We start from the raw sequence: 115,343 nt of genomic DNA on the forward strand, positions 1-115,343 counted from the left end.
ACCCTCTTAAGATGTGTTCTTGAAATCGCGACATATTATCAGGTGCTGTCAAAGCCCAAGTTGTTGGAGAGTTATTCAAATGATTTTGGATCACCTAATCGCATAAAGAAAGCGGTTTTGATCGTTTTAGATTCCTTACAATATAAGGAGATGTTAGAACTTCGTAATGGGGAAAGAAGGCACTTGGAAAAGCTTATGGATGCGCTGGAGGTCCAAGTGTTTTGTATGGATCCTGTAAGTTTCGAAGTGCAGACGGTGTTTATTCATGAGGGACTTTGTAATCCCAAATCCGAAGGATGAAGCTGTACGGCTTCAGATTTACCGTTGGTTTTAATAAGTATTTAGTAGACGACTTTGGTCGTCTTTTTTATTTTGCAAGGACTTCAGACCTACTTTGTTGAATTAATACTAATAAGGTAATATTTACATAACTATAGGCATATATTGAAATTTCAATTTCTTTATTTTATTTCAACAGAGGGAGTTTAGGGGAATGATAAGAATTTGTATTTGTGATGACGAGCAATTACATAGCTCCAAATTAGAGAAGATCATTATGGATAGTCTGGTCTTGTATCAAAACATAGAGTTAGATATTGATATTTATGAATCCGGAAAATCATTATTGAAAGCCTTAAATGCTAGAAACGAAGAGTATCAAATATTATTCTTAGATATTGAAATGGGGATTCTAAATGGAATTGAGGTCGCTAGGGAAATTAGAAAAATAGACAAAAATATGATTATCATTTATGTTACCAGCTATGACAATTACACTATGGAAAGCTTTGAAGTTTCACCTTTTCGATACATACTAAAACCTATACAAGAAGAACAAATAAGTAAAGTATTACTTCACGCAATTGATGAGGTCAGAAGGAATAACCAGTACTTATTCTTCAAAACTCAAAATCTTAACTATCAAATTAAAAGCGAGACGATTCTATCCATTTCCTCTGAGAAAGGTAGGATTATACATGTGGTAACCGTTAATGACGAATTTTCATTCTATGGCACGATAAAAGAGATTGAAGAAATGCTTGATCCATTATCCTTTATAAAAGTAAATCAAGGCACCATTATAAATTTAAATTACATACATATTGTTTCAGGGACTGATATTATTCTTACCAATAAGGAAAGTTTTGCAATTAGTAGAGGGCAGAGGAAAATAGTTAAAGATGCCTATAACCATTTCATAAAAAGGAGGATTGGCTTTTGAGACATGTTGAGGTTATAAGCATTGCGGTTCTAGCTATTCTCTATACGCTTGTTCAGGTGACATCAATTTCAATTTATTTTAATGGATTTCTTAACCTCAGAATCTCAAAGTATAAATTCTATTCTTTAACCTTTCTTTCTATGGGAATCATAAAATTATTGTCTAGTGACACAAACGCTATGGTCAGGTTGCTTTTATTTGTTGTTCTTTTAAGTATCTGTATATTGTACTCATTCTACGGATCAATGGCTCGGAAGATTTACCACATTATCTTTTTTACGCTGATAACTACGCTTGCTGATTTAGCTCTGTCTATCATTACATATAATTATGATCAGAAATTTGAAGGCCAGTTATTTATTATGCTTGTCGTATATTTTAGTGCAAACTTTTTATCGTTGTTAATTGTAATGTTGTCAGCAAAGCTGCTGCTCTATTTTAGATCTGATAATGAGATCGGATTAAGTAATAAGGAATGTTTGTTATTAAGCATTGTTCCCTGTCTATCCTTATTGAGTATATATTGGATTTTCCAATATAAAGATATTAATCAATTCGTTCCTTGTATTTTCTTGTTAATTATTAATGTATGCATCATGCTGATCTACAATAGTTTAGAAGGGAAAAATTTTCTTATACATAAGTACTCCATAATGGAGACACAAAATAAATATTACGAAGAGAGCTTAGAGAATCAAAGGGAAATGTCTAAGCTAAAACATGATCTGAAAAATATTTTATTAAATATAGCCTATGGATTGGAGAGAAAAAAAACAGACGAGGTAAAAGAGGAGCTACAGGAGTTATTAAAAACCAATGTATTCTCATATAGATTATTAACCGGATGTATACCCATCGATGCCATTCTTAATAGTAAGTTAGAACAAACCAAGAAGTATAATATAGAATGCACTTTAGACCTACAAGTTCCTCATGACTTATTTATAGAACATACCATTGATCTAGCGGCCATTTTAGGGAATCTTTTAGATAATGCTGTTGAAGCCGTACTTAGATTAACAGAAGAAATAAAAAAGGAAATTGAAATTAAAATAAAGTTTAGTGAAGGTAAATTATTCATAATCATTGTAAACTCGTCGAATCATGTGAATGTGGACTTCTCCTATGGACGATTAATCTCTGAAAAAGGGAAAAATAGGTACGGCATTGGAATCAGCAGTATCAATGAACGAGTCAAAAAGTTAAAAGGATACTCAGACTTTTCATACGATGAGGGCTATTTTAATTCAATCGTAGTTTTACCAATTCCATAAGAACAAACGGCGGCGATTTCCCATTCATAATAATTGAATGGGAAATCGCCTTTTTGTTATGCAGATTACAACGAGTATTATGCCGATTACAACGAGCAACAAAAAAACAGAAATTATTGGTTTATGATTTCAGCATAAGGAATGAAATGTGACGAATAGTTCCCACTAATAAAAAATGAAAAGTGAAATAGGAGGATGGAAAAATTGTATTTCACGGATAGAGTAATGGATTTCCAGCTTGATGATGAGAGTATCTTATTAATAAATACAATCTCTAGTGCATTTGACATTATTGATTCAGATACTTATGAACGGATTGAGGAAATGAAGAAGGGATATTCCAATTTTGATGATAAAGATGAGCTGATGCAGACTTTAATTAAGAGGGGCTACGTGTTTGAGCAAAAAGAGAAAGAACAAGAGTTCATAAGAAAGTATGCTGAGATACACCAAAAGTATATTGAGAAAAATCTGGTTCGCAGCTTTACCATTTGTCCCACGATGGGTTGCAATTTAAGATGTACCTATTGCTTTGAGGGGGACGAGAATCTAAGTAATAAAAAAGTAATGACTGAAGAACAACTAACTATAATCCTTAATTATATTGATACTTGCATTACTGCACAAACAGAGACTGACACGCCAAAAACATCGATTTCCTTGTTTGGAGGAGAGCCCTTGTTACCTCAGAACATGCCAATTGTACAAAAGACACTTGATTTTGCAAAAGCAAGGGACATCGAAGTGAGAATTGTAACGAATGGAACAACAATAAAATACTACAGTAAGCTTTTGAAAATGTATGATAATGTCATCATTCAGATCACCTTGGATGGTTCAAAGTCTATTCATGATGTCAGACGAATTGGAGTGAGTGGAAGAGGAACCTTTGATCTCATCGAATCAAGTATTGATTTACTGACTGAAATGAAAATAAAAACGCATTTACGAACAAACATAAATCAAGATAATATCGATTCTTTAAGCGATTTGGTCCATTTTATCAAGGAAAAGAAATGGGTGGAATCAGGCTATGTGTATCCTTATGTAGCACCAGTATTAGAGTATTGTGACGGTTCGAACAACTCTATGAAAGAAAGTGAGTTATACTCCAGAGTTCTAGAAATCGAACCCACATTAGGAACTGAAGATTCAATTATTAAAATGGTTGTTTCTCCATGTGTGAATTACCTACAATCGTTCTTTGATTCAAATAATCAAATGAAACCTTGGAAGCTAAATTATTGTGAGGCTACTTCTGGTGGTAATTTAGTATTCTCTCCCGATGGAAATATTTCTACTTGCTTAATGCTAGCCGGTAAGGGGCATCATCAAATCGGATCCTATGACGGCGAAAGTGTAAAGCTTGATCCAAATCTTGAGGGAATGTGGAAAGATCGAACTATACTACGAATTCCACAATGCAAAGAATGCAAGTACGGTCTGATTTGTGGTGGGGGTTGTCCTATAGCAGCCATAGACATAAACCAGGATATTGATTGTCCTGTATGCAGTGATATTGAAGATACAATGAAAGCTTTTGTGAATACAAGAAAGCATCAAATTCTACAAAAGGTGTGATGAGCATGGAGGGGCTGCTACAAGTAAAGCAATATGAAACTAGACAAGAGCTTGATGTAGACGGCAATAGCTTTTATATATTATCGTTTGATCAATCCAGCCATATCAAAGTATCACCTAGAGCAAAAGAAATCATTGATAAGTTAGATGGAACGAACAGTAATGAGGAGATTATTAATGATCTCAATGCAAAAGGTATTAGTATTACAGATAAGGAATTTGATTATTTTATTAAAAAATTTCTTGTTCCTAAAAATATGATGACAAATTCCTCTAACAAATCTGGTGAGAAAAAAAAAAGCTACCTTTGGTTACATCTTCCGATCATTGAGTCATCGAAGTTCCGTGGACTATATTCAATACTGAAATATCTACTCTATAGTCGTTGGGTTGTTATCCCATTGCTGATCATTGTAAGTATTTGTGGAGTATTTTCGGTGATGCATCTTTCAAAATATCCAACGGATATTTTTAATAACCTGAACACTATTCTTGTTATTTTTTTAGTGTATCTCTCCATGTTTATTCATGAGCTGGGGCATGCAACAGCAGCTTATAAGTACGATGTTAACGTTGGGAAAATAGGTATCGGAATTTATTTAACCTATTTTGTGTTCTTTATTGATATGACAAATACTTGGCGTTTAGATAAAAACAAAAGAATTATCAATGATGTCAGTGGGATGTACTTTCAAGTACTCACTACAATTCCAATATTCGTGTGTTATATGATATCACATAATATTTCTTTACTTATCGGCATTGTTCTTATTCTAATGACGTCGGCGATGAACCTTATACCATTCTTAAGAATGGATGGATACTGGCTGTTGTCGGATTATCTAAATGTTCAAAATATTCAGGTCAAAGCGTTTAAGTCAATCAAAGAGATGACTGTAGAATTAATAAATGCAAAGAGAGCAAGAAAAATGGATGAACACTATTCAATCAGTAAGTCTGTATATGTGTATGGTATTTACAGTAGTGTATATGTACTTACTACATGTTTGATTATTCTGTCTCTTCTGTACTCTGTCATGGGCTTAATTCAAAATCATGATTTGTTAATCAACAAATTTATATCCTTACAGCAAAATATAATACATGGAAATATATCTAATGTTTTAGTTGATCTAAATAACCTATTTATTCTGTTTATACCGGTGATCTTTGTTGTTAGCCTGTTGGCATCCTTCTTAAAAAGACTTTACCTCACTTTGAAAATTAAAGGAGGCTTGAAGGCACAATGATTGAGTGTGTAAATGTTAAAAAAGATTTTAGCACTGATAAAAATGTGCAGCATGTTCTAAAGGGAATTGATTTAACCATTGAGCAAGGCGACTTCATCACCATAATGGGGAAATCGGGAAGTGGAAAAACGAGTTTTTTAAATTGTATTTCATTGTTAACAGATGTAACAGAGGGTCAGATCTTAGTGGATGGAAGATCCATTGATACCAAGAACAGAAAAGAGATCGAACAGATCAGGCAAGATTACATTGGACTTGTATTTCAAAACTCAAATCTAATCCCTTGTTTGTCACCCATAGAAAATTTGATTATTGCTATTCATGAAAATTTATCGTATGCAAAGAAAAAGAGTCGTGCAATGGAAATGCTAGAAAGAGTGGGATTAACAAGCAAACATAATCATAAGACACCGACACTTTCTGGTGGGGAAATGCAAAGAGTCGCCATTGCGAGGGCCTTAATTAATAATCCCAAGATGATTCTATGTGATGAACCAACAGGAGCTTTAGACGCTGCCACCGGCAAGAGCATAATGGACTTCCTTCTAGAAGTAACTGCTTCTTATAACAGCGCATTAGTGATAGTTACTCATGATCATTCCATTGGAAGTCTGGGTAAACGACAATATTTAATGAATGAGGGGTTGTTAAATGAAATATAGAGAATTATTTAAACTCTATAATCTTAAAAACCTAAACCAAAATAAATGGTCAATGTTTTTTATAGCCCTTTCAATTGTAATTACAATGACGGTTTCGCTTATTTTGCCTCAAATAAGAATGAGTAAGCAGGAATACATTAATCAGGCTATGCAGGAATCTAACCCTGCTGATCTTGTAGTCACACAATCTTTTCCTTCTAAGAGCTTTGATAAAGCTATAAGCGCATATGAACAGGAAGGAATTCAAACCTCCTATGTTCATTCAGCCCCTGTCTATCTTAAAAATGAAAATAACCAAATGATGCTCTATCTTCTATCCGGTTACGAAAATTTATCCGAGGATGAGGTTGTAATCTCTGAAGGATTGGCGAACAAGCAGCATTTAAATGTAGGGGATACAATCCATCTAATAGGAATTAAGGAACAAGACAAAGCCTTAAAGATCACGAGAATAGAATATCTCCCTATTGATGTTGTGGATGATGCCCAGGTTTCTGGTTATATCAAGACTAACAATTTAGAATCCTCCTATCATTCTGACGCTGGATTAGTATTTATTTCCGGTAAATCCGGAGAGTTATTGAAACAAGAACTGCAAACCCTGGAGTCTGGTTATAAATACAAAACAATTGAAGATAGAAGAAATGAATTATTCTCAGACTTAGATAAACAGATTATGGCTTTGAATTTGATTAGTACTGTAGGGTACTTATTAGCAATCGCCGTGTTGATTAGTGGGATTACGATGTTGATTGTGAGAAGCCAAAAAGATATTGCTGTGTTAATGCTAATTCCTATCAAGATGAAGGACATTATTAAGGCAATGAAATTAGAGATCAATATTTTGATCTTTACCCCATTAATTTTGTCCGTTATTTTCAGCATTCCACTCGCAAAAATGATTTTAGCTGCAGAAAATATTAGTGTTAATTACACAGCCGCTTATATGATAAATATTCTTAAATTTGTAGTCTTTAATATTTTTGTATTCCTTTTGTACAGAAATATTGCACTAAAGTATATGGTCAATCTAGATCCTGTTCTTATTGTCAAAGGAGATCATGGTCTCCCTAAAAGGAATAGGCTAAGAAATATTGGGATTATTCTATCTCTCCCAGTTGTCTTTTCCGTATATGCAGTTTTATTGGGTAGTGGTACATCCATGGCGAGTAACTTTATTTTATTAATTACGTTATGCGCTATTTTTATAGGGATATTACTGCTCATTGAGCTGATTACAAGACTTCCAGTATGGAAATATCATCGTAGTACCTTATATACATTTAAAGAAATTAAAAAAAATAAGCTCGTTTTTGTAATAGGGATTTTAAATTTAACCATGATGCTTTGGTTTATTCTAATAGGCTTTGGGTTAGCAAACACCTTAAAGGAATCTGTTGATATGGGGTATCAACAATCCTTACCCTATAACTATTTAATGAAGACAAGTGATGAAGAGGCTCTAAATCAGGTGTTGGTTAACTCCGGTGATATAAAGACATTCACGATAATGCACTATATGGATGCAAAGATAGAAAATGATGAGGTCTCCAACAAACAAGTTCGTATCAATGAAATTGACCAAAAGAACTATACCTCAAAATTTAAAATTACCGAGGGGCAAGATGTCTTTGAAGGAAATCCAAGAGAAATACTCATCTCAAAAGCATATGCAGACGCCTATAAAATCAATATTGGAAATACCCTAGAAATTACGAACGAAGAGAAAACTGTGAATTATAGAGTAAAGGGAACCTACGATTCTGCTGGTATCAATAATAATTGGATGTTGAAAGCTTCCGAAAATCAATATAGCGATACAATTTATTTGGTAAGAGCAATTGATGATGGATTCCTTAATGAAGTGAAGGATAGCTATATTGCTAACATGAATGTAGTTGGAGATTACCTGTTATCTAAAATGGATTCATTCTTAACTAGTTTTAAATATATCTGTTTTCTTTTCATCGTGGCAGCAGTCATATTTAACGTTAATTTACTTAGCTTAATGAATGATCTCAATAGAAAAGAGTATGCAATCATCCGGTCTTTAGGCATTGGTAAGAAAATTCTTGTGAAGCAATATATGATCAAAGCCATAATTAGCATAATATGTTCGCTTACGATGTCATTGGTTCTATTTTCTGTAGTTATATCCGTTGCTGTTTCAGCTATTTCTAAAGGAAATGCAATTATTGATGGAAGTATGTATGTATTTATCATTGTTATATCTGTTTTGTTTGTACTTGTAGGAAATATATCTCTTTTCAGTGGAAAATATAATGATTTAGAAGTGATTAGAGAATGAAACTAATTATTCATATGACAACTGCGACAACTATTGTTACTTTTCTACAGTAACTAAATAAATATGAATGTTATATGTGAATTCATTTATGCCATCAATTGTTTCCGCTAATTCAAAATGAAAGGAGTGGAAGGTAAATGCATTCTTTAAACGCCACAGAATCCCTTTGGACTGATGAATCCGTAGAAAATTTGGAAACGAGAGAAGAGTATGGTTGTTTCTGCTTCTCCATTTGTTTCTCACTATGCTTCTGTTTCTGTTTCTAATTTAAACTAAATATTTCTAACTGGTTAGGTTTTCTTGGTAACAATAGTTGTGATATTCGTTCAAAGTAATTAACCAGTTAGAAATATGAAGAAAGCAGTATGTTAGTACTTTTAAGCAGGAGCAAGGGGAGTTAACTTGAACCTGCTTAATTATTTTTTTGGGTGAAAAGTAAGGAGGGCGAAAGTTATGATTCCATTAGTTGTATTAGTTGTTGTATTTGCTTTATTGACTATAACGCTATCATGTTTATGGCTCTACAACGATTGTTTGTATCGAGGGATAAATCCTTGGATTTGGGTATTATTAATGATTGCGACCACTCCCATATTGGGATTCATTTTATATTCGCTTATCGGAAAAAGAGGAATATCAATTACGGGTAAGTCTATAAAGAATAAGTATATAGGATCTGCGGTTTTTATTACCATACTGTTGCTTATCTTTTCAAGTATCGGATTGGCATTTTATTCAGTGACATAAGTAGTACAGTTAGATTTAGCTGAGAGTGCTCTGTAGAGTTTCTACAGAGCTTTTTATTATTGTATAGTTCATTTCATTATTTTACCGGCTATGTTACTATGTCTACGATCTAAAAGGAATAATTTTGAATCGTAGGAGGGTTTTATGGAAATCGGTGCGATCACTTTTATTGTAAAAGACATGGAAAAGATGGTTACATTCTATCGGGATGTCATGAACATGGCTTTGGAATGGGATGGCGGCGTATTTACCGGGGTTCAGCTTAAGAGTGGTGTGTTCTTTAATTTATGCCAACGGGATGCGCTTAGTATCTCAGGGCTAGGTTATCCTAATGGGTTGAATGGGACACTGGAGGTCTCATTTGGCGTTCCCTCGCCTGAGGAGGTCGACAAGGAATTTGATCGTCTGGTGACTGCCGGTGCAACGCCTATAAAAGAACCGATTTCGCAGCCTTACGGGTTGCGTGAAGCTGTTGTGGCTGACCCAGAAGGCAATTTGCTTGAGATCGTAGCGGGCATTCCAGAAAATTAATATCTGCGAACAACCGAGCGAAAGGAGGGACACTTTTGAGAACCCCAATAACTAACGTAAACTGGTTAGAACACCAAGAAATCATCATGCACGACTTACTCATTCAAGAAGCCACTTTAACCACCTATCCGATGGAGGATGGCTTTGAAGCTGAGGTTCTAAAGATCAGTTCAGGCCAGGAAAGCTTTGTTTTGAAAACATGGAGTAAGATCTCCAAACCAGATGTTCAGTTTCAATATCGATTATTGGAGGTCCTGTCCGAACGAGGAGTAGCCGTCTCTAAGCCAGTGGGCTGGGGGATTAATCCCGATGGGGATAAGGTGTTGTTAACAAGCTTTGACGGAACGCCAATTCTTAAAGTGAATGATAAGATAATGAAGAAGCTCGCAAGCATTTTAGCCAGAATTCATCAAATAGATATTGCTGAGCTTGAACATATACAACTACCTAAGTACGACTTCGTCGATTACTTTTTTCCTGAAGTGAGTGAGCACGCAGATCTTAAACAAGCACTGATTTCTCTAGTAAAGCAAACGCCAATGAAACAGGACCGTATCATTCATGGAGATTTTCACTTAGGAAATATAGTTGAGGAACAAGAGCAGTTTACCGTCATTGACTGGACGAACGGCCAGTTGGGAGACCCAAGATATGATTTTGCATGGTCATTTATTCTGCTGAAAATCCACCTATCTGAGCGTTATGCCCGTGTGTTTCGTTCTGCTTATCTATTGGAGAATGACATGGAGCAGGAAGAGCTTGAGGTCTTTGAAGCATGGGCTTGTCTTAGATGGATCTTGCTGAATAGACGAGGTAGTACACCTAAAGGACCTAATGTAACGAAGAGGGTAAAGAGTTTAATAGGAAGTAATCAATTCTTAAAGGATTTGGAATTCGTAGGGTTTAAATGATCTTTTCCGCAATGAATATTTAACAATACTGACCGCAACCCTTTGCATGGAGGGCGGTCTATTTGCGTTTGTTCACTGCGGGGTCCCGGCATACCCAATTTTCATTGAATATTCAGTTTGGGTATTTATAATGCTTTTATGAATCAGAGGATGTTCTTGTATAGGACTTCGACTGTGAAAAGGAGGGTTTCCATGGTAAGGGCAATTCAAAAATCATTATATCTCATCTTTGCATTCTTCATTGGACTGTTTATCGCTTCCTCCTTTTTTATCCGAGCGAAATATAATTATTTCGTATATGGGGACACGCCAGTTTTGGAGAAGCAACAGCTGGGCCTTTTTATTCTAGGGATTGTGGTGGTGCTGGCGTTAAGCGTTATTTTGTATAAAATATGCCTGAAGCTTAATCCGTACAGTTGGAAAATCGTCATTCCAGCCACATTGCTGTGTTCTTTTGCCATTCAGATCGTGATCATTTTTCTGTTTCCTCGCTTGCCGACGGATGATTCGCAGACGGTGCTTTCACTGGCACTCGAAATGCTGTACAGGAATGATTATTCATCTTTTGACACGACGGGTTACTTGCATATGTTCCCGTTTAATTTCTCGATTGTTGTGTATTTAAAAACGTTACTACAGTTATTTCCGGATAATTATTTGGTGATCAAAATATTCAATATTCTATTTACACTCTTAACCTCGTTAATGATTTACCTGCTGTATAAAGAGCTCAATGAGAAGTCGAAGGATCGTGACTATGGTATTCTCGTGTTTGCTGCAACCTATATCCCTTCTTTGTTTATGAGTAATTTAATCTATAACGATGTGATTGCTACAGCCTTTCTAACAAGTGCTTTATATTTCGCTGTGAGATTTATAAAAAGAAAGTCCATAAAGGATATCCTCTTCGCAGCCATCCTTCTGGCAGTCGGCAACTATTTCCGAAGCATCGGTGTTATTGTTCTGATTGCTGTGGTGGTCAGTCTTTTGTTCAACATGCGTGCGATCGGGGTGAAAAAAGCTCTAAGCGCTTTGTTTATCACGATTTTATTGTTCAATACTCCGAGCTGGACGCAAAATGCTGTGTTGCAGGCGACGAGTGTTGTAGATGAACCGATTACTACAAATTCCGCACCTGTCTATATGTGGCTAAATATGGGGATCAATCTGGAGACGTTTGGGTTCTGGGATAACTGGCAGAGCTATACGATCTATCAGCAGGAGGCAAATTATAATAAGGCAGAAAGTACGGAGCTATTTAAAGAGGAAATCAGTAATAAACTCTCAGAGGCGAGCCTAAGCGACTTAGTGAAAATGTATTATAAAAAGATCGTTTGGACCTGGACAGAAGGCACATACCAGATGGAACGATATGGTCTGGGAAATGACGGATCATCCAGTAACGGCGGAAGAATGGGCTTTGTCATGGACCGTTATAGCTACACTAACGCTGCAACAGATTTGTTTAAGGCGGACTCAAGTTACAGAAGCGGGCTGCTGTGGTTACTATATGTTCTGAATTTCCTGATGTATGTTTGTATACTCATTCGTTTAATCGGTGGAATAAGAGCGAAAAGATATGGGGAGTCCTCTTTGATTCTTGTGGTGCTAGGCTTTATCGGATTCTATCTACTATGGGAGATTAAGTCTCGGTATATCTACCCGGTGTATCCGCTGCTGATCGTGTTATCCTATATGGGCTTTAAAGATGTATATGATTATATGATAAAAAGATATTTTTCACGTTGACCATTTTTGCTCGGAAAGAGGGGGTTCAAAGATGCGGATTAGGCGATATCTCGCTTTGCTCATAGCAGTGCTAAGTTGTTCCATGGTGCTCGTCTCTTGCGATGCCATCACCGCGCAGAAGATATCAAGTACAGATTCTGGTTCGAGGGCGAACGGGGGACAGGGCTTTAACGGTGGTCGGGGTAAAGATGGAGGTGTCTCTCCCGGCATGAATGGCGGGACAAGAAGAAATGGCAGCCAGGGTACGGATGGTGGTAGCGGGCAAAGCGGGCGGCAGTGAAAAATTTCATGAACTTGCCCCAAGCCTACGAAGATTAAGTGTGATAGGATAAAGTTACGTATAAATTCCCCGCGGGGGTAAGAAAAGAGAAAAGGGAGCATCATGAGAATCATTATATCGCCTGCCAAGAAGATGAAGATGGATACGGATTTTATGGATTGCCGCCAGCTGCCGCATTTCATAAGCGAGTCACAGACTCTTCTGGCCTTATTACAAAAGTTGAATTATGAAGAAGCCAAATCGCTATGGAAATGCAATGATGCCATCGCTACGTTAAATGTAGAGCGGATTCGTGAGATGGATGTAACACGGAATCTTACACCGGCTATCTTTTCTTATGAGGGTATCCAGTATCAGTACATGGCACCTGGGGTACTTCAAATGGAGGAGCTCGAATATCTTCAGCAGCATTTACGGATATTGTCCGGGTTCTATGGAATCGTCCGGCCGTTTGACGGCGTTGTTCCGTACAGGCTGGAGATGCAGGCTAAGCTTAGCGGACCAGGTTTCAAATCTATCTACGAGTTCTGGAACAGGAAGCTGGCAGATCAGCTATTTTCGGAAACTGACATCATTCTGAATCTGGCCTCCAAGGAATACAGCAAGTGCATCTCCCCGTATGTTGGCGGAAACGTTCGAATGATTAGTTGTGTATTTGGGCAGGAAATCGGCGGTAAGATCGTTGAGAGAGCGACTCTAGTCAAGATGGCCAGAGGTGAGATGGTACGCTTCATGGCTGAGCGGCAAATCACCTGTGTGGAGGATATCAAAGGCTTCGACGGGTTTGATTTCAGCTATGCGGATGAGCTGTCGGATGAGAGTACGTATGTGTTTATACAGAAAAAGAATGAAGAGAGTAAGTAGTATACGGTGGGTAATCTTGAAGACGGTTGAACGACCAGCTTCAGGGTTACCTTTATTTTTTGCTCACCGAAACGAGTTGTTAAATTTTAGGATTGTTGAAGGGGAAAGATTGCGGTGTAGAGAATAATGTTCGGATGGAATAAGAACAGGTGAAAGAGGAGGGCTTATGATTTTTAAAAGAGATCCATTGGACAAACAGAGCTTACTTAAAGAATTGGATTCACTAGGCTATTCCGACAGAGTCAAAAAAGTAGCGATATTAGGCCGTGATCATCTTGGATCTGCACAATACTCCCAATTACTAGCCTCTTTACTGGAGGATGGCGTTTATGAAGCACGTCTTGCTTTAATCGGTGCGATTGCAACACATGATGCCCCTATTATTCTGTCAGCACTGCGGCATCCCATGGCAAGTATCAGAAATACGGCTGCGGGTCTTTTGGCAAAGGTGGCTTCAGATGCTGATATTGAACGTGAGCTCCCCCATTTATCCCATGATTGCCGCCGCAAGCTGCTGCACAGTATTTCACAGATTAACCGTCAGAAATTAGCGGAACGCTTATTAACTGTAGTGTATGCCCGGTGGGGAGCGGAGGAAGCCGCGATTATATTGCAGGCCTGTTATTCGGCAACGGTAAGTAAATGGCTTGCTGATATCGGATATGCCATAAAAGACTGGAAGAAATTATCCAGCCGGCATTTTGACGTAGTAGCGAAATACTTCGAAACAACGCTAGAAAGCACACCACCCAGGGAAAAGGGATATGTCTGGTGGAGGTTCTCATCAGCTATGGAGATCCTATGCAATCTGAAGGCGGATCTGGTACTTGCGTGTGCGATGAATCATGGACCCGAGGGTGTCATACATCCTGCGTTAAAGGAGCAACTTGGCACGCTTGTACGCCAAAATCCGAATAAGGTGTATCAGCTGCTGACACGAACGGAGTCGCGGAGCGATCTGATTTCTTATGGTGTGCCTGAAGGGGTACTAAAAAGAAAAAAATATTTATCCATGGATCAATGGATTGAGATAGCGAAATTACTCGCAGATCACCCGATGCATTTAGCGAAGTTGCTGCATAATATTGCACCTTCCAACCGTAAAGTGATTTTTGATGCCGTGTATGAAGAAGATAAGCGCCGTGAACGCGTTTTTCCAGAAAGATTATTATATGTATTACCACATGCCTTGCGTGACAAGGAAGCCACCCGGATGCTTGGCCTTCGTGAAATCAATGATGACCGAGAGAGAACAATCAGACTCACTGCTTGCCGTTCTATTCTTCATTCAAGAGCGGGGCTTGAACAAGCAACAAAGGTATCCAGTTCAGAAGAACGTTCCACGGCGCTTATGCAACTGATAAGAAGTACGGTTCTGTCGAGACAGGGTATGCATGAGACTTTGGTATTTTTGAGCCGGATTAGAAATGAGCAGGATCCTGTTCGAGGTTTTGTGTTTAAGGAGCTTTCTGAAAGTCCTGCGTCTGTGTTCACCGATGCCCATGTACAAGAACTTACTAGGCTTGTTGATAGTGTTATAGATGCCATAGATACTTCATATGGTACGAAGTTTTCCGTTCAACAACTGGCATTTGTTATTCTCCGGCATAACGCATTAAATCCTCACAGTGAGTTGTTCAAGTTCTCTTTAAATACGATCCGGAAACTGGCCCAGCAGAACGGACAGCTTTCACTTCCATCATTGGAGAAGAATTTACCCCAAGGAGTAGAAGAGGTCATCTTTGATGAAATCTATACATTAGCTGTACAGGGCAACAAAAGAGAAGACTACAATCTAGTGCTTAGCCTGGCCAGCTCATTTGGTAAAAGAGGCTACGGTATTGTAAAACTTCAAAATTTGTTAAAGGAAGCAACGAGAGCAAAGGCAGATTCTACAGCTATACAAGCAGTCAGACATTGGCTTTCGCCTCATACAACGCGTGATGCCAGAGTTAAGGAACTATTAGCTTTGGATAAATCGTATATTACGATCCATGAAGTATTCCAGCATCTGCATCTAAAACGTCAAGAATGGCTCGATCCCTTTATTTCGGGGGCTGCCATCAAAGGTAAATTCTTATCAGGTAAAACGATCTATCTTGTGCCAGCTACGGACGGATTCAACAGGTGGCTGCCGCGCCAGCAGCAAGCATTAAGTGCCTTATTAGAAAAAATCGCATTCGATGCTAAGCGTAACCATTGGGAGCGTTCGAGAGTTATTAAGATCATGGCAAGTATGCCTGATCTTGCTCCGGATAGATTACTTGAGCTTTTACAGGATAAGGAAGTAACCGTAGTAGAAGCTGCACTTCATGCCCTTTCACTCATGGAAGAACCGGAGAAGGCACTTTCCGTTCTGCTGGAGAATCTGGATGGGGTCCGGGCCCGTGTAGCCATGTACTCGATACCCAGATGCATCCGTAGAGTGAATCCGGTGTTACTGGTTTCCATGCTGAAAGAGCTGCTGAATCGGGATAAGCTGAAGATCACTGTTAGAAAAGAGGCCATCCGCTTACTGGGTGCTTATAGAAGCGATAACAGCATTCCACTATTGATAAACGAGTTCGAGAAACCAAATGCACACAAGGATGTAATCATTGCCATAGGGCATGCTGCGAAACAGCTTTTAGATGATGAGCGCGCTTGGAAGATTTTAAGTGCAATGGCCGCTTCATCAGAAAGTGATATCGCAAGGAGCTTGTTATCCCAACAGCCTAATGATCTTCCGCTAGACTATAGACTTCGCTATTTAAAATTAATCATTGAAATCGGAAATCATCCGGATGGGTTTGTCGGCAAGTATGCTTTCAGTTCTATGATGTGGTGGACCAATGGAAATGAAGGCATTGTTGCAGCTGCCACTGCTCAGGCTATTACGGATTTGAAAGACAGCACTAGATGGGAATTTGCCATGAACACGCTAATACAAACCTGCCGCGATGGTAAGATCAATGAGGTTGTAATCGGCGTTTGTCAGAAATTAGCTAGTGCGGCGATAAGCGATGAATGGAATGCAACTACCAGTAGAGATTTGCCTCATCGGCAACGTCTCCTGAAACTTATCAACCAGCTGAACGCTTTGCCAACAATCACCCGGGTACACCTTAAACCTTTGTATACGGGATTGATTGAGTGTCTAACATCGGAGGAGACTTTACAGCAAGTTGTGATGAAGCTTTATATAGCAGTAATAGACTGGAATAATGTGAAGGAATCCGCCACGTATCTGAATCAGATGGTTAACAGTATTTCATATCAACCGCAGCTGTTGAGCGATGCCTACAAGCAGGTTGCGTATAATTTAAAAGACAGCACAGGCTACTGGAGTCCGGAGACGTTATTGGAAATTATAGATGTGCTAGGGTCTGAGGGTAGTTACGAATCTCAGTATATTGGACTTTCGTTGCTTGAGGTTGCCGGAAGTGCTCTACTCTGGAGTTCAGAGCCTGCAGAGCGTTTGAGGGTGTACAGAAATCACACGAATATTGCGATTCGCTCACTGGCGCTAAATATTTGGACAGTGATAGATTAGTTTTCATATTTTTAAGAACATATAAACACCAAAAAAGCTCAGGGCGATTTACAGCCTGAGCTTTTTTTGGTGTTTATTGAGTTATGCTTCCATCTTCTGTGCCGTGTAGAGGCGGTAGTAAAGCCCCTTTTGTGCGATAAGCTCATCATGTGAGCCGCTTTCCGCAATACCTTTATTAGATACATACATAATACGGTCGCAGTTTTTTACGGTGGACAGGCGATGCGCGATAATGAACGAGGTACGTCCTTTAAGGAGCTCATTCAGACCTTTTTGCAGCAAACGCTCAGTCTTCGCATCGATCGATGAAGTGGCTTCATCTAGTATGAGAATTCTCGGATCAGCCAAAAGCGTTCTTGCGAACGAGATGAGCTGCCGCTGTCCTTGAGATAGCTTGGAGCCGCGCTCGTTGACCTCTGTCAGGTAGCCTTGATCGAATTCACGGATGAATTCATCGGCACAGACGGCTTTCGCTGCGGCGATTACTTCTTCCTCGGTGGCATCGAGTTTACCGTAACGAATATTGTCCAAGATCGTACCGGAGAAGATGAAACTATCCTGTAGCATAATTCCCATTTGGCTGCGCAGAGACTTCAGTGTAACCTGCGAGATATCCTGATCGTCGATAAGAATCTTACCGCTGGAAATATTATAGAAGCGCGAGATCAGATTGACGACCGTAGTTTTGCCTGCACCTGTTGGTCCCACCAGAGCGATGCTTTCTCCCGCTTTGATCTTAAAGGAGATATTCTCCAGAATATTGAGTCCTGGGTCATAGGCAAAGGTCACATCGTCGAAAGTGACATGGCCCTCTACAGGTCGCAGTGTCTTCGCGTCCGGAATATCACTGACGGTAACTGGTTCATCCAGCGTCTCGAAGATACGCTCAAGATAGGCAACGGCGTTGATGAAGTTATTGTACAGGTTCGAAAGATTCAGAATCGGCTGCCAGAAGCGGGCAGCGTAGCTGCTCATCGCCAGAATGACACCGAGGGTCATGTCTTGTGGACTAAGTGTTAGTAGGCCTACAAGGAAAATCAATGATGTAACGATCGTAGACAAGTTGTCTACCGAGAATGGAATAAGCATGTTGTAACGTAGAGCCTTCATCCATTCTGTACGGAAATTACCCGCCAGACGTGTGAAGATTCCTTCGTTACGTTGTTCCCGGGAGAACATTTGCGTCACACCAATACCGCTGATGCTTTCTTGCAAATAGGCGTTCAGGTTGGAGCTCTTATTGGATACCGCTTGCCAAGCCCGGCGTTGCCGAGTTTTGATCAGCATCATGATGCCAAAGAATACCGGAAGTCCTGCAAGGATGACAAATGATAGACGTACGTCAACGGCGAACATGAAGGCTGCAATAAAGAGCAAATTCACGATTTCTAGAATAAAGTTGATAATACCGTTGGACAGTACATCGGAAACGGCGTTGACATAGTTTACGACCCGGATGAGAATCTTGCCCTGCGGCCGGTCGTCATAATATTTGAAGGGCAACTCTTGCAGATGCTTAAACAAATCTGTACGGATATCAAAAATAATATCCTGCCCAACACTCGTCATGATGCGTGATCGTATAGTAGCCAGATAAACACTGACCACAATGGTCAGAAGCATCAGTCCAGCCCAGCCCAGCAGCGCAAGCTTGGCTTTTGCCGGAATGGTTACGTCGATCACATGCTGCATGATCAGTGGAGCCGATAGGGATATAGCCGCTGAAAGCGCACTGAGTATAAATGCAACAATCATTGGCGTTTTCTTACGTTTGATGTATACCATCGCACGCCGGAAGTGTTTTATATTAAACGGCGATTCCAGATTCTCATCGACGTCGAATTTATTCCTTGCCACTTGCGGTCACCTGCCTTCCAATACCCTCGTTCTGCAGTTTAAACACATCGTAGTAGTAGCCCCGTTTCGCCAGTAGTTCGGCGTGGGTACCTTCTTCAACCAGCTTCCCGCCATCCAGAATGAGAATGCGGTCAGCCTGCGCGGTCGTAGATACACGCTGCGCGATAATAATCTTCGTGCAAGGGTAATCCAGCTCGCGTAGACTTTTCTGAATATGTTCCTCCGTCTCCAAATCGACAGCAGAGGTCGTATCATCCAGAATTAGGATCGGACGGCGTACGGCCAAGGCACGTGCTAAAGCGATACGCTGTTTTTGACCTCCGGATAGACCGACTCCGCGTTCCCCGACAACGGTATCATAACCTTCAGGCATTTTGGTAATGAAGTCGTGTGCGGCCGCGAGCTCGGCATAGCCTTTTGCATCTTCTTCCGGAAGATCAGGATCGCCATAGGCAATGTTTCCATCAATAGTATCAGAGAACAAGAGTACATCTTGGGTCGCCATACCAATATTATCGCGGAGCTCATCGAGCTCTAGCTTTCGGACATCAACGCCGTCGACAAGTACGCGCCCCTCGGCTACATCATAGAATCGAGGAATCAGATTGATGATTGTTGTTTTGCCTGATCCGGTCGAGCCCATGATTGCTATAGTTTCACCAGGTTCAACGGTAAAGCTAACATCGTCAAGTACGATAGCGCTGTCATATTTGAAACGAACATGATCGAACTCAATACGGCCTTCGTAACGGCGTTTAGTAGTGGACTTATGTTCATTTATAATATTTGGCTTGGCGTAATAGATATCAACAATTTTGGATAAGCTCGCAAAAAAGCGCTGAATATCGTTGATAATAATACCGATGTTGCGCATAGGGTTGGATACAGCCCAGATCAGCGACGAGAAAGCCGTGAATTCACCGAAGGTGATCCGGCCGTTCATTAGGAACAAACCACCCACCAACATAAGAATTACGTTGAAGCCCTGAGCGAATGATTCCAGATAAGGAAAGTAATCAAGCCATACAAGGGCGGCCTTTTTGTTCGCCGTGGAATAGTTGACATTCTTCTCTGTGAATTTTTGGACCTCGAACTCCTCGCGGGCAAAAGCCTTAACCACACGGTTTCCTGAAATATTCTCCTGAGTTGTCGTGTTAAGCTGGGACAACCGCTCACGCAGGTCGATATACATAGGACGAACGCGTTTAGCAAATATGTAAGCCACAATAAAAATGGGCGGTGACAGGATTAGCATCCACAACGTCAGCTGAGCATCTATAGTGAAAAAATAGATAACAGCGGCGATGAAGATCGTTAGCGATTCAATGATCGTTTTGAAAATCCATGCCATCGAGTGCCGAACCATATCCAGATCCCCGGTCATCTTGGTCATGAGATCGCCGGTTCGGTTATGGTCGTAATATTCTCTGTCCTGTCCTTGAATCTTGTTGTACAAAAAAATACGGATATTGTACATCATGTTTTGCGAGGACTTTTCATACTGCATGGTTGTAAAATAAGCAAGTCCTGTACGCAGTAGAGAAAATCCAATCATGCCTAGGCAGAGCATAATTAATAATTGCCGTTCTTGTGTAAGATTCTGCAGGGCATTGTCACCCGCAATAAACGTATCGACAATGCGCTGACTGATGTACGGGTTCACGATCGTAAGACTTGAGCCCACCACCGAGAGGCAGAGCGCCAGAATATACCGTGTCCGGTTCCCCTCTAAGTTCTGCCAAAGCCATTTCAGTTCGAACATCTGATCACCTGTTTCTGTTTGTTCTTTCACTCTTGCCTGAAAAGAATGAATAAATCAAGGTGATTATAACACTATCAAATGACTAAGTATCGTTTACGGAAAAATTTCCTTGTTACATTATTGTTACAAAAAAATGAACTTATTAATGATGTGAATTTTACCTTGCATAATGAGGGTTTGCCATTCGGGCTTGGGCGTTCTAATTATGATAAACTGAAACAATGTAAAGTAATTAGGCTTGGTTTGGATAGAGACAGGAGGATGAGGAATGAGCTTTGTTGCTGTAAAAGGGGAGTACAAGCGTTACAAAATGGGTGAAAGTGTGATTGTTGCCAACGACGGAATTGATTTTGAGATAAATAAAGGTGAGTTTGCAGTGATTGTCGGTCCCAGCGGTGCAGGTAAATCGACGGTGCTTAATATTCTTGGCGGGATGGATTCTGCCGACGAAGGCCAGGTCATTGTGGACGGTACGGACATAGCCAAGTTCAGTGCCAAGGAGTTGACAGGCTACCGCCGCAATGATGTGGGTTTTGTGTTCCAGTTCTACAACTTAGTGCCGAATCTTACCACGCTAGAGAATGTTGAGCTTGCTTCTCAGATTTCCCCGCGTGCACTAGATGCGCGTAAGGTGCTGGAGGATGTGGGACTGGGCGCGCGGCTGGATAATTTTCCGGCTCAGCTGTCTGGTGGCGAGCAGCAACGTGTCGCTATTGCCAGAGCGCTAGCTAAACAGCCGAAGCTGCTCCTATGCGATGAGCCAACAGGTGCACTAGACTACAATACCGGCAAGCAAGTGCTCAAGCTGCTTCAGGATACCTGCCGCAATACAGGGACGACAGTCATTGTAATCACGCATAATCTGGCGATTGCGCCAATGGCAGACCGGGTTATTGAGATTAACAATGCTAAGGTACGGAAGATGGTAACCAATCCTTCGCCAGTATCTGTTGAAGATATCGAATGGTAAGGAGAAGTCACCTATGAAAAAGCGAGCGTTGTGGAAAGATATTTTTCGCGAAATTAGGCACACGAAAGCCCGGTTTATTTCGATATTTGCAATCATTATGCTGGGCGTTAGTTTTTTTTCCGGCATCAAGTCAGCCGGTCCAGATATGCTGGATACAGCCGGAACCTTTTACCAAGAGACGAGATTGATGGATTTGAAGGTGCAGACCAACTATGGTCTGACCGAAGAGAACATAGATCTGCTGAGTGATGTACCAGGCATCGACGAAGTCCAGCCGGGTTACAGCGCGGATGTATTCAGTGGCGATAATGCCTTGATACTCAAAGTTCATTCTTACAATTCAGATAAACCTCTTAACCAGTACAGCATAATTGAAGGTCGTCTTCCGGAGAATTCCGGAGAAATGGTATTGGATGACAAGCTGGTCGAAAAGTATGCACTAGGTGACAAGGTAACGTTCAGCGGAGCTGGAACGGATGCGGAGTTGTCGAACAACTTCGAAACCCTTGGTTATACCGTAGTGGGCTTTGTGCGAAGCCCACAATTTATAGAGAAGAGTACCCGGGGCACCAGCGGAATTGGTAAAGGAACGGCGGATGCATTCGCAGCAATCCCGGAGTCAGATTTTAAGCTCCCGGTCTATACGGAAGCCTATCTATCCTTCAAGGATACAATCGGAGTGAAGGCTTATTCACCAGAGTATGAGGAATTGATCGAACAGCATACCAAGGCAGTAGAGCAGGCGCTGTCCGGCGTACCGGAAGCGCGTCTTACTGAGATGCGTGCGGAAGGTGAGAAAGAGCTGTCCAGTGGACGTGACAAGGTAGCCGCCGCCGAGCAGCAGCTCGCTGACTTAAAGCGCCAGCCAGAGGCGGTGCAGCAGGAACAAGCTGCAAATATGAAAGCCATTGCGGATGGACTGGTCTCAGCCAAAGCGGAATTGGCTGCAGGGGAGCAAAAGCTTGCAGAGCTAGCGCTTCCCAAGATCTATATCACTGACAGAAACGCCAATCCGGGATATGCCGAATATAAAGACAACGCTGACCGGTTGTCGGCAATTGCGAGCGCGTTCCCGGTATTCTTTTTCCTGATTGCTGCACTGGTCAGTCTGACAACCATGACCCGCATGGTCGAGGAACATCGCCTGCAGATCGGGACACTTAAAGCACTTGGGTATGGCAATCGTGACATTATGGCCAAATTCTTAGTTTATGGTACGCTTGCCAGCTTGGCGGCTTCGGTTGCAGGGCTTGCCCTCGGTTTTACCATGTTTCCGACCATTATCTATAATGCGTACAGTTCGCTTTATAATCTGCCGAATCTTATCAAAAGCTTCTATCCGTCATATTCCATCATTTCTATTATAGTGGCGCTAATCTGTACAACATTGACAGCTTGGATTGCCGCGCGGGTAGAGCTACGTAGCAACGCATCCGTATTGATGCGTCCGAAGGCGCCAAAGAGCGGGCAGCGGATTTTGCTGGAGAGAGTTACGTTTGTATGGAAACGACTGAGCTTTGTTCAAAAGGTTACCGCACGGAATTTATTCCGCTATAAGCAGCGGATGTTCATGACTGTGTTCGGCGTGGCCGGCTGTACGGCGTTGATTCTGACCGGGTTTGGTCTCAAAGACTCGATTGGCAGCATTGCACCTCAGCAGTTCGGTACGATCATGAAATATGATGCACTTGTGGCGCTGCATGAAGATGCGTCTGCGGATGCACGGGATGCCTATGAGCAATTGATCACTGGCGAGTCCAGCATAACCGGATCATTAAGTGTGGCGCAGGAAACGATGAAAGCGCACAGCAGTGGTGTAAATGATCAGGATGTGCATCTGTTCATTCCTGCATCTGTTGATGCTATATCCGATTATGTAGAGCTGCGGGATCGAGTGAGCGGAGAAAAGCGGATGCTCACAGACGAGGGAGCGATAATCTCGGAGAAGCTGGCTAAATTATACGGGCTTGAACTCGGTGACCTGTTGAGTGTGGTGGACAAGGATAACGAGACATTCAAGATTAAGGTGGCAGGGATTACAGAGAACTATGTAATGCACTATGTCTATATGACACCTGCGTATTATTCTTCCGTATTTGGACAAGAACCGGTGTTCAACACAGAGCTGCTGAACTATACCACGCACGATAAAGCATGGGAGGACAAGTTCGGCGAGAAGCTGACAGACAATGAAGGAGTGGCTGCGGTCAGCTTTTCAAGCAGCGTAGGCACTGCCTTTGACGACACCATGAAGAGTATGGACGTTGTAACCTTGGTGCTCATTGTATCGGCTGCTGCTCTTGCTTTTGTTGTCCTCTACAATTTAACTAATATCAATGTCTCTGAGCGGATCAGAGAACTATCAACCATCAAGGTATTGGGATTTTATGATAAGGAAGTAACGTTGTATATTTACCGCGAGAATTTGCTGCTAAGCTTACTCGGCATTGTTGCCGGATCGGGTCTTGGCATTATATTGCACAGCTTCGTCTTGAATACTGCTGAGCTGGATGCGACGATGTTCGCGCCGATCATCAAGTGGCCAAGCTATGTGTATGCCGCGCTGTTAACACTGTTATTCTCAGGCATAGTCATGGCATTCATGCACATTAAGCTCAAACGGATTCATATGATTGAGGCGTTGAAATCAGTAGAATAAGCGCAGCGTCCACACCAAAAACTAAAGTTAATTCTACTTAAACACAAAGGACCGCTTCGAACAGCCATTGTTATGGCTGCTCGAAGCGGTCTCTTTTGATTTGAGAGGTGACGTAATCTTCTAACGTGAGTCGATCGATAACTTCATATGCAAGATAGGAAATGGATTACCTTGCTCATCCAGTGCAGAACGCTCAAAAACTTCAAAACCCATATGCTCATAGAAACCTAAGGCCTGCGGATTTTGTTCATTTACATCGACGTAGTGTACGTCTAGTGTCTGTATGGCATAAGCAACGAGTGATTTACCGATGCCTTTTCCCATTGCAGCAGGTTCTACGAACAGCATTTCAATCTTGTTATCCTGAACCCCTATGAAGCCAAGGGATTGGTCATTCTCATCTATAAAAGTAAGCAGATGATTTATATGCTCCAACCCCTGTAGAACCAGTGGACGCAACGCATCAATGTCCTGTTCAGACAAGAATTGATGCGTATGCCGCACGGATGATTCCCAAATATTCAGTAGACGGTATAAACATTCTTCATTCCTATTGGTGATTGGTTGTATCGAGTCCATGTCTTCCCTCGCATTTCCACTTAATTCGAAGAAGATGAGGCTGCAGCCGCAGCCGACGCAGCCGCAGCCCCAGCAAGAGCAGCCTGCTGTGCGATCACAATGTTAGTGATGCTGGTGGAAAGCATCGAGGTTACAATGCCGCTTTGCACATCCTCTACATATTTGAAAGCTACCAGCGCAGCTGACAACAGTAGCAATTCCTGCTTTACAATGGACCAGCTGCCAAAGCCTTTTTTGGTACGCAGTAATTCGAAGGTCTCTGAGACTTCCGTAACCATGTCCTTATTGTTGGAGGAGAGCAAAGTAAGCACGCCCAGCGAAGAAAGGGTATATTCCTTATCTAACCGGATGCCATGTGCACGGAACGCATCTCGTAATGCCAGTACACGATCCGCTGCTTCAGAAGCTTCTTTTCCAAGAACCAGTACCTGTGTCAGAGCTTGGACACTGTTCCCCGACATAAATTCAGGCTTTAGTGTAGTGTAAAGCTGCTCCATCCGGTCGATGCCGCTGTCCACGTCGATATCGGAAAGGCCGAGCATGGCAGAGAAGATGTAATCATCATGTCCGGTAAGGAAACGGTGCTTCGCTTTCATACTATCGTAAAACATCTTTGCGCGTTCAACCGTACGCTGATACTGATCTGTTGTCGTATTAGCGGCGATTTGATAAGCGGCAACGACGAGATAATCAGAGGCTCTAAATTTGACGTCCTTCAATAAGTCATACACGGTCAGCGTATTTGCAAGCTGTTGTTCCTTGTCTGAAGAAAGAGAGAGCATAGTAGCAATACTGATTGCCGAATTCCCCCTAAACGAAGAAAACATTCCGGTATTTTCTTTAATAAGCTCGTGGCTCGCACGAATCGCATCCTCATCTGCACTTTTATTCTCTGCTGTGTACAGTAACCCCGCCAAACGGCTAACCATTGCATTATGCCAAGGAAAAGCCTTTTTGATCCTCTGTGCGTTCTCTGCGAACAATTCAACCCTTGCTGCATACTGCTCGTTCATTGGATACACCCCTCAGTTACCTTTTATTTCATATTACTACGAAGAAATTTGGAGGAGGATTCATTTGTGGCTCAAAATCAAAATTAGTTCATAACTAGCTTTTTGGCAGACTGCTTGCCTGCAGAGAGGAGGTTGTCGCTCAATTCAGGATTATTTACAGTCCGTGCAAGAATAAGAGAGCCAACCATAGTACTGAACAGTGCGCTACCTTTGGACGTGTCGATGCCAGCCAGAGTAGAGATAAAATCAATCATCCGCTCTAGCTCCTGTGTGAATACCTGCCGAACATCCTCGGAAGAGTGGGCTAATTCGGTAGAAAGGGCAGGAATAATGCAGCCCATCTCGGTTTTGTCGCGGTGATACGGACTTAAATAGTAATCAATGACCGCATTGATTTTGGGGTTCTGGTCTTCCTGATCCGCAACCTTCTGCAGAAGTGCGATGGTATCGCTGATGGCATATCGGCAGGCTTCGGCGACCAGCTGTTCTTTGTTGTCAAAATGTGAATAGAAGCCTCCATGCGTCAATCCGGCTCCTTTCATAATGAAGGGAACACTTACATCATGAATTCCATGGGTGCGAAAAGCCTGGGCAGCACTTTCAACAATTTTATTCCGTACTTTTATTTTATGGCCTTTGGGATAGGGCATTGTAATCACTCCACAGCATCATAATTCTACTTTTAAAATATTATAATCATCATAATAAAACCTGTCAATTTAGCGTTTCTGAGCACATCTAGTTTATGAAATGCTAAACAAGGTTGTTGACGGTTTTAAAATATGATGATTATAATATATTACGGTCATCATATTTTTAGTTAGATAAACAGGAGGTATCGGGAGATGAATAAACTTGAATCCGTAGAAACATTGGTCATTGGATCAGGTCCGGGAGGGTATGTGGCGGCGCTGCGATCCGCACAGCTTGGGATGAAGACGGCAATAGTTGAACGCGATCAGTTAGGTGGGGTCTGTACAAATGTAGGGTGTATTCCATCCAAAGCATTAATTGCAGAATCCCATCGTTATGAGTGGCTTAGAGCGTTCAGCTCTGCAGATGCGGCAGTGTCATTTAAGAATGCTCAGGATTTCAAGCAGGGAATTGTGAATAAGCAGGCAGGAGGAGTCAGCTATTTATTAAAGACGGCAGGCGTAAACATTCTGGTAGGAGAGGCTAGATTGCTTGATGAGCATACGGCGATTATCAGTCAGTGTGGGCAGGAGCAGACTCTTTCTTTTAAAAATGTCATCCTGGCCACAGGCTCTCGTCCGATTGAGCTGCAAGCCTTTCCGGTTGGCGGACGTGTTTTGTCTTCCACAGAAGCTTTGGCGCTGCCAGAGGTTCCAACAAGCCTAGTAGTTATAGGCGGGGGATATATAGGTGTTAAACTGGGGCAAATGTATGCCAAATTCGGAACAAAAGTAACGATACTGGAGGGAGGAGAACAAGTGCTGCCTGGATTTGAGCCGGAGCTTGTGAGCCCTGTTGGAAGGCAGTTGAAAGCTGAAGGGATTAAGATGATTACCGGAGCGACAGCTGTGAACGTAGTGCAGAGTGCGGATGCCATTACACTGCATTATTTAAAAAATCAGGAAGAGCAGTATGTGACAGCGGAATATGTGTTAGTCACTATAGGCCGAAAACCAAATACAGACGGCAATTTAGGGCTGGACCGTATAGGCTTGCCAGTGACGAGCAGGGGATTGATTGAGACAGATGAACAGTGCAGAACGGCTATTCCGAATATTTTTGCAATTGGGGATATTACGTTGGGTCCTGCCCTTGCTCACAAGGCATCTTACGAAGCCAAGATTGCGGCAGAAGCTATTGCTGGTCTCTCCTCCGAGGTTGATTATAGAGCCATTCCGCTTGTTGTATTTTCTGATCCAGAGCTGGCCAGTGTTGGCTTAAGTGAAACGGAAGCAAAGTCAAAAGGAATTCCGGTCGTTATCGGCAAATCCTCCTTTGGGATTAACGGGAGAGCCTTGGCTTTGAGAGAAACTGAGGGCTTCGTCAAAATTGTAGCGGACCCGACCTCTGGAATCGTTATTGGCGCCCAAATTGTTGGAGTAGAAGCATCTACACTTGTGTCGGAGCTTGCTCTTGCTATTGAGATGGGTGCAACTGTGGAGGACTTGGCGATGACCATTCACCCTCATCCCACATTGGGAGAAGTAATTATGGAGGCTGCCGAAAATGCAGTTAGGAAAATGAGAATGGGAGAGAGTGGAAAATGAAAATAAAAGCAGGTTTGTATATCGGAATTGCTATTGTGTTGATCGTTGGTGGGGCGCTTCTTGCTGTAAAAGGAAAGGATGCTGTCAGTCAGGCTGAGAGCAGGAAGCAAGGGATTCTAGATGCGGAGCAAAAGACCCTATTGTATCAGAACAGTCCAGGGTCAATTGTAGAGGTCGGTGTGGCTGTAGGTGATTCTATAAAACAGGGAGAGGTATTGTTCAAGGTTAAATCCGCTGAAGAAGGAGAAACAGATGTACTCGCTCCAGAGGACGGATCGGTCAACAGGATCATTGTAAAGCCGGGAGATCAAATACAGCAAGGAATGCCAATGGCGATATTGCAGAAAAACAACTTTTATACAGACCTCTACATACAGGAAAGTGAAATCCAAAAGCTAGAGGTGAATCAAAGCATTAGCGTTCATTTTCCGTATTTGGAGCACCCAGCGGAGGTGACGGGTGTAATTGCTTCCATCGGAGTTGCTCCTCAATTTGCCAGCTTACGCATGTCACGCGAAAAAGGGCAAGCCGATTTAAGCATGTTTCTTGTCCGTGTAGCTATGGATGCGAATGCTGATTTGCTCCCGGGGATGACTGCGGAGGTGAAGCTCGATGAAATCACTGATTGATGAGTGGAAGTACGTAACGGGCAGTAAGTATTTACGCTTGATTTTTATCGGCCCGTTAATCGCAGCTCTGTTCTTCGGCTTGATGTTCTCAAAGAATCAAATCAGCGAATCGCATGTTGTAGTCATTGATGAGGATCACAGTTCGTATTCACGACAGCTGATCTCTAAAATAAATGCTTCTCCTTATATGAAAGTAACTAATGTGTACGCCAGTCCCCTGGATCCAGAAACGTTACTGGCAAATGAGCAGGCAGTCGCGGTCATCATGCTTCCTAAAGAGTTGGAGCTGCATCAGCAGCAGGGGTTATCAACGAATCTCGGCATATTAATGGATAATCCATGCCATCAGGTCTAACCGGCATCCGAACTGCGATTCAGGAAGTCATCCAGACGGAAAATATGACACTTTCGATAACCCGTCTGGTTCAGAAAGGAATGGACGCAGAAACTTCAAAAGGGATTATTTCTCCATTGTCCCTTCAGCAGCGGATGCTGTTTAATCCGACCACGAGTTACGTAGGTTTTATGGTGCTTGGATTTGTAAATATTGTGGTGCTGATGATTACAACAAGCGCAGCGGGTTCAATTGTCCCTCGCTTGCGTCAGGAGGGGAAACTCTTTGCAAACGGGAACTCTCCTTGGCAGATTTGGGTTCGTAGTCTACCATACGCTGTTTTGACCACTATCTCGCTGCTCCTTTGTTATGGCTTATTAAAACAGGTGGGGGGAATGCGCTTTGTAGCGGAGCCTTATCTGTTCATTCTTCCGCTGTTTGTGTATGCCTTTGCCTTGTCTCTCATGGGCCTGTTGATTGGTTATACTGCCAAAGACGTATCCAAAGTTAATTTACGAACCAATTTCGTATTGTATCCGTCATTTCTTGCTACTGGAATCCAACTGAGTCCACTTGCGTTTCCGGAGTTTTTTCAAATTTCCGCTTGGGCATTACCGATGAATTGGCTGAATCGCCTCATACGCGGGATGGCTTTTCGGAATGGGGCGCTAACAGCCTACAGTCAGGAGCTGGGGGCACTGCTGATCATTATTGGTGTTGCATCCTTATTCATTGGATTGCTGGTGCTTCGGGAGGCGAAGAAACCCGAGGTTCAGCTCTCGACATCCGTTTCAGCTTCAGTAATTTAATTTACCCTAGTCGTGCAAAACGTCGTTCTGTTTTATTAAGATGCTTCACCCGTTCTTCTAAGCTGCGATCTGACATTCCGGCATAATTATACCAACGGAGATTCTTACGTATTCCCATTTTGCGGAAGGTCCCTCTGAACAGAATCTTGGTGATGGGGTTGCCAAAAATCCAGCGATAAAAGAAGTCAGGAGTATTCATAACAGTCAGCAGGGATACTCCTTTAATATTCGGCAGTAAGCATTTGAAGGGCCGTCCAGGTTTAATTTCTTCGTAGACAATGCCTTTAGCGAATACCTTATCAAGAAAGCCTTTGGTAAGAGCGGGCATGGCTTCCCACCATATAGGGAATATGAAGACAATATGATCCGCTGCTATAAGACGCTGCTGATAATTGGCGACTAGAGGGTCGATGGTTTTCTTTTGTCGCCAAGCAGCAAGTTCTTCGCAAGACATGACTGGATTAAATTCATCGGCATGCAAATCGATAAGATCAATCGTATGGCCTTTGGTGGTAAGACCTCGCATAACGGAAGCTAGTAAGACCGCGGAATAGCTTCGCTGATGGGGGACATTCTCGGACGCTGTTGCTCCATATGGATGATCAAAAATAATCAGGACATTCATATAAATACCTTCTTTACGATTTATTGTTTCTCAGAAATTAAATAATGACTATGGAAACAATAATACGTTTTAAGTTTCCTTGTTGTCAATATTATTTCTAGGAAACTTTATTTATGATCTGTATCTTGTTAAAATGATCATAAGATGAATTTACGAGGAGACTTAACAGTGACGCATTCTTTCGAGAACTTACCTAATAAGGATATTTTGATAAAAAAATTGATAGAAATGATTCCACAATTACAAAAGCGATTTCAATCGGAGGATGATGAAGAGAAGGAATGGTTGATTCAGAACTGTAGTAATCCCCTTATCATTGATTTCCTCAAAGACTCCACAGTCATGACCCTGCATGTAATAGATGCAATTGGACAGCTTGAACCGGTGAATGGCACTACCATTTCGAAGCATTTCGGAATTCCGAAAGGCAGCGTGTCCAAAATCACTAGAAAATTAGTTCTGCAGGAAATGATTCGCACGGAGTTTCTCCCCGATAATAAAAAAGAAGTGCTGTTTCTTACAACACCTCTTGGAAAAGAAATATTCGATTTGCATCAAGCACTACATAAGGAGATGAATAAAGGGATAAATCGGTTTCTACAAAGATATAACACAGATGAATTGTTATTTCTGATCCAAGCATTCGAGGATACTTTGGAAGCATCATGGGTTCATTCGGAATCGGTTGCTGAAGAAGAACCATTAAATGCTGGAGAATCTCTTGAGGCAATGGAAATCGATGAAATGAGTCAAATCGTAGACATGCTTAACCAACTGGATACACGCAATCTTAAGAAAGCTAAGGCCATTCTTCAAGATGTATTTTTCACCTCATTTGAGTAGCTTCATAATTTGCGATAATGGCTTATTTTCTTTTCACCCTTCCACAATTGCTCTAAAAGCATTGCTAGGATAGTGCCGACAAGCAGACCATTACTGCAAATATATCGAAATGTGGAAGGAAGACTCTGAAATACCGCTGGAGGTAAAAACATAAGTCCGATGCTCACCAACAACGTTATTCCTAGTATCGTTAATCGGCGATGATCAAGCTGTTCCTGTAGCAAGGATTGGAATGCAATCCCTATAATTTGTACAAAAGTAGCTAGAAGTGCTGCACTGGCTACTGGCGCTGGAAGTAACGCTAGCACATTGACAACGGACGGCATAAGCGCGATAACGGTTAGTAACATACAGGCCATAAGAAATGGCCGAATTCGCTTTTGCCCCGTTAATTTCATAAAGCCCGCCGAGGCTGGCAATGGAACAACGCCTATCGTTGAGAATAGGGCGGCTAGTATATGAGAGATCCCTCCTGTCCAAATCCCTCTACTTAATGCTGTTTTTTCATCTTTCGGTAAAACCGGAACTACTTGTTTTACAGCGGAAATAGAAGAAATTGTATTGGATACTAACAAAAACGTAAACAACAGTGAGGTAATCACGATCCCTAGATCGAATTGAGGTGCTCCCCAAGCAAAAATATGAGGGAACTTCAAGACGGGATTTGAATCTGTAAATGTTGGGCCCACTTTCCCCAATGCTGCAAATAATGCCGAACCCAAGCCGATTCCAATCAGTACGGCGTAACTACTAATCCATCCTCTTCCTTTAATAGAGAGAATAATAACAAGTCCAAAAATAAAAAAGGATATGAGTGCTGCCATAACATCTGGTTCGGCGCTTGTTCCCTGTAACCCAAGCATGCCTTTGACTAATACACCGCTTAATTGCAAGGCGAGAATGAATAAAAATGAACCCGAAACTAAGGGTGTGAATAAAAATTGAAGCCTATAAACTAGCCCTGTAGTTCCTAATACGAAGAGAAGAAGACCGGCTACGATTAATCCTCCTTCTAGAATTTGTAATGTATACATTTGATCTTGCCCTTGAATTAAGGCTAAGTTGCCTAATATGACAAAGATACTTACCCATGATCCCGCAGGACCATCTGCAATAGGGTATTTATGTCCTAACCATCCCTGAATAAATGAACTGATTCCTACAACGAAAAATGTCCGCTGCATTAAGGTTGAAATTTGTTCAAACGACAATTGAAAAATACCTCCAATGACAATGGGCAGAGCCACTGCATTGGCTAGCAAAAAAATGAACCATTGTACAGTGCTGAGACTATCAGTAACACGTTTGTTCTCCATATCAACTCACCTTTACTATTGTTAACTATACAATCTATACGGAAAAAGAAAGCCACCTTTCGATGTGAAATCGTTAAAAGGTGGCTGGCTCGCTTCTTAATTTATTACCATTTGCGATATGGCAAAAACTTTCCGTTCATCGTCAGAATGATGCGGTCACCGTTCGGATCTTCTTGCTTTTGTACGTCGAATTGGAAATCGATTGCGCTCATGATACCTTCGCCAAGCTTCTCCAAAACAAGTTCTCTAATCGTTGGACCGTATACAAGCAGCATTTCGTATAGGCGATACAATCCTGGATCTGTAGGCGGCATATCGATGACATCGCCACGGTGTGGGATTTGTGTGAGCGCTTGAACGACTTGTTCGTCGAGTTCAAGCAATTCCCCCATTTTATCTGCTTCATTACGTGTCATTGTTGCTTGACCCAACAGTGCAGTTACAACCCAGCTCTCTGAATGCTCGCTTTCCTTTGCGATTTCGCCCCAAGTTAATCCTTTTGCAAATTTAGCGTCCAATATCTGTTGTGTCGCTTCTTTTCTATTCATATTTCATTGCTCCCTTTAGTTTAGTATAATGAGTGTCGCTTAGTGCTTGTCGTGGCCTGTTATTTGTTCATATCCATTTACAATCAGATCGAGTTTACCAGTGTCTGGTGCTATCACCAGACCATGAACAGCTACCTCTTTCGGAATGAGCGGATGATTACGCACCAGATCTATGTTTCCTTTAATCGAATCTACGACATTCGTAAAGCCGAACAACCATTTATGAAGATCGATACCTGCATATTCAAGTGAAGAAAGAATTTCTGGTGTCGCGACTCCGCGATCCATTATTTTTTGAAGTGTTCCTTCAGGGTTACTTTGACTCATGCCACAATTGTGGTGACCGATGATATAAATTTCTTCCGCATTCAGTTCGTAGACAGCCGTTACGATACTGCGCATGATGCTTCCAAATGCATGGGTAATCGTTCCACCTGCTGTTTTGATGACTTTGGCATCCCCATTGTGTATATTTAGGGCTTTAGGCAGCAGCTCAATCAGTCTCGCATCCATGCACGTTACGACAATCATGCGTTTTTTAGGGAATTTCGTTCCCTCATAAGGTAGATACTCCTTGTCTTCTACGAACTGATCGTTATACTCCAAAATTTCTTGTAATAGCATTCTTGGGCCTCCTTTGAAGTGTTTTAGTTATCACTGTTTCAATGGCTACTAACTAGTGAATCAGGATATAACTAAGTATAGATATTCATGCTTAAATGCTGAATAAGTTGGCGAAACGCTATATGTCCATTTGCTTTCATGACGAAAGGATTGATTTTTATTTTTGATCATATCGATTTTGCGATACTAGCATTACTAAAAGAAAACTCCAGAATTCAGTGGAAGGACATTGGCCAAAAGATACATATGACCGGCCAAGCGGTCGGAAATCGCATTAGGCGTTTAGAAGATTTGGGGGTTATCGAGCAATATACGATCGTTACTAATAAAGCAAAGCTAGGTCTGTCTATCACAGCCTTTATTACATTTTTTGTGGAATCAGCCAATCATCCTTTATTCCAGAAGTTTGTGATGGCAGAGGATGCTATTACCGAAGTGCATCGAATTAGCGGAGAAGGATGTTATGTGTTAACCGGACATTTTGCTTCTAATGAGGAGCTTGAGGCATTTCTGGCTCAACTTTTGAATCATGGGAATTATCGAGTGAGCCTATCCATCGGAAAAATAAAATCTTAATCCATACAAAAAAAGAGGGGCGTAGACCCCTCTTTTCTTTGTCCAATTTATAATTTTTGAAAATGATGTAAGAGATTCTCTATTCTATCCTGAATTATTTGTTTCAAGGCTTCAGGCTTCACAGCTCTAACATATTGACCATAACGCATGAAATAATTAGCTAGAAATTCTTCTTCGCCTGGATTATAGAATCCCTTTATGATTGTTTTCGGGCCAGCTTCTATTTTCATAGAGGGATAATGCTCTTTATAAAAAATATCTTTGGCTTGCTCCGCAATCTCAACTTCAAAGTGAATACTGTTCTCGGATTGATAAAATTCTAAGGAACGAATAAGAAGTTCTTCTATAGAATAGCGGGCTGTGCTTTCCTCTTCTTCAATGAAGGTTATACGATCACATCTAAACACCCTGTAGGTATTCGTATTTAACTCTATTCCAGTAGCATACCATTGACCAAACTTCGCGGAAATTCTGAAGAATTGTACAGGGTAGCTTTTTGTCTGGTTATTTTTTGTGTATTCAATGTTACAGGCACATTCATTTAGAATACTTGCCAGAATTTTATCTAAAAAACGACTGACATGTTTATGCTGATACATTTCGAATTGTAGAACTCTTTTCATTTTATGAATCTGCTCGATTTGTATATTCGAAAGACAGTGCTCGAACTTTTCGTTTAGCTTGTTAACACTTAAATGAAAAGGTGTAGATTGATAAGATTCTAGCGTCAGCATAGCAAAGTACAGTGCATACACTTCATCTATTGTGAAAATAATAGGGGATAACAATCTATTTTTTAAAATACCGTAACGTCCGTGTCTGCCGTGTTCTGAATAAATAGGCATCCCTAATTGTTCTAATGAAGTAATATCACGCAGCGCTGTACTTTTTGAAATATTGTATTTCTCCATAAGGTCACTTAGATTAAAAAACTCTCGCCCGTTTAAGTATCTCATCATGTCATATAATCGTTCTGATTTCTTCATAATAAAAAGCCCCTTTTTAAGGTGTCATGTTTTGATACCTTTTTATATGATAATAAGTTCAAGGTCACATATCAAATCAACAAAGGAGATTTATACGATGAGTACAACACTAGAAGTAGCTATTTTCTTATCAATGAACGGAAGCGCAAAGGAAGCTATAGAATTTTACAAAAAGCATTTTAATGCAGAGGAACTGTTACGTGTTACCTATCAACAACTCGCAGAACGTGACAGCTCCATACAGCTTACGGATGAAAATAAGGACTATATTACTCACTCTGTTTTGTTAATCGGCAGAACCAAACTAATGATCGCAGAAGAAACTATGAATCCGAGTGAAGCATATAGAGTGGGGAATAACACTTCATTATGTATCCAAAGTGCTGATGTAGAGGAAATTGAACACTTCTATAGTAGCTTAATCACAGATGATCGAGTAAAAGTCATAGTTCCCTTATCTAGCAATGTATTTAGCAAAGCCTATGGGATTATTGAAGACCCATTCGGTATTCAAATTCAATTAATGTTTGATGAAAGATTACATTAACCCGAGGACGCTTTTTGCATTGAAAGTAAAACAAGTTCACTGTCCAGCTGACCATAATTCAGGGATTGTCCTGATGTTGGTCAGCTTTTTTCATTCATTTGCTGTTGTTCTTTCTGAAAAAGCATTGAATTTTTATGCACAAAGATGTATAGTATTTTTTAATTAACGTTAATTAAGTAAGGGTGTGAATGTCTTGACCAGAAATAAGCTGAAAGAAGTGGCGATGAGACTATTCGGGGAGAAGGGGTACGAGGGTACGGCTCTCTCTGAAATTGCGAAGGAAGTTGGTGTGAAGACTCCGGCGATCTATGCCTTTTTTGAGAATAAAGAGGATTTGTTTATGACGGTCTTTCGTGAGGCTATGCAGTCCTATAATACTTATATTCAAGAGCTATCGGAAGAACAGAAAGTACTGAGTGCGCAGGAAAGTCTACGAGGCATATTGTCTAGACAGTATGAGTTCTATCAGAAGAGTCCTGAAGCAAGCAAAATTGTACTAAGGTATGTGGTCTTCCCACCGGTATTCTTGAAGGAGACGATTGAAGAAGCATTCCTAGAGTCCGACGCGATGCTGACGAAGATCATTGAACAATTCATCTCGAAAGGAATGGAAGAAGGCGTAATTCGCGATCAATCCGTGCAGCTTCTCGTAGATGCTTTTCTCAACTTGATGGATGGATTAAGCATGCAGTATTTCTATTACACTTCTAAGGGGATTTATGAGCGTAAGCTGAACCATGCGTTTGAAATGTATTGGAAGGGTGCGTCCTCATAGCGCTACAGAAGAAGATAACAACAAGGGGATGGGGAGAATGGCAGAAGTAAGTGAAGTAAAGGGGAACGAGCTTAGCTCGGGGGATTTTGAGAGAGAGCCGGTTCCAGCGCACTTGCGTAAAAAATGGCTATCTATGTCGCTCGTCTGGATCGCCATCGGGATTGACCTATCAGCGATGTTCTTGGGTGCTCAGCTTGGTAATGGAATGAATCTGACGGATTCACTCACAGCAACAATAATCGGTTCGTTAATCCTAGGGGTGATCGGAGCGTTATGTGCGTATGTAGGGGCGAAAACAGGGTTATCGACATCGATGATCTCTAGGTTTCTATTCGGAAATATGGGTGCACGTGTCGTAGCGGTTATCCTCGGTATTTTCTCACTCGGTTGGTTCGGGGTGCAGGTCGGGTTCTTCGCTTCAAATATGCAGACTGCTTTTAGTCAATTATGGGATATCCATTTGTCCTTAGGGGTGCTTTCATTCATAGGCGGGCTTTTGATGATGTCGACAGCTATTTGGGGCTATCAATCTATTGAACGACTAAGCACCTGGTCCGTACCGTTGCTTATTTTGTTTATCGGAGTGGCAATTTATTCCGCGTTCCACACCAAAGGAGCCTCAGCCGTTTGGGAGCCGATTAGCGGAGCAGCGATCCCGATGGGGACAGCGATCTCGCTTGTTATTGGTATCTTTATTGTCGGCACGGTGCTTTCACCGGATATCGCTCGTTGGGCGCGCACACCAAAGCATGCTATAACCGCGGCCTTTATCGGCTTCTTTGTGGGTAACAGCTTCATGACGATTGTAGCTATTTTCCTATCTCGAATCATGGACACAGATGATCTGACGAATATTTTCATTGCGTTAGGACTTGGGCTTCCAGCTATTATCGTCTTAACCCTTGCCCAATGGACGACAAACACGAACAATTTATATTCTGCTTCGCTAGGGTTCTCTGTCGTGTTCCAAAAGGTTCCGAAAAAGCTAATTACTATTGTGGCAGGTATCTTTGCTACGTTGCTTGCCGTACTTGGCATCTATGATAAGTTTTTATCTTTCCTAAATATTATTACGGTGTTTGTCTCTCCAATCGGGGGGATCTACACGTCCGAATTTTTGCTTGTAGATCGAAAAAAATTCACTTTTGATGGTCTGGACCGCAATAAAAACTGGGTGATTCGCTCCTTAGCGGTATGGGTCGCAGCTACGTTATTCGCTTTTATGACCACCGCAGCGCCAGATGGATTCGGGTGGTTCCAAATCACAAGCGTACCGGCATTGGATGCATTTATGTTCGCCTTTATAGTGCAATGGATTGTCGGAAAAATCATGACCAAGAAGGGATAACATCATGAGAATGAACAAACTAACAGAATTAAATGAGCAAGCGGTACAATATATTGCTGTGGGTGCAGCCGTTCTTGGAACAGGCGGGGGCGGTGATCCGCATATCGGTAAATTAATGGCGAAGGAAGCTATTCGTAAGCATGGCCCTGTTCGTGTGATCAGTCCTGAGGATCTGGAAGACGACGCTTTGGTTGTTCCTATATCCATGATCGGTGCACCAACAGTCATGAATGAGAAGATTCCTTCGATTCAGCAAATGATCAAGCCTTTGGATATGATTGAAAAAGAGCTTGGACGCAAAGTGAGCGCCATTATGCCGATTGAGGTTGGCGGCGGTAACTCCCTAGTTCCTGTAATTACGGCAGCGGAACGCAACATTCCTATCGTGGATGCGGATGCCATGGGACGGGCTTTTCCTGAATCGCAAATGGTGACGTTCTACTTGGACGGTATTGACTGCAGTCCGATTACGATGGCAGATGAACGCGGCAACGGAGTGCTAATGCATGCGATCGACGGTGTCTGGGAAGAGCGGATGGCACGTGCGGTCACGATTCAAATGGGTGGATCGGCTTCGATCTGTGATTATCCGGTAACTGGAGCGCAAGTAAAGCAAAGTGCAATTCCGCATACCTTGACGCTTGCGTATGAAATCGGAAAAACATTGTTCGAGTCCAAGGAATTGAAGCAGAATCCAATTGAAATGCTGCTGAAGCAGCTAAATGGATATGCGTTGTTCCAGGGAAAGGCAGTAGACATTCGCCGTCGTACAGAAGGCGGATTTACACGCGGTGAAGCGATCTTCGAAGGTACAGATGCTAAAAAGGGACGTTCGATGACTTTGTTCTTCCAGAATGAGTTCCTTCTTGCCACAGAAGATGGACATTCCATTGCTATTACTCCTGACCTGATCTCCGTACTTGACCAGGATACCGGTATGCCAATCACGACTGAGAATTTGAAATACGGTGCTCGGGTGAGTGTGGTTGGTTTCCCTTGTGATCCGAAATGGCGTACAGCTAAGGGGCTTGAGACGGTAGGCCCGCAATATTTTGGCTATGATGCACCTTATGTTCCAATTGAACAATTGGCAACATCGAAAGGGGGAGCTGAGTAATGTTTAATACGAATGTAAATAACATGGAAGTAATATACCGCATCGGGATCGATGTCGGCGGCACAAATACGGATGCAGCCTTACTCGATTCGAAATTAAATACGATTCATACTATAAAAGTGCATACTACACGTGACGTCAATGCGGGCATTAGCGAATCGATTCGCCGCTTGCTTGAAGAGAGCAAAGTGAATCCAGCGCAGATTCGTTATGCGATGCTTGGCACTACACACTGCACGAATGCTATTGTGGAGCGCAAGCACCTCGGTAGAGTAGGGTTGATTCGGATCGGGGCACCAGCGACAACTTCGGTTCCTCCCCTCGCGGATTGGGACGATACGCTGAAAGCGACGATTGGTTCCCATGCATATGTTGTTCACGGTGGTTATGAATATGATGGTCGAACCATTGTTGAGCTGAATGAAAATGAGGTTATCGATTGCTTAACAAAGATGAAGGGGAATGTCGAAGCGGTTGCGATTTGCGGTGTATTCTCTCCAGTCAACACCTCACAAGAGAAACGCGTGGAAGAACTTGCGAAGCAAGTTCTTGGAGCAGACATGCCGGTGACCTTGTCTCATGAGATTGGAAGTATTGGACTGCTTGAGCGTGAGAATGCCTCACTACTGAACGGTGCTTTACTGAACGTTATTGCCGGCGTTGTAAAGGGCTTTGAAGAGGCGCTTCAGGCCTTTGGTATTAAAGCTAGCGTGTATATTTGTCAGAACGATGGAACGTTAATGTACAGTTCATATGCGCTTCGTTACCCTATTCTAACGATTGCTTGCGGGCCGACGAATTCCATTCGGGGTGCGGCTCACTTATCAGGCTTGAACGATGCGCTCGTTGTTGATATCGGAGGTACAACGACGGATATTGGCGTTCTCACACAAGGCTTCCCGCGTCAATCCTCTGCCGCTGTTGAGATTGGCGGAATTCGTACGAATTTCCGCATGCCGGATATTTTATCCATCGGGATCGGCGGCGGTACTATCGTTCGCTTGGATGAACCGCAGGATCAGGTAACGGTGGGGCCAGATAGCGTGGGTTACGAGCTGTTGAAGCGCGGTCTTATCTTCGGCGGCGATACGCTCACAGCAACTGATGTGGCGGTTAAGCTCGGACGATATGAGTGGAAAGATGCGCAGACAGAGAAGCTTAATGAATCGATCTGCCGAAGAGCGGATGAGATCATTACGCGAGATATTGAGGATGCGATTGATCGGATGAAGACAAGCTCGGACCCTGTTGACGTTATCCTAGTCGGTGGTGGGAGCATTCTTGTAGCCGATCAGCTTGAGGGTGTAGCACGGATCGTAAGACCCGATCACTACGATGCAGCAAATGCGATTGGTGCGGCATTAGGTGAGGTTAGTGGTGAGACGGAGCGAATTTATTCGCTGGATGAGATGTCTTATGACGAAGCCAAGGAAGATGCTCGCAACCATGCGATAGAGCAAGCCGTTCTGGCGGGTGCAGATCGCGAGACTGTACAGATTGTGTTGTCTGAGGATATACCGATTGCTTACTTGCCAGGCAATGCCTTGCTGGTAAAAGTGAAAGCCGCAGGACGTTTATAAGAGGGATACGGATCTGCCTTGAGGAGTGAACGCTCTTCGAGGCAGATTTTTTTTGCAGAAAGGGTATTTAGAATACCTGTCGAAGTGGGTTATGTACATATTTTAACGATGGGAGAGAGGACAATGAAAGTGATTAGCACATTAGAAATCGTAGATGTACAGACAGGGGAACGAACTGCGCTCCGCTCGTTTGATTCCTTAATCGAGGCACCCAATTGGACGAGCGATGGTAAGCGCCTTATTTATAATAGTCAAGGTTGTCTTTATTCGTTCGACATTGCAACCTGTGAGTATGATCGATTGGATTCGGGGTTTGCTACGGATTGTAATAACGATCATGTGCTGTCTTTTGACAACACTAAGATCGCAATAAGTCATCATACAAAAGAAGATGGTAAATCTCGTATATACATCCTTCCTATAGAGGGTGGCGAGCCGGTTCTAATTACACCGAATGCACCAAGCTATTTACACGGCTGGTCTCCAAATGGTGCTGAACTGGCTTACTGTGCTGAGCGCAATGGTCAGTATGATATTTATACCATTCCAGTAGACGGTGGAGTTGAGGTGCAACTGACGAATTCGCCTGGACTGGATGATGGACCTGAATATTCACCTAATGGAAATCATATTTGGTTCAATTCGGTACGTACAGGGCTTATGCAGGTGTGGAGAATGAATGCCGACGGCAGTGAGCAGACGCAGATGACTTTTGACGAGAGTAATAACTGGTTCCCACATGTATCGCCAGATGGTCAGACGATTGCCTACCTGAGTTACCGCAAAGGAGATGTAGATCCTGGTGATCACCCTGCAAATAAGGATGTTGAGATTCGATTGATGGCAAGCACAGGAGGAGATTATCGCACACTAGTACAATTGTTTGGAGGACAAGGTACGATTAACGTGAATTCGTGGTCTCCGGATAGTAAGCGCTTGGCGTTTGTAAGTTATGTGGTGGAGGAATAGGAATAAAATACCGATAAAAATTATAGTATTTTTATTTATATATAAATGGGGGAAATGTTGGATGAAGAGGATTTTTAGTGTTTTGCTAATTGTATTACTGGTTATACCCGCGCTCGGCACTACAACCTTTGCGAGTAATACGGTGAAGGCTAAGGTGACTGAGAGCAGTACATATTTTGACGGAGAGAAAAAGGCTCTGAACGGGTTCAATATCTCGAACAATAATTATTTCAGACTGCGTGATGTAGCGGAGTATTTCTCGGGAACAGCCAGTCAATTTGATGTCACTTGGAACAAAGCAAACAATGCGATAGAGATCATAACCGGGCAAGCTTATACGCCTGAAAAGAAAGCTAGCAGCAACTATTATAGTCGCAGTAGGACTTATTCAGCCACGCTGTCGACCTCTAAAGTGCTAGTGAATGGGCAGCTACAGTCGATTACGGCGTACAATATTGACGAGAATAACTATGTTCAGCTGCGAGATTTGGCGGGGAAGATTCCATTCGATATCGAATATGACGTTCAGTCTGATCGAATATCCTTGTTCTCCAAAGTTCCGGATCACGCTTACCGGGTGAAGACGGCGGTGGAAACCGAAAGTAACGCTGTATCTTCTTATTTTCCCAGATGGAAAAGCACAGTCTCTTCCTATCTGGTGAAAAATAATGATGGGACTGTAAGTGTTTTGGAGGCGAAAAAGGAAGTTACGATTGAATCGTATAATGAGAAGTTCGAACTAACGGGAAACAAAAGTATTCCTTTGGAGCTTCCGATATTTGGGGGCTTCTATAGCGGCGAGAACTATAACTACATTGCTTTTGGACAAGAGAACCGTGAAGAGAATGATAGCAAAGAAGTCATTCGGATTGTCCGTTATGATAAAAGCTTTAACAGAATCGATAGTGTCTCCATAAAGGGTGGGGAGAGTTATACAGTCAGCCCTTTTGATGCAGGCTCCGGTAGTATGGCTGAAGCTGGTGATACGCTGGTATTCCACACCTCACGTACTAGATACACGACAGAAGATAAACTAAATCATCAATCCCAGCTTACAATTATCGTGAACACCAAAACTATGACTGTGACGAATGATCTAGGAAGATTCCAGAAGAATCATGTCAGTCACTCGTTTGATCAGTATGTATTGTTTGATGGTGCCACGCATGTTCTAGTGGATCATGGTGACGCGTATCCCCGTTCGATTGTTCTGAATAAAGGAGATGGAACCAGCTATAACGAGGTAGACCTGTTCAATATCCCCGGCAAAATCGGAGCGAACGCTACTGGTGTTTCTATAGGCGGATTCGAGATGTCTTCGGCGAACTATATTGTCGCTATGAATACGATTGATCACTCGCTTGTCAAAGACTATACGTCTTATGAGATGGTGGGACTGGAGAAGGACCAGAGAGATATCGTTCTTAGTGTATTGCCAAAAGCCAGCCTTTCTAGCAGTTCAGTGAACCACATCACCTTAGCTAAATATGTAGGTACGACCAAGATTGCATCCATTCCACAACTGGTGAAAATAACTGACGACAAGCTAATGGTGCTGTGGCAGGAATTTGATATGGAGAATCACCCGGGTGATCTGAAATATGTTCTTATAAATGGAGAGGGAGCAGCTACTGGCAGCATCCAAACGATTAAGAATTTTACACTATCCGAATGCAGCCCTATGGTTAGCGGTGATAAAATTGTATGGTATGCCAACAACAAGGGCTCCAGAGTGTTCTATTCGATCCCGTTAAATTAACGGATTCAATTAATAACAAAGTGGGTAAATTAGACTATAAGATATAAATAGGACCTTCTAAATAGGAGGTCTATTTTTTCATGCAAAAATCACATCATCCCATGGAGGTCGCTATGCATCGCGTAAATCTAAACCATGAACAATTCAACCAACAGGTGATTAATCACGCATCCTTTGGAATCGCCCTTATATCGCCAAATGGTTTGATTCTGACCGTAAACCCAGCCTTTGAAGAGATTTTTGCTTATTCCACTGAAGAGTTTGAGGGTATGCGGTTAGAAGACCTTTCTCACCCCGAGGATTTCGGCAACCTTCGTGATTTAAAAGCACTCTTGGGTGAGGAAACAGAAGTGCAGATGGAAAAGCAGTTTATCACAAAAAATGGAGATTATATTTGGGGACAGCTTACTCTCCACTTATTCAGCGACGAGTCGAACCAGCCAGCATATTTCATTTGCCAGATCGTTAACATTACAAAGCAAAAGGAATCCGAGCAACGCCTTCAGGAGTCTGTTGAACGGTATACGTCACTTAAAAAATACAACCATGACGCCGTCATTTCCTTTGACCTTGATGGTCGAATCATTAACACCAATAGTATGACGGAAAAGTTAACGGGCTACTCCATCGAGTCCGAGTTGATCGGGATGAAGCTTGCGAGTCTGATTGGAGAAGAGAATGTCCAGCGCATTCTGGAAAGAGCCCTTTACGATAATACGGTTGAGCAGTATATCAATAAGCTTGTCACTAAGGATAGCGAAGTAGTTGAAGTGCTCACCAGTATTGCACCCATCTATGTGAACAATCATAATATCGGGTTTTACCTTATATGCAAGGATATTTCCGAGCAAAGGCAATTGTCGCTAGCTAAGGAAGCCGCAGAGTCCACGAATAGAGCTAAAAGTGAGTTCCTGGCTATGATGAGTCATGAAATTCGCACTCCCATGAACGGGGTGATCGGCATGACTGATATTCTGCTTGAAACAGAGCTCAATGAAGAACAACGTGAATATGTAGAAATCATTCGTAAAAGCGGAGGAATCCTGCTCAATATAATTAATGATATCCTTGATCTTTCAAAAATTGAGGCAGGCCGAAGCGAGCTACAAGAGGATACATTCGATCTGCGAACTTGCCTCAAGGACAGCTTTTCTGTTATCGCAATAAAAGCTGAACAAAAACATCTGGAACTCACCAGCATCATAAATCATGATGTTCCTGAATTTATTTACGGTGACGAGGAACGCTTGAAGCAAGTGTTCTTGAACCTGCTAGGCAATGCTGTGAAATTCACACCAGCGGGCAGCATATCGGTAAAAGTGAGGCTTGTAAAGGAAGATCCCTCCCTGCTGGCCTTTACGGTAACGGATACTGGCATTGGAATTGATCCTGATCGACTTACTGATATTTTTGAACCATTTGAGCAGGTGGATAGCTTTATGATGCGGAGACATGAAGGTACGGGGCTTGGCCTTGCCATCAGCCGCAGAATTGTCGGAATGATGGGTGGTGAGATCTATGCGGAGAGTGACGGCAAGAGCGGTACGTCGGTTACCTTCACAATCAGGCCCAAGAAATCAGTGGTAATCTCTAGCCAAGAGGTTAACATTAACAAGCTTCATACAGCACGTGAGGCAAGAATTTTACTTGCTGAAGACAACTCTATCAATGCGCTAGTGCTGACCAAAATACTCGAAAAAATGGGTCACAGCGTTACCGCTGTAACAAACGGCATAGATGCGGTTGAAGCAGCAAGGAAAGAACCATTTGATCTTATTTTATTGGATCTTCACATGCCCATTATGAACGGCATAGAGGCTATGAAGATATTAAAAGATGAGCATCAAGAGAAATGTCCGCCCATCATCGCGGTCACGGCTAATGCTTTGAAGGGTGACCGTGAAAATTGTCTAGCTGCCGGGATGGACGAGTATATCAGCAAGCCTGTAAAGCGTGAGGTCATCGTAAAGATGTTAGATCAGTTTGTGATCTAATATAAACAGCATGACCTCTTAGTGATATTAACCCCTTCAGGTGAACAGTAAAAAGCCAGTCCATTACTGATACACTTGGAGGCGATCGCTCTATCCATTGAATTACATAGCATTGCAAGTTATACTTTGATGAGAAATACGGACCCGCTTATCCTTTAACAGATCCGTCCTTAATAAGGTAGGGATCTTATTTTTCGTAGGTATAATTTCATTCAGATATGGAGGCGTAACCTTGCAGCTAATTAATCAATCCGAAATACAAGAGAGGATCGACCTGCTTAAAGATCAGGATCTATACATCCATCTTGAGATGACGACGGGAGCATACGCTGCCCATTTCGATAGTTCAAAGCATCCGGCAGCTACTTTCATTACTAATGCTGTAATTCGATATTCTCATGGTTCAATTTCCGGTAATGGACCTTTTCGCGTCGGCTTAAAAATGTCGCAGGGCTGGATATACTCGGAAGGACTAACTCACTTTGAAGAGAGTGAGACAGAAAGACTGATTCTGGCCGGGCATGACAGTCAAGGCAAACTGGTTGTATCTTTACAATTAAGCCGGGAGCCGTTCTAATGGTAGAGGAGATGAGGAGTTCAGTGGAAAGACATATTCTAGTTATATTACCGCATCCGGATGACGAGGCCTTCGGTATATCAGGAACACTTGCCAAGCATGTGCAAAACGGCACCCAAGTCACCTACGCTTGTCTGACACTTGGAGAAATGGGCCGGAATATGGGCGTTCCGCCATTCGCAAATCGGGTAACCCTCCCACAGATACGCAAAAAAGAACTTGAAGAATCCTGCCGAGCGATTGGAATACAGGATTTGAGAATGCTTGGTTTCCACGATAAGACGATTGAATTTGAAGATCAAGCTCTGCTTGAGGGCCATATTGATGCGCTTCTGAAGGAGCTTAACCCCTCACTGATCATTACATTCTATCCGGGGTACAGCGTTCATCCCGATCATGATGCTACCGGAGCTGCAGTGGTTCGAACGGTTGGAAGAATGCCCAAGGCAGAGAGACCTCCTGTTCACTGTATAGCTTTCGCCAATAATATTGAAGAGATTGGAAAACCTCAGGTAATCATTGAAGTGAAAGATTTCCTGAAGCAAAAGATGGCATCCATTCAGGCGCATAAATCCCAATTCCAAGCCGCTGAACTGTTAGGCAGCAAAACGCTAGAGGATAAAGAAATCCAAGATCGTTTTGGAACAGAGCATTTCTGGATCTATCCATTTGAATAATACTAAGTCCGAGCTTATACGCTCGGGCTTTTTCTTTGTAGTCCACTGCGATGAGAATGCTTAATTTTTCTAATAGTAGTTATAAACATCTGTGTCTTTTTTTCAAATATATGGTAAGGTTTAAGGGTTGCTCAACCAAACCGGTTTCGTGAAACCAGGAGGTATATTCGTTTGAGAAAAGCAAATTTCAATCTTATTTGTGGTATAGTCGTTCTTTTGCTGTTATTCACTGCATGCAGCAAGGACAGACCCAAGTATGCTGAGCTTTTCACACATGTGGAAGAGCACCGGGCTGTGTTCATGCTGCCGCGCGAAGAAGGTCTTGCTGCTTTGAAAATTACCGATGGTGTGGGTGAATACGATACAACTTTAGGTACAATCATGCAGGATGATATCCTAACTGTTAATCAGATGGAGTTCATACAGCAGGTTGTGGTAGATGTTGAGACCAATAAAATCATATGCTACAGGGTTGGAACAGTTGTCCCCAGATCGGAAAGCGGCTATCAAGAGGCAAGAGAGCTGGTACGTGCTTTTCTGGACCAATACAAACCTGTGGAAGAAGAGGCTGACAAAGTGGAGAAATCTGTCCAAAAGATCGACAGGATGGCTCTTCCGCTAAAGCCTTTAACAGGCGCTATCGAAGAATCATGGTCTTACGGCAAGGGCGAGGATAAATTGTATATAAACTACAGAATGTCAAACAGTTTTCAAAGTGATAATGAATTGCCGTTGAACTTGTATTTCAGCAGCTATGAGGGGAAGTAAGGTACGAAGAGACAAGATGTGATTTACAAAAAAATACACAAAGATTATGATATTTCCACAGGCAATTATATCCTTTTTTCCTAAACTTTTGTTTGGACTAAATAATTGGAGGATCAAATGAAAAAGCACGACAAAATCATTTCCTTCATCTTCATACTTTTTATGATGGTGACGGCTATTTACTGGGCAATTACGACCGAAAGTTGGACCGTGATGGGCACCCTTGCATCCGTGATCTGTTTCGTACTTTTTGTATTATTGGGGCTTCGCACTATCCCTGTTTTGACAGCATTTGTGCTGGCGAACCCGGGACTCGAAGTGACTCAGGAAATTAGAGAGCGGGATAGAAGGCGCGCTTGGCTTCGAATTATTGGCTGGATATTGGCGAGTCGTATCCTGCTTATGCTCATTGGTTATGTATTTTTAATTATACAGAATGGTTATTCAGGGGGTCTGTTTAGCAAGATTGCCGAGACTTGGCATATATTCGGGATCGATGCTTCACATTATTTAGGGATTGCAGAGAATGGATACGTGACGGAAGGAGATCCGAAGTACCATATTGTGTTTTTTCCTTTCTTTCCAAACTTAATTAAAGTAGTTCAGGTATTCGTAGGGAATTATCTTGTTGCTGGATTCATCGTTTCAAATATCGCTTCTATTGTTGCCGCCTTGGTTGCTTATGAGCTTGCAGCACTAGACATGCATCGTAAGAATGCCATGCGAGTCGTGAAGTATATTTTCATATTCCCTGCCGCGTTCTTCTTCTTCATTCCGATGACAGAAGCGCTATTTCTGGCTTTATCTTTAATGTGTTTATATTTTGTGCGAAAAAAAGAATGGCTCATCGGATGCTTATGCGGTGCACTTGCAGCGTATACTCGTTCTCCAGGGGTGCTTCTGATTGTACCGGTTGCCATTGAATTTGGACGGGATCTGATAGGCAATTATAAATTACTAAATAAAAAAGCGTTTATACATAGAATCACCACTGCCGTTGGCTGTCTCGCTATCATATCAGTAGGTTTGCTGGCTTATCTGTATATTAATTACTACGTCACGGGAAATGCGTTTCAGTTTAGTATTTACCAGCGGGAGCATTGGTCTCAACGGTTTTATCTCTTTTTTGATACCGTAAGATATCAGATGGAATATGCTGTAGGCACTTTTAAGAGTGGAGATCATCGTTCTTTCCTTGGGATATGGCTGCCCAATTTAGTCGCTATATTCTCAGCACTAGTTATCATGTTTAGGGGTGCAAAAAAGATCCGACCTTCATACACCGCCTATTTCATCGTGTACTTTGCATTCGTAGTGGGTGCTACCTGGCTGCTCTCAGCCCCACGGTATTTGCTTGTTGCATTTCCGCTAGCTTTTGCTGCTGTTGCGCTTACGGAAGACAAATCAAAGGATGTTGCGCTTACTGTATTTTCAGTTGTGGGGAGTATATTGTATTTAGCGATGTTTGTGGCAGGATATCCAGTGTATTAATGAATCATGTTAAAATAGGAGAACGCCTAAACGCGTTCTTCTTTTTTGTGTGAATAACCTTATAGAAACGATGGTGGGTATGAAGATTGAGTACGACAATCAGGTGATCGAGTTTAATGTTCAATATGGAAATGGCAAGAAAATCTCCATTCATATAGATTCTTCAGGGCGTATAACACTCAAAGCTCCCAAGAAAACAAGTGAAGAGACGATTAAAAGCGTGGTTGAGCGTCATGGCAAATTAATAGTGGAGAAGCTGCAGAGCATTGAAGCAAACAAAGAAACGCCAAAGCTTAAAGAGTATGAAGACGAGGGCAAGTTCTTGTATCTGGGCAAATATTATTCGCTGCAAGAGCTAATAGAGACAGGGGATTTAAATGAGGAAGAGCTTAAACTGAAGCTGAAGAAGTTCTATTTTGCTAGCTGTAAAAAGATTGTAGGCGAACGGATTAATAGATATCAGACGCAGCTTAGAGTAAAGCCTAAGACCATTGACATTGTTGAGTCTAGAACCAAGTGGGGAAGCTGTAGCTCAGATAAAAAGCTAACCTTTAACTATCGCTTAGCGATGGCTCCAGTGGAGGTTATCGATTATGTAATCATCCATGAACTGTGTCATTTACTTCATATGAATCATGACCGCTCTTTTTGGAGAAAGGTTGGAAGCCTCATGCCGGATTATAAGGAGAAGGAAGAGTATTTAGCCAGATATGGGCGTGCTATGACGCTGTGATCATCAGGGTGTAATTCAAGTAGACCATTTTCTGGTGAATAAAAGAAAGATAAGAGGTAAAACTATTTCCACTAATAGAACTGGAAGAAATTTAAATGCGGAGGTAAATGATGACACAGAATAAAGGAAATTCACAACGCCAGATTCGAACTTCAATTCTTTGTTTGATCTGTGCCTGCACCGTCCTATTAAGTGGCTGCTCTAAAGCTGCCAATGAAACCACACAAGTAACTCCAACGCCTACAACAGAAGCCACTGCACCTGTGGCTACGAACAATGCAACAGAACAACCCAATGCATCATCTGGTACCAATACAGAGGGGCTTCCGGCGGATGTTAGCGTTCAGAGAGTCATTAAGGAAGTCACTTTAAAGGATGGATATCATAAAAAGATTGAGCTGCTGACTGACGGCGGCAAGCGGGTTACCATTACGGATCCGAGCCAAAAGATTGTTTTACAGCAGATTGAATATGATGGAAAGATTACTACGTCTAATGGTAAACAGGTTACCGTTAAAGTCGAAGGTGGGGGAGAGCAGACCATAACCATCCCCGATCATGTAGTGATCGAAGATGAGGATAAGCTTGGATTGATGCCAGGTGTTGATATCGAATGGACAGTGAATGCCGAGGGGCAAATCGAAAGTGTTGAGCTGGAGGATTAAAAAGATATCGGGGTGGCTAGATGAAATTTCTAATCGTACTTGGCAGTATAGTGGTACCCATTGTCATGCTAATGATACAACGGAAATGGATAAAGTGGCGCATTGTATTTAATGTGGCTTCTGTGTTGTCTGCGCTTATCTTAGGTAATATTTCTGCCCTAGCCATATATGAAATATTAAGGGATAACACAGTATTTATGACTTCGATCCATGCGATTTTTTTGAATCCAATGTTCCTTTTAACGGGAGCCTATCTTGGAGTATATCTGGTCTATCGCTTGATGTTGATAACGTATGAAGAAGTTTATGTATGATGTAGTTAAAAATAGGAGTGTCCCTGTGAAGGGACACTCCTATTTATTTTATACAGTGAAAGCTAAGAAGACTTTCCTACAACACTAGTGCCACTCTTCGTGATCTTGTAAGTAAGGATATCACCATTCCAGAAGTGGAATTTCAAGATGACCTCTCCATCTTTAACATCTTTAAAGAAGGCTGGGAGCAGCTTGATTTCTTTCGTGTTATACGACGGTGAGAAAGTATTGCCGAACTCCTTGAATGGAGTCCAATCTTGAGGGCCTGCATTGCCGCCAGCGGTATAGACAGCCTCCATCGTGGCAAGCTGGTTGCCATTAAAAGTAGTCGGAATCGCAAATGATTCAGTCGTACCTTTGGCATCACTTAATTTGGCAGTGTCATTCACGATGATCTTTAGTCTCCACGCAACGCCTTTGTTGAATTTCAGCGTTAACACAGCATTTTCACCGTATTTTTGGGAAGCTGTGAGCTTTTTAAGTTGGCTGGCCTTGAGTGTAAGCTCCTCGCCATTTAAGGTGTAATCTTTGCCTTTAGTTAGATATTTGCCATTTACACTAATGGTAGTAAGCTTATTTCCGTTTAGATTAAGCTTCACTTTGGTGTCTTTGATGGTTGCACCTTTTTTAAGATAGACCAGATCGCTTTCGGTACTGGAGGAACGTTCCTTCAGACCGGACATTAATACACCCTGCAGCTCGGAATCGGACCACTTATATGTTTTGCGGTTGAAATGCTGCCCATTATCCCAGAGCATAGAGGTCATTTTCTTTTCTTTTAAATAATAGGTAAGGTACTCGAAGAATTTCAGCTTCTCGCCTTGTTCAATCACACCTGTATCTTTATCGAAGCCCAGTAGTCCAAACTCACCAACGATAACCGGAATTCCTTTAGCTACGAATGTGTTGTAAACGTTATCAAAAGTTTGGGTGATATCGTTTTTTGTATCTTTTTCAAACGTGGTATAGCCGGCGATATTCACACTGAACGGCCAGAAGCCATAGAAGTGAACGGTAGCAATTATATTCGGATCGTTGAGAGCTATAATCGTTTTGTAGAGCTGATCCATTCTAGGCTGCGTAGGAGAAGTCTCTAATGAAGGTAGAACTAGCGGACGTACATCATTCTTTCCACCGGAGTTCCGAACGATCTGATGGAAGGAAGTGTTGAGTTCTGTAAGCATTTGCTCCATCTTCGCTTCATCGGTGCTTCCGCCATCTGTGAAGCGGGGTTCATTGATGCTTTCGAACATCAGCTTATCGGATTTATCCTTGAAGCGGTCCGCAATTTGAGTCCATGCTGCGTTATAACGCGCGAGCGTTTCATCATGCTTCTCTTCCATATGACTTACCCATAACCAGGAGTCGTGATGGACGTTAATCATTACATAAAGCTTGGCGTCCAGCGCCCAGCCGACCACTTCTTCGACACGGTCGAGATAAGCTTTTTCAATGGTGTAGTTCGGTGCTTCACCTATGTGTGAATCCCAAGTGATAGGAATCCGGATACTTTTGTAGCCTTGTGCGGCGATTTTCTTAATCAGTTCTTGGGTCACACGCGGATTTCCCCAGGAGGTTTCATCCTCACCTGTAGCATCTAGAGTATTGCCAAGGTTCCATCCGGGCTGCATATCGTCTACGTAGGATTGGATTTTACTCTTTGGTGCTGCTTTAGCTTGTTGCTCGTCCTTGGTAGCAGCGGCGGCAATGGATGAGAACAAAGAGAGCAGAAGAGCGGTAACAAGGGTCAATGATAAGAAGGATTTCTGGATTCGAGTAGTCATTGAATTCTCCTTTGTAAGATCATTTTTGAGGATGCTTAAACCTGACCTTTCCTCAAGCACTTTGGTACGTAGATGAACACTGGCACCTCCATTTTTTGTTGTAAACGCTTACCAAATACCCTAACATAGAACATTTGTAGTGAGTACCTTACTAATTTGTGGTAAATTCATATGGAAATTAGTGATTTGAATTGATCCCAAAAGTCATGGAGGAATAACCAGTGAGCAGATTTCATTACATAGGCTCGTCTACAGAGCTTCCGTTAGGAGAAAGAGGCAGTGTACTGTCAGAAAAGACATATGATGAAGTGAAAAATTCACCAGAGTATAAGAAACAAAGAGAGGCTCTGCGCCTGCAAGGCATAATTCCTTTGGATGACATCGCAGATCTATCTCATTTAAGAGATGAGGACTGTCTTGTATATGACTCGGAAGAAGATGCAGCGGGTATTTTTATAGAGGAACTTGGGTATTGGAACGATGAGATTCGCAAGCACTTTCGAAGTCCGTTTGTGTATCGGATTTCACCGAATTGGGGCGGCTTCTCTGTATCCCCTAAGCTAAAAGATACTCTACCGGGATCGTATAACGCCTCACTCAAGTGTTGCCGGGAGTTATTTAAACTTATGACAGATATCGGAGTAGCTGGTACCGAGTTTGAGCTTTATACTTGCTGGGCAGAGGAGGAAGGGCACCCACGTAATAAAAAGTATGACCGAATCTTTGATTTGGCCTCTTTGTCACTGGAGGATGGTTTTGAACTGAGAGAAAAAGAGTATATTGTGGTTAAAATGGTTTGATATTCAATAGATTTATCTCCAACTACTTGTTATACAAAAAACAAATATTGCATGACAAAAGCATCTATATTAGATATGATGAAGCATGGAAAAATTAATATTAGCAATAGGTGCCAATTATGAATGTTTCGGAAATACAATCATAGATTGGTTAAATGGAAAGCGGGTGTGAATCCCGCGCGGTCCCGCCGCTGTGAAAGAGGAGTCCTTGCAAGGTACCACTGGGAAACTGGGAAGGTAGCAAGGGTGATGATACTTGAGCCAGAATATCAGCCTGTTTCTGATACACCGTTAAACTCTACGAGCGATAGAGAGGTGTTTGATATAGTATATGCCTGCTATTGTTGCGGTTCACTATCTTAAACCTCTTGACGTTATGTTGAGTGGTTTTTTTGTAGTGTTAAAAAGTTTATTCTGTTTTTTATCATAGGAAAAGAAGGGAAGGGTTATGGAAACATGAAGAAAAATAAGTTTTTAGCTTGGTTACTCATTGTAGCTGTATTTATCACGACGTTCTCTACAAGCGTAATTCCGGCTCATGCGAATGAAGCAATTGCCGATAGTGCAGTTGTAACAACAGAGGTTGATCAAGCTCTAGTAGAGCAGATTAATGCGTTAGTACAAGAGCCAGATACAGAGAAGCCTACGATTTTGATAGAAGGTATACAAGATAAACAGGAAGTATCCAGTAAAGATTTAAGCTTCAAAGTAGTGGTTACAGACAATGTCTACAAAGACATTATTCCAGTAGTTAAGCTGAACCAAGTCGTTCTGTCAGCTACTAATGGTGAGTACAAAGCATCTCTTAACCCAGGTAGTAACGTAATCGCAGTAACGGCTGTGGATGGCGCAGGAAACAAAGCAGATAATGTAACCTATCAGGTTACTTATAAAATCACTGCCAAAGAACAGTTAGATAAAAGTTTGGCCTACATCGTTAACACCGTAAAGAATCCGTCATTTGGAACAGGCAGCGGAGAATGGTCGATTCTTTCTCTAGCACGTGCGAACTACAAAGTACCTAACGGTTATTACAATCTCTATTACAACAATGTAGTTACGAAAATAAGTTCGATGATCAAAGAGGATGGAAAACTCGACGCTAACAAAAGCACAGAGAATTCCAGAGCGATTCTAGGCCTTACCTCTATCGGAAAAGATATCACGGATGTTGCAGGTCATGACCTAAGAAATGCACTCGCTGATTATCAATATATTCAGAAGCAAGGGAACAACGGTCCCATATTTGCTCTGATTGCACTAGATAGTTATAACTACGAAATTCCAGTATTATTCCCTGATCCTGATGAGAAGGGAGTAATCTATCAAAGCACAAGAGAAAACCTGGTTCAGTACATCTTGGATAAAGAAGTTAAAAAAGGTGCAGCAGATGCTGGAGGCTGGGCATTAGGTGTAACCAAAGCCGACGTCGATATGACCGGGATGGCGATGCAAGCACTTGCACCTTATTACGCAAAGGATCCTAATGTAAAAGCTGCCGTGGATCGGGCGATTGCATGGTTATCGAGTGTACAAAATGATCAAGGCGGATTCACAAGCTGGGGAAGCACAAGCAGTGAGAGTATCGCACAGGTTGTTGTTGCCTTAACTGGCGTAGGCGTAGATCCGCACAGTGACCCTAGGTTTATTAAAGAAGGAAATTCACTTATAGATGCTTTACTTAGCTTCTCTGGGCCGGATGGTGGATTCAAGCATATTCTCACGGGTAAAGTAGACGCTATGGCTACGGATCAAGGTACATATGCACTCGTATCCTATGATCGTCTGATTAATAATAGCAAACGTCTCTATGACATGACGGATGTTCAATTAGAACAGCCTACTACCGTAGTAGCAAAACAACAATTAAATAAAAACCTTGCCTATATCCTAAACACTGTAAAGAATCCGTCATTTGGAACAGGCAGCGGGGAATGGTCGATTCTTTCTCTGGCACGGGCCAATTACGAGGTTCCAAGTGGCTATTACAATCTTTATTATAACAATGTAGCTACTGAAGTAGCTAAGCTAATGAAGAATGGAAAACTCGACGCATCGAAAAGTACTGAGCATTCCAGAGCGATTCTAGGACTTACCTCGATCGGAAAAGATATCACGAATGTTGCAGGCTATGATCTAAGAAATGCACTTGCAGATTTTCAATATGTTCAGAAGCAGGGGCTTAATGGTCCCATATTTGCACTAATTGCCTTAGATAGTCATAACTATGATATTCCTGTAGTAGAAGGCGTTACAGATCAAACCACAAGAGAAAACCTGGTTCAGTATATTTTAGAAAAAGAAGCACCGACTGGTGGATGGGCGTTATTTGGTACTAAAGCCGACACCGATATCACCGGAATGACGATGCAAGCACTTGCGCCTTACTATGCAAAGGATCCTAATGTAAAAGCTGCTGTGGATCGGGCGGTTGCATGGTTATCGAGTACGCAAAATGATCAAGGTGGATTTACAAGCTGGGGAAGCACAAGCAGTGAGAGCATCGCACAGGTTATTGTTGCTTTAACTGGTGTAGGCGTAGATCCGCACAGTGACCCAAGGTTTGTTAAAAAAGGAAATTCGCTTATAGATGCACTGCTTACCTTTGCTGATCCGGATGGTGGATTTAAGCATATTCTCACTGGTAGAGTAGATGGTATGGCTACGGACCAAGGTACGTATGCACTTGTGTCTTATGACCGTCTGACCAATCATAGTAACCGTCTTTTTGATATGAATGATGTGGTGATTGAACAATCACCTGTACAACCAGAGGGGCCAAAAGAATTCCCGTTACCTTCTGGTGATAAGCCGGAAGTTATCATCAATGATGATGCTCATGATTATATCGTTCCGATCAGCGCCGGAGATAGCAACAAGGAAATAACGGTAGTTATTCCTAAAGACCAACAATCGAAGGTTAGTGTTAGTTTACCTAGTAACAGCGACCTTCCTCAGATTGAGGCTGCCAAAGGTGACGTATCTGTAGTCATCCCTAAGGGTGCGAAAGTGACAAGCGGAGATGCCTCTGCGATTGAACTGATGTCACCTTTAACAGGCACAGAAGCTGCACTAAAAGATAGTCTGAATCAGATTATTTCTCAGGATAAGAAGCTGGAGAGCATTATTCATGCTTTTTCCATGGGTGGCAGTGCAAGAGTAGAATTCAGTCAATTTATTACGTTAACCTTTAAGGACCTTAAAGGAAAAGATGCAGCTTATATTCAAAATGGCGCACCTCATGCGATTCAAAAATTTGCAAGCGATGACTTAGGCTTTGCAAGCGGTAAGTCTGAGTATGCCTATGATAGTGGAAATGATTTAATCGTAAAAACTAATCATTTCACTGATTACATTGCGTATTCCTCCAGTGCAGTACAAACGCCTGGTGGTGACGGTAATGGTGGCAATGAAGGTGGAGGAACCACTCCATCGAAGACATACGTAACCCTATCCGTGGATAAGCTTACGATTAAGAAGGGATATGTTGTTCCATCTGTACAGGTAGAGCTACAATCTGGTGACACAGTATGGTCTGTACTAGAGAGAGTGCTGGATAGCCGCGATATCGACTATAGATATTCTTGGAACAGTACATTTGGAAGTGTGTATGTTGAATCCATAGCTGGCGATAGAATTCAGTGGCGTTATACTACGAATTTGGGTGCGGATCTAAATGCACCGATGCCAACCCCATCTGCGACACCAAAACCAAGTGGTACTCCTGCTCCGGGTGGGGGAACTAATCCGGAAGCCAGTAGTGTTCCGAATGTGAGTCCATCTCCAACAGCGACTCCTAATGGCATTGAGCAACTGTATAAAGACGCTGATAAGATCTCATCCTGGGCGTTCTCAGCGATTGAAACAGCTACAGTAAAAGGGTACATCCAAGGTAATAATGGTCAAGTGAATCCGAAAGATCATATTACAAGAGCAGAGTTTACTAAGATCCTAGTTTCTGCATTAGAACTTGATATTAAGAGTGACAAAGGCATTACCTATAAGGATGTCGCTCTGGGTGATTGGTTCTATCCTTATGTGAATGCTGCGCATAAAGCAGGGTTAATTACAGGCTTTAATAATGAATTTAAGCCAAATGACAAGATTACTCGCGAACAAATGGCAGCCATAATTGTCAGAGCATTATCAATCCCGGCTACGAAGCCAGGTACAGCTATTAAAGATATCAATACAGTGTCTGCGTGGGCTAAAGCAGATGTGGAAACCATTGTTGCCACCGGACTTATGTTAGGTGATAATAATCAGTTTAAGCCTAAAGAGCTTGTAACGAGAGAAATGGCAGTTGTTGTTGCTACTAGAACCCATGATTATAAGAGTGGCGACAAAGCGGTTAGTCCATATATTCAGAACACAGCAGCCTTTTTGCAAAAAACAGTAACAAACCCGGTCATCGCCTCGGTTGGCGGGGATTGGACAGTGTTCGGGCTGGCACGTTCTGGTGTGAAGGTTCCAGATAGTTATTACGCTAAGTACTATGCGAATGTAGAAGCAACCCTTAAAGAAAAAGCTGGGAAGCTGCATAGCGTAAAATATACGGAATATGATAGAGTTATTTTGGCATTAACTTCAATCGGCAAAAATATTGATAAAGTGGCGGGTTATAACCTACTGGAACCGCTCGCGGATTTTGATACTGTAATCAAGCAAGGTATTAATGGACCTGTGTTTGCCCTGATCGCACTGGATAGTAATCATTACGACATTCCAGTAGTTAAAGATGTAAAGACGCAAACAACAAGAGAGCTGCTCATTGATTACATTTTAGGCAGAGAGATCAGCGGCGGGGGATGGGCATTAGGCAGTAATGCTACTGAGGCTGATCCGGATATCACTGGGATGGTTATTCAAGGCTTAACCCCTTATTACAAAACGAATGCCAAAGTAACGGCTGCTGTAGATCGTGGAATAACTTGGTTATCCAAAACACAAACAGCAGACGGCGGCTTTGCAAGCTGGGAGTCTACGAACTCCGAGAGCATTGCTCAGGTGATTGTAGCTTTAACTGGACTTGGTATAGATCCGCATAAGGATTCCAGATTCATTAAAAATGGACATTCAGCGGTAGATGCGCTGCTTGGCTTTGCTGCAGCTGAAGGTGGTTTTTATCACGTGAAGCAGGGTGGAGTAGGCAACGGAGGCGCGAAACCAGGAGAAGTAGATCTTATGGCTACGGATCAAGCGATGTATGCACTGGTTGCTTATGATCGGTTCGTTAAGGGTCAGACGAGTCTTTATGACATGACAGACGTTAAATAGAACTATATTTAGAAGAGATAAGCAAGGGTAGCGTGTATACCCTTGCTTATTATTTAAGGTGGGGAACTTAAGAAATGAACAAGAAAAAATGGCTAACAGCGATACTAATTATTGGTGTGTTGGCGATTGCCTTCTTTTGGGGCGGGAATTATCAGAAGAGCCCGAACAAGGTTGCAAGTAACATTGCAGAGTCTCAGGTTGTAGAATCAGACAACACGGCTTCGAATCAGAATGTTGATGTAGAGCCCACAGCCTCAAGTGATGCCGAGACAACGGAGATAGCACCTACAGCTACGCCTGGCGAAACAGCTAAGCCCGTTGAAACGGTAAAACCAACTGAAGAGGTAACGCCGACCGAAACTGCGGTAACAGATGTTGAAAAGCCGACCGCAACACCTAAATCGGATATACAGGCACAACCTACCGCAACACCGAAAGCGGCTAAAACGTCCGTGCCGGAAACGAAAGCGACGGCAAAACCAGTAACCAAACCAGATTCAAAAGTAGCGACAACAGAAACCAAGCAGGAACCGAAAAAGGATAAATTCCTTACCGATCCAGTGCCGAGCGGGAAACCTAAGCCCGTGGAATGGCAAGATGCAACAGTGGATAAGAAGAAGCAATTAACGGCTACATTGTCCGTCTCGGCGGCAACGATTTTAGATAATATGGATATTTTTAATAAGGATAAGCTTGAAGTATTGCCGGCAGATGGTATCATTTATAAAGCGCAGAAGGTAACCTTTTATGAAGGTGAGTCTGTGTTTGATGTTTTGTTAAGAGAGATGAAGAAGAATAAAATCCATATGGAATTCAGCATGACGCCGATCTATAACAGTAATTATATTGAAGGTATAAATAACCTGTATGAATTTGATGCTGGAGAGCTTAGTGGATGGATGTACAAAGTTAACGGCTGGTTCCCTAACTACGGCAGCAGTCGTTATGTTCTTAAGGATGGCGATGTCGTTGAATGGGTATACACTTGTGATTTAGGTCGAGATGTAGGTGGTTATGTAGCCACAGGAGGAGCTCAGAAATAATGAAGGATAGCTTTTCTACCTTTCATCCGTTTGTGAATTTTCTATATTTTGTCGTTGTATTGCTGTTTAGCATGGTGTTCATGCATCCCATATTCCAGGTGATTGCCCTTATCAGTGCAGTGGTCTACTCCTTTATGTTAAAAGGAAAGAAAGCCGTTCGATTTAATCTGCTGTACATGGTTCCTTTTCTACTATTTATGGCGATTATGAACCCTGTTTTTAATCATCAAGGGGTAACGATCCTGTTCTATTTGAACAATGGAAATCCCATTACGAAGGAATCCATTCTTTATGGTGTAGCAGCGGCGTGCATGTTTGTGACGGTAATCATCTGGTTCTCCTGTTATAACGTCGTGATGACCTCGGATAAGTTTATTTATATATTCGGAAAAATACTGCCGGCACTGTCGTTGATTTTTTCGATGGTGCTTCGTTTTGTTCCTAGATATTTAGCGCAAATCAAGGTGATTTCGAATGCCCAAAAATGCATAGGCCGGGATGTCACACAGGGAAATCTCCTCGCTCGAGCACGCAATGGGATTACGATCCTATCGATAATGACCACCTGGGCTCTGGAAAATGCGATTGAGACGGCGGATTCTATGAAGTCAAGAGGATATGGATTGCCTGGACGTACAAGCTTTTCGATCTTCCGTCTAGATGCCCGGGACAAAGTAGCCCTCTTGATCATGACAGGTTTAATTGCGATGGTAGCCATCGGCGCAGCGATGGGTGAGAACACGATGAGATATTATCCGTCGATTAAAGCGAGCGCAATTACACCTTTTAGTATCCTTGTATATATCGCTTATTTTGCGCTATGTATGATCCCTGTGCTCATCAATATGGTGGAGGCAATGAAATGGAAATCTATCGAATCGAAGAACTAAGCTTTGCTTTTCCTGAACAAGAGCAGATGGCTCTTTCGAATATCAATCTTACGATTGCAAGCGGAGACTTTATTACTGTGTGTGGAAAGTCAGGCTGCGGCAAAAGTACCTTACTAAGACAACTGAAAACAATCCTAACCCCACATGGCAAACGCCAAGGGGCGATTTATTATAAGGGTCAGCCTGTAGAGGAGATCGATCATCGGACACAGGCAGCAGAAATCGGTTATGTACTCCAAAGTCCGGACAATCAAATTGTGACGGATAAGGTGTGGCATGAGCTGGCTTTTGGTCTTGAAAGCTTAGGTTATGACAATTCTACGATTCGTTTACGCGTGGCTGAGATGGCGAGCTTTTTCGGAATTCAGACCTGGTTCCATAAAAGTGTGACTGAGCTATCAGGTGGCCAGAAGCAGTTACTCAATTTAGCGGCGATTATGGCTATGCATCCCTCGGTTCTAATCCTTGATGAGCCTACCTCTCAGCTAGATCCTATCGCGGCTTCCGATTTTTTGGAGACGGTCAAGAAGATAAATCGCGAGCTTGGCACAACCGTTATCATGACCGAGCATCGTCTGGAGGATGTTCTTCCGCTCACAGATCGGCTGATTGTGCTGAATGAGGGCGTTGTAATTGCTGATGATACCCCGCAAAGGGTGGGCGAGGCTTTAAGTAAGCTGAATCATCCGATGTTCCTGTCCATGCCCTCACCGATGCAGATTTACGCAGGTGTAGAAAATGGCTTAGCATGGCCTGTTACTGTGAAGGAAGGTCGCCAATGGCTGGATGCTTTTCTGAAGGATAAGACACCTGCACTGATGACAGAATCTCAGCCAAGCATGAAAGAGGACGGCCCTGTTGTCATAAAGTTCAAAGATGTATGGTTTAAATATGATAAACACGGACCCGATATCATAAAAGATTTGTCTTTTGAAGTGAAGCAGGGGCAATTCTACTCTATTGTTGGTGGAAATGGAACGGGGAAGACGTCGACGTTGTCGCTGATGAGTGGCATTCTTCAGCCGTACAGAGGGAAGGTTCTAATCGGTGGGAAGAATCCAGCGAAGATGAACGCCAAGGAGCTGTTTACTAACAATCTGGGTATTCTCCCGCAAAATCCACAAACCTTATTTGTGAAAAAAACAGTCGAGCTAGATCTATTCGAAATGTTATCCCAGCTTCCTTTAACGAAGGAAGAAAAGGTGGCTAAAGTCGAGGCTGTGGTTAAGTTCGCAGAACTGGAACATCTCCTATCGATGCATCCGTATGATCTTAGCGGGGGAGAACAGCAGCGTGCGGCGCTGGCTAAAGTGCTTTTGTTAGAGCCAAAGATTCTGCTGCTGGATGAACCGACGAAGGGACTGGATGGGCCTTTTAAAGAGAAATTAGCTTTATTCTTACAGAAGCTTAATGCTGAAGGTGTTACCATCGTAATGGTTTCGCATGACGTTGAATTTTGTGCCAAATATGCGGAAGTTTGCGCCATGTTTTTTGATGGAAGTATCATTACTACGAATGAAGCGCAGAAGTTTTTTGCGGGAAACAGCTTCTATACGACTGCCGCCAACCGTATGGCGCGTCATGTATGGAGCGAGGGAGTAACGATAGAGGGTGTGATTGATTTATGTCAACGAAGCAGGTGACGAGTCGTCGTTTGAGTCGTCGAACTTTATTAGCGGGACTGCTAATCTTTGTAGTTATTCCAGCTACAATTTTGTTAGGCATTTTCGTCCTAGATGATCGCAAATATTACTTTATTAGTCTATTGATCGTCCTCTATACAATGATTCCGTTTGCGATGGTGTTCGAGAATCGGAAACCGCAGGCGAGGGAATTGATCGTCATAGCAGTGTTAGCAGCCATTGCCGTTGCTGGACGCGCAGCCTTTTTCATGCTGCCACAGTTTAAGCCAGTAGTTGCTATTGTCATCATTGCAGGGGTGAGCTTGGGGGCGGAGGCAGGGTTTTTGGTGGGCGCTGTTGCGGGCTTCGTCTCTAATTTCTTTTTTGGTCAGGGACCTTGGACGCCTTGGCAAATGTTCTGTTTTGGCATTATTGGTTTTCTGGCGGGCATTTTCTTCAAGAAGGGTCTGCTTAAAAAGACTAAGCTGTCTCTCTGCATTTTCGGAGGGCTAGCTACTTTCTTGGTATACGGAGGCATCATCAATATAGGCTCGCTGATGATGTTCACTTCAGAGTTCTCATGGTCGGCTTTGATGACCACTTATATTTCCGCCTTTTGGTTTGATATGGTGCATGCGATCTCCACGGTGGTGTTTTTGTTTTTTATTGCTAACCCTATGATTGAAAAGTTGGATCGGATAAAAACGAAGTATGGGTTGATTGAGCCTTAGGGTGTTTGTGCGGGGTGTTGTGCGCATTGCGCTGGCGGACGCTCCGCTTTTCCACAATCAGTCCGTTCTCTCCGCTGCCATCAGCGCGAAACCCAAAACACAAACAACCTAAAGGGCTTAATGAACCCACCTTCGGTTTTTAGCCGAAGGTGGGGAGGTAGTGACTAGTGGCTGTGATACTAGCCACTGAGAAACATAATGAGAAGAGAATATACCCAGCGGCGATGCTCCTAGATCTAACCTAACAAAAACAGGCGATGCTCCAGTAACCAGAGTATCGCCTGTTTTTTGCTTCTTAGACAAATGTAGCCTAACGATAATTGACGTCCCCACTTCAACGGAATCGTCTAGCGCTATGCTTCCCTGATGATGAAAGACATTCTTCCCTACCATTACTCCCTCCTCCATCGCAACGGACAATTGGCCGTGGCACACATAAAACAGCTCGAAATCATACAGCTTCCTTCCCGGGAACAAGCGGAGCGCGACCATCTGGAACCGCGCGTAATGAATGGAGGGAGTCCACTCATGGAAGGGGAATCGCTTGCGGACCGGATGTTGGAGCGGGGGCATGGTGGGACAGCACCTATATAGAATTAGATAAAATAACGGAATCGTGCAAAAAGTAACTTTCATAGCTAAATAAAAATCTCCATCATTCTTATATAATAAAGGTAATAATAAGACAAAAGTTGTTCTATTGTAATCCGGAATAGTACAAATGAAAGAAAAGGATATTCATGAAGAAAGGGATTAACATCTGTTTATCCCACCTAATGGCACCCTTGAATTTATCCCTTAGCTGGCGGATACATTGTCCGTAAGTCCAAGCCGAGGCGGAATCCGCAGCCTAACAAGGAAGCTTGGATCAACATAAAATAACCTCTATGAGTGAGAAGAATAGGATGGATGCATCGTGAAAAGGTATGGGGCAGTCGTGATAGGCTGTGGTTATATGGGCTCACTTCACTTGGATGCCATATCAAAGCAGGAGAGGGTCCGGTTGATTGGTGTCGTAGATTGGAACCAGGGCAGGGCCTCCCAAGTGGCAAGCCAATACGGAGCCGAGTGTTGGAGTACAGATTACCGGGCCTTGATAGAGCGAGAGGATGTGGATATGGTCATTATCGCCACGTACCCGTCCTCCCATCTGGAGATTGCAAAAGCATGCCTCGCGGCAGGAAAGCATATCCTATGCGAAAAGCCGATGGCGGGCAATGCACGGGAAACGCAGGAATTCATGAAGCTGGCCCGTGGAGCCAAGACCAAGGTGCTGATCGGTCACATCCTTCGTCACAACACCACTTACCAGGCAGTTATGAAGATGATCCGGGAGGGTGCTATCGGCTTCCCCCTGGTTATTCGGTTAACCCAATTGAAGCCCTCCAAGAATTGGGATTCCCATCTGTCCCTGCTCCGGGATGTCTCACCGATTGTGGATTGCGGCGTCCATTATATCGATGTGATGCGTTGGGCCACAGGGGCGGACGTGGTAAGCGTCAACGGGATCGGGCAGCGTCTCTATGAAGAAGTCCCGCCGTACACTTACAATTACGGACTCATGACCCTCCGTCTATCGGATGGCTCCATCGGCTACTTCGAGACAGGGTGGGGCAAGGGGATGCCGACTGACAACCGGAAGGAATTCATCGGACCGGCTGGCTGGATCCGTATCATCTACAAGAATGATCGACCGCGAGAGGAGCAGCATCTGGGAAATCTGGTCGAGGTCGAAGATAACCGGAAAGGAACGGTCCAGAAGATCAATATGGACTTCTCCGTGAAGCCTACGGGTGCCCAACTGGACTATTTCCTATCTATGCTGGAGAACAACTTGCCCGCTATACCGGCAATGGAGGATGCCTACCGGGCAATGGAGATCGCTCTCCTGGCCGACCAGGCAATCCATGAAGGAATTACGTTACCTTGCGCGAAATAAGGGTGGAAGGGAGGAGGCGCCCGCCCGAGAGGGATATAGAGCGGGTGGTCTCCTTCATCCGCATTACAGGTAACGCAGAAGGCTGTGCGAAATCTCGGGGATCGAGACTGCGTATTGAAAAACCGGATAAACGTGGGTCTTAATAAACAAGTTAATTAATGGGGTTGTTTTGCTGAAGTAGCCCCAGTAGGACTCCGAACGGAAGGGAATGAACCATGGAAAGAAAATTGGAAACCTTAGTAATTTCTCACCTGACAAATCAGACGGATGTTTCACATACAGAAGAAGTCCAGATCATCAAGCAGTATCAATGGCTTAAAGAGTATAGTCCTGCCGTTACAGCGAGATTAAATTACAGTCAGGAGGATCTGAAGCTTCAGTTTAAGGTTTACGAAAAGAATCCAATACGAACATATAGAAACATGAATGATCCCGTGTATAAGGATAGCTGCATCGAGTTCTTTTTTCAGCCTAATCCGGATTCGGACCAGCGCTATATGAATTTCGAATTTAATGCGAATGGCACAATTCTCTTGCAGATAGGAGCGGATCGGTATGATCGCTTCCCAATCACTATCAATCCGGCGCTTTTCCGCATCCTATCCACCACAGATCAAATTAATGCTAAAGGGGAAGCGTATTGGGAATTAAGCTTTTCGATCCCATGGGCTTGGGTACAATCTTATTTTCCGGATTTTCGGGCAGTGACGGGAAAAAAGATAAGAGGAAACTTTTACAAGTGCGGCGACGATACGACCTATCCGCACTATGGAACATGGAGCAGAGTTCATTCGAACAAACCAGAATTTCATAGCAGCAGTGATTTTGGGATTCTGTACCTAGAGTAACTGCATAACATAGTGTTAATGAATAACTTCCGAAGCCGCGTATGCGGGGTTGGAGGTTTTTTATCTTTTTTAGAGAAATTAGTTTTGTTCTAAGACAAGGGTAGCCTAACGATAATTGTCGTTCCCTCTCCAACCGCACCGTCCAACGCTATGCTTCCCTGATGCAGAGAGACAATTTTTTTAACGATCGCAAGTCCGAGACCATTGCCATTGTTGTTTCCGTTCCGCGACTTGTCTATTTTATAAAACCTTTGGAATACGGCGTTGAACTCTTCCGGGGAGATCCCCATTCCATTATCGCTGATAGTGACAGATACTTCTGCTGCATTACGATCTATACTGATGCGGATTTTCCCGTTTTCCGGTGTAAACTTGATGCTGTTGCTGAGTAAATTCATCCATACTTGCTTCAGTTGATCTTCATCGCCCATAATTTTGACAGCTTCCGGTAGTTCTAAATCAATAACAATGCCTTTGGCTGACCATTGCGGCTCACAGGTTACAACGATTGTTCTAATCTGCTCATCAAGATTGAAGGGACTTGCGTTGAAGGGATGATGTTCAGAATCCAGAGATGCGAGCTTCAGTAGATTATCACTTAGCCTCGACAGTCGTTCACTCTCCGCAATGATGATATCAAGATATTCACTGCGTTCCTCTTCCACGATCAAATCATGGTTCTGCAACGCTTTGGCAAAGCCGGAAATAGACGTAAGCGGTGTCTGGATTTCATGAGAAACGTTGGATACGAAATCCTGCCGCATCTGTTCCAACTGTTTAAGTTCCCCTGCCATCTCCACATAACTTTGTGTTAATTCCCCGATCTCGTCTATTCGGTTCACTTTAAGCTCCACCTCGAAATCACCCTTGGCCAGCCTTTTTGTCGCATTCGTTAGTGCTTTGATCGGCTCTACCAAATATCTAGCGGCAATAAGAATGCACACACTACCCAGTAAGAGCACGAGTAATAGCACAAAGAGCACCATCCGATTGACGATATTTTCGTTCTCGGCAGAATACTGCAAGAACATCGCACGCCACTCTCCGTCCAACATAAAGGGTATACCGATAAAGATATCCTTATCTTTCGCAGAAGAGCGGTAGAGCTTTCCTTGCAGCACTTGTTTGACAGCTTCGGGGGGGACAGTGACAGCCGGACTACCCTTGAGCCCATAAAAGGTATGTTCTCCGGCATGATTGTACAGGTGGATAGGGTGTGCGGATACCTTAACCATACTATTCAGGAACTCATCCGTATCCATGGGTTTGGCGTCATCATAGCGGTGAATGATTTCTTTTCCCACTACGATCATTTCATTCTGCCCCTCGTAACTTATTTGTTTCTGAAAGACATACAATCCAATGAAAAAGGAACAGATTAGACTAAAGATAATGATGCCTAGAAACGTGAGAATGACACGTACATACAGAGTCTTGATCATGGCGTAGGAATCAGCCTGTATCCCAGGCCGCGGGCCGTTTCGATTTGAAATTGCTCGTCGTTGCCGCTGAATTTCTCCCTCAACCGACTTATATGCACATCTACAGTCCGTCCGTCTCCTTCATAATTCAATCCCCAGATTTGAAGAATCAACTGTTCTCTTGTAAAGATTTGCCCGGGGTGACTGGCCAACAGAAACAGAAGCTCAAATTCCTTCAAAGGAATCGTGACCGGTTCTTCACCGCGCGTGACCTGGAAAGTACGGCGGTTGAGCAGCACATTACCTAATTGCACAGACTGTGAAGAAACGACCAGCGAGCGTTTAAGCAAAGCTTTTACTCGCATCACGAGTTCAAGCGGATCGAACGGTTTGGTTAGATAGTCATCCGTACCCAGTTGAAAGCCTTTCACTTTGTGTGCAGATTCCGCTTTAGCCGTCACCATGAGGAGGGGGATATTGGCATCAGACCGCCTGATTTCTCTGCAGAGATCCCAACCATCCAATCCTGGCATCATAATATCTAGAATGACGAGATCAACTCGCGAGTTCTCTATTATGGACAAGGCTTTTGTACCATCCCTGGCTTCTTTAAGTTCAAAACCTTCTTTTCGCAAAAATAAAGACATTAGCTTTCGGATGTTATCATCATCATCAGCGATAAGTATAGTAGCCACGATTTCCCTCCTCTATTAAGCTTTCATTATATCTGATTTGATCTTGGGAGTAATGGCGTTATCCGAACTGCCAACCCAACAGGTTCCAATAGTAGAAGAACAGAGTCATCGCCACAGCCGAGAGCGCCACTAACGTATAATGCACACGCTTGAAAGCTGTCCAGTATTTATTCTTCCAAACCAATATAGCCGAGAATAGCAAAGCTAAAGTCAGACCAACCAAAATGATTGGCATAACTAAACTGAGAGAAAGCGAAAGCCTGATTCCGCTGAACTTCTGCATTATGTCCATGGACATAACCACCATAAATAACGTGACGAAAGATAGCAGCGCCCAACCAGCAGTTCCCGCAGACAGTCGGATGGCCCATTTTTCCGGAGGCGTCATCGCCTTAATCTTGCGTCTGGAGAAGAATAGTCCGAGCAATGCAGTGATGAGAATCAACCCCGAGAACCCTAGTACGATAAGCCAAAATTTATTCTGATCCAACAGTGGCGTACGCTCCAGCGGCATATCCGGGATCATCCCTAAGATCATATGTGTAACTTTACCGGACTCATTCGTGCGGAAGGCAATTTGTTCGGTGCCTCCCTCGAGTTGGAACAGATTCGGACCGACTTCACTATACAATTGTTGCTCACTGCCACTTCCCAAGGATAGCTTATTATCCTCAACCGAGACGTTCAGCTGGGCAAAAAAGTTGAAAAACTTATCAATATCACTGATGTTTCGGCGTGTGAATTGATAGGCTCCTGTATATTTCTGAATAGATTCATCAGAAGCAATGAATTCAGGCTGCGTTGCATCAGGAGAAGGGTAGTAGCGGTTGAAAAAGGCTTGGATGAGACCTGCTGCCGAATCACTTCCCTCACCGCCGTTGTAGGATACAAAGATGCCTACATCCTTGGCAGGCACAAGATACAATTCTGTATTGAACATGGGGTCGGAACCACCATGAGTGATCAGTGTGAGATCATTGATTCGTTTCTCTGCGAACCCAAGATCCACTCCCGGCAGACGTTTATCGAATTGAAACGCCGTTGAATGCATTAGTTCTGCCGTCTCGGGTCTCAGAATCTGTTGGCTACCATATTTCCCATGCTGTAGATGTGCAATCATGAAGTGCGCCATATCTACTGCAGATACGGTACCAGAGCCGGCAGGACGAAAACCACCCTCAAATGTAGGTGTGCCAGGTACAAAGCTGCCGTTTTCGCTGTTATACCCTACAACTTTGTAGGGGATGAAGGAATCCGGTAAAGGCTCTACAACAGTCGAATATTTCATGTCGAGCGGATCGAAAATATATTTCTTTATATAATCATTGTAAGGAACACCGCTAACTTCCTCTACAATTAGACCTGCGAGTGTAGCACCGTAGTTTGAATAAGAACTTATCTGTCCGGGTGGTCTTACCCGTGCCAACATATGCTTATTGAGAGTTTCCGAGATTGACCCCGGCAATTTTGCAGGGTCTGTAGTGATTTGATAACCAACGCCCCCCTCTTCGAACCCTGCTGTATGTGTCATCAAATGGCGCATCGTAATCGGTTCAGGATAAGTAGCAGGGATCTTTACTGATTTCAGGTAGGTATTAATATCCGTGTCCAGATCAATCTTACCTTGTTCGACCAACTGCATCACTGCTGTCCAGGTGAATAACTTAGTCGTTGAAGCAATTCGAAACATGCTGGTTGTCGGGTCAACTGATTCAGCCTTTTCCAGATTGGAACTGCCATAACCTTTGGCCAAAATAATTCTGTCGTCCTTTACGATGGAGATGACCGCTCCCGGGATTTGTAGCCGATTCATATCTTCTTCCATGATCCCATCTACGAAGGCAGTTAGACCTGTGGTATCATCGAGATTGGCAGGTGCTTCAGTCTGAGTTATGGGTAGCGCGGTTTGATCCGTCCGGGTCTCGGCCGATGCTTGTTTCCCGAAAAACACTAGGTTCGTACCTAATCCGGCGCTAATTACAACCAATAGGGTGAGACCAGCGATTAGTCTTTTTTTCATAGATGTTAACATTATTATCCTCCGTATTATCATTTATCGGGATTGGATGATCATCCACCTAACGCTTATAAACATTATCAGAGTAGTGTGAATGGAACGTTAACAAGACTATTTTCATCAGAAGGAAATAAAGACAATTAGGTTACTGAGAATAATACATAGAGAGTTAACGAAAATGAAAGATCTAGGCATGGAAGGATTTAAAGAAAGATGGGATTCAGATTTTCCGATAAACGCCTAAAATGGGCTATCTGAAACTATTCATAAATCAAAGTAAACAGCGGTAGTCAAGGACGTGATTTCATTGTCCTTAGCTATCGCTGTTACTATTAGTGTCAGTCTGCTCTTCTACACTTTCCCGTTTATCGATTAGCGGTAACGCTGTGCGTGGCATTCCCCACATTATTTCGCCGATGGGTGACCTCAAGGGCAGAGAGGTCGCCATCCAGCGCTTTGAGTCCGGGGAGTAACAAGGCTGCGCTAGCACATAACATTGGAAGCAGTCCAGCGATTAGGAACAATACAGGCACACCGTAGTGCTCAGCAATTGCTCCGCCTGCAAAAGCGCCAAAAGGCTGTAAGCTGCCTCCGATCAAAAAGCGAATAGAATTGACTCTTCCTTGCAGATTACTCGGAACTAGGCGTCCGTGTAATGAAGAACTTAAGGAACCGAAGAAGGGGCTTAAGGTTCCGGTTGCAAAGACGGCAGCGAGAGCAAAAGGAAAACTAGGAACTAACCCCCATAACGAAGTCACTAAACCTATGGTCCCCAGACTGCCGAGCATGACAAGCCGCCTTTTTTTAATTTCCCCTATCATGGAAATCACACTTAGCCCGACCAATGTTCCAAGAGCGAAAACTGTACTTAGAGTACCCATCGTCGCCGCATCGCGGTGGAGCACTTCGCGTACAAAAGGGACCATCATCGTCCAGACGGCAATTGAGCTTAAATTACTGATGGAGGCCATGACCATAATCATTAGCATTGCAGGGAATTGTTTATAGAAGGTAAAGCCTTCGGCTATTTCACGAACGTAAACGGAGAGGGAGAAACGGCCTTGGGTTGGAGAGGCTTTCGGCAGCTTTTGCAAGCTGAGTAGGGTAGTGATGGCGGCTAAGTAACATAACATGTTGATGCCAAGAGCTGGCAGCGCTCCACTGGCAGCGGTTAACGCACCGGCTAAGGCAGGTCCCAGCAGGGCTGCTGCGCTTTTGCTGCCATCAATGATAGCAAAAGCCCGCACCAGCTTCCGGCTGTCGGCAACGCCAGGAATAACAGCCATCGCTGTTGGCATGAACAGTGCAGCACAGGCGCCGCTGAGGCTCGCGGCAACAAAGAGATGCCATAGCTGCAGTTGGCCAGCCAAGCCCATGCCGAGTGGCAGTGCTATGGCTAGCAATCGAATGGCTGCCAAGCAGGCCATAAAACGGACCCGGTGCAATCGGTCGGACAGCGGTGAGCCGAGCAGGCGTAGCAGCAGTTCAGGTATGCCGGAGCTGAGCGCGAGGGCTCCCATCGCTAGCTTGGATCCCGTCAGCTCATAGACGAGCCATTCCATAGCCAGTAAGCCGAAAGCATCTCCAAAAGCGCTTAAAGTAATGGTCGAGAGTAGACCATAATAGCTGCGTTTTATCATAGCTAGGTAGCTCCTTTTTTTATGCTTAACTCTCCAGATACGTCCCGATTTGCTGGGGCAGCCCATTTAAGGCTTCTAAACGTAGGCTGTACGAAGTGTTTTTAACATTGGTATGGACAATGACCAGTCCAGCTGCGCGCAGCGCAATAAGATGGTAGTGGATTGTACTTTTGGAAAGTCCCACCTCACGCACGATTTCCGTGAAATTCAGTTGTTTACCTGTGAGTAAACGAAGGATATACAGCCGCGTCTCATCCGACAGCGCTCGGGTAAGACGGAGTAGTGCTGGAGCAGGCCGTCCAGCTTCCGGAGGGAGAACATCACAAGAGTAGCTAGTGAATACGAATTCATCATACATAGAGGTAGTAACCAATGGACGAGCATGATATTGCGGAATAATAATGACCTGCTTCAGATGTTCAGTTGGATAGAGGCGCATTCCTTCGGTTGCTGCTTCAAAGACGTCCATGTCATTGTTACCGTTCAACGTTGCTCTTCTTGATTCGGCTTCCTGTTCAAGTCCCTTGATGATATTAGGGTCAATTCCACTGAAGTATCCCGCATTCCATTCGCGCAAGATGTCAGAGGCGGTGTCTCTGAGTTCCGCAAGGTTAGAGGGAACCGATTGACCGAAACGTCCGGAGATTTCATACAGTTCGCCCGAAGATAAGCCGTCGAACCAAACCAAAAAGCCTTCTACCGAACGCTCCCCCGGACAAGACCAAATATAGGGAGCCAAACTGAAATCATCAAGTTTCTTAACGACCTCTTGCATTTTACGAAGCAGCATTGGCGCGAATCTTGCTTGAACATCGCGTACCCAGAGCTTGCCGGAATCCATAGCGGTATGGTTTTGCTTGCTTAGAAAAGCGGTCATACTACTAACACATTCATACATGGGTGCAAAATCGACTTCTACTTTATATTCCATGACTTGCTCCATTCCTTCAGTGAGTTACTGAATCAGAATTAGTTCTATAAATATAGAACTGTTAATTGGTTTCATTGTAAACGAACTAATCATTCTTTTCAATAGCCATTAGACTGAAAAATAAGAGAATTTTTTATTATGAAAAAAACAGTTCCACTGGGCACGTTTTGTGCACTAGGAACTGCTTGTTAATGTATACACAATTTATTTGCTTTTAAGGAGTTCACATTCTGTCTACAGGTTCATAATGAAGAGACTAGGTTAAGAAGTAAGCCAGGCGAGGAAACCGATAATAAACCAAATGAAGAGCTAGTCCAACAAATCAATGAAATATAATCAATTGATTATATAAGCGTATGGTTATATAATGAATCTGAAAATGAAATAAAGAAGGTGTTATTGGACTTGAAGGACGCAAATGATTTGACTCAGGGTCCTATTATGCCTACCTTAATGAAATTAACGCTTCCCATTATTGCAACGAATTTCATCTCTACTACTTATGGTCTAGTCGATATGATTTGGGTTGGAAGATTAGGAAGTGGTCCGGTTGCCGCGATTGGTACGGCGAGTTTTTTCATTAATCTAGCGATTGCTTTATCGACAATGGTTACGATCGGCACAGGGATTAAGGTGGCGCATTGTATGGGATCTGGTCAGATAGAGAAGGCTAAATCTTATATAAAGAACGGATTTATGATGTCTACTTTACTAGGACTTCTCTATATGTGTTTAGTTCTATTAACCAAGAATCAGTTGATTGGTTTTTTTGATCTTGGAAGTGATGACGTTGAACGGATGGCTAGACAATTTCTAATGATTTCGATCTTTGGGACGGTATTTTCTATTGTTAATACATTGTTTGCAACCCTTTTAAACGCTATGGGAAATAGTAAACAACCGTTTCAGATCTTCTCTATTGGTCTTATGGTTAATATTGTCCTCGATCCATTTTTAATTTTTGGCTGGGGCAGTTTTAAAGGATGGGGAGTCGCTGGAGCAGCTATTGCAACATTAACGGCGAACATCTTGGTTACGGCTCTCTTTATCATGAAGACAAGAAAGTCAGAAATCATTTCAAACACATCAACGTGGGACAGTAGCCAAATGAAAGAAGTCATCCGCATGGGGCTTCCCATTACGATCCAACGGGTTACTTTTACGATCATATCGATCATCATTGCCAAGATCATTGTGCGTTTTGGAGCGGATGCCATTGCGGTTCAAAAAGTTGGGATTCAAATTGAATCTATTTCTTATATGACCATTGGAGGACTACAGGGAGCTATTGCTTCTTTTTTTGGTCAAAATTATGGAGCACGCCGATTCGATCGAATTAGGCAAGGTTATCGTCAGGCGCTAATCTTAACCTCCATCTTTGGTGTGATCGTGTCGCTTATATTTATTGCGTTTCCGCAGCAGCTATTTTCATTATTTTTATCAGACCAGACGAGTATGGCATTAGGCGCAGATTATATGCGGATCATCGGATACTCACAATTGTTCATGTGTATGGAATTGATGACAGTCGGTGCTTTTAACGGCATTGGTAAAACTCACATTCCACCGATCTTTAGTATTACATTTACTGCACTCCGAATTCCGCTAGCCCTGCTATTATCCGAACCTTTTGGCTTGAATGGAGTGTGGATGTCGATTGCGCTAAGCAGTGTGTTCAAGGGTGTTATTCTTGTGTTCTGGTTTAGAAGATCTTTGTTCAGAATGAACAAACAGCAGGTAGATTATTAAGCAAAGGATGAGCGTAGAAATGGCTTTATTAAATCGTAGACTCATACAGCTCTTAAGAGATAACCATTTGAATAAGGAGCTTTTTCACGGTGAATTTGGTTTGGAAAAAGAAAATGTCAGAGTGGATCCAGAAGGGAACCTTGCGCTGACACCACATCCAAAAGCCTTTGGCAACAAAATGGAGAACCCCTATATTCAAACGGATTTCTCAGAGAGTCAGATTGAAATGGTGACACCCTCTTTTGATTCTATTGAAGAGACTTATAACTTTCTGGAGGCGCTGCAGGATATTGTGTCGCTAGAGCTTAAGGAAGAATATCTATGGCCGAGTAGTAATCCTCCCATGCTGCCGAACGATAAGGACATTCCCATTGCCAAGATGGGTAATCCGGTAGAGGACGAGTATAGACATCAGTTAGCGGATAAGTATGGACGCAAAAGACAATTGCTGAGCGGAATTCATTATAATTTCTCTTTTGACGAACCATTTCTTAAACAGCTTCATGACATTGTAGATCCGCAGATGAGCTATAAAGATTTCAAAGATGCTACTTATTTAAAAATAGCCCGCAACCTATTGCGATACCGCTGGCTTCTAATCTATTTAACAGGTGCTAGTCCTGTTTTTGATAAGACTTATATGGAGCAATGTGTCGCACGAGGCGAGTCGGATGATCAGAATAGCTATTATGTTCAAAATATGAATTCACTTCGGAATAGCGAATGCGGATATCGAAATGAAAAACCTCTTTATGTTTCCTTTGATTCACTTACGGACTATGTACATGATTTACAAACGTTGATCGACTCAGAGGAATTATTAAGTGTAAAAGAGTTCTATAGCCCGGTTAGAGTGAAGACGGCAAGAGGCAAACATCCGTTAGAGGAGCTTCTGCAGGATGGGATTGCTTATATAGAGCTTCGTTTTATTGATCTGAATCCACTCTATAAAATAGGAATTAGCAAAGAAACAATGACTTTCATTCATTTGTTTATCCTGTACATGCTATTGAAAGAGGACGAACCGTTCGGGGTAGAGGATCAGAAGATGGCGAACCTTAATCATGATCAATTGATCATGGAGGGGATCAAAGGCTGCTTGCATGATTACGGAGATTCTTGCGGGACGATGGAGCAGAAGGCTTTAACTTGTATTCAAGAGATGCAGGATATGATTCAGTTGTTGAACCCAGAAGATAAAGAATTCACGAACATTCTGAACGAAGCCAAGGATAAGATTCTGAATCCAGATCAAAGTTTTGCCGCGATTGTGAAGTCAGAAGTTCAACAATCCTCTTTCGTACAATATCATCTGAATAAAGCTAAACAGTATGCTGAGGAAAGTCTTGCGAACGGATACCGATTTGTGGGATATGAGGATCTGGAGCTATCTACACAGCTTCTACTAAAAGCAGCAGTTAAACGTGGGATTAAATTTCAATTGCTCGATCGAGATGAGAATTTCGTTCTACTTACAAAAGGCGATCATAAAGAATACGTTAAGCAAGCTACGAAGACATCCTTGGATTCTTACAGCACGGTACTAATTATGGAGAATAAAATTGTTACGAAGGAAGTCCTCAAACAACAGGGCATTCGTGTTCCCGCAGGTGAAGCATTTGGAGATCTGGAAGCAGCAATGAATGCATATGATACTTATCGTGATAAGGCTATTGTGATCAAGCCCAAATCAACGAACTTTGGACTCGGTATTACTATTTTTACAGATGAATTCTCCAAAGAAGATTATCAAAAAGCCTTCGCAATTGCCTTTGAGCATGATCGAACAGTACTGCTTGAGGAATTTATGACGGGGAAAGAATATCGTTTTCTAGTGATGGGCGATGAAGTAGTCGGAGTATTGCACCGGGTTCCGGCGAATGTGGTCGGTGATGGTGTACATACAATAGAAGAGCTGGTCCACGAAAAAAATAAGGATCCGCTAAGAGGTCGTGGCTACAAAACTCCGCTTGAGAAAATTCAGATCGGCGAAGCCGAAGAGATGTTCTTGAAGAACCACGCTCAGACTTGGAGCGATGTTCCTCCATTTAATGAGGTGATCTTTCTACGGGAGAACTCAAATATTAGTACCGGTGGAGACAGCTTAGACTTTACAGATGAGATCCCAGACAGCTATAAAGATCTAGCCATTCAATCGGCTAAAGCTGCGGGGGCCACGATTTGTGGGGTAGATATGATGATTGATGATATTAAGGAGATGGCGACGGGTACCAATTATAGCATTATTGAGATCAATTTTAATCCAGCGATTCATATTCACTGTTACCCCTATAAAGGGAAGAATCGCAAAGCGGACGAACGAATTCTGGATCTATTATTTGGCGAATAAACAGAAGCTCAACCAGTACTTTTGGTTGAGCTTCTGTTTTTAAAATAGTGCAGTATGCACCTCAACTCACTACTTGTTTATGCTAGGAGTTACCCGCTGCTGCAACGCCACTAAAGTTTCTGGCTTGGACGTTATTAAATTGATCTGTTGCCAGTGCATTTGTGAAGATTTCTGCTGTGTACTGAATCTGACCTGCTGCGACAGCCAGCGCTGGTGGGACATCTACTGCTGAGAAACCAAAAGCTTCATTTTCTCTGCTGATTGCTACACCAAATGTTGTGGTGAAAATAATCGTTCCGTTTCTGCGAACATTAATGGTATTGGTGTTGAAAAGAGGATTATTCTCTACTTTCAAAAAACCCGACAAAAGTACGCGGACATTGCCTTGATTGTCAGGCGTGACCCCTACAGTCTGAATACCGATATCCCCAAAAACAAGAGGAGTTGCTGCTAATGGGATAACCACGGGTGTGTTATCTGAAGCAGCTTGGTTGGAAAGTCGTAAATCTACAAACTGGATTGTCATATTATACTCACCTCCTAGAAATAGAATATGAGAGAAGAAGGTTCAACTCTTGGATTCATATAAAATTCATCAGTTACCTACTTGAATGGTTGTATGTCCACCCCTTGTGACACTCTTGTAACAGAGATTCGCTACGATAGCTTACGAGGTGAGAGAATGAAAAAATCTAAAGCTTTTATAATGTTAATCTTATTGTTGGTTGTAGGGTGTAGTTCAGTAACACCTCAAGCCAATCAAGAACTGAAGAAAGAAGAGAAGAAGGAAGAGAAGAAGGAAGAGAAGACAGAAAGGAATGAGAAGCTAGCCTTCTGGGAGGTCCAGAGAAAAGGAACCAATTTTATGAATTCAAAATCGTTACCGGATAACTATGAAGCTGCCAAAGAGCAGAATATTGAATTCATTCGGTTGGCACCAGATAAATGGGCAAAAGACAGTGACTATTTATTTAATGACAAACCAGATACGAACCCGGATAAAGATTTCCTAATAGGGAATGCAGATAAGTATAAAGGGATTGTTGAAGAGGATTTTACCGAGTTAAAAGCGGACTTAGATGCAGCCGAGGCTCGGGGCTCAAAAGTAGTACTGACCGTCCTAAGTCTCCCCGGAGATCGCTGGAGGCAGTTTAATAATTACGAGAATGATGATCGGATATGGAAGGATTTCAGTTATCATGAACAAGCGGCAGTATTTTGGAGAGATCTAGCAAGTCGGTTGAAAGATCATCCAGCGGTAATCGGTTATAACTTGATTAATGAACCACATCCTGAGACTGCAACGGGATTTCATGACTTCTGGACACAGGACTACAGCGAATGGTATAGCTCAGTGGAGAACACTCCTGCAGATTTGAATCTTTTATATGAAACGATAGTGACCGCTATTCGTACCGTAGATTCCAAGACACCAATCATCGTAAATTCTGGCCTGTATGCTACACCTTGGGCCTTTAAATATTTGAAACCCCTCGAAGATGAGAATGTCTTGTATGCTTTTCATATGTATGAGCCGTACGAGCTAACCAGTCAGAATAAGAAAAAAGGGTTCACCTATGAATATCCTGGGACGATAAAGGTCGGGGACAATAAAACAGAAAAAGCCTTTAACAAGGAAGCCTTAAAGGAATTTCTGGAACCTGTTGCGCAGTGGGCAAAGGAACATAACATCCCCGCAAATCGGATTGTTGCAGAAGAGTTTGGTACGAATCGACTAGTAAAAGGTGCAGATCAATACATGGCTGATTTAATTTCGATTTTTGATGATTTCGGCTGGCACTGGGCGTTCTATGCTTTCCGAGAGGATACTTGGGACGGTATGGATTATGAGCTTGGCACTGAGCCTCCAACCTGGGCGTATTGGCAAGCGATAGAGAAAGGCGAACAGCCTCCCCGGACAGCAGTGGATAACCCAATATGGGAAGTTTTGAAGAAAGGACTGGAAAGAAAGGAGTAAATGATGCTACTTGAACATTCTAATTGCCGATGATGAGAAACATATGACCACCATATTGAAGACTTATTTTGAAAAAGAGGGCTATAACGTTTGGGTAGCTGCGGATGGGGAGGAGGCGCTGGAGCTCTTTTTTTCGACTAAGATCGATCTTGTGGTCTTGGATTGGATGATGCCTAAGCGAAGCGGGATTGAGGTGTGCAATGAAATCAAGCAGGTTAGTTTAGCTAAAGTGGTGATGCTGACCGCCCGATCTTCCCATGACGATGAATTTAGCGCTTTAGATATCGGTGCAGATGAATATATTAGAAAACCATTTGATCCACGGATTTTAATGCTGAGAATTAAAAAAATGCTGGGTACCGAAAAAGTAGCTGCTATACGGGACTTAGAAATTGATTTTGAACGGAAGAAAGTGTACAAGAATGGGGAGGAGCTGTCCCTTTATAAAAAAGAGTTCGAGTTGCTCACCTTCCTATATGAGAATAAAGGCCGGATTTTGTCCAGAGATTCTTTGTTATCTTCCGTTTGGGGAATGGACTACCTCGGCGAAGAACGAACCGTGGATACACATATTAAGCGATTGCGCGATAAGATTGGAGCTGATCACGTGATCACACACAGGGGAATGGGGTACAGCTTCCATGATAAAAATCAATAAAATAAGCACGAAATTATTGATTATGGTAAGCATCATTCTGCTGATTGTGTTTGGGACATCCTATTTATTGCACAATTTTTTCTCGTCCGATTATTACCTTTACAAAATGAAAACCAAGATTAACGCTATTTATGACGAAGTAAAGGATCTCAGTCTGGATCAGCTTATGGACAAGGAAACAGCGATCGAGAACAATAACAATATAACGATTGTTAGGGTTGAAAATAGAGGAAGTACAACAGAAATTAACGACAACATACAATTTGCTCTCTTTAAAGATAAGGTATCACTCAATAAGTTCTGGATTACGGAAGAAGTCTTACAAAAGGTAAACGAAGGAAATACGGTGAATCTGTTATTTAATCAGGGGAAATTAAAGTCCAGCCTGTTAACGAAAATATATGAGCAGGATGGCAGTTTAATCCTCATCGGCACTGTGGTTGTGCACAATACAGATGCTTTAAACATCGTAAATCAACTCAGCTTCTACTCCGTTCTTTTGGGGATTATTATCAGCTTGCTGTTAGTGGCTTATTATTCGAAAAAGATCATTACCCCATTAGAGCAGTTACAGGATGTGGCGAAGGATATTTCCAATCTTGATTTTAAACAAGTGACGATTAAATCGGGGGATGAAATTGAAGAGTTATCTAAAAGCATTAATCAGATGAGTCAACGCCTAAAAAGCGCCCATGCAGAACTGGAGAAGAAAAATCAAAGCTTAAACACACTGATCTCAAGCATTTCACATGAAGTGAAGACACCGTTATCTTTAATCCAAGCCTATACGATTGGTATCCAAGACGGTCTGGATGATGGTACCTATACGGATATCATTTTGGAGCAGGTGAAATACACTTCAGATATGGTGGATTACTTGATTAAGCTGTCCAAGATTCAAAAGACCGAAGTGCATAAAGAGAAATTCGATCTTAAAGAGCTTTTGCTCAAAGTGATCTCACAATATAACATTACGCTTAAAAATAAAAACCTGACCTTACAGACCGACTTCCATTCGGTTGAACGATCCATCGTTGAAGAGGATATCAGCCAGATTGAGATTGTATTCAACAACTTAATTAGTAATGCCATTAAATATGGGGAAGAGAATGTCTTTGGAATCTCATTAGTAAATGATACTCACGACACTCTGAAGTTCACTATTACTAATAAAACCACGCGCCTGAAAGAGAAGCACTTAGCGTATATCTGGGACCCGTTCTATGTCATCGACGAGTCTCGGAATAAAGAAATCTCCGGAACTGGACTTGGCCTGTCTATCGTCGCGGAGATTCTAGCTAAAAATGATCTGAAATACGAAGCCATATTAGAGGATTCGAATATTAGTTTTAGTGTTTGGTTTGATGTAGAGGTTACAGAAAATAATTGCTAGTGGGAGGAAAATGTCCCTTAAGAAATCTTCAGTTATTGTTGCAACTCTTTCACTCTTAATCAACCTCATAATGAATATGTATCAGGCACTATCAATGATTAAATGTTTAGATTAGGGAAAACCTCCCTAATTATGTGAGATTTATCGTGCTCCAAGCGATTATTAGGGAAAATCTCCCCAATTATCAGGGTGTTTCATTCATAAAGAGGGTATTCTCGTATTTATTAGGGAGGATTTCCTTAAAAGTCACAAATTGAGCCGATAATTTACTAATTTTAGGGAGGATTTCCCTAATCCGTAAAGTGGTGTGATGTGGAGTTTAATGCAACGCTAGTGGAATTGAATTGCAGCTCATAATAAATGAAGCACTCCTTCAAGGAGGATTCATTCGCTTTAAAGCTATTCGCAGAGACACGATTCTACACATAATCGTGAATGGTTTTTAGATTTAACCCATAAATATGGTGAAAAGTAACGGAGGGAATTTTGGAACTGTAGGAGCGGAGCGTTCGCCTGAAAGCTTTCCGAAGGAAAGCTCGCATCGGAAGCATATGCTGTCTCCGGATGTTATCCGCTGATAGCGGTAAAATCAAAAACATCTGGAGACAACAGCGACCGAAAGTCCAAACATTCCCGCAGTTACGCCCCGTCATCATATTCATCGTATTATCTCCATAGCCATCACCTAATCCATCACTATATCATCAGTTAAGCTTCAAAAGCGCCGAATTATCAACAAAAGTAGCCGTATTAAACAGCATCAATACATCCTTAATATCATTCTGAGCCATGTACTCACTGATACTCCCGTTATAATAACGAATGTCGATCACGTGGATTTCCGGTACATGCTGAGTCAAAAAAGGGATGACACTATGCGCATAGGAGTCCTTGATGACGAGCAGCTTCTCCTGTTTGACTTCTTTAGGATCAAGCTGGCTTGTGATTTTCATAAGAGCATGAACGCCGCCTAGAAAATAAGAGTATTTATCTTTTTTCGTTAGATAGCTTGGATTGTACATACTTGTTAAGGTCTCACCGGTATCTACAATATGCATCTTGGTGGATACATCATTAATTGGCTTATACTCTTGAATGGAATCTGGCACCACTCCGATAAATTGACTCCGCGTATGGTAGCTTCCAAGGAACGAATCGCTTACCGTCTCAATCTCGAATTCGCTCTGGGACAGAGGCTGCCATCCCATACTTTCAGCATACGCTAAGTAAGCCAAGTAGGCGCCGTAGGTTGTCCAGTGATGATCGGTCCGATAATAAATGTCCTCTGCAGCATGCGGAGTAAGCACATCAAATCCATTTATAAAAGTTAGGCTATCACTTACTTCATCAGCAATCTTTTGATTCACCTCAGCTTGTGAGTATACAGGTGCTAACCAGGGCAAACGTTCGTTGTACAAGCCTACCGATGTAGGCGCAAGCAGAAAGGTCGTTTTTGCTTCAAGATTTTTAGCAGCAAAACGTTTCACAGCCGCTGCATATTGCTGAACCTTAGTGTAATCAGGGGCATCGAATTTTTCGAATAAGTAACCGTCTTTCCCCTTATAAATCCCGTTATTCTCTTGCTGCAGCCTCATTTGCTCCACCGCCGATTTCACCCATACCCATTTGGCTCGAAAAGGGAAATGATCGGTTACAAAGTTTTCTGCCTCTTCCGCATAGGTGTGGGATAATAAATTATCCCATGTCAGACGGGGAGCGCTTTGCAAATAGCGATTCTCTAGCTCGGAGAAACGTTGAACAGGCAGTAAGAAAAAAGTTATACCCACCAGAAACAACGTCGCGACAAATCCCACCACTAGTATTCGATCCGTCCTCTGCTTCATAAACAATCACCCCCTAAGTCGTTAGAATCGGAAATATAAGAATGGGTTAAAGGTAGCATCCACTAAGTAAGCGACAGATAAGAAGAATAAGACGCCATACCAGACCAGAGCAGGAATCGATCTAGCATCCATACGCTTGGAGAGTTTCAAAGGTGTGGAGGCTAAAGTTAATACCACGAGTAGAATTGCGTTTGTGTAAGTGAAGTATAAAGTAGTGGTATTCCACAATGGCTGGCCATTAAAGCCAAGCATCGCTTCCAAGTAACTAAGTACCAACGGAAGTTCTTCAAAGGCGAACAAGACCCATCCAATGAGAATAAGAAAAACGGCATAGAGATGCCTAGTCCAGCGCGGTAGACGGCTTAGCAGTTGTAGTCCCCACCATTTTTCAAAGATAAGAATGATCCCGAAATATAATCCCCAGAACAGAAAGTTCCAGCTCGCCCCGTGCCAGATTCCTGTGAGCAGCCACACAATAAGGATATTGCGAATTTGAATACCTAATCCCCGGCGGTTGCCTCCAAGCGGGATATATACGTAGTCACGAAACCAACTGCTTAAGGAAATATGCCATCTCCGCCAGAAGTCAGTTATACTCTGTGATATATAAGGTTTGTTGAAGTTTTCGTTAAATCGGAAGCCGAACATAAGGCCGAGGCCAATCGCCATATCCGAATACCCACTGAAATCAAAATAAATCTGAAAGGCAAACGCAATAATGCCAAGCCAAGCGGTTAAAGCAGGCATGGACTCCAGATTGGAGCTGGATATGGTGTGCCAGAGCAGGCCAATGTTATTGGCGAGCAGCACTTTTTTGGCTAGTCCGATAATGAATCTTCTTACACCTTCCGCGAACATGGGGATATCCACCGAACGCTCACGTAGTTGCTCTGCAATAGTGTTATATTGAACGATAGGACCGGCTACTAATTGCGGAAACAGAGCTACAAACGTCCCGAAATCAATCCAATTCCGCTGTGCTTTGGTAGTTCCTCTGTAGACATCAATGATGTAGGACATGGATTGAAAAGTATAGAACGATATCCCAATAGGTAATGGTAAATCAGTTAAAGGGATATGAGTGCCGAGGAGTTCGTTTACATTCTGGATGAGAAAATCGGCGTATTTAAAATACGACAATAAGCCCAGGTTAATAATGACGGAGCTAACCACAATCCACTTGCGCTGCACCGTAGTTAGCTTCGGTCTACTAAGAAGTAGACCGAAGCCGTAATCCGTAACGGTAGACAGCAACATAATTACAATGTAGACGGGTTCGCCCCATGCATAAAACACCAGACTGCTCAAAAATAATATGAGGTTTTTAATCCGCCAAGGCGAAACGTAGTAGAGTGCAAGGACAGCCGGCAGAAACAGGAATAGGAAGAGTAGGCTGCTGAATACCATCGCTAATTATTTTTTAGTAAACAAGGTATCGAATTCAGTCACCAGCTGATCCGCACTCTCGGAAATCACGAACAAGATGTAATTTCCTTTTTTGATCAGCTTATAATTTTGGGCGTTCTCATATTGATCCGGAAGGTATTGTTCGAACTGCTTTTGAATATCTGTCGCACGCTCTTTGACTGCGGTTTCGACAGTAGAGATATCTTTGGCATCTTTAACTTTTAAAATAGCAATTTCATTACTTTTCACATTCATCATTGGCATTCTAATGCTATAATCTTCAAGTAATGATGGAGCTAGATGGTACAGCTGACTCACCATATCTTCTTCAACTTCCATTAATGAAGGCTGTTCCACTTTTGCAAGCATTTCGTCGACCATCTCTTTCGCCGTCAGATTGGTTTCTACTGCGGCTTCATTGTTACTGCTGGCACAGGCGCTAAGCACCACACTTAATACAATAGTTAACGCTAGAATGAAGGTATGCTTTTTCAATTAGGTCACTCTCCTTGGTGTGTTTGATCTACAATTCTCTAGTTAACTAACGTATAGAGTCTATAGAATGTTGCGCGACACTTTCTTTCGAATACTTTACCCCAATTTTGTGGAAATATGTTTGAATGAAAAGGTCATGCAAAGATCTTCCTCTCTTAGCTTGCGCAATGGTTGGTTATACTGTTACTGTAAGATAGATAGTTTTGAATAGAAGGGGATTGAACGGAATGATCGAAGAACTAAACAATAATGGATTACCGGAGAATTACGAGGAATTAAAGAAAGCTGCGAACCGCTCTGCGGATTGGAGAGCCCGTCTAGAAGCAGTTGAAGAACTGGGACAGACTAACCACAAACAAATTATCGATATCCTGACGCGTTTAATGGAGAGCGATCCTGTATATACAGTTCAAGAAGCGGCTTACCTTAAACTGAAGGCATTCGGCGAAGATGTTAAAGCACCATCCAAGAATAAACCGGAGCTAGTGAAAGGCGTTTCCAAAATACTCCTGAGAATTAAGAAGAGCCTGCCTAGAGATCATTCGTACGAGGATTTCAAAGAGAAGCTGAAGAAGATGAGAATCGACGTCTATGACACTTATGAAGGCGAAAAAGGCGATGACTTCGACGCGTGGCTGATGAAGATGTGGACTTCCGCGAACAAGTAAAGGATGACAACATGCAAACTAACAAATTAACAGAACAATTTCAAGAATACCTTAAACTGTCTGCTGACCTACGTCCTGACTATATTGCCAGCTTAGGTAAGGGTGATAATGAAGCGAAGATTACGGCGATTTTTCCGGAAGCCCCTGAACTGTTGAAAGCTATTTATAGCACAGTTTCAGGTACAAGCAGTGAGGAAGAAGAACCAAGTCTGATCGAATTTATTCCAGGGTATCGTCTAATTCATATTAATGAATATGAAGCAGAGATGAAGATATTAGCTGGAATATTGGAGGAAAAAGGCCATCAAGCGGATGGCGTTATCTTGCCGATCTTAACGAATTACGGTAGCGACTTCATTTGTTACCATAAATCCGCGGATGGTGTGGAACGTGTATGTGACCTGCTGCATGATTTTGGGGATCTGATTGTAATGTATGAATCACCTGAAAAGTTTCTGGAGACTTTATGTGAGTTCTACAAGCAAGAGGTTTATTTCCTGGATGAAGAGGGTTACCTCGATTGTGATTTAGTAAAAGAGGGCGAAGTAGGCGCAGCCTTGAACCCGGATGCAAAATACTGGTCTGAATAATTAACAAGAGCAGCAGTCCAATTATGGACTAGCTGCTCTTGTTGTTTTTAAGCCTCAGTAAGATGAAGCCTCCTGTTTCATATCGATCTTAATCTTGCGCAGCACGTTTCTCCTGCTCCCGCAGCTCTATTCTCCGTATTTTACCGGAGGCAGTTTTCGGAAGATCCTGAATGAATTCGATTTTACGAGGATACTTATAAGGAGCGGTCCACTCTTTAACATGGGATTGCAGCTCCTTCACAAGCTCAGGAGAAGCGGTAGTCTCATCCCTCAGTACAATAAAAGCCTTAACGATGTGTCCGCGGATTTCATCCGGACTAGCAACGACCGCGCATTCTTTAACTGAGGCATGCTTCATCAGGGCTTCCTCTACCTCAAAAGGACCAATGGTGTAACCCGAGCTAATGATAATGTCATCTCCACGGCCCTCGAACCAGAAATAACCGTCTTCATCCTTCCGCGCCCGGTCGCCGGTTACGAAGAACTCACCGTGAGTGCAGCTTTCTTTTCTGCCGGGGTCTTTGTAATAGGTATGGAATAACGCTGGCATGCTTAAGTGCACTGCGATATCTCCAACGACTCCAGCAGGTAACGGAATCCCGTCTTCGTCTACCACTTCAACTAGACCGGGAGCAATAGACTTACCCATTGACCCTATTCGAATTGGCGTATCTTTAAGTGTTCCGATGATAAGCGTACTTTCGGTCTGTCCGTAGCCATCACGAATCGTGATATTGAATTCACGTTGAAAAGTGTTGATGACCTCTTGATTCAAAGGCTCTCCAGCGGAAACTGCGCAGCGAAGGTGGGACAAGTCATAATGACTGAGGTCTTCCAATTTAGCCATTAAGCGATATTCGGTTGGTGTACAACATAACACCTCAATGTTGTGATCCTGCAGCAGCTGCAAATATTTTTTAGGATGAAAAGATCCACTATATACAAAGCCGGTCGCCCCGTTACCAAGGACGGATAAAAAGGGACTCCAAATCCACTTCTGCCAGCCCGGTGCCGCTGTTGCCCAGACGGTGTCTGTTTCTTTAATATCAAGCCATTGAGGTGAAGTGATCCGCAAGTGAGCATAACCCCAACCATGACTATGAACGACGGCTTTAGGGTTGCCGGTTGTTCCAGAGGTATATGCCAAGATCGCCATATCGTCACGGTGGCTTTCGACTGTATTGAACGCATCCGGTTGATCAATCATTAGTTCTTCTAGATCTAACCATCCGTTACCGAGCTCGTCAGAGCTGCCAGATACGGAAAGACGGTAATCCAGAGCAGGCAGATCCTCCGAAATTTTATTTACTTCCTCAGTAACCTCTGACCAGGCAATAACGGCTCTGGCTTCGGCATGCCGCAGACGATAGGATAAATCCTTGGCGCGAAGCATTTCTGATGAAGGGATAATCGCAAGTCCTAGCTTCAGACATGCTAAATAGATGACATAAGCGATGATTCGACGTGGAACCATAACAAGAACACGATCCCCTTGCTCGAGACCAAGTGCTGCGAGTCCACCGGCAAGTCGGTTAGCTTGTTTGCGAAGTTCTCCGTAAGTGATTTCCTCGTAGTCACCTAGTTCATTCAACCACTTAAGTGCAATCTTTTCCGGTGCATGACGTTCCATTTCCGAAGTGAGATTGTAGTACTCAGGTGCGATCCACTGCTGATTATCCAATATGAACCTCTCCTATATCAAACAAGATGTGTATAGCTGTTACACTTAGTATAGCACGTTATCCTAGTACCAGGTACTAGTACCTTGATGCTTAAATTTGATATCATAGGGTTCAGAAGGTTAAGATAACTTGTGTAAATATAAATCCAGAAAGTGAGAACTATGTTATGAATCACACAACTTTTGATGAAATATTCGCTATTATGGAAGCCTCTTTTCCCACTTCCGAGATCAGAACCTATGAGGGACAACAGGCGTTATTGGATGTTCCACATTACCGATTGATTACCGAAGTGAATGCTGAGGGGAAAATCATTGCTTTTATAGCTTGCTGGGAGTTTCCAGGATTTCGATTTGTAGAACATATCGCAGTGGACCCAAGTATAAGAGGTGGAGGCATTGGTAAAAAGCTGATGGAGGAGTATATCCGTAAGTCAGGCAAACCTGTGCTTTTGGAAGTTGAACCGCCATTGGGTGAAATGGAACAACGGAGAATCGGTTTCTATGAGCGGCTGGGCTTTCATCTGAATCCTTATGAGTATGTGCAGCCCCCTCTGCGTGAGGAAAATGCTGATTTACCGCTTCAAATCATGACCTATCCTAACCCTGTCGATGAAGAAGAGTTCAATTTATATCGAGAAATTTTATATACAGAAGTGTATAAGGTTACAACACCGTATCAAAGTTAATCTCTTCAGCAACCCGTACGATCCTTTTTAGGACAAGCGGGTTGCTGTTTTTATTTTTGGTTAAATGAATGATATTTTGATTTTTTTAATTACAAAATGGGTACAAGTAAGAAACAACTTAGAGACATAATCTTATTTTTTTTGAGCTAAAGTAAGAACAAAGATTGAACTTTCAAGGAGGGCTTACTTATGAAAAACAAAAAAATAATCATAGCAACAATGGTGTTTGGGATGGTAGTTACAGGATCAGCCGGTGTATATGCGGGAACTAAACTTCAAAAAATCACTGCATACCTCAATCACAGCATTGGTTTTAAGGTGAACGGTACGGCGTATACGCCGGTTGATAATAAAGGGAACGCGTTGGCGCCAATTACTTATAACAATACAACCTATCTTCCTGTACGTGCGATTGCTGATGTGATGAAGGTGCCTGTGACCTTTGATGCGGTGAACAATCAGGTTATTCTGGGCACAGGAGGCTCGGTGACTGACACTATTTCTCTGACTCCTGTACAATACAACAGCACTCAGAAAGAAGAGATTGTTAAAGCCTTCGCCAACTTCCAAGGTTTCGAAACAGCCTATGCACCTACTCAAATGGTGAGTGGAGACGCATTCCAAAAAGTGGTGGGCTCTGATGATGGTGTGAACTTTCTGTTTAAACAGATGAAGGTGAACATTTCTCCTCGTGATTATGCTTACGATTACAAAGGTGAAACTGTAAAGCTCTCTGATGGAACCGAAGCTAAATGGTACAGCCCATCCAGCGATTCGTTGTTCTTGACCTATAAACTGGATGATCGTTTTGTTACGATTAGTTCCCCAAATAAAACACTGAGTAAGACGCAATTAGAAAAAGTAGCAGTAAATGTAGTGAAATGGAGTAAATAAGGTTTTCTTTAACACTTCTCTTTGTGCTTTAAAAAGTAAAGCAGCAAGTCTCCCATAGTTGGAGAGGCTTGCTGCTTTTTTTGTCGTGTTTGAAAGCCGATGATTTAAAGCTTTTACTTACTGTGCTGTTTATTTGGCAGCTTTTGACTTGGTGTACTTTTACCATGATGTTCTTTATTCTTTTCAGCTTTCTTTTGGGTGTCGTGTACTTTTTCTACAAAAGCATGAGTATCGTCCATGTTTATCCTCCTTGATTGGCAACCTTGCCGTTACTGTAACCACTTTTGTAAGAATACATGCATGATGTACTTTACAAACTTCTGTGTTTATAAAGACATTGCGAAAATATTTGATAGTTACTATAAATGGATGCAAGCATTTCATAGAACAGTAAGGGAGACTGATTATGAACAGGTTATTTAAACAAGCTGTATCCATGACCTTAGCTTTCGTTATGGTACTGGGAATTACATTCACAGGAATGCCAGCTTATGCTGAAGACAGCAATGGGGATGCTGGATTACTGCAATTACAATCGCTAGAGCCTGTTACATTATTGGCAGGTAATTCTACGTGGAAGTATCTAGATCACGGAACAGATCAAGGGACGGTATGGCGTTCCGTGTACGACGATTCAACATGGGCTTCTGGTCAAGCACCGCTTGGTTATAAAGATAATGGAACCGGAGTCAGCAGCAAGCAATTTGGTGCTCTGAACACAAATATAAGCTACGGTTCTAATAAGAGTATGAAATATCGTACTTCTTACTTCCGTACAAACGTAACGGTGAATAAGGAAGAGATCACGAAATCCGATAAAATCATGGGCAACTTCGCATTTGATGACGGAGCTGTACTATATTTGAACGGTAAAGAAATCTACCGTGAAGCTATGCCAGCGGGTGAAATCACTTTTCAAACCAAAAGCTCAACTAACTTAAGTGATCCAAACGAATATACCAAGGTAGACCTTACTGAAGTCGTAAAGGCTAACTTGAAGGATGGAAATAATGAGCTTTCAGCTGAGGTTCATCAGTCGAGTGATGGTAGCTCTGACTTGTACTGGGATATGAACTTGATTGCTTATCCGGTAGTAGAGACTGTAGAACCTGGAATTGGGAAGCCTGAGTCAATCGCGCTTACCTTTAACGGAAACCCTCAGACTAGTATGGGGTTCAATTGGTATGCACCTGAGAAAGTGACAGGCACCAAGCTTGAAGTAGTAGAAGCTTCTAAAGTAGTGAATGGTCAGTTTCCAGTAGATGCTCAAACTTACGAAGGAACATCTGTTACAACAAGCGTGTATATGACAAAAGCGGATAAGTCAGCCAAGAAACCAGTGGTACTGACTAGCCATAAGGTTATTGCCGACAAATTGCAGCCGGGAACGGAGTATGCTTACCGTGCTGGGGATGGACAAGCTGACAATTGGAGTGACATCGGAACGTTTACAACAGAAAGCTCCAGTAATCAGGCCTTTAAGTTCTTATATACAACGGACTCTCAAGGAACAACTGAAGGTGATTTTGATATTTGGAATCATACCCTTCAATAGGGATTGGCTAAATTCCCGACAAGCGAATTCATTCTGAATTCCGGTGATTTGGTAGACAACGGTGATATTGAGGAGCAATGGGGATGGTTCTTCAATAAACCAAAGGATATTCTAGCAAATATTCCATTGGTTCCACTGGTAGGTAATCACGAAAGTAAGAGTTATAGCAATTACACAACTCATTTTAATTTACCTAATGTCTCAAATACGGGCGCGAAACCAGAAGGCTCTGTTTATTCTTTTGACTATGGTTCAGCACACTTTATGGTTATTAATACAGAATATTATGGTGCTAGCTCGAATCTTGAGAATAATGAAATTTACAATAAACAAGTAGAGTGGCTACGCAGTGAAGCCGCGAGAAGCGATCAGAAGTGGAAGGTTGTGCTCTTGCATAAATCACCTTATTCTGTTGCCAGTCACACAAATGATACAGATGTACTCTATTACAGAGCTAATTTGACAAAGGTATTTGATGAGCTTGGTATTGACATGGTTATCGGTGGACATGACCACACCTATACTAGAAGCTATCAAATGTACAACAATCAGCCGTTGACGGATATTAAGCCGGACAAAAACGGAGTGGTAACTGATCCTAAGGGTACGCTATACCTGATTACAAATGCTGCGGGCAATAAAAAATATAATGTTGGCGCAGGTCCGTTTCCTTTTGCAGCTAAATACGAACAGCCTGGTAAGGAAATGTTCACAGGAATGACTGTAACTAACGATGAATTCTCGTACGAAGCCTACACCACAACAACTGGTGGAACTACAGACTTGTATGATAAGTACAGCATTCATAAGTCTGACGTAGCTGTTAAACCTGTGCAGAATGCAAAAGCTACTGTAGCAGATGGCGGTAAAGTCACGTTAACTTGGGATGCGCCTGCATCCGGTGCACCAGTATCGGGATATCGCATTTATGAGCAAAATGATCTGGTATCTGCAAATTGGACGGTCAGTGTTCCTAATGCAGAAGGTCAAACTTCTTATAGTTACACTGTAGAAAATACTAATCCAAACCAAACCTATCAATTTGTTATCAAAGCTGTAAGTGACAGAACAAATTCAGAAGCTAAAGTTGCTTCTACCGATGCTATCAAAAAAGTTACCGTTACCTTTAACGGTGACCCAGTTAGTGCTAAAGGATTCACTTGGTACACAGCGTTGAAATCTGCAGGAAGCGACCTGCAGGTTGTAGAGAATACGGGCGTTACTCCAGACTTTACAAAAGCTGCTGAGTTTACAGGACGTTCAGCTGTTTCCAGAAATTCAAAGAATGAATTAGTTCATAAAGCTGAAGCTTCTGACCTTAAGGCTGATACGAAATACTACTTCCGTGTAGGTGATAAAGCACTAGGATTGTGGAGTGCAGTGGGAACTTTCGAAACTGCTGCTAAGACAGGTGCATTTACTTTCATTGATCTGGCAGACACACAGGCTAAGACGGAAGATGAAGCGATTCTTTCCGGTGAAACGATGGCAAAAGCACTTACGACATTCCCAAATGCAGAGTTTGTGGCGATTAACGGAGATATCGTAGATACTGGAACCAATGAATCACAGTGGAATTGGTTGCTTGGCCATTCGCAGGAAACCTTGCTCAATACGACTATTGTTCCAGTTGCGGGGAACCATGAGGATAAAGCGAATGCCTTCTATGAGCACTACAATATTAAGGAAGCAGCAGGCTCACCGACAGAAACAGGAGCATACTATTCCTATGATTACAGCAATGCGCACTTTGTAGTCTTGAACACGAATGAGAATTCGGACGAATATGCTAACTTCAGCAAAGCACAGTTGGATTGGATGAAGGCCGATGTAAAAGCAGCGAAGGCTGCTGGAGCGAAGTGGATTATCGTCGCTATGCATAAAGGACCATACACAACCTCTAACCACGCTACTGACAAAGATATTATGGGTGCAAATGGAGAAAGAGCGAAAGTCGCTCCAATGATGGCTGAACTGGGCATTGACTTGGTTCTTCAAGGCCACGATCATATTTATGCACGGACGAAGCCAATCAAGGCTGACGGAACTGCAGCAGACACAGTGAAGATCAAGGAAAGCTTCAATGGTCAAACTGTGGAGTACACAGTAAACCCAGATGGAACGATCTATCTGATTCCAGCTACAGCAGGAGCAAAGGTTTACTACAAGAACATGAAACCTGAGTTGGGAGATGCGTATTATAACCTCTTTGAAGTAGCCAACGAGAATACAGCTGCTAAATACGGAGCGGACCCAAGTGATGCTACGCGTCCAATGCGCGGTCAAGTTCAGACCTTTGTTGGTATCACTGTAGATGCAGGGAAGCTGACAGCTGTATCTTATGAGATTGATCAGAATGTTAATGAGGCTAAACCATATGTTCTTGAAGAGTTCGGCATTGTTAAAGGTGATGAGAATGGTGGAGTTACACCAACACCAACACCAACACCAACACCAACACCAACACCGACACCAACAACAGCACCAACAACAGCACCAACAACAGCACCAACAACAGCACCAACAACAGCGCCAACAACAGCGCCAACAACAGCACCAACAACAAAACCGACAGCAACACCAACGCCAACAGTAGCGCCAACAGCTACAACAGCACCAACAACGCCGCCTTCCCCAACTGCAACGCCAGTTAGTAAGCCATCTTTAACGGATACTAGCAATCACTGGGCAGCTGCTGTTATCGAGAAAGCAGTAGCAGCTGGTTTTGTTAGTGGTTATCCGGATGATACTTTCCGTCCGAATCAGAAAGTAAATCGGGTTGAATTTATCACAATGCTGGCGCGTGCTTTGCAATTGCCGGACAATGGTGATACATCAAGCTTTAAGGATTCTGCGAAGATTCCAGCATGGGCAAAGTCTTTTGTAGCACAGGCTGTATCTTTGCGAATTATCAGTGGCTATGATGATGGGACATTCCGACCTACATAGGAGCTGACGCGTACAGAATTAGCAGTTATGGTTGTTCGTGCTCTTGGAATTACAGTAGATCCTAAAGCGACATTAACCTTCAATGATGCTAAGGATGTACCAGCATGGGCTGTGCCGTATATTGCAGCAGCAGCGAAATCAGGCCTTGTGAATGGTGTAGGGCAGAATAAATTTGCACCTAACCAAAAGGCAACAAGAGCAGAGGCAGTTACTATAATCCTTTCCTTGTTAGAAAAAGGGCAGAAATAAACTAGTATCAGTGTGAAATGAACTCAAGCTTAGTAAGTATCAAACAAAGGGGCTCAGCTTATCTGCTGGGCCTCCTTTGTGTTTATTGCGGTTTTTAGAAGAACTCTTAAACTGTTCAAACCCTTACTAAAGTAAGCGGAGGCGGAAGAAGATGAAGTAACGGAATGCGAAGTAATATTAATTTATAAAAAAGTGTTGCAATCAATCTCTATACATGATATATTCTAAGTCCGGCCAAGAAATACACATGCCGAGCTCGAAAAAGAATTTTAAAAAAAGAGCTTGACATTAAATAGCCGAACATGATATAGTATAAGAGTTGCTGCTGAGACATTAAACGGCGCCAACGAGAACTTGATCTTTGAAAACTGAACAACGAGTGAGTAGGAAATCACGAAAGTGAATTCCAAATTAGAGAATTAATTTTCTCGTCAGATGTTTCAAAATGAGCATATCGCTCTTTTCAATACTAATTGGAGAGTTTGATCCTGGCTCAGGACGAACGCTGGCGGCGTGCCTAATACATGCAAGTCGAGCGGAGTTATTTTGAAAGCTTGCTTTCAAAATAACTTAGCGGCGGACGGGTGAGTAACACGTAGGCAACCTGCCCCTTAGACTGGGATAACTACCGGAAACGGTAGCTAATACCGGATAATTTCTTTTTTCTCCTGAAGGAAGAATGAAAGACGGAGCAATCTGTCACTGAGGGATGGGCCTGCGGCGCATTAGCTAGTTGGTGGGGTAACGGCCCACCAAGGCGACGATGCGTAGCCGACCTGAGAGGGTGAACGGCCACACTGGGACTGAGACACGGCCCAGACTCCTACGGGAGGCAGCAGTAGGGAATCTTCCGCAATGGACGAAAGTCTGACGGAGCAACGCCGCGTGAGTGATGAAGGTTTTCGGATCGTAAAGCTCTGTTGCCAGGGAAGAACGTCCGGTAGAGTAACTGCTACCGGAGTGACGGTACCTGAGAAGAAAGCCCCGGCTAACTACGTGCCAGCAGCCGCGGTAATACGTAGGGGGCAAGCGTTGTCCGGAATTATTGGGCGTAAAGCGCGCGCAGGCGGTCATTTAAGTCTGGTGTTTAAACCTTGGGCTCAACCTAAGGTCGCACTGGAAACTGGGTGACTTGAGTACAGAAGAGGAAAGTGGAATTCCACGTGTAGCGGTGAAATGCGTAGATATGTGGAGGAACACCAGTGGCGAAGGCGACTTTCTGGGCTGTAACTGACGCTGAGGCGCGAAAGCGTGGGGAGCAAACAGGATTAGATACCCTGGTAGTCCACGCCGTAAACGATGAGTGCTAGGTGTTAGGGGTTTCGATACCCTTGGTGCCGAAGTTAACACAGTAAGCACTCCGCCTGGGGAGTACGGTCGCAAGACTGAAACTCAAAGGAATTGACGGGGACCCGCACAAGCAGTGGAGTATGTGGTTTAATTCGAAGCAACGCGAAGAACCTTACCAGGTCTTGACATCCCTCTGAATCTGCTAGAGATAGCAGCGGCCTTCGGGACAGAGGAGACAGGTGGTGCATGGTTGTCGTCAGCTCGTGTCGTGAGATGTTGGGTTAAGTCCCGCAACGAGCGCAACCCTTAACTTTAGTTGCCAGCAAGTAATGTTGGGCACTCTAGAGTGACTGCCGGTGACAAACCGGAGGAAGGTGGGGATGACGTCAAATCATCATGCCCCTTATGACCTGGGCTACACACGTACTACAATGGCCGGTACAACGGGAAGCGAAGCCGCGAGGTGGAGCCAATCCCATCAAAGCCGGTCTCAGTTCGGATTGCAGGCTGCAACTCGCCTGCATGAAGTCGGAATTGCTAGTAATCGCGGATCAGCATGCCGCGGTGAATACGTTCCCGGGTCTTGTACACACCGCCCGTCACACCACGAGAGTTTACAACACCCGAAGTCGGTGGGGTAACCCGCAAGGGAGCCAGCCGCCGAAGGTGGGGTAGATGATTGGGGTGAAGTCGTAACAAGGTAGCCGTATCGGAAGGTGCGGCTGGATCACCTCCTTTCTATGGAGAATCGTCTTCTGCAATGAAGACATTCAAATCGGAAGTTAAACTTCCACAATCTCAGGTTTAGGCCTGTTACTCACTCGTTGCTCAGTTTTGAGAGTTTAAGCTCTCAAGTAAGACTTGATCCTTGAAAACTGGATACCGAAACGAATTTGCGTTTTAGAACATCTTTTAGCAACTTGTGCAAACAAGTAAATGTTATTAGTGAGATTTTTCGAAAGAAAAATCAAGGTTAAGCTAATAAGAGCACACGGAGGATGCCTAGGCGCCAGGAGCCGACGAAGGACGTGGCGAACAACGAAACTGCCTCGGGGAGCTGTAAGCAAGCTTTGATCCGGGGGTGTCCGAATGGGGAAACCCAGCTGTGGTAATTCGCAGTTACTCATACCTGAATACATAGGGTATGTAGAGGCAGACCAGGGGAACTGAAACATCTAAGTACCCTGAGGAAGAGAAAACAATAGTGATTCCGTCAGTAGCGGCGAGCGAACGCGGAACAGCCTAAACCTAAGAGCTTGCTCTTAGGGGTTGTGGGACGTCTCACATGGAGTTACAAAGGAATATGGTAGGTGAAGAGGTCTGGAAAGGCCCGCGATAGAGGTAAAAGCCCTGTAGCCTAAACTGTGTTCTCTCCGAGACGGATCCCGAGTAGTGCGGGGCACGTGAAACCCCGTATGAATCCAGCAGGACCATCTGCTAAGGCTAAATACTACCTGGCGACCGATAGTGAAACAGTACCGTGAGGGAAAGGTGAAAAGCACCCCGGAAGGGGAGTGAAATAGAACCTGAAACCGTGTGCTTACAAAAAGTCAGAGCCCTATTTATGGGTGATGGCGTGCCTTTTGTAGAATGAACCGGCGAGTTACGTTTAACATGCAAGGTTAAGTCGAGAAGACGGAGCCGCAGCGAAAGCGAGTCTGAATAGGGCGACTCAGTATGTGGACGTAGACCCGAAACCGTGTGATCTACCCCTGTCCAGGGTGAAGGTGCGGTAACACGCACTGGAGGCCCGAACCCACGCACGTTGAAAAGTGCGGGGATGAGGTGGGGGTAGCGGAGAAATTCCAATCGAACTCGGAGATAGCTGGTTCTCCCCGAAATAGCTTTAGGGCTAGCCTCGGTATAAGAGTAGTGGAGGTAGAGCACTGATTGGGTGCGGGGTCCGCAAGGATTACCAAGCTCAGTCAAACTCCGAATGCCATATACTTATTGCCGGGAGTCAGACAGTGAGTGCTAAGATCCATTGTCAAAAGGGAAACAGCCCAGACCATCAGCTAAGGTCCCCAAGTGTGTGTTAAGTGGGAAAGGATGTGGAGTTGCACAGACAACCAGGATGTTGGCTTAGAAGCAGCCACCATTGAAAGAGTGCGTAATAGCTCACTGGTCGAGTGACTCTGCGCCGAAAATGTAACGGGGCTAAACACACCACCGAAGCTATGGCTAGATACTATGTATCTGGGGTAGGGGAGCGTTGTATGTGGGTTGAAGGTGTACCGTAAGGAGCGCTGGACAGCATACAAGTGAGAATGCCGGTATGAGTAACGAAAAGATCAGTGAGAATCTGATCCGCCGAAAGCCCAAGGTTTCCTGAGGAAGGCTCGTCCGCTCAGGGTAAGTCGGGACCTAAGGCGAGGCCGAAAGGCGTAGTCGAAGGACAACAGTTTGAAATTACTGTACCACCGTAATCCGCTATGAGCGATGGGGTGACGCAGGAGGGTAGTGACGCGGACTGATGGATATGTCCGTCTAAGCAGTGAGGCTGATGTGTAGGCAAATCCGCACATCGTTAAGGCTGGGCTGTGATGGGGAGCGAAAATTGTAGTAGCGAAGGTCATGATCTCACACTGCCAAGAAAAGCCTCTAGCCAGGAGAAGGTGCCCGTACCGCAAACCGACACAGGTAGGCGAGAAGAGAATTCTAAGGCGCGCGGAAGAACTCTCGTTAAGGAACTCGGCAAAATGACCCCGTAACTTCGGGAGAAGGGGTGCCCCGGTAGTGTGAATAGCACGAGGGGGCCGCAGTGAAAAGGCCCAAGCGACTGTTTAGCAAAAACACAGGTCTGTGCGAAGCCGCAAGGCGAAGTATACGGGCTGACGCCTGCCCGGTGCTGGAAGGTTAAGGGGAGTGGTTAGGGGTAACCCGAAGCTATGAACCGAAGCCCCAGTAAACGGCGGCCGTAACTATAACGGTCCTAAGGTAGCGAAATTCCTTGTCAGGTAAATTCTGACCCGCACGAATGGCGTAACGACTTGGGCGCTGTCTCAACGAGAGATCCGGTGAAATTTTAATACCTGTGAAGATGCAGGTTACCCGCGACAAGACGGAAAGACCCCATGGAGCTTTACTGCAGCTTGATATTGAATTTGGGTACGATCTGTACAGGATAGGTGGGAGCCGTAGAAATCGGAGCGCAAGCTTCGGTGGAGGCGCCGTTGGGATACCACCCTGATCGTATCTAGGTTCTAACCTAGTGCCCTAATCGGGTACGGGGACCGTGTCAGGCGGGCAGTTTGACTGGGGCGGTCGCCTCCTAAAGAGTAACGGAGGCGTTCCAAGGTTCCCTCAGAATGGTTGGAAATCATTCGAAGAGTGCAAAGGCATAAGGGAGCTTGACTGCGAGACCTACAAGTCGAGCAGGGACGAAAGTCGGACTTAGTGATCCGGTGGTACCGCATGGAAGGGCCATCGCTCAACGGATAAAAGCTACCCTGGGGATAACAGGCTTATCTCCCCCAAGAGTCCACATCGACGGGGAGGTTTGGCACCTCGATGTCGGCTCATCGCATCCTGGGGCTGAAGTAGGTCCCAAGGGTTGGGCTGTTCGCCCATTAAAGCGGTACGCGAGCTGGGTTCAGAACGTCGTGAGACAGTTCGGTCCCTATCTGTCGTGGGCGCAGGAAATTTGAGAGGAGCTGTCCTTAGTACGAGAGGACCGGGATGGACGTACCGCTGGTGCACCAGTTGTTTCGCCAGAAGCATGGCTGGGTAGCTACGTACGGACGGGATAAGCGCTGAAAGCATCTAAGCGTGAAGCCCCCCTCAAGATGAGATTTCCCAATTAGTAAGACCCCTTGAAGACGACGAGGTAGATAGGTTGGAGGTGGAAGTGCAGTAATGCATGGAGCTGACCAATACTAATCGGTCGAGGGCTTATCCTATACTTAAAATGCAAATTCAATTCGGATTCAGTTTTCAGGCGATTAAGCCTGAGCATTACGCTGTAATGCCCGTTTGGTGGCGATAGCGGAGGGGTTCCACGCGTACCCATCCCGAACACGACCGTTAAGCCCTCCAGCGCCGATGGTACTTGGACCGAAGGGTCCTGGGAGAGTAGGACGCCGCCAAGCGGACAACCACATTACCCGTGGTATTTTTTTTGCCCTTAATATTCGTATGTCTTAAAAGGGCCTTTAGCTCAGCTGGTTAGAGCGCACCCCTGATAAGGGTGAGGTCGGTGGTTCGAGTCCACTAAGGCCCACCATATTCCCTGATAGCTCAGTTGGTAGAGCACTCGACTGTTAATCGAGTTGTCACAGGTTCGAGTCCTGTTCGGGGAGCCATTTATGGAGAGGTGTCCGAGTTTGGCCGAAGGAGCACGATTGGAAATCGTGTAGGCGCCACAAGCGTCTCGAGGGTTCGAATCCCTCTCTCTCCGCCATGAATTTACTTCCCTGTTAGGGATGAGAAGCCTTGGTGGTTCGTTGAAGCATAAGCTTCGTTAGGAATGCTTCGCAATCTCGATAGTAGTGAGAGTATCTCTCTCTCCGCCATAAAGTTTATTAGCATGGCCCGTTGGTCAAGGGGTTAAGACACCTCCCTTTCACGGAGGTAACATGGGTTCGAATCCCATACGGGTCATAACATGGAGGCTTAGCTCAGCTGGGAGAGCATCTGCCTTACAAGCAGAGGGTCGGGGGTTCGATCCCCTCAGCCTCCACCATATTCATTTAAGAACGACGCGGGGTGGAGCAGCCCGGTAGCTCGTCGGGCTCATAACCCGAAGGCCGCAGGTTCAAATCCTGCCCCCGCAACCAAATTTTCTTAAGCATGATGTTTTGGGACTAGCTGGCGTAGTGTAAATGAATAGTATATACTTATTAAATGACGCGGGGTGGAGCAGCCCGGTAGCTCGTCGGGCTCATAACCCGAAGGCCGCAGGTTCAAATCCTGCCCCCGCAACCAATTTACATTTATGCATTATGTCTGTGGAACCGTGGTGTAGTTGGCCTAACATGTCTGCCTGTCACGCAGGAGATCGCGAGTTCGAATCTCGTCGGTTCCGCCATTTAGTTAATTATTGTTGGGGATTAGCCAAGCGGTAAGGCAACGGACTTTGACTCCGTCATGCATAGGTTCAAATCCTATATCCCCAGCCATTTATGAGAGCCATTAGCTCAGTTGGTAGAGCACCTGACTTTTAATCAGGGTGTCGAAGGTTCGAGTCCTTCATGGCTCACCATTATTTTTAAAGTGTGCGCGTGTGGCGGAATGGCAGACGCACCAGACTTAGGATCTGGCGTTTCACGACGTGGGGGTTCAAGTCCCTTCACGCGCACCATATTTTGCGGAAGTGGCTCAGCGGTAGAGCATCGCCTTGCCAAGGCGAGGGTCGCGGGTTCGATTCCCGTCTTCCGCTCCATAATTTTTGCGCCCTTAGCTCAGCTGGATAGAGCGTTTGACTACGAATCAAAAGGCCGGGAGTTCGAATCTCTCAGGGCGCGCCATTTTTATTACTAAGTCATTACATGTTTTGACGGGATGTAGCTCAGCTTGGTAGAGCACCTGGTTTGGGACCAGGGGGTCGCATGTTCAAATCGTGTCATCCCGATTTTATACCTTTGCGGGTGTAGTTCAATGGTAGAACTTCAGCCTTCCAAGCTGATAGCGTGGGTTCGATTCCCATCACCCGCTTATAATTAAGAAACACCTGTCTATTATAGGCAGGTGTTTTTTTGTATAGTTACATTCATATGGATACAATAGAACTTAGGGCTTTTAGTTGAGGAGGTAGCTATGTTTGAATTCGAAGCTAAATTAGTGCGACCTGATGCAAGTGGGAGCTGGACTTATCTTAACGTCCCTTTTGATGCCGAACAAATATTTGAAACAAAGTCCAGGGTACAGGTAAAAGGAACTGTAAATGGAATCCCCTATAGAGGAACGCTTATGCCCCATGGAAACGGAAAGTATTTTATGGTGGTAAAGAAAGAACTACGGGATCTAGCCAAAGCTCAACCTGGTGATATTGTGCGTGTGACGATGGAGCAGGATCATCAATTACGAGAGGTAGAAGCTCCAGAGGATTTCCTTGATGCGCTGAGTAGCCATGAGCAGGCAGAAGCTTATTACAACGGTCTGGCTTATTCTTATCAGAAGGAATATGTATCTTGGATCGAAGCGGCGAAAAGACCTGAAACCAGAGCATCTCGTATCGAGAAATCAGTTAGCAAGCTCGCAGATGGATTGAGGCTAAAATAAAAATACGAATAATCGATGCAAGGTATGAACATAAGAACAGCGTCCCTTTCCCGTCATAAGGAAGAGGACGCTGTTTACGTTGGTGGATATGCGTGGGTTGGCTTAAATAAGAACGGCTACCTCACCACAATTCACAAACTTAATACTTTCGATCATTACCGACAGTTCACCTGAAGGTATGGCTAACTGGCATGTGCTACCGATCTGAGCTAACAGTAGCTGCATGCCAATAGGCGAGAACATTGAAATCTTGTTATCATTGGGTTCAGCCTGGTTTGGAAATACGATGGTGTAGGTATCTGTAGTATTGTCGTCTAAGTAACGAAGCTGAAGCTGACTTCCAATCAATACGAGTGAGTTCAATTCTTCTCCATTAAAACGGGATAGTAATTGTTCCAGCTCGGAGCAATAACGGGACAGCAACGTTTCAGCATGGCTTCTTTGTTTACTTCGTTCCGGGAAATATTGATTTAGAAATGCGATTTTTTCCTCATCAAAATATATAAGCTGCTGGACCAATTGTGTCCTTGAGCCTTCATAAATTAGACTATGGTTCATAGTAGATTTCACCCCCTCTAAGTAGCACATTCTTTGCAAATTTGTTATGACGCGTTGCCATATTAAAATCCCTCCTATACAAATAGAGGTCCCCTAGAGGGAACCTTCTGATCAGTATAACAGCTTCTATATGTAAATCCAATCCATTTTGTAAAGGCAATTAATTCTTACTAAATATTGTATTTAAAACGTTTGACTATTACATATTTGGGTGCTATGATAGGCTGATGTTATAGGCATTTCGTAGAAAACTGCGGAATGCCTATACTATATTTCGATGATGTTTTTACATTAATGTTACCAGGGGAGTGATACGCGCCATGTACATTTCGTTGAGTTTACCTATAGAATCTAGACATAAAAATTAACTAATAAATTTATCAAAGGAGAGATCAGGATGATTCAAGTAAAAGAGTTTGTAGATGCGGATAATTCGTATGCTGAGAATAAGGCAAATGAGTTTTTGGCAGGGCTGCGGGAGGAACAGATTGTGAATATCTGTTACGGTTCGATAGTTAAATCTTCACGTGATGGGGCAGAGCATCAAAGAAGCACAATACTGGTCGTGTATAAGACAAATGAAAGGCAATAACTGGAATACGTTTTTTTCATGCTTATCGGTTGTCTCCACGCTGTGCATCGTGATCGTCCTTATGTATTATATGTTTAGCTAATTAGCCCCTAAATTGAAATACTTAAATCGATAACTTTTCTTACAAACAAAGAGGACCTTCCCCATTACGGGTAAAGGTCCTCTTTTTTTGTATAAGTACATTTACAGTCTTACACTCCGTCTGGGACAGATAATCCTAAACCGGATGCGACACGCTGCCCCAATTCTGGATCAGCTTTATAAAAATGTACAATTTGACGAAGTTTAATATCGTTACTTTCAACGGGTGTCATAGCGCCTACGATATTTTGAACAAGACGGGTACGTTCTTCTTCACTCATCAGGCGATACAAGTCACCAGGTTGTGTGTAATGATCATCACTATTATAGGAGACACTGTCGGCATTTCCAGATACTTCGAATGGTGATGTTTTGTACTGTGGTGCTTCTTTAGGTCCACCTAAGCTGTTAGGCTCGTAATAAGCACCTGATCCGCCATTGTTGCCGAGTGCCATACCGCCGTCACGTTGATAGTTCTTCACTTCTACCTTTGGACGGTTGATAGGCAGGCTGTTATGGTTAGGTCCTACACGGTGACGGTGAGCATCGCCATAAGCAAACAGTCGACCCTGTAGCAATTTATCAGGAGAAGCTTCAATACCAGGGACGAAAGAGCCAGGAGAGAACGTAACTTGCTCTACTTCCGCAAAGTAGTTCTCTGGATTGCGATCCAGTACCATGCGGCCAACCTCAATTAATGGATAATCCTTTTGTGACCATACTTTGGTTACATCGAATGGATCAAAGCGGTAAGTGTTCGCATCTTCAATCGGCATAATCTGCACGTAGAGCTTCCACGCAGGGAAATCTCCTTTATCAATAGCATTGAACAAGTCTTCTGTATGATAATCTGGGTTCTCCCCAGCTATTTTGGCGGCAAGATCTGGAGCAAGGTTCTTAATGCCTTGTTCTGTTTTGAAGTGATATTTCACCCAGACGGCATTGCCTTCGGCAGTTACCCACTTGAAGGTGTGGCTTCCGAACCCGTGCATATGTCTCAGTGTAGCTGGAATTCCGCGATCTGACATCAAAATCGTAACCTGATGTAGAGATTCCGGCGATAAAGACCAGAAGTCCCAAACCGCATTAGGGTTCTTTAAGTGTGTCTGTGGATCACGCTTCTGTGTATGAATAAAATCAGGGAACTTGAGTGCATCACGAACGAAGAATACAGGTGTATTGTTACCTACGAGATCATAGTTTCCTTCTTCGGTATAGAATTTCACAGCAAAACCACGAGGGTCCCGAACAGTATCAGCAGAACCTAGCTCACCAGCTACCGTTGAGAAACGGATGAACAGAGGTGTACGCTTGCCTACCTCGGACAAGAAATTTGCTTTTGTATATTGGGTCAAATCTTGAGTGACCTCAAAGTACCCATGAGCGCCAGCGCCTTTAGCATGAACGACGCGTTCAGGAACACGTTCTCTGTTAAAGTGGGCTAATTTCTCAAGCAGATGAACATCTTGTAGCAAAGTAGGACCGCGATCACCGGCTGTCATTGAGTTTTGATTGTCGCCTACTGGAGCACCCCAGCTGGTTGTAAGATTATTATTATTATTGGAGCTCATTAATAGTATCACCTCGTAAGATTTGATTTTAGATTTAGTATAAGTTCTATATTAATGTTTTTTGGAGAAAATGCAATACTTTTTGAATAATTGACACATTACAGTATGTGGTAATCGCCGTCACATTCAGAAGTATATGATAGATCTAGTGATTAATTGCTAACCAGAATAAAAAAGAAACAGCGTACCTCTACCATCGCTGGAGGGGTACGCTGTACTTTTTTGAAAGAAAGATATCCGTTTTCTACACTTATTATTTAATATACATTCTGTTGTAATATTCATCTAGCATTCGTTTGGTGGCAAATTCGGTACGAGTCGTTTCAATACTCTTCTTCATCATTTGTACCCACTTGTCCTGATTCTCGTAATAGGTAGGGAGTACACGATTTAATAAGGTGTCGTATAACGCATCACTATCATGCTTATCCAGAACCTCGAAGTCGGTTGTCTCAAAGCCGTCTCCAATCTGCCAGCCATTCTCGCCATCTATACAGGCTTCCGGCCACCAGCCATCTAGTATGGAACAGTTCAATACGCCGTTCATAGCTGCTTTCATCCCGGAGGTTCCGCTTGCTTCCAGCGGTCTACGCGGATTGTTGAGCCAAATATCAGAACCGCGCGTCAGCTGTGCTCCGATAGTCATATCGTAGTTCTCCAAGAAGACAACACTTTTCGGATATTTTTTCATCATCGCCACTAGATTGCTGACAATTTTTTTGCCGTTATCATCGAGCGGATGGGCTTTGCCAGAGAAGACGATTTGTATTTTTCCAGACTCCAGATAAGGCTCAATAATTTCCGGCTGCGAGAAAATCAGGTCACTACGTTTATAAGGAGCAGCTCTGCGTGAGAAGCCAATGAGTAGATTGTCAGCATTTAGACTAATGCCGGACCGTTCTTTGATAAAATCAATCAGTTCACCCTTAATTTCTTGATGTACTGCCCATAGATCGCCATTTTCTTCATAGGCTTGCGTGATTCTTTCATCTACCCAAGTAGGGGTATGAATAGCATTAGTAATACCAATGATATCCGATCTTCCAGCAACCTCTTTCCACATTTTATTAGCTGTATCCGCATGAAGCTGCGCTACTGCATTAGATATGCGGGAGAGTCGCAGACCGGCAACCGTCATGTTGAACGGATCACCACCGATTCGCTCCATCTGCTCGCGGCTTAAACCATTGAATGCACTCATGTACTCTAGACGATCTAGCGGATGGGTTTCGTTGCCTTCTTTTATCGGCGTATGTGTAGTGAACACAACCTCTTCCCGAGTAGCTTTCCAAGCTTCCTCAAAGGTGTTGCCTCCTGACATTTTCTCACGGATTAGCTCGATGGCTGCTAAGGCTGCATGACCTTCGTTGAAATGATAGACATCAATCGGAATTCCTAGCGCACGCATAGCTTTGACTCCACCGATACCCAGTACGATCTCTTGTGCGATTCGTTCCTCGCCAAACCAGCCGTACAATTGTCCGGTAATCCAGGCATCATTATTCTCGGGGATATCCGTATCCAGTAAATACAACGTGCTGTTGCCAAAATAATCAGTCTTCCATACTTTGCACACCACATCGGTCTTTCTGACTTTAACGGTTACCTTAACCCCTGTATCTTCTAGAAAATCATAAACATAATTGTGATAGGAGTCGTACGGATTTCCGTTCGCATCAATCTTTTGGTCCGTATAACCTTGTTTCCACTTCAGCCCAATAGGGATGATAGGAGCGTTGATATCTTTGGCTCCCTTAATGTAGTCACCGGCAAGAATTCCAAGCCCTCCGGCATACATTTTGAAATCGGAATGTAACCCGTACTCCATACTGAAATAAGCTACTGATGGTAATTTTTGTTCGTTCACTTGATAAGCCTCCTAATCGCGGATTAGATTGAATTGCAGTAAAGCTGCTGGCATTATCTACGATGCAAACGTTTGCTCAAAAAACAGTCAACAATCGTTGTGGAAGCGATTGCACAACATTATTCTAGCACACTTTATCTGTAAAAGCATAACGTCAATTTGGTGAAAATAGCCAATTAGGGGCAAAATCGACGGAAGTGATTGATAAAGTGAAGGGAAGACCCTAAGATAAAGAGATTGAAGAAATAATTAATGGTGGTGTCTAAGTTGGGTATAGTTGTGATTGGAAGCTTAAATATGGATATGGTAGTACGTACGAACCGGGCACCGAATGCAGGAGAAACACTTATGGGACAAGCATTTTCTCTATCTCCCGGTGGAAAGGGAGCGAATCAAGCCGTTGCTGCAGCCCGTCTAGGTGCTGAGGTTAGTATGATCGGCAGCGTCGGAAAAGATACCTTTGGAAGCGAAATGCTGGAGATTATTAAGCAAGAGGGTATTCATATAGAGCATATCTCGGTGAGCGAAACTGAGGCAACGGGCGTAGCCTCAATCGTTATTGAAGAAGATGGAGAGAATCGGATTATCGTTGTACCCGGAGCGAATATTGATCTATCTGTGGACGATATAAAGGCGTTAGAGTCTGTGATTAGCCAGGCTGAGATGATTGTGATGCAGCTTGAAATGGAACTGGCGATGAGTGAGCATGCTATTGCTATTGCACATCGTTATGGAATTCCGGTCATTCTGAATCCAGCACCAGCAAGAGTGCTTAAAGATGAGATGCTGGGTCAAGTATCGTATCTGACTCCTAATGAGACTGAAGCGGGGATTTTGACTGGAATGACGGTAGATAGTTTAGAGACTGCTGAGCAGGCGGCCCGTATTTTGCTGCAAAAGGGTGTTAAGAACGTTATCGTTACCTTGGGATCTAAAGGTGCATTAATCGTTAATGCTGAGGGTGCTAAGTCAGTTCCGGGATTCCCTGTCAAGGCGATAGATACGGTTGCTGCGGGAGATTCATTCAATGGGGCATTAGCCCAGCAATTGGTTTTAGGCAAAACGTTGGAAGAAGCTGTGAGCTTCGCTAACGCTGTTGGAGCACTGGCTGTAGGGAAAGAAGGCGCAATCCCATCGCTGCCGCAGTTATCAGAGGTTGAACAGTTTCTAAAACATGTATCGGTAGTAGAATAAACGAGTACAGAATCTATAGTAGACGACTGGATAAGGGGCTGAAATTATGAGCAGGACAGTAACTGTTAAAAATGTGATCATCGGCGAAGGAATTCCTAAAATATGTGTTCCGTTGATTGGAGCTACCTTGTCTGAATTGAAACAGGAAGCTGAAGCGTTGAAAGAACTGAGTCCCGATTTGGTGGAGTGGCGGACGGATTTTTTTGATGAAGTTGAAGACGTAGAGGCGGTTAAGTCAGCGTTAAAACAAATTCATTCTGTAATTCCGGAGTTACCACTGATTTTTACTTTTCGGAGTGCCAAAGAAGGCGGCGAAAAGCAGGTCAGCACGGAATATTACATAGCGTTAAATATAGCTGCTGCCGAAAGCGGATTAGCAGATATAATAGATGTTGAATTATTCAATGAGGAACAGGATGTAAAGTTACTAGTCGAGACTGCTCATATTCATAACGTGGCTGTTATTATATCGAATCATGATTTTCACGGAACACCTTCTCAAGAGGAGATTATCTCGCGATTACGCAAGGCACAGGAGCTTGGCGGGGACTTGCCCAAAATCGCGGTGATGCCTCAGGATGCGGGGGATGTGCTGACTTTACTAGAAGCTACCCATAAGATGAAAGAACAATATGCGGACCGCCCGATTATAACGATGTCCATGGCGGGAGCTGGGGTAATCAGCCGTTTAGCCGGAGAAGTTTTCGGTTCAGCGCTAACCTTCGGAGCGGCGCATAAGCCTTCTGCACCAGGTCAGATTGCTGTGGTTGAGCTGCGCAATGTACTGTCGCTGCTGCATCGCAGTCTATAGGAGTTATTGCAAGGTTCCGAATAATAGAAATAGAGCGGCAACCGGATTTCCGATGTCGCTCTATTTCTATTTCATTATTTTGTTCCCGTGTATACGTGAACAGCATCCCTTAAGAAAGCAGCAAGTCCAGGGCTCCGCTTGTCATAATACTTGGTAAAACGCTCATCATCAACATACATTTGCGCAACACCAGCATGCGCCTCTTTGGAATAGGAATCCCAGTAGAAGGAGAGCCACTGGCGGTGCAGGTCAGCACTTTTTTGCGCCAATACACTGGCAGGATCTCCATGCTCCATTGCCTGCACTAGCGTCTCGAACATCTCCTCCTCAAGCTGCTGTATAGTCGCATATTGCTCCTCTGTCATGCCTTTAAGCTTCTTGTTGGATTGATCCACGGTGCTGTCCCCGTATTTCTCCCGAATTTCTTGACCGTATTTCTTCTCGTTATCGTCTACCAGCTTTTGCTTAAAGCCTTCGAATTTTTCAGCGTCACTCATGGTCATTCTCCCTTCTTGGTGAGCCAGCGTCTGTTCGACGTTAGCAATTAATAGGTCTAATTGATGTCTCTTTTCAAGCAGCTTGTCATGATGCTCCCGTAGCGCCTTGGCCCCGTCGAAGGACGGTTCGGTCATTATAGCTTTGATTCGTTCCAGGCTTAAGCCGAGCTCTCGATAAAATAAAATTTGCTGTAGTAGATCTACTTCGGCACGGCCATAGATACGATACCCCGAGGAGTTGATTCTCGCCGGCTTAAGAATGCCAAACTCATCGTAGTAGCGCAGGGTTCGCGTGCTGATTCCAGCTAGCTCTGCGAGCTTCTGTACTGTGTATTCCGTAGTATCACCTCCTACAAACTCAATGTACACCTTTACGTAGCGTGAAGGTCAAATGTTTTTTTAGCGTACCCAAAACAGCGGCAGTTACCCGCTGAAGATCATTGGGAAGACTGCCGCTGTTATAGTTTGCTGATGTTTGAAGTTATTTTTGACCCATCTGCGCCGCAAAATAATTCTGTAATTCCTCTAATTTCCGAGGATCGGTTAGGGTGGTTTTGTCTGAGAAGTAGTGTTCAAGAACAAGGTCCCAGGTTGGCACTATTTTTTGTGAGTTCATCGCTTTAATGGCGATTTTGACCGTCTTGCGTTCTTTGGCATTAGAGAAGGTATCTACGTAATGCTGTGAGCGCTCGAAATCCAGATCCTTAAATACAGCACGGAAGATCTCCGAAGTCATCTTTGCATCATCCAGTGCTCGGTGAGCAGATCCAGACGGCTCAAGTTCAAACAAAGCCATCGCGCTTTCCACGCTGACATCATTGCTTAGGCCGCGAGCCCGCAGTACACCCTTCAGTAAATCGAAATAGGTTGCGGACATCCAGTAGGAGTCGTCCATTTTATGCATGCGCACATCCTGAATGATACGCTTCATGTCCTCGCCGCCCCAAGTTAGTAGCAGAACTCCGTCTGTACTTAGATCAAGCCACTCTCTAAAAGCAGTGATGACTTTCGGGAAGCGGGGTGCAATATCGATTTCCTCTTGGGGAATCCCGGTTTTTTTCTTAATAAAAGAATTAAGGGTAGAGAAATATATGGGTTTGATCAAGGAAGAGAATTCATCCTTATACTGCAATGAAGAGTCTAACCGGACAGCTCCAATCTCAATGACCTCCATAGGGTGCTCGCTGGCAAACTTACGGCCGTTGAATTCGATGTCCAGAATAATATAATCCACAGGTACTTGCCTCCGTTCCATGACTGACGCTGTAGTGCTTAATACGTCGACTACTCTATTTTAACAAAAAAAGCGATGTAATGGGGAGTATGGGAACAAGCTAATATTGGAACATAAAAAAGAACCTGCACTATGCGGGTTCTTTTTATAACTATGAATGAGCAAAGATGATTGCAGACAATAAAGTAAGACGATTAATGTTCTGAACCGGCAGCAGGTTCAGGCTGATGAATTGGCTGTTCCAGCAGGACAGATCCATCTTCAAGACGAAGCCAGGTATCGAAGTCTTGGGTGCCTTGGGTCAGTCTGATGACGCGTGCGCCCCGCATAAAGCCTTCTTTTCCATAAGTATTGTAGCCGGTAGCACGGCCATAGGAAAGACGTATGCCATACAGGCTGCCCGTAAAATCATTGATATGGTCATGTCCGCAGAAGGTGCCCAGCACATCACCCATTTCAAGCAAAGCCGAGAATAATCCCGAGTTAACCTCAGGTGAGCATACACGCTCATACTTATACCCATGACAGACTTGTGTAGACCAGACCTCACGATATTCGGGAATCGGGATATGGAAGAAAGCTAATGCAGGCAGCCTGTTCTCAGCAGTTTTAGGATTCAACCGAGCGGATTCAGCAGTTAGCCAGTTAATCTGATTCCGACTAACCCAATTGTAGCCAGGGATATGCTCCATCTCGGAGTAGCTGCCGGAGTCAACAAAATAAAGGACAGCGGCTGCTTGGCCATCGTGATCTTTTATTTCAAGTGTGTAATTGCCTGAGCCTTCAAGATCCTCTGGACCGGCTTCGGCCAGACAGTGGGGATGTTCCAATGCAATCTGCATCAGTTCACTGCGGGAAATCAGAGTTTCTGTATCATGATTGCCAAATACGAAGGCCCAAGGGGTACCTGTTTTCTCAACAGCAGCGACAGCATCCCGAAATGCTTGGGCAGGGTCTTCACACGCCTGTTCACCAGGTGAGACAGGGGCAGTGTAAATCAGATCTCCCGTGAAGACCACAAGATCAGGTTGTTCCGCTTCCAGAACGCGTTCCATCAGTTCCCGAGTACGCTGATCTTCGGCTCTTCCATCCATCCAGTGAAGATCAGTGAACTGTACAATTTTCAAGGTTCCATCTTGCTGAAATGATAAGCTGTGTCTCATTGGGGGTATCTCCCTTACTGTGTAATATTGTTAGCCGATCCAGATCCGCTGTGTGAAATGATCTCCGGAGTTTCTACCAATCATAATATCAAATTCTCCGGGCTCGTAGACCAATTGATCGTCTTTTCCGTAGAACATCAGCATATCTCTAGTGATCTCGAAAGAAACCACTTGTTTTTCATGCGCTGCGAGTGTAATTTGCCGGAAGCCCTTCAGTTCTTTGACCGGGCGAACGACACTTGCGCTGACGTCGTGGATATAGAGTTGAACGGTTTCCTTACCGGCGATGTCTGAAGTATTCTCCACCTCAATGGAGGCAACAATCCGATCGGCAGCATCAACATTGAAGTTGCTGTAATCAAAACTGGAATAGCTCAGACCATAGCCAAAGCAGAAGAGAGGGTCATTAGGGCAATCCAGATATCGAGTTACATATCGTACATTGGGATATAGGGGATCATAGGGACGCCCCGTCTGATAGGCATTGTAATAGATAGGAATTTGTCCAACCGAGTAAGGGAAGCTCATAGATAAACGACCGGATGGATTATAATCTCCGAACAGCACATCAGCTAGTGAGTTTCCGGATTCTGTACCTAGAAACCAGGCTTGCAGCAAAGCGTCGCTGGCCTCAAGAACAGGTTTTAGTTCCAGTGGTCGGCCGCTAAATACAATGGTAACAATCTTTTTGCCAGTATCTTTCAAACGCCAGATCAGCTTCTCCTGATTGGTCGACAAGCGCAGATTGGTTTTGCTTCCGCCTTCCCCGGTATCCTGCTGATTCTCACCTACAGCAGCGAGAATTACATCGCAATCCTTCAGGCGCTGGAAGGCTTCTTCGATTTCATCCTCTACATCAAAAACACCCTCCAGCATGCTTCCCAGCTCACCCGTCATGGCCGTAATAATATCTGCGGCAGATGTTTTTTGAGAAATGCCGTTGTAGAGTGATACGGCCGGGTCTTTTTCCGTTCCAGACCAGCCGCCCAGCACATGAATAGAGGTAGCGAAGGGACCAGCCAATCCAATCTTCATACCGCGTTTAAGGGGCAGAGCGTCATTGTCATTTTTCAGCAGTACCACTGAGCTGGCACCCAGCTCTCTCGCTGCTTGTAAATTCTCCGTGCTCGGCGTGGGCGCCTCATCTACTAACGGGTCTGCATCCTTGAATGGATTGTCAAACAAGCCGAGGGCATCCTTAAGTTCTAGCACTCGGATAACGGCTTCATCGATCAAAGAGACATCCAGCTTGCCTTCCTCGACCAGACCGGCACCGTGGTTTAGATAATGGGTGGACATCATTTCAATATCAAGTCCTGCAGCTATACTTTTCTCCGCTGCTTCACGGCCATCCTCAGCTGCACCATGAGGGATTAGCTCATTGACGGAATTGAAATCGGCAATGGTAACGCCGTTGAAGCCCCATTCCTCACGCAAAATTCCCCGGAGAAGTTTGGAATTACCGCTTGCTGGTATACGGTCAATCGTATTGAATGCGGCCATCACCATGGCTACACCAGCATCTACAGCAGCTTTATAGGCTGGTAGATAGAACTCACGTAATACGCCGAGGGACATATCGACCGTATTATATTCTCGACCGCCTTCGGGAGCGCCATAACCGGCGAAGTGCTTCACACAGGCAGCGATACGACCTTTTTCTTTTAGGTCTTTGCCCTGATAGCCCCGTACCATGCTCTCAGTTACACGGGCATTCAGATAAGGATCCTCACCGGACGTCTCCATCACCCGTCCCCAGCGCGGATCGCGTACGAGATCTGTCATAGGTGAGAAAGTGAGATGGATGCCGGCAGCTGCGCTCTCTTTGGCTGCAACTTCAGCAAATCGCTCGTAAGCTTCCATATCAAAGCTACAACCTATCGCAAGCGGGATCGGAAGAATTGTTCTGTAGCCATGAATGACATCCGCCATGAAGAGCAGAGGAATCTTCTGACGACTGGCTTGCAAATGCCGGGTCTGCAGATCAATCACATTTCTAGCTCCAATACCATTCAGAACACTTCCTATGTTCTCCATCACCTGTGGCTGAATGTTCAGTTCTTTAAATGGGCCGGTTAAATCCACGGTATCATCCAAACCCCAATAGTGAGGGCCTAGCTGGGTTAATTGGGCCAGTTTTTCTTCCAGAGTCATATCGTTCACAAGATCTTGGATAAAAGATTTAGTCATGGTTAACACCTTCCTCGTGAGCGCATTGATAGTTATTGTGACAATTAGATGTGCTATACCAATAAGAAAGCGCTTGCGATTTCTGTTCGCCGCTGCTTTAAGCGGGAGAGGATTCCGAGTAAAGGATAGCTTTCAATACCCTGTTCCGTGTGCATACGCAGATTAATATTATTGGATGAGACATGTAATAGATCGGTACGGGGAGTTCAACGTCAGACGTCATAGATAGAGGCTGACATGTTATGAAAGAACAGATAGAAACGTTTCCATAAACGATACATATCGATCTTAGTCCGAAGGCCATAAAAAGTCAATTATCTTCGTGAAATCGGCCGATTCATTATATTTAGGTTGTAAAATGTGATTTTTATTACTAGAAAAACAAAAATAAAATGAATTGACAGCGCATACATCTAGGGAGTATGATTTTCGTACAGGGAGTTTCAAAGAAATTATGGAAACGTTTCTATATCATCCGATACGCCTTATCATAAAGGATGAGCAATCAGTTTTAAGCTGGTTGCGGGACAGGAAAGGAAGCTAAGTTATGCATCTGACGAAATGCATTTTTCAAATTGGAGGTGGGCTCATTGGCAAGAATTAAGCTTGCGGGTGGAAATATTGTCCGGGAAGTCATTAAGAACAAAGTGCTTTTTCTAATGTTGCTGCCTGTAATCCTATACTTTATTATTTTTCACTATGCGGTAATGCCTGGCGCTTACGTCGCATTCGTAGATTACAAGCTCAATAAGGGTATTTTCGGTAGTAATTTCATTGGCCTTAAGAACTTTGAGTTCCTGTTTCAAAACGGTGATCTCTGGAATATTACCAAAAATACACTACTCTACAATGTTGTATTTCTTGCCTTGGGGAATATTATTCAAATCGTTTTCGCCATTATGTTATCTGAAATAGCAGGTAAGTGGTTCAAGAAGATAACGCAGTCCGTCATTCTTCTTCCAAACTTTATCTCAATGGTTATCGTCGGTGTATTTGCCTACAACTTGTTCAACTTCAACTCAGGTTTTATTAATACGATGTTTGTAAGCTTGGGGTTAGATCGTTATGAATTTTACTCTGACCCTGGGATTTGGAAGTATATCATTGTTGCCTTTAAGATTTGGGCTGGAACTGGATACGGTATGATTGTCTATTTGGCAACCATTACAGGAATTAATCATGATTTGTATGAGGCGGCCTATATGGATGGGGCTACGACCTGGCAGCGGATTCGCTACATGACTCTTCCAATTCTGAAGCCTACTTTTATTCTATTGCTGTTGTTCGGATTGGGTGGCATTCTTAAAGGCTCCTTCGACCTATTCTACAACCTGATTGGTACTAACTCCGTGCTGTATCCGCAGACGGATATCATTGATACCTATGTCTTCCGTTCATTAGTGGGGCAATTCAACTTCTCCATGGGTGCGGCAGTCGGCTTCTATCAATCCTTATTCGGTCTGATTCTGGTACTGGTGATAAACTTTATTGTTCGTAAGGTCGAACCAGACAGCGCATTATTCTAAATTCAGAAACGAAATAGGGGTGATATCAGTGGAACAATCAAAAATCAAGCAGGATTCTGGCAGTATTCTCATTAAAGCGGTCAGCTATCTCTGCATTACAATCTTTGCACTATTTTGTGTATTTCCTTTTGCATTAATGATCTCTTCCTCGTTCATGAATGAACAGGAAATTGTCCGTGAAGGCTATAAGCTCTGGCCAAAGGAATTCTCATTAAAGGCTTATGAATTGCTGTTGAATAACTCTGGCAAACTAGTAAGTGCTTATCAGGTTACGATTTTTATCACCGTAGTAGGTACGGTACTTGGACTATTCATGATGTCAATGGCTGGGTTCGTACTTAACCGAAAAGATTTCAAATATCGTAATTTCTTCTCCTTTATGATTTACTTTACAACGCTTTTCAGCGGTGGTTTGATTCCAACGTATATCCTGATGGTCAAACATCTTCATATGAAGGACAGCTTATTCGCCATGATCCTTCCGGGTGTAGTGGGCGCTTGGTCCATCTTCCTAATGCGTAACTTTATGAAAGCTATTCCGGATTCTCTATATGAATCCGCTACAATTGACGGCGCCGGTGACTTCCGCATCTATTGGCGGATATTCATTCCACTAGCAGTTCCATCCTTAGCAACAATTGGATTGTTCTCGGCACTGGGCTTTTGGAATGAATGGTATAACGGAATGTTGTATATCGACGATCCGACGAAGTATCCGCTTCAATACTTCTTGCAGCGAATGGTCAATCAGGCGAATCTCGGAGCGCTAGTCAATTCGGGGGCGGTAATCAATACTGCTGATCTTCCGACGCAATCCATTAAAATGGCTACAGCTGTGCTAGCTACTGGACCTATTATTCTTCTATATCCATTTGTGCAGCGTTACTTCGTAACAGGCCTCACAATCGGGGCAGTAAAGGGTTAATGGACGTTTCCTTTTCATAGGGCGTTTATTATAAATCAAGCAATCATTATTAACAGAAAAAAAGGGAGGTTTACCTAATGAAAGGTAAAAAAACGGCGTCTTCTTTACTAGCTGTCCTAATGCTTACGGGGGCACTTACAGCTTGCTCATCATCCAAAGACAATGCTTCTAGCAATGATGCAGCAGCTACTAAATCACCAGAAACATCTGCTAACAATACAGGAGGAGTCGATACTTCCAAAG

The 115,343-nt window shown here is 43.4% G+C and carries 95 protein-coding genes, 15 tRNA genes, 3 rRNA genes and 1 riboswitch (2 of these 114 cut by a window edge); of the genes, 83 read left to right on the forward strand and 30 right to left on the reverse strand.

What is annotated here, in order from left to right; translation table 11 throughout:
• From NSU15_RS03535 to NSU15_RS03600, 14 genes are all read left to right on the forward strand, one after another.
• Window positions 1–300, forward strand: the 3' portion of a protein-coding gene (locus NSU15_RS03535; RefSeq protein WP_339289211.1) for a hypothetical protein. It extends 462 nt beyond the left edge of the window; the window shows 300 of its 762 coding nt (coding positions 463–762); the start codon falls outside the window, past its left edge; its stop codon occupies window positions 298–300.
• Between the two features lie 193 nt (window positions 301–493).
• Window positions 494–1,222, forward strand: a complete 729-nt coding sequence (locus NSU15_RS03540; RefSeq protein WP_076120125.1) for a LytTR family DNA-binding domain-containing protein — start codon at window positions 494–496, stop codon at window positions 1,220–1,222.
• Window positions 1,219–2,496 carry a GHKL domain-containing protein gene (locus tag NSU15_RS03545; protein ID WP_076120124.1) on the forward strand — a complete coding sequence of 426 codons (1,278 nt, stop codon included), beginning with the start codon at window positions 1,219–1,221 and terminating at the stop codon, window positions 2,494–2,496. Before NSU15_RS03540 ends, NSU15_RS03545 begins: the two co-directional genes overlap by 4 nt.
• Before the next feature lie 195 nt (window positions 2,497–2,691).
• A complete protein-coding gene (locus tag NSU15_RS03550; RefSeq protein WP_339289213.1) occupies window positions 2,692–4,077 on the forward strand; it encodes a radical SAM protein in 1,386 nt (461 codons plus the stop codon).
• 5 nt (window positions 4,078–4,082) lie between these two features.
• The gene (locus NSU15_RS03555; protein ID WP_339289214.1) at window positions 4,083–5,327 is read left to right on the forward strand and encodes a hypothetical protein; all 1,245 of its coding nucleotides are present in this window, start codon (window positions 4,083–4,085) and stop codon (window positions 5,325–5,327) included.
• On the forward strand, window positions 5,324–5,989 hold the full coding sequence (locus tag NSU15_RS03560) for an ABC transporter ATP-binding protein (RefSeq protein WP_339289215.1): 666 nt from the start codon (window positions 5,324–5,326) through the stop codon (window positions 5,987–5,989). Before NSU15_RS03555 ends, NSU15_RS03560 begins: the two co-directional genes overlap by 4 nt.
• Window positions 5,979–8,297, forward strand: a complete 2,319-nt coding sequence (locus NSU15_RS03565) for a hypothetical protein (RefSeq protein WP_339289217.1) — start codon at window positions 5,979–5,981, stop codon at window positions 8,295–8,297. The genes NSU15_RS03560 and NSU15_RS03565 overlap by 11 nt, the downstream gene beginning before the upstream one ends.
• 453 nt (window positions 8,298–8,750) lie before the next feature.
• On the forward strand, window positions 8,751–9,044 hold the full coding sequence (locus NSU15_RS03570; RefSeq protein WP_042124136.1) for a hypothetical protein: 294 nt from the start codon (window positions 8,751–8,753) through the stop codon (window positions 9,042–9,044).
• A gap of 144 nt (window positions 9,045–9,188) precedes the next feature.
• The gene (locus NSU15_RS03575; RefSeq protein ID WP_339289219.1) at window positions 9,189–9,575 is read left to right on the forward strand and encodes a VOC family protein; all 387 of its coding nucleotides are present in this window, start codon (window positions 9,189–9,191) and stop codon (window positions 9,573–9,575) included.
• A 35-nt stretch (window positions 9,576–9,610) separates the two neighbouring features.
• Window positions 9,611–10,486, forward strand: coding sequence for an aminoglycoside phosphotransferase family protein (locus tag NSU15_RS03580; protein ID WP_339289220.1), 876 nt, complete (start codon window positions 9,611–9,613; stop codon window positions 10,484–10,486).
• A gap of 192 nt (window positions 10,487–10,678) precedes the next feature.
• Window positions 10,679–12,235, forward strand: coding sequence for a glycosyltransferase family 39 protein (locus NSU15_RS03585; RefSeq protein ID WP_339289221.1), 1,557 nt, complete (start codon window positions 10,679–10,681; stop codon window positions 12,233–12,235).
• Window positions 12,236–12,266: 31 nt separating this feature from the next.
• Window positions 12,267–12,515, forward strand: coding sequence for a hypothetical protein (locus NSU15_RS03590; protein WP_076120117.1), 249 nt, complete (start codon window positions 12,267–12,269; stop codon window positions 12,513–12,515).
• A gap of 102 nt (window positions 12,516–12,617) precedes the next feature.
• Window positions 12,618–13,379: a peroxide stress protein YaaA gene (yaaA, locus tag NSU15_RS03595; RefSeq protein ID WP_339289223.1), complete on the forward strand. Its 762-nt coding sequence runs from the start codon at window positions 12,618–12,620 to the stop codon at window positions 13,377–13,379.
• Window positions 13,380–13,545: 166 nt separating this feature from the next.
• Window positions 13,546–16,911, forward strand: a complete 3,366-nt coding sequence (locus NSU15_RS03600) for a HEAT repeat domain-containing protein (protein WP_339289224.1) — start codon at window positions 13,546–13,548, stop codon at window positions 16,909–16,911.
• 81 nt (window positions 16,912–16,992) lie between these two features.
• On the opposite strand, the gene NSU15_RS03605 is transcribed toward NSU15_RS03600, so the two are convergent.
• Together NSU15_RS03605 and NSU15_RS03610 are read right to left on the reverse strand one after the other, a co-directional pair.
• Window positions 16,993–18,768, reverse strand: a complete 1,776-nt coding sequence (locus NSU15_RS03605) for an ABC transporter ATP-binding protein (protein ID WP_042124145.1) — start codon at window positions 18,766–18,768, stop codon at window positions 16,993–16,995.
• Window positions 18,755–20,560, reverse strand: a complete 1,806-nt coding sequence (locus NSU15_RS03610) for an ABC transporter ATP-binding protein (RefSeq protein ID WP_231574028.1) — start codon at window positions 20,558–20,560, stop codon at window positions 18,755–18,757. The genes NSU15_RS03605 and NSU15_RS03610 overlap by 14 nt, the downstream gene beginning before the upstream one ends.
• A gap of 238 nt (window positions 20,561–20,798) precedes the next feature.
• Here NSU15_RS03610 and NSU15_RS03615 point away from each other — a divergent pair, with 238 nt between their 5' ends.
• Window positions 20,799–21,500, forward strand: a complete 702-nt coding sequence (locus NSU15_RS03615; RefSeq protein WP_042124149.1) for an ABC transporter ATP-binding protein — start codon at window positions 20,799–20,801, stop codon at window positions 21,498–21,500.
• 13 nt (window positions 21,501–21,513) lie between these two features.
• The gene (locus NSU15_RS03620; protein ID WP_339289226.1) at window positions 21,514–24,159 is read left to right on the forward strand and encodes an FtsX-like permease family protein; all 2,646 of its coding nucleotides are present in this window, start codon (window positions 21,514–21,516) and stop codon (window positions 24,157–24,159) included.
• Window positions 24,160–24,279: 120 nt separating this feature from the next.
• On the opposite strand, the gene NSU15_RS03625 is transcribed toward NSU15_RS03620, so the two are convergent.
• The 3 genes from NSU15_RS03625 to NSU15_RS03635 all read right to left on the reverse strand — a co-directional run bounded on the left by NSU15_RS03625 (window position 24,280) and on the right by NSU15_RS03635 (window position 26,401).
• On the reverse strand, window positions 24,280–24,738 hold the full coding sequence (locus NSU15_RS03625) for a GNAT family N-acetyltransferase (protein ID WP_042124153.1): 459 nt from the start codon (window positions 24,736–24,738) through the stop codon (window positions 24,280–24,282).
• A 20-nt stretch (window positions 24,739–24,758) separates the two neighbouring features.
• Complete coding sequence (locus tag NSU15_RS03630) at window positions 24,759–25,751, reverse strand: DUF4003 family protein (RefSeq protein ID WP_042124155.1); 993 nt, start codon at window positions 25,749–25,751, stop codon at window positions 24,759–24,761.
• Between the two features lie 83 nt (window positions 25,752–25,834).
• Window positions 25,835–26,401: a TetR/AcrR family transcriptional regulator gene (locus NSU15_RS03635; RefSeq protein ID WP_042124157.1), complete on the reverse strand. Its 567-nt coding sequence runs from the start codon at window positions 26,399–26,401 to the stop codon at window positions 25,835–25,837.
• A gap of 195 nt (window positions 26,402–26,596) precedes the next feature.
• Here NSU15_RS03635 and lpdA point away from each other — a divergent pair, with 195 nt between their 5' ends.
• Genes lpdA through NSU15_RS03655 form a run of 4 tightly spaced genes read left to right on the forward strand, consistent with a single transcriptional unit; the run spans window position 26,597 to window position 29,763 of the window.
• Window positions 26,597–27,991 carry a dihydrolipoyl dehydrogenase gene (gene lpdA, locus NSU15_RS03640; protein WP_339289229.1) on the forward strand — a complete coding sequence of 465 codons (1,395 nt, stop codon included), beginning with the start codon at window positions 26,597–26,599 and terminating at the stop codon, window positions 27,989–27,991.
• The gene (locus NSU15_RS03645; protein ID WP_339289230.1) at window positions 27,988–28,620 is read left to right on the forward strand and encodes an HlyD family efflux transporter periplasmic adaptor subunit; all 633 of its coding nucleotides are present in this window, start codon (window positions 27,988–27,990) and stop codon (window positions 28,618–28,620) included. Before lpdA ends, NSU15_RS03645 begins: the two co-directional genes overlap by 4 nt.
• Window positions 28,604–28,975, forward strand: a complete 372-nt coding sequence (locus tag NSU15_RS03650) for an ABC transporter permease (protein ID WP_339289231.1) — start codon at window positions 28,604–28,606, stop codon at window positions 28,973–28,975. Before NSU15_RS03645 ends, NSU15_RS03650 begins: the two co-directional genes overlap by 17 nt.
• A complete protein-coding gene (locus tag NSU15_RS03655; RefSeq protein ID WP_339289233.1) occupies window positions 28,960–29,763 on the forward strand; it encodes an ABC transporter permease in 804 nt (267 codons plus the stop codon). The genes NSU15_RS03650 and NSU15_RS03655 overlap by 16 nt, the downstream gene beginning before the upstream one ends.
• 1 nt (window position 29,764) lies before the next feature.
• On the opposite strand, the gene NSU15_RS03660 is transcribed toward NSU15_RS03655, so the two are convergent.
• Window positions 29,765–30,388 (reverse strand): NAD(P)H-dependent oxidoreductase, encoded by a 624-nt coding sequence (locus tag NSU15_RS03660; RefSeq protein WP_339289234.1) that lies wholly within the window; start codon window positions 30,386–30,388, stop codon window positions 29,765–29,767.
• A gap of 168 nt (window positions 30,389–30,556) precedes the next feature.
• Here NSU15_RS03660 and NSU15_RS03665 point away from each other — a divergent pair, with 168 nt between their 5' ends.
• Window positions 30,557–31,231 carry a MarR family transcriptional regulator gene (locus tag NSU15_RS03665; RefSeq protein ID WP_231574029.1) on the forward strand — a complete coding sequence of 225 codons (675 nt, stop codon included), beginning with the start codon at window positions 30,557–30,559 and terminating at the stop codon, window positions 31,229–31,231.
• 2 nt (window positions 31,232–31,233) lie between these two features.
• On the opposite strand, the gene NSU15_RS03670 is transcribed toward NSU15_RS03665, so the two are convergent.
• The 3 genes from NSU15_RS03670 to NSU15_RS03680 all read right to left on the reverse strand — a co-directional run bounded on the left by NSU15_RS03670 (window position 31,234) and on the right by NSU15_RS03680 (window position 33,719).
• The gene (locus tag NSU15_RS03670; RefSeq protein WP_339289236.1) at window positions 31,234–32,547 is read right to left on the reverse strand and encodes a purine/pyrimidine permease; all 1,314 of its coding nucleotides are present in this window, start codon (window positions 32,545–32,547) and stop codon (window positions 31,234–31,236) included.
• Window positions 32,548–32,651: 104 nt separating this feature from the next.
• Window positions 32,652–33,095 (reverse strand): cyanase, encoded by a 444-nt coding sequence (gene cynS, locus NSU15_RS03675; RefSeq protein ID WP_042124170.1) that lies wholly within the window; start codon window positions 33,093–33,095, stop codon window positions 32,652–32,654.
• 39 nt (window positions 33,096–33,134) lie between these two features.
• Window positions 33,135–33,719, reverse strand: a complete 585-nt coding sequence (locus tag NSU15_RS03680) for a carbonic anhydrase (protein WP_042124173.1) — start codon at window positions 33,717–33,719, stop codon at window positions 33,135–33,137.
• 138 nt (window positions 33,720–33,857) lie between these two features.
• Here NSU15_RS03680 and NSU15_RS03685 point away from each other — a divergent pair, with 138 nt between their 5' ends.
• Window positions 33,858–34,295 (forward strand): Lrp/AsnC family transcriptional regulator, encoded by a 438-nt coding sequence (locus NSU15_RS03685; RefSeq protein WP_042124175.1) that lies wholly within the window; start codon window positions 33,858–33,860, stop codon window positions 34,293–34,295.
• 47 nt (window positions 34,296–34,342) lie between these two features.
• Here NSU15_RS03685 and NSU15_RS03690 read toward each other — a convergent pair whose 3' ends face one another.
• Entirely contained in the window at window positions 34,343–35,281 is a 939-nt protein-coding gene (locus tag NSU15_RS03690) for a YafY family protein (protein ID WP_339289238.1), read from the reverse strand.
• Between the two features lie 97 nt (window positions 35,282–35,378).
• On the opposite strand from NSU15_RS03690, the gene NSU15_RS03695 reads away from it, so the two are divergent.
• The 15 genes from NSU15_RS03695 to NSU15_RS03765 all read left to right on the forward strand — a co-directional run bounded on the left by NSU15_RS03695 (window position 35,379) and on the right by NSU15_RS03765 (window position 50,595).
• Window positions 35,379–35,828, forward strand: a complete 450-nt coding sequence (locus NSU15_RS03695) for a VOC family protein (RefSeq protein ID WP_076120106.1) — start codon at window positions 35,379–35,381, stop codon at window positions 35,826–35,828.
• A gap of 184 nt (window positions 35,829–36,012) precedes the next feature.
• On the forward strand, window positions 36,013–36,603 hold the full coding sequence (locus NSU15_RS03700) for a TetR/AcrR family transcriptional regulator (protein ID WP_339289240.1): 591 nt from the start codon (window positions 36,013–36,015) through the stop codon (window positions 36,601–36,603).
• 37 nt (window positions 36,604–36,640) lie between these two features.
• A complete protein-coding gene (locus NSU15_RS03705) occupies window positions 36,641–37,951 on the forward strand; it encodes a cytosine permease (protein WP_339289241.1) in 1,311 nt (436 codons plus the stop codon).
• Between the two features lie 10 nt (window positions 37,952–37,961).
• Window positions 37,962–39,068 (forward strand): DUF917 domain-containing protein, encoded by a 1,107-nt coding sequence (locus NSU15_RS03710; protein WP_081954231.1) that lies wholly within the window; start codon window positions 37,962–37,964, stop codon window positions 39,066–39,068.
• The gene (locus NSU15_RS03715; protein ID WP_339289243.1) at window positions 39,068–40,648 is read left to right on the forward strand and encodes a hydantoinase/oxoprolinase family protein; all 1,581 of its coding nucleotides are present in this window, start codon (window positions 39,068–39,070) and stop codon (window positions 40,646–40,648) included. The genes NSU15_RS03710 and NSU15_RS03715 overlap by 1 nt, the downstream gene beginning before the upstream one ends.
• A gap of 123 nt (window positions 40,649–40,771) precedes the next feature.
• The gene (locus tag NSU15_RS03720; RefSeq protein WP_339289244.1) at window positions 40,772–41,617 is read left to right on the forward strand and encodes a transporter; all 846 of its coding nucleotides are present in this window, start codon (window positions 40,772–40,774) and stop codon (window positions 41,615–41,617) included.
• 61 nt (window positions 41,618–41,678) lie between these two features.
• Entirely contained in the window at window positions 41,679–43,376 is a 1,698-nt protein-coding gene (locus tag NSU15_RS03725; RefSeq protein WP_339289246.1) for a hypothetical protein, read from the forward strand.
• An 80-nt stretch (window positions 43,377–43,456) separates the two neighbouring features.
• A complete protein-coding gene (locus NSU15_RS03730; protein ID WP_339289247.1) occupies window positions 43,457–45,370 on the forward strand; it encodes a PAS domain S-box protein in 1,914 nt (637 codons plus the stop codon).
• 232 nt (window positions 45,371–45,602) lie between these two features.
• The gene (locus NSU15_RS03735; RefSeq protein ID WP_042124189.1) at window positions 45,603–45,947 is read left to right on the forward strand and encodes a YojF family protein; all 345 of its coding nucleotides are present in this window, start codon (window positions 45,603–45,605) and stop codon (window positions 45,945–45,947) included.
• 23 nt (window positions 45,948–45,970) lie between these two features.
• Complete coding sequence (bshB2, locus tag NSU15_RS03740) at window positions 45,971–46,624, forward strand: bacillithiol biosynthesis deacetylase BshB2 (RefSeq protein WP_042131839.1); 654 nt, start codon at window positions 45,971–45,973, stop codon at window positions 46,622–46,624.
• 171 nt (window positions 46,625–46,795) lie between these two features.
• Entirely contained in the window at window positions 46,796–47,392 is a 597-nt protein-coding gene (locus NSU15_RS03745) for a hypothetical protein (protein WP_339289248.1), read from the forward strand.
• A 117-nt stretch (window positions 47,393–47,509) separates the two neighbouring features.
• Window positions 47,510–48,883 carry a hypothetical protein gene (locus NSU15_RS03750; protein WP_042124194.1) on the forward strand — a complete coding sequence of 458 codons (1,374 nt, stop codon included), beginning with the start codon at window positions 47,510–47,512 and terminating at the stop codon, window positions 48,881–48,883.
• 79 nt (window positions 48,884–48,962) lie between these two features.
• Window positions 48,963–49,616, forward strand: a complete 654-nt coding sequence (locus NSU15_RS03755; protein WP_339291233.1) for a SprT family zinc-dependent metalloprotease — start codon at window positions 48,963–48,965, stop codon at window positions 49,614–49,616.
• Window positions 49,617–49,723: 107 nt separating this feature from the next.
• A complete protein-coding gene (locus NSU15_RS03760; RefSeq protein ID WP_139328562.1) occupies window positions 49,724–50,281 on the forward strand; it encodes a hypothetical protein in 558 nt (185 codons plus the stop codon).
• A gap of 20 nt (window positions 50,282–50,301) precedes the next feature.
• Entirely contained in the window at window positions 50,302–50,595 is a 294-nt protein-coding gene (locus NSU15_RS03765; RefSeq protein WP_339289249.1) for a transposase, read from the forward strand.
• Window positions 50,596–50,657: 62 nt separating this feature from the next.
• Here the strand turns inward: NSU15_RS03765 and NSU15_RS03770 are convergent, their stop codons facing one another.
• The gene (locus NSU15_RS03770) at window positions 50,658–52,379 is read right to left on the reverse strand and encodes a cellulase family glycosylhydrolase (protein ID WP_076120098.1); all 1,722 of its coding nucleotides are present in this window, start codon (window positions 52,377–52,379) and stop codon (window positions 50,658–50,660) included.
• 221 nt (window positions 52,380–52,600) lie between these two features.
• On the opposite strand from NSU15_RS03770, the gene NSU15_RS03775 reads away from it, so the two are divergent.
• The 6 genes from NSU15_RS03775 (at window position 52,601) to NSU15_RS03800 (ending at window position 62,742) form a co-directional block, all read left to right on the forward strand.
• Window positions 52,601–53,179: a hypothetical protein gene (locus NSU15_RS03775; RefSeq protein ID WP_076120097.1), complete on the forward strand. Its 579-nt coding sequence runs from the start codon at window positions 52,601–52,603 to the stop codon at window positions 53,177–53,179.
• A 91-nt stretch (window positions 53,180–53,270) separates the two neighbouring features.
• Window positions 53,271–53,472: riboswitch (cobalamin riboswitch) on the forward strand.
• 163 nt (window positions 53,473–53,635) lie between these two features.
• The gene (locus NSU15_RS03780) at window positions 53,636–58,456 is read left to right on the forward strand and encodes an S-layer homology domain-containing protein (protein WP_339289251.1); all 4,821 of its coding nucleotides are present in this window, start codon (window positions 53,636–53,638) and stop codon (window positions 58,454–58,456) included.
• 74 nt (window positions 58,457–58,530) lie between these two features.
• Window positions 58,531–59,499, forward strand: coding sequence for a DUF4430 domain-containing protein (locus tag NSU15_RS03785; protein WP_339289252.1), 969 nt, complete (start codon window positions 58,531–58,533; stop codon window positions 59,497–59,499).
• Window positions 59,499–60,389, forward strand: a complete 891-nt coding sequence (locus NSU15_RS03790; protein ID WP_042124206.1) for an energy-coupling factor transporter transmembrane component T — start codon at window positions 59,499–59,501, stop codon at window positions 60,387–60,389. The genes NSU15_RS03785 and NSU15_RS03790 overlap by 1 nt, the downstream gene beginning before the upstream one ends.
• Window positions 60,362–62,032, forward strand: a complete 1,671-nt coding sequence (locus NSU15_RS03795) for an ATP-binding cassette domain-containing protein (RefSeq protein WP_076120094.1) — start codon at window positions 60,362–60,364, stop codon at window positions 62,030–62,032. Before NSU15_RS03790 ends, NSU15_RS03795 begins: the two co-directional genes overlap by 28 nt.
• Window positions 62,014–62,742, forward strand: a complete 729-nt coding sequence (locus NSU15_RS03800; RefSeq protein ID WP_076120093.1) for an ECF transporter S component — start codon at window positions 62,014–62,016, stop codon at window positions 62,740–62,742. Before NSU15_RS03795 ends, NSU15_RS03800 begins: the two co-directional genes overlap by 19 nt.
• A 117-nt stretch (window positions 62,743–62,859) precedes the next feature.
• Here the strand turns inward: NSU15_RS03800 and NSU15_RS03805 are convergent, their stop codons facing one another.
• A complete protein-coding gene (locus tag NSU15_RS03805; protein WP_139328561.1) occupies window positions 62,860–63,135 on the reverse strand; it encodes a hypothetical protein in 276 nt (91 codons plus the stop codon).
• 33 nt (window positions 63,136–63,168) lie between these two features.
• Between NSU15_RS03805 and NSU15_RS03810 the strand changes: the two genes are divergently transcribed.
• From NSU15_RS03810 to NSU15_RS03820, 3 genes are all read left to right on the forward strand, one after another.
• Entirely contained in the window at window positions 63,169–63,336 is a 168-nt protein-coding gene (locus NSU15_RS03810) for a hypothetical protein (protein WP_170880327.1), read from the forward strand.
• Window positions 63,337–63,679: 343 nt separating this feature from the next.
• Window positions 63,680–64,681: a Gfo/Idh/MocA family oxidoreductase gene (locus NSU15_RS03815; protein ID WP_339291235.1), complete on the forward strand. Its 1,002-nt coding sequence runs from the start codon at window positions 63,680–63,682 to the stop codon at window positions 64,679–64,681.
• Window positions 64,682–64,896: 215 nt separating this feature from the next.
• Window positions 64,897–65,529 (forward strand): carbohydrate-binding family 9-like protein, encoded by a 633-nt coding sequence (locus NSU15_RS03820; protein WP_339289254.1) that lies wholly within the window; start codon window positions 64,897–64,899, stop codon window positions 65,527–65,529.
• Window positions 65,530–65,618: 89 nt separating this feature from the next.
• On the opposite strand, the gene NSU15_RS03825 is transcribed toward NSU15_RS03820, so the two are convergent.
• The 5 genes from NSU15_RS03825 to NSU15_RS03845 form a co-directional block, all read right to left on the reverse strand.
• Entirely contained in the window at window positions 65,619–66,971 is a 1,353-nt protein-coding gene (locus NSU15_RS03825; protein WP_339289256.1) for a HAMP domain-containing sensor histidine kinase, read from the reverse strand.
• Window positions 66,968–67,645, reverse strand: coding sequence for a response regulator transcription factor (locus NSU15_RS03830; RefSeq protein ID WP_076120088.1), 678 nt, complete (start codon window positions 67,643–67,645; stop codon window positions 66,968–66,970). The genes NSU15_RS03825 and NSU15_RS03830 overlap by 4 nt, the downstream gene beginning before the upstream one ends.
• A gap of 58 nt (window positions 67,646–67,703) precedes the next feature.
• The gene (locus NSU15_RS03835; RefSeq protein ID WP_339289258.1) at window positions 67,704–69,665 is read right to left on the reverse strand and encodes a serine hydrolase domain-containing protein; all 1,962 of its coding nucleotides are present in this window, start codon (window positions 69,663–69,665) and stop codon (window positions 67,704–67,706) included.
• 362 nt (window positions 69,666–70,027) lie between these two features.
• Window positions 70,028–71,302, reverse strand: a complete 1,275-nt coding sequence (locus NSU15_RS03840) for an MFS transporter (protein WP_339289259.1) — start codon at window positions 71,300–71,302, stop codon at window positions 70,028–70,030.
• A 25-nt stretch (window positions 71,303–71,327) separates the two neighbouring features.
• Window positions 71,328–72,233 carry a winged helix-turn-helix domain-containing protein gene (locus NSU15_RS03845; protein ID WP_042124220.1) on the reverse strand — a complete coding sequence of 302 codons (906 nt, stop codon included), beginning with the start codon at window positions 72,231–72,233 and terminating at the stop codon, window positions 71,328–71,330.
• Between the two features lie 405 nt (window positions 72,234–72,638).
• On the opposite strand from NSU15_RS03845, the gene NSU15_RS03850 reads away from it, so the two are divergent.
• Window positions 72,639–73,982 carry an MATE family efflux transporter gene (locus NSU15_RS03850; protein ID WP_339289260.1) on the forward strand — a complete coding sequence of 448 codons (1,344 nt, stop codon included), beginning with the start codon at window positions 72,639–72,641 and terminating at the stop codon, window positions 73,980–73,982.
• Between the two features lie 19 nt (window positions 73,983–74,001).
• The gene (gshAB, locus tag NSU15_RS03855) at window positions 74,002–76,332 is read left to right on the forward strand and encodes a bifunctional glutamate--cysteine ligase GshA/glutathione synthetase GshB (protein WP_339289262.1); all 2,331 of its coding nucleotides are present in this window, start codon (window positions 74,002–74,004) and stop codon (window positions 76,330–76,332) included.
• 82 nt (window positions 76,333–76,414) lie between these two features.
• Here the strand turns inward: gshAB and NSU15_RS03860 are convergent, their stop codons facing one another.
• Window positions 76,415–76,858, reverse strand: a complete 444-nt coding sequence (locus NSU15_RS03860) for a hypothetical protein (RefSeq protein ID WP_042124224.1) — start codon at window positions 76,856–76,858, stop codon at window positions 76,415–76,417.
• Window positions 76,859–77,014: 156 nt separating this feature from the next.
• Here NSU15_RS03860 and NSU15_RS03865 point away from each other — a divergent pair, with 156 nt between their 5' ends.
• The 3 genes from NSU15_RS03865 to NSU15_RS03875 are packed head-to-tail and all read left to right on the forward strand — an operon-like array spanning window position 77,015 to window position 80,361.
• Complete coding sequence (locus NSU15_RS03865) at window positions 77,015–78,310, forward strand: cellulase family glycosylhydrolase (RefSeq protein ID WP_339289265.1); 1,296 nt, start codon at window positions 77,015–77,017, stop codon at window positions 78,308–78,310.
• 10 nt (window positions 78,311–78,320) lie between these two features.
• Entirely contained in the window at window positions 78,321–78,968 is a 648-nt protein-coding gene (locus NSU15_RS03870) for a response regulator transcription factor (protein ID WP_339289266.1), read from the forward strand.
• Window positions 78,952–80,361 carry a HAMP domain-containing sensor histidine kinase gene (locus tag NSU15_RS03875; RefSeq protein WP_339289267.1) on the forward strand — a complete coding sequence of 470 codons (1,410 nt, stop codon included), beginning with the start codon at window positions 78,952–78,954 and terminating at the stop codon, window positions 80,359–80,361. The genes NSU15_RS03870 and NSU15_RS03875 overlap by 17 nt, the downstream gene beginning before the upstream one ends.
• Before the next feature lie 704 nt (window positions 80,362–81,065).
• On the opposite strand, the gene NSU15_RS03880 is transcribed toward NSU15_RS03875, so the two are convergent.
• From NSU15_RS03880 to NSU15_RS03890, 3 genes are read right to left on the reverse strand one after another with little or no spacing between them, the layout of a single operon-like run.
• Window positions 81,066–82,205, reverse strand: coding sequence for a DHHW family protein (locus NSU15_RS03880; RefSeq protein WP_339289269.1), 1,140 nt, complete (start codon window positions 82,203–82,205; stop codon window positions 81,066–81,068).
• 21 nt (window positions 82,206–82,226) lie between these two features.
• Complete coding sequence (locus NSU15_RS03885) at window positions 82,227–83,612, reverse strand: MBOAT family O-acyltransferase (RefSeq protein ID WP_339289271.1); 1,386 nt, start codon at window positions 83,610–83,612, stop codon at window positions 82,227–82,229.
• A gap of 6 nt (window positions 83,613–83,618) precedes the next feature.
• Window positions 83,619–84,107 (reverse strand): DUF4358 domain-containing protein, encoded by a 489-nt coding sequence (locus NSU15_RS03890; RefSeq protein ID WP_339289273.1) that lies wholly within the window; start codon window positions 84,105–84,107, stop codon window positions 83,619–83,621.
• 227 nt (window positions 84,108–84,334) lie between these two features.
• Here NSU15_RS03890 and NSU15_RS03895 point away from each other — a divergent pair, with 227 nt between their 5' ends.
• Both NSU15_RS03895 and NSU15_RS03900 read left to right on the forward strand, forming a co-directional pair.
• Window positions 84,335–84,775: a HEAT repeat domain-containing protein gene (locus tag NSU15_RS03895; RefSeq protein WP_076120081.1), complete on the forward strand. Its 441-nt coding sequence runs from the start codon at window positions 84,335–84,337 to the stop codon at window positions 84,773–84,775.
• Between the two features lie 11 nt (window positions 84,776–84,786).
• Window positions 84,787–85,365, forward strand: a complete 579-nt coding sequence (locus NSU15_RS03900; protein ID WP_042124238.1) for an SMI1/KNR4 family protein — start codon at window positions 84,787–84,789, stop codon at window positions 85,363–85,365.
• An 88-nt stretch (window positions 85,366–85,453) separates the two neighbouring features.
• Here the strand turns inward: NSU15_RS03900 and NSU15_RS03905 are convergent, their stop codons facing one another.
• Window positions 85,454–87,049 (reverse strand): AMP-binding protein, encoded by a 1,596-nt coding sequence (locus NSU15_RS03905; protein WP_339291237.1) that lies wholly within the window; start codon window positions 87,047–87,049, stop codon window positions 85,454–85,456.
• A 164-nt stretch (window positions 87,050–87,213) separates the two neighbouring features.
• Between NSU15_RS03905 and NSU15_RS03910 the strand changes: the two genes are divergently transcribed.
• Both NSU15_RS03910 and NSU15_RS03915 read left to right on the forward strand, forming a co-directional pair.
• Complete coding sequence (locus tag NSU15_RS03910) at window positions 87,214–87,735, forward strand: GNAT family N-acetyltransferase (protein WP_076120079.1); 522 nt, start codon at window positions 87,214–87,216, stop codon at window positions 87,733–87,735.
• Between the two features lie 189 nt (window positions 87,736–87,924).
• Window positions 87,925–88,629: a hypothetical protein gene (locus NSU15_RS03915; RefSeq protein ID WP_339289275.1), complete on the forward strand. Its 705-nt coding sequence runs from the start codon at window positions 87,925–87,927 to the stop codon at window positions 88,627–88,629.
• Between the two features lie 113 nt (window positions 88,630–88,742).
• Here the strand turns inward: NSU15_RS03915 and NSU15_RS03920 are convergent, their stop codons facing one another.
• Window positions 88,743–88,868 carry a DUF4023 domain-containing protein gene (locus NSU15_RS03920; protein ID WP_052414454.1) on the reverse strand — a complete coding sequence of 42 codons (126 nt, stop codon included), beginning with the start codon at window positions 88,866–88,868 and terminating at the stop codon, window positions 88,743–88,745.
• 167 nt (window positions 88,869–89,035) lie between these two features.
• On the opposite strand from NSU15_RS03920, the gene NSU15_RS03925 reads away from it, so the two are divergent.
• From NSU15_RS03925 to NSU15_RS04030, 22 genes are all read left to right on the forward strand, one after another.
• Entirely contained in the window at window positions 89,036–90,184 is a 1,149-nt protein-coding gene (locus tag NSU15_RS03925; protein ID WP_339289276.1) for a fibronectin type III domain-containing protein, read from the forward strand.
• A 3-nt stretch (window positions 90,185–90,187) separates the two neighbouring features.
• Complete coding sequence (locus NSU15_RS03930; protein WP_339289278.1) at window positions 90,188–93,133, forward strand: metallophosphoesterase; 2,946 nt, start codon at window positions 90,188–90,190, stop codon at window positions 93,131–93,133.
• 27 nt (window positions 93,134–93,160) lie between these two features.
• Window positions 93,161–93,382, forward strand: a complete 222-nt coding sequence (locus NSU15_RS03935; protein WP_339289280.1) for an S-layer homology domain-containing protein — start codon at window positions 93,161–93,163, stop codon at window positions 93,380–93,382.
• Window positions 93,383–93,852: 470 nt separating this feature from the next.
• Window positions 93,853–95,410: ribosomal RNA gene (locus NSU15_RS03940) — 16S ribosomal RNA — on the forward strand.
• A 233-nt stretch (window positions 95,411–95,643) separates the two neighbouring features.
• Window positions 95,644–98,571, forward strand: a 23S ribosomal RNA gene (locus NSU15_RS03945).
• Window positions 98,572–98,643: 72 nt separating this feature from the next.
• Window positions 98,644–98,760, forward strand: a 5S ribosomal RNA gene (gene rrf / locus NSU15_RS03950).
• Together the 16S, 23S and 5S rRNA genes with 15 tRNA genes alongside form the textbook arrangement of a ribosomal RNA operon.
• A gap of 57 nt (window positions 98,761–98,817) precedes the next feature.
• Window positions 98,818–98,894, forward strand: a tRNA-Ile gene (locus tag NSU15_RS03955).
• 3 nt (window positions 98,895–98,897) lie between these two features.
• Window positions 98,898–98,973 (forward strand) — tRNA-Asn (locus tag NSU15_RS03960).
• Between the two features lie 5 nt (window positions 98,974–98,978).
• Window positions 98,979–99,071: transfer RNA gene (locus NSU15_RS03965), tRNA-Ser, on the forward strand.
• A gap of 128 nt (window positions 99,072–99,199) precedes the next feature.
• A tRNA-Glu gene (locus tag NSU15_RS03970) sits at window positions 99,200–99,271 on the forward strand.
• Window positions 99,272–99,277: 6 nt separating this feature from the next.
• Window positions 99,278–99,353: transfer RNA gene (locus NSU15_RS03975), tRNA-Val, on the forward strand.
• Window positions 99,354–99,370: 17 nt separating this feature from the next.
• Window positions 99,371–99,447: transfer RNA gene (locus NSU15_RS03980), tRNA-Met, on the forward strand.
• A 71-nt stretch (window positions 99,448–99,518) separates the two neighbouring features.
• Window positions 99,519–99,595 (forward strand) — tRNA-Met (locus NSU15_RS03985).
• A gap of 25 nt (window positions 99,596–99,620) precedes the next feature.
• Window positions 99,621–99,698: transfer RNA gene (locus NSU15_RS03990), tRNA-Asp, on the forward strand.
• A gap of 16 nt (window positions 99,699–99,714) precedes the next feature.
• A tRNA-Gln gene (locus tag NSU15_RS03995) sits at window positions 99,715–99,789 on the forward strand.
• 7 nt (window positions 99,790–99,796) lie between these two features.
• Window positions 99,797–99,872, forward strand: a tRNA-Lys gene (locus tag NSU15_RS04000).
• Window positions 99,873–99,887: 15 nt separating this feature from the next.
• Window positions 99,888–99,971: transfer RNA gene (locus NSU15_RS04005), tRNA-Leu, on the forward strand.
• Window positions 99,972–99,977: 6 nt separating this feature from the next.
• A tRNA-Gly gene (locus NSU15_RS04010) sits at window positions 99,978–100,052 on the forward strand.
• An 8-nt stretch (window positions 100,053–100,060) separates the two neighbouring features.
• Window positions 100,061–100,137, forward strand: a tRNA-Arg gene (locus tag NSU15_RS04015).
• A 30-nt stretch (window positions 100,138–100,167) separates the two neighbouring features.
• Window positions 100,168–100,241 (forward strand) — tRNA-Pro (locus tag NSU15_RS04020).
• A 12-nt stretch (window positions 100,242–100,253) separates the two neighbouring features.
• Window positions 100,254–100,324 (forward strand) — tRNA-Gly (locus NSU15_RS04025).
• Between the two features lie 102 nt (window positions 100,325–100,426).
• Window positions 100,427–100,891 carry a YdeI/OmpD-associated family protein gene (locus tag NSU15_RS04030; RefSeq protein WP_339289282.1) on the forward strand — a complete coding sequence of 155 codons (465 nt, stop codon included), beginning with the start codon at window positions 100,427–100,429 and terminating at the stop codon, window positions 100,889–100,891.
• A 102-nt stretch (window positions 100,892–100,993) separates the two neighbouring features.
• On the opposite strand, the gene NSU15_RS04035 is transcribed toward NSU15_RS04030, so the two are convergent.
• Entirely contained in the window at window positions 100,994–101,449 is a 456-nt protein-coding gene (locus tag NSU15_RS04035) for a GreA/GreB family elongation factor (protein ID WP_042124251.1), read from the reverse strand.
• A 397-nt stretch (window positions 101,450–101,846) separates the two neighbouring features.
• Between NSU15_RS04035 and NSU15_RS04040 the strand changes: the two genes are divergently transcribed.
• Complete coding sequence (locus tag NSU15_RS04040) at window positions 101,847–102,041, forward strand: sporulation protein Cse60 (protein ID WP_042124253.1); 195 nt, start codon at window positions 101,847–101,849, stop codon at window positions 102,039–102,041.
• 191 nt (window positions 102,042–102,232) lie between these two features.
• Here the strand turns inward: NSU15_RS04040 and katA are convergent, their stop codons facing one another.
• Both katA and glgP read right to left on the reverse strand, forming a co-directional pair.
• Window positions 102,233–103,693, reverse strand: coding sequence for a catalase KatA (katA, locus tag NSU15_RS04045; RefSeq protein ID WP_339289285.1), 1,461 nt, complete (start codon window positions 103,691–103,693; stop codon window positions 102,233–102,235).
• A 253-nt stretch (window positions 103,694–103,946) separates the two neighbouring features.
• Entirely contained in the window at window positions 103,947–105,560 is a 1,614-nt protein-coding gene (glgP, locus tag NSU15_RS04050) for an alpha-glucan family phosphorylase (RefSeq protein ID WP_042124258.1), read from the reverse strand.
• A gap of 252 nt (window positions 105,561–105,812) precedes the next feature.
• On the opposite strand from glgP, the gene rbsK reads away from it, so the two are divergent.
• Both rbsK and aroD read left to right on the forward strand, forming a co-directional pair.
• Complete coding sequence (rbsK, locus tag NSU15_RS04055) at window positions 105,813–106,754, forward strand: ribokinase (RefSeq protein ID WP_339289287.1); 942 nt, start codon at window positions 105,813–105,815, stop codon at window positions 106,752–106,754.
• A 46-nt stretch (window positions 106,755–106,800) separates the two neighbouring features.
• Complete coding sequence (gene aroD / locus NSU15_RS04060) at window positions 106,801–107,565, forward strand: type I 3-dehydroquinate dehydratase (protein WP_339289289.1); 765 nt, start codon at window positions 106,801–106,803, stop codon at window positions 107,563–107,565.
• A gap of 74 nt (window positions 107,566–107,639) precedes the next feature.
• On the opposite strand, the gene NSU15_RS04065 is transcribed toward aroD, so the two are convergent.
• The 4 genes from NSU15_RS04065 to bglX form a co-directional block, all read right to left on the reverse strand.
• Entirely contained in the window at window positions 107,640–108,431 is a 792-nt protein-coding gene (locus NSU15_RS04065) for a MerR family transcriptional regulator (protein ID WP_339289291.1), read from the reverse strand.
• A gap of 112 nt (window positions 108,432–108,543) precedes the next feature.
• Window positions 108,544–109,296, reverse strand: coding sequence for a 3'-5' exonuclease (locus tag NSU15_RS04070; RefSeq protein WP_042124264.1), 753 nt, complete (start codon window positions 109,294–109,296; stop codon window positions 108,544–108,546).
• A 194-nt stretch (window positions 109,297–109,490) separates the two neighbouring features.
• The gene (locus NSU15_RS04075; protein WP_339289293.1) at window positions 109,491–110,459 is read right to left on the reverse strand and encodes a metallophosphoesterase family protein; all 969 of its coding nucleotides are present in this window, start codon (window positions 110,457–110,459) and stop codon (window positions 109,491–109,493) included.
• Window positions 110,460–110,489: 30 nt separating this feature from the next.
• Entirely contained in the window at window positions 110,490–112,649 is a 2,160-nt protein-coding gene (bglX, locus tag NSU15_RS04080; protein WP_339289295.1) for a beta-glucosidase BglX, read from the reverse strand.
• Between the two features lie 590 nt (window positions 112,650–113,239).
• Between bglX and NSU15_RS04085 the strand changes: the two genes are divergently transcribed.
• From NSU15_RS04085 to NSU15_RS04095, 3 genes are all read left to right on the forward strand, one after another.
• Window positions 113,240–114,175 carry an ABC transporter permease subunit gene (locus NSU15_RS04085; protein WP_231574041.1) on the forward strand — a complete coding sequence of 312 codons (936 nt, stop codon included), beginning with the start codon at window positions 113,240–113,242 and terminating at the stop codon, window positions 114,173–114,175.
• A gap of 28 nt (window positions 114,176–114,203) precedes the next feature.
• Window positions 114,204–115,100, forward strand: coding sequence for a carbohydrate ABC transporter permease (locus NSU15_RS04090; protein ID WP_339289297.1), 897 nt, complete (start codon window positions 114,204–114,206; stop codon window positions 115,098–115,100).
• A gap of 77 nt (window positions 115,101–115,177) precedes the next feature.
• On the forward strand, window positions 115,178–115,343 hold the 5' end (the start) of the coding sequence (locus tag NSU15_RS04095; RefSeq protein ID WP_339268871.1) for a DUF3502 domain-containing protein. It continues 1,415 nt past the right edge of the window; only the first 166 of its 1,581 coding nucleotides appear in the window; its start codon is at window positions 115,178–115,180; its stop codon lies beyond the right edge, outside the window.

The organism is Paenibacillus sp. FSL E2-0201 (genome assembly GCF_037963325.1).
In the GTDB taxonomy this organism is placed as follows: domain Bacteria; phylum Bacillota; class Bacilli; order Paenibacillales; family Paenibacillaceae; genus Paenibacillus_AQ.

Bases quoted from the DNA above. Each gene is read 5' to 3' on its own strand.
- NSU15_RS03540 (WP_076120125.1), top strand. From the start codon at position 494: ATGATAAGAATTTGTATTTGTGATGACGAGCAATTACATAGCTCCAAA.
- NSU15_RS03550 (WP_339289213.1), top strand. From the start codon at position 2,692: ATGGAAAAATTGTATTTCACGGATAGAGTAATGGATTTCCAGCTTGAT.
- NSU15_RS03555 (WP_339289214.1), top strand. From the start codon at position 4,083: ATGGAGGGGCTGCTACAAGTAAAGCAATATGAAACTAGACAAGAGCTT.
- NSU15_RS03560 (WP_339289215.1), top strand. From the start codon at position 5,324: ATGATTGAGTGTGTAAATGTTAAAAAAGATTTTAGCACTGATAAAAAT.
- NSU15_RS03565 (WP_339289217.1), top strand. From the start codon at position 5,979: ATGAAATATAGAGAATTATTTAAACTCTATAATCTTAAAAACCTAAAC.
- NSU15_RS03570 (WP_042124136.1), top strand. From the start codon at position 8,751: ATGATTCCATTAGTTGTATTAGTTGTTGTATTTGCTTTATTGACTATA.
- NSU15_RS03575 (WP_339289219.1), top strand. From the start codon at position 9,189: ATGGAAATCGGTGCGATCACTTTTATTGTAAAAGACATGGAAAAGATG.
- NSU15_RS03585 (WP_339289221.1), top strand. From the start codon at position 10,679: ATGGTAAGGGCAATTCAAAAATCATTATATCTCATCTTTGCATTCTTC.
- NSU15_RS03590 (WP_076120117.1), top strand. From the start codon at position 12,267: ATGCGGATTAGGCGATATCTCGCTTTGCTCATAGCAGTGCTAAGTTGT.
- yaaA (WP_339289223.1), top strand. From the start codon at position 12,618: ATGAGAATCATTATATCGCCTGCCAAGAAGATGAAGATGGATACGGAT.
- NSU15_RS03600 (WP_339289224.1), top strand. From the start codon at position 13,546: ATGATTTTTAAAAGAGATCCATTGGACAAACAGAGCTTACTTAAAGAA.
- NSU15_RS03615 (WP_042124149.1), top strand. From the start codon at position 20,799: ATGAGCTTTGTTGCTGTAAAAGGGGAGTACAAGCGTTACAAAATGGGT.
- NSU15_RS03620 (WP_339289226.1), top strand. From the start codon at position 21,514: ATGAAAAAGCGAGCGTTGTGGAAAGATATTTTTCGCGAAATTAGGCAC.
- NSU15_RS03625 (WP_042124153.1), bottom strand. From the start codon at position 24,738: ATGGACTCGATACAACCAATCACCAATAGGAATGAAGAATGTTTATAC.
- NSU15_RS03630 (WP_042124155.1), bottom strand. From the start codon at position 25,751: ATGAACGAGCAGTATGCAGCAAGGGTTGAATTGTTCGCAGAGAACGCA.
- NSU15_RS03635 (WP_042124157.1), bottom strand. From the start codon at position 26,401: ATGCCCTATCCCAAAGGCCATAAAATAAAAGTACGGAATAAAATTGTT.
- lpdA (WP_339289229.1), top strand. From the start codon at position 26,597: ATGAATAAACTTGAATCCGTAGAAACATTGGTCATTGGATCAGGTCCG.
- NSU15_RS03645 (WP_339289230.1), top strand. From the start codon at position 27,988: ATGAAAATAAAAGCAGGTTTGTATATCGGAATTGCTATTGTGTTGATC.
- NSU15_RS03650 (WP_339289231.1), top strand. From the start codon at position 28,604: ATGAAATCACTGATTGATGAGTGGAAGTACGTAACGGGCAGTAAGTAT.
- NSU15_RS03655 (WP_339289233.1), top strand. From the start codon at position 28,960: ATGCCATCAGGTCTAACCGGCATCCGAACTGCGATTCAGGAAGTCATC.
- NSU15_RS03660 (WP_339289234.1), bottom strand. From the start codon at position 30,388: ATGAATGTCCTGATTATTTTTGATCATCCATATGGAGCAACAGCGTCC.
- NSU15_RS03670 (WP_339289236.1), bottom strand. From the start codon at position 32,547: ATGGAGAACAAACGTGTTACTGATAGTCTCAGCACTGTACAATGGTTC.
- cynS (WP_042124170.1), bottom strand. From the start codon at position 33,095: ATGAATAGAAAAGAAGCGACACAACAGATATTGGACGCTAAATTTGCA.
- NSU15_RS03680 (WP_042124173.1), bottom strand. From the start codon at position 33,719: ATGCTATTACAAGAAATTTTGGAGTATAACGATCAGTTCGTAGAAGAC.
- NSU15_RS03685 (WP_042124175.1), top strand. From the start codon at position 33,858: ATGACGAAAGGATTGATTTTTATTTTTGATCATATCGATTTTGCGATA.
- NSU15_RS03690 (WP_339289238.1), bottom strand. From the start codon at position 35,281: ATGAAGAAATCAGAACGATTATATGACATGATGAGATACTTAAACGGG.
- NSU15_RS03695 (WP_076120106.1), top strand. From the start codon at position 35,379: ATGAGTACAACACTAGAAGTAGCTATTTTCTTATCAATGAACGGAAGC.
- NSU15_RS03705 (WP_339289241.1), top strand. From the start codon at position 36,641: ATGGCAGAAGTAAGTGAAGTAAAGGGGAACGAGCTTAGCTCGGGGGAT.
- NSU15_RS03710 (WP_081954231.1), top strand. From the start codon at position 37,962: ATGAACAAACTAACAGAATTAAATGAGCAAGCGGTACAATATATTGCT.
- NSU15_RS03715 (WP_339289243.1), top strand. From the start codon at position 39,068: ATGTTTAATACGAATGTAAATAACATGGAAGTAATATACCGCATCGGG.
- NSU15_RS03720 (WP_339289244.1), top strand. From the start codon at position 40,772: ATGAAAGTGATTAGCACATTAGAAATCGTAGATGTACAGACAGGGGAA.
- NSU15_RS03725 (WP_339289246.1), top strand. From the start codon at position 41,679: ATGAAGAGGATTTTTAGTGTTTTGCTAATTGTATTACTGGTTATACCC.
- NSU15_RS03730 (WP_339289247.1), top strand. From the start codon at position 43,457: ATGCAAAAATCACATCATCCCATGGAGGTCGCTATGCATCGCGTAAAT.
- NSU15_RS03750 (WP_042124194.1), top strand. From the start codon at position 47,510: ATGAAAAAGCACGACAAAATCATTTCCTTCATCTTCATACTTTTTATG.
- NSU15_RS03755 (WP_339291233.1), top strand. From the start codon at position 48,963: ATGAAGATTGAGTACGACAATCAGGTGATCGAGTTTAATGTTCAATAT.
- NSU15_RS03760 (WP_139328562.1), top strand. From the start codon at position 49,724: ATGATGACACAGAATAAAGGAAATTCACAACGCCAGATTCGAACTTCA.
- NSU15_RS03765 (WP_339289249.1), top strand. From the start codon at position 50,302: ATGAAATTTCTAATCGTACTTGGCAGTATAGTGGTACCCATTGTCATG.
- NSU15_RS03770 (WP_076120098.1), bottom strand. From the start codon at position 52,379: ATGACTACTCGAATCCAGAAATCCTTCTTATCATTGACCCTTGTTACC.
- NSU15_RS03780 (WP_339289251.1), top strand. From the start codon at position 53,636: ATGAAGAAAAATAAGTTTTTAGCTTGGTTACTCATTGTAGCTGTATTT.
- NSU15_RS03785 (WP_339289252.1), top strand. From the start codon at position 58,531: ATGAACAAGAAAAAATGGCTAACAGCGATACTAATTATTGGTGTGTTG.
- NSU15_RS03790 (WP_042124206.1), top strand. From the start codon at position 59,499: ATGAAGGATAGCTTTTCTACCTTTCATCCGTTTGTGAATTTTCTATAT.
- NSU15_RS03795 (WP_076120094.1), top strand. From the start codon at position 60,362: ATGGAAATCTATCGAATCGAAGAACTAAGCTTTGCTTTTCCTGAACAA.
- NSU15_RS03800 (WP_076120093.1), top strand. From the start codon at position 62,014: ATGTCAACGAAGCAGGTGACGAGTCGTCGTTTGAGTCGTCGAACTTTA.
- NSU15_RS03805 (WP_139328561.1), bottom strand. From the start codon at position 63,135: ATGGTAGGGAAGAATGTCTTTCATCATCAGGGAAGCATAGCGCTAGAC.
- NSU15_RS03820 (WP_339289254.1), top strand. From the start codon at position 64,897: ATGGAAAGAAAATTGGAAACCTTAGTAATTTCTCACCTGACAAATCAG.
- NSU15_RS03825 (WP_339289256.1), bottom strand. From the start codon at position 66,971: ATGATCAAGACTCTGTATGTACGTGTCATTCTCACGTTTCTAGGCATC.
- NSU15_RS03835 (WP_339289258.1), bottom strand. From the start codon at position 69,665: ATGAAAAAAAGACTAATCGCTGGTCTCACCCTATTGGTTGTAATTAGC.
- NSU15_RS03840 (WP_339289259.1), bottom strand. From the start codon at position 71,302: ATGATAAAACGCAGCTATTATGGTCTACTCTCGACCATTACTTTAAGC.
- NSU15_RS03845 (WP_042124220.1), bottom strand. From the start codon at position 72,233: ATGGAATATAAAGTAGAAGTCGATTTTGCACCCATGTATGAATGTGTT.
- gshAB (WP_339289262.1), top strand. From the start codon at position 74,002: ATGGCTTTATTAAATCGTAGACTCATACAGCTCTTAAGAGATAACCAT.
- NSU15_RS03860 (WP_042124224.1), bottom strand. From the start codon at position 76,858: ATGACAATCCAGTTTGTAGATTTACGACTTTCCAACCAAGCTGCTTCA.
- NSU15_RS03865 (WP_339289265.1), top strand. From the start codon at position 77,015: ATGAAAAAATCTAAAGCTTTTATAATGTTAATCTTATTGTTGGTTGTA.
- NSU15_RS03875 (WP_339289267.1), top strand. From the start codon at position 78,952: ATGATAAAAATCAATAAAATAAGCACGAAATTATTGATTATGGTAAGC.
- NSU15_RS03880 (WP_339289269.1), bottom strand. From the start codon at position 82,205: ATGAAGCAGAGGACGGATCGAATACTAGTGGTGGGATTTGTCGCGACG.
- NSU15_RS03885 (WP_339289271.1), bottom strand. From the start codon at position 83,612: ATGGTATTCAGCAGCCTACTCTTCCTATTCCTGTTTCTGCCGGCTGTC.
- NSU15_RS03895 (WP_076120081.1), top strand. From the start codon at position 84,335: ATGATCGAAGAACTAAACAATAATGGATTACCGGAGAATTACGAGGAA.
- NSU15_RS03900 (WP_042124238.1), top strand. From the start codon at position 84,787: ATGCAAACTAACAAATTAACAGAACAATTTCAAGAATACCTTAAACTG.
- NSU15_RS03910 (WP_076120079.1), top strand. From the start codon at position 87,214: ATGAATCACACAACTTTTGATGAAATATTCGCTATTATGGAAGCCTCT.
- NSU15_RS03915 (WP_339289275.1), top strand. From the start codon at position 87,925: ATGAAAAACAAAAAAATAATCATAGCAACAATGGTGTTTGGGATGGTA.
- NSU15_RS03920 (WP_052414454.1), bottom strand. From the start codon at position 88,868: ATGGACGATACTCATGCTTTTGTAGAAAAAGTACACGACACCCAAAAG.
- NSU15_RS03925 (WP_339289276.1), top strand. From the start codon at position 89,036: ATGAACAGGTTATTTAAACAAGCTGTATCCATGACCTTAGCTTTCGTT.
- NSU15_RS03935 (WP_339289280.1), top strand. From the start codon at position 93,161: ATGGTTGTTCGTGCTCTTGGAATTACAGTAGATCCTAAAGCGACATTA.
- NSU15_RS04030 (WP_339289282.1), top strand. From the start codon at position 100,427: ATGTTTGAATTCGAAGCTAAATTAGTGCGACCTGATGCAAGTGGGAGC.
- NSU15_RS04035 (WP_042124251.1), bottom strand. From the start codon at position 101,449: ATGAACCATAGTCTAATTTATGAAGGCTCAAGGACACAATTGGTCCAG.
- NSU15_RS04040 (WP_042124253.1), top strand. From the start codon at position 101,847: ATGATTCAAGTAAAAGAGTTTGTAGATGCGGATAATTCGTATGCTGAG.
- katA (WP_339289285.1), bottom strand. From the start codon at position 103,693: ATGAGCTCCAATAATAATAATAATCTTACAACCAGCTGGGGTGCTCCA.
- rbsK (WP_339289287.1), top strand. From the start codon at position 105,813: ATGGTGGTGTCTAAGTTGGGTATAGTTGTGATTGGAAGCTTAAATATG.
- aroD (WP_339289289.1), top strand. From the start codon at position 106,801: ATGAGCAGGACAGTAACTGTTAAAAATGTGATCATCGGCGAAGGAATT.
- NSU15_RS04075 (WP_339289293.1), bottom strand. From the start codon at position 110,459: ATGAGACACAGCTTATCATTTCAGCAAGATGGAACCTTGAAAATTGTA.
- bglX (WP_339289295.1), bottom strand. From the start codon at position 112,649: ATGACTAAATCTTTTATCCAAGATCTTGTGAACGATATGACTCTGGAA.